Annotated in this window: 116 protein-coding genes, 1 tRNA gene, 2 pseudogenes and 1 riboswitch (2 of these 120 cut by a window edge); of the genes and pseudogenes, 87 read left to right on the top strand and 32 right to left on the bottom strand. The window is 37.6% G+C overall.

From position 1 onward, the window contains the following. The 4 genes in view from P3T75_RS03465 to P3T75_RS03480 are tightly spaced (at most 15 nt apart) and all read right to left on the bottom strand, a layout consistent with a single transcriptional unit that may run on beyond the window. Nucleotides 1-79: the beginning of an ECF transporter S component gene (locus P3T75_RS03465; RefSeq protein WP_206902502.1), read on the bottom strand. It extends 575 nt beyond the left edge of the window; the window shows 79 of its 654 coding nt (coding positions 1-79); the start codon lies at nt 77-79; the stop codon falls past the left edge of the window. Next, a complete protein-coding gene (gene coaC / locus P3T75_RS03470; protein WP_230709332.1) occupies nt 79-636 on the bottom strand; it encodes a phosphopantothenoylcysteine decarboxylase in 558 nt (185 codons plus the stop codon). The genes P3T75_RS03465 and coaC overlap by 1 nt, the downstream gene beginning before the upstream one ends. A gap of 15 nt (nt 637-651) precedes the next feature. After that, nucleotides 652-1,410 carry a phosphopantothenate--cysteine ligase gene (coaB, locus tag P3T75_RS03475; RefSeq protein ID WP_282462220.1) on the bottom strand — a complete coding sequence of 253 codons (759 nt, stop codon included), beginning with the start codon at nt 1,408-1,410 and terminating at the stop codon, nt 652-654. A 12-nt stretch (nt 1,411-1,422) separates the two neighbouring features. Beyond that, nucleotides 1,423-2,406, bottom strand: a complete 984-nt coding sequence (locus tag P3T75_RS03480; RefSeq protein ID WP_282462221.1) for a YhdH/YhfP family quinone oxidoreductase — start codon at nt 2,404-2,406, stop codon at nt 1,423-1,425. A gap of 399 nt (nt 2,407-2,805) precedes the next feature. On the opposite strand from P3T75_RS03480, the gene P3T75_RS03485 reads away from it, so the two are divergent. The 9 genes from P3T75_RS03485 to P3T75_RS03525 all read left to right on the top strand — a co-directional run bounded on the left by P3T75_RS03485 (nt 2,806) and on the right by P3T75_RS03525 (nt 9,995). Further along, entirely contained in the window at nt 2,806-3,894 is a 1,089-nt protein-coding gene (locus P3T75_RS03485; protein ID WP_206902506.1) for an ABC transporter ATP-binding protein, read from the top strand. 11 nt (nt 3,895-3,905) lie between these two features. Further along, nucleotides 3,906-4,715: an ABC transporter permease gene (locus tag P3T75_RS03490; protein WP_206902507.1), complete on the top strand. Its 810-nt coding sequence runs from the start codon at nt 3,906-3,908 to the stop codon at nt 4,713-4,715. Further along, nucleotides 4,712-5,551, top strand: a complete 840-nt coding sequence (locus P3T75_RS03495; protein ID WP_282462222.1) for an ABC transporter permease — start codon at nt 4,712-4,714, stop codon at nt 5,549-5,551. The genes P3T75_RS03490 and P3T75_RS03495 overlap by 4 nt, the downstream gene beginning before the upstream one ends. After that, on the top strand, nt 5,548-6,621 hold the full coding sequence (locus P3T75_RS03500; RefSeq protein ID WP_282462223.1) for an ABC transporter substrate-binding protein: 1,074 nt from the start codon (nt 5,548-5,550) through the stop codon (nt 6,619-6,621). The genes P3T75_RS03495 and P3T75_RS03500 overlap by 4 nt, the downstream gene beginning before the upstream one ends. A gap of 299 nt (nt 6,622-6,920) precedes the next feature. Beyond that, complete coding sequence (locus P3T75_RS03505) at nt 6,921-7,214, top strand: ArsR/SmtB family transcription factor (protein ID WP_005471753.1); 294 nt, start codon at nt 6,921-6,923, stop codon at nt 7,212-7,214. 21 nt (nt 7,215-7,235) lie between these two features. Continuing rightward, on the top strand, nt 7,236-8,312 hold the full coding sequence (gene arsB / locus P3T75_RS03510) for an ACR3 family arsenite efflux transporter (protein ID WP_067624721.1): 1,077 nt from the start codon (nt 7,236-7,238) through the stop codon (nt 8,310-8,312). Further along, nucleotides 8,309-8,725: an arsenate reductase (thioredoxin) gene (gene arsC / locus P3T75_RS03515; protein ID WP_067624718.1), complete on the top strand. Its 417-nt coding sequence runs from the start codon at nt 8,309-8,311 to the stop codon at nt 8,723-8,725. Before arsB ends, arsC begins: the two co-directional genes overlap by 4 nt. A gap of 23 nt (nt 8,726-8,748) precedes the next feature. After that, entirely contained in the window at nt 8,749-9,735 is a 987-nt protein-coding gene (locus P3T75_RS03520; RefSeq protein ID WP_067624715.1) for a permease, read from the top strand. Nucleotides 9,736-9,758: 23 nt separating this feature from the next. Next, nucleotides 9,759-9,995: a thioredoxin family protein gene (locus P3T75_RS03525; RefSeq protein ID WP_067624712.1), complete on the top strand. Its 237-nt coding sequence runs from the start codon at nt 9,759-9,761 to the stop codon at nt 9,993-9,995. Nucleotides 9,996-10,268: 273 nt separating this feature from the next. Here the strand turns inward: P3T75_RS03525 and P3T75_RS03530 are convergent, their stop codons facing one another. Further along, nucleotides 10,269-11,081: a helix-turn-helix domain-containing protein gene (locus P3T75_RS03530; RefSeq protein ID WP_282462224.1), complete on the bottom strand. Its 813-nt coding sequence runs from the start codon at nt 11,079-11,081 to the stop codon at nt 10,269-10,271. A gap of 161 nt (nt 11,082-11,242) precedes the next feature. On the opposite strand from P3T75_RS03530, the gene P3T75_RS03535 reads away from it, so the two are divergent. The 3 genes from P3T75_RS03535 (at nt 11,243) to P3T75_RS03545 (ending at nt 14,082) form a co-directional block, all read left to right on the top strand. Continuing rightward, complete coding sequence (locus tag P3T75_RS03535; RefSeq protein ID WP_282462225.1) at nt 11,243-12,346, top strand: replication initiation factor domain-containing protein; 1,104 nt, start codon at nt 11,243-11,245, stop codon at nt 12,344-12,346. A 270-nt stretch (nt 12,347-12,616) separates the two neighbouring features. Further along, nucleotides 12,617-12,820, top strand: a complete 204-nt coding sequence (locus tag P3T75_RS03540; RefSeq protein ID WP_002295027.1) for a DUF3173 domain-containing protein — start codon at nt 12,617-12,619, stop codon at nt 12,818-12,820. 59 nt (nt 12,821-12,879) lie between these two features. Continuing rightward, a complete protein-coding gene (locus tag P3T75_RS03545; protein ID WP_067624707.1) occupies nt 12,880-14,082 on the top strand; it encodes a site-specific integrase in 1,203 nt (400 codons plus the stop codon). Between the two features lie 380 nt (nt 14,083-14,462). Here P3T75_RS03545 and P3T75_RS03550 read toward each other — a convergent pair whose 3' ends face one another. After that, entirely contained in the window at nt 14,463-15,368 is a 906-nt protein-coding gene (locus P3T75_RS03550; protein WP_206902510.1) for an ArsR/SmtB family transcription factor, read from the bottom strand. A gap of 242 nt (nt 15,369-15,610) precedes the next feature. Here P3T75_RS03550 and P3T75_RS03555 point away from each other — a divergent pair, with 242 nt between their 5' ends. From P3T75_RS03555 to P3T75_RS03635, 17 genes are all read left to right on the top strand, one after another. Then, complete coding sequence (locus P3T75_RS03555; RefSeq protein ID WP_282462226.1) at nt 15,611-17,440, top strand: sugar-binding domain-containing protein; 1,830 nt, start codon at nt 15,611-15,613, stop codon at nt 17,438-17,440. A gap of 68 nt (nt 17,441-17,508) precedes the next feature. Continuing rightward, nucleotides 17,509-19,086, top strand: coding sequence for a type 2 periplasmic-binding domain-containing protein (locus P3T75_RS03560; protein WP_206902512.1), 1,578 nt, complete (start codon nt 17,509-17,511; stop codon nt 19,084-19,086). A gap of 150 nt (nt 19,087-19,236) precedes the next feature. Continuing rightward, nucleotides 19,237-20,214 carry an ABC transporter permease gene (locus P3T75_RS03565; protein WP_230709321.1) on the top strand — a complete coding sequence of 326 codons (978 nt, stop codon included), beginning with the start codon at nt 19,237-19,239 and terminating at the stop codon, nt 20,212-20,214. A gap of 18 nt (nt 20,215-20,232) precedes the next feature. After that, a complete protein-coding gene (locus P3T75_RS03570; protein WP_206902514.1) occupies nt 20,233-21,135 on the top strand; it encodes a carbohydrate ABC transporter permease in 903 nt (300 codons plus the stop codon). 5 nt (nt 21,136-21,140) lie between these two features. Further along, nucleotides 21,141-21,770: a YesL family protein gene (locus tag P3T75_RS03575; protein WP_282462227.1), complete on the top strand. Its 630-nt coding sequence runs from the start codon at nt 21,141-21,143 to the stop codon at nt 21,768-21,770. Between the two features lie 30 nt (nt 21,771-21,800). Continuing rightward, on the top strand, nt 21,801-23,933 hold the full coding sequence (locus P3T75_RS03580; protein WP_282462228.1) for a GH92 family glycosyl hydrolase: 2,133 nt from the start codon (nt 21,801-21,803) through the stop codon (nt 23,931-23,933). A 58-nt stretch (nt 23,934-23,991) separates the two neighbouring features. Next, the gene (locus P3T75_RS03585) at nt 23,992-25,974 is read left to right on the top strand and encodes a glutaminase domain-containing protein (RefSeq protein WP_282462229.1); all 1,983 of its coding nucleotides are present in this window, start codon (nt 23,992-23,994) and stop codon (nt 25,972-25,974) included. 387 nt (nt 25,975-26,361) lie between these two features. Continuing rightward, complete coding sequence (locus tag P3T75_RS03590) at nt 26,362-27,414, top strand: AbrB family transcriptional regulator (RefSeq protein ID WP_282462230.1); 1,053 nt, start codon at nt 26,362-26,364, stop codon at nt 27,412-27,414. Between the two features lie 136 nt (nt 27,415-27,550). Then, a riboswitch (TPP riboswitch) is annotated at nt 27,551-27,651 on the top strand. Between the two features lie 219 nt (nt 27,652-27,870). Then, nucleotides 27,871-28,167 carry a thiamine-binding protein gene (locus P3T75_RS03595; protein ID WP_206902518.1) on the top strand — a complete coding sequence of 99 codons (297 nt, stop codon included), beginning with the start codon at nt 27,871-27,873 and terminating at the stop codon, nt 28,165-28,167. 25 nt (nt 28,168-28,192) lie between these two features. Further along, complete coding sequence (locus tag P3T75_RS03600) at nt 28,193-28,903, top strand: ABC transporter permease (RefSeq protein WP_206902519.1); 711 nt, start codon at nt 28,193-28,195, stop codon at nt 28,901-28,903. Next, nucleotides 28,882-29,901: an ABC transporter substrate-binding protein gene (locus tag P3T75_RS03605; RefSeq protein WP_282462231.1), complete on the top strand. Its 1,020-nt coding sequence runs from the start codon at nt 28,882-28,884 to the stop codon at nt 29,899-29,901. The genes P3T75_RS03600 and P3T75_RS03605 overlap by 22 nt, the downstream gene beginning before the upstream one ends. Next, nucleotides 29,901-30,647 carry an ABC transporter ATP-binding protein gene (locus P3T75_RS03610; RefSeq protein ID WP_282462561.1) on the top strand — a complete coding sequence of 249 codons (747 nt, stop codon included), beginning with the start codon at nt 29,901-29,903 and terminating at the stop codon, nt 30,645-30,647. The genes P3T75_RS03605 and P3T75_RS03610 overlap by 1 nt, the downstream gene beginning before the upstream one ends. A 122-nt stretch (nt 30,648-30,769) precedes the next feature. After that, complete coding sequence (locus P3T75_RS03615; protein ID WP_282462232.1) at nt 30,770-30,967, top strand: hypothetical protein; 198 nt, start codon at nt 30,770-30,772, stop codon at nt 30,965-30,967. Between the two features lie 150 nt (nt 30,968-31,117). Next, a complete protein-coding gene (locus P3T75_RS03620) occupies nt 31,118-33,220 on the top strand; it encodes a molybdopterin oxidoreductase family protein (RefSeq protein ID WP_282462233.1) in 2,103 nt (700 codons plus the stop codon). Nucleotides 33,221-33,223: 3 nt separating this feature from the next. Next, the gene (locus P3T75_RS03625; RefSeq protein WP_206905375.1) at nt 33,224-33,634 is read left to right on the top strand and encodes a 4Fe-4S dicluster domain-containing protein; all 411 of its coding nucleotides are present in this window, start codon (nt 33,224-33,226) and stop codon (nt 33,632-33,634) included. Beyond that, entirely contained in the window at nt 33,634-34,866 is a 1,233-nt protein-coding gene (locus tag P3T75_RS03630) for an NAD(P)/FAD-dependent oxidoreductase (protein ID WP_282462234.1), read from the top strand. The genes P3T75_RS03625 and P3T75_RS03630 overlap by 1 nt, the downstream gene beginning before the upstream one ends. 292 nt (nt 34,867-35,158) lie before the next feature. Further along, nucleotides 35,159-36,145 (top strand): TDT family transporter, encoded by a 987-nt coding sequence (locus P3T75_RS03635; RefSeq protein ID WP_282462235.1) that lies wholly within the window; start codon nt 35,159-35,161, stop codon nt 36,143-36,145. A gap of 246 nt (nt 36,146-36,391) precedes the next feature. Here the strand turns inward: P3T75_RS03635 and P3T75_RS03640 are convergent, their stop codons facing one another. The 4 genes from P3T75_RS03640 to P3T75_RS03655 form a co-directional block, all read right to left on the bottom strand. Beyond that, nucleotides 36,392-37,027 (bottom strand): ATP-binding cassette domain-containing protein, encoded by a 636-nt coding sequence (locus P3T75_RS03640; protein WP_282462236.1) that lies wholly within the window; start codon nt 37,025-37,027, stop codon nt 36,392-36,394. After that, nucleotides 37,028-37,687 carry a molybdate ABC transporter permease subunit gene (modB, locus tag P3T75_RS03645; protein ID WP_206905296.1) on the bottom strand — a complete coding sequence of 220 codons (660 nt, stop codon included), beginning with the start codon at nt 37,685-37,687 and terminating at the stop codon, nt 37,028-37,030. Between the two features lie 74 nt (nt 37,688-37,761). Further along, nucleotides 37,762-38,526, bottom strand: coding sequence for a molybdate ABC transporter substrate-binding protein (gene modA, locus P3T75_RS03650; RefSeq protein ID WP_282462237.1), 765 nt, complete (start codon nt 38,524-38,526; stop codon nt 37,762-37,764). A 15-nt stretch (nt 38,527-38,541) separates the two neighbouring features. Beyond that, the gene (locus tag P3T75_RS03655; RefSeq protein WP_282462238.1) at nt 38,542-39,087 is read right to left on the bottom strand and encodes an NTP transferase domain-containing protein; all 546 of its coding nucleotides are present in this window, start codon (nt 39,085-39,087) and stop codon (nt 38,542-38,544) included. Nucleotides 39,088-39,164: 77 nt separating this feature from the next. On the opposite strand from P3T75_RS03655, the gene P3T75_RS03660 reads away from it, so the two are divergent. The 3 genes and pseudogenes from P3T75_RS03660 to moaC all read left to right on the top strand — a co-directional run bounded on the left by P3T75_RS03660 (nt 39,165) and on the right by moaC (nt 41,371). Beyond that, a complete protein-coding gene (locus tag P3T75_RS03660; protein WP_282462239.1) occupies nt 39,165-40,406 on the top strand; it encodes a molybdopterin molybdotransferase MoeA in 1,242 nt (413 codons plus the stop codon). A gap of 32 nt (nt 40,407-40,438) precedes the next feature. Next, a pseudogene (locus P3T75_RS03665) lies at nt 40,439-40,690 on the top strand (molybdopterin-guanine dinucleotide biosynthesis protein B); the annotation flags it as partial. Between the two features lie 204 nt (nt 40,691-40,894). Beyond that, the gene (gene moaC, locus P3T75_RS03670; RefSeq protein WP_230709521.1) at nt 40,895-41,371 is read left to right on the top strand and encodes a cyclic pyranopterin monophosphate synthase MoaC; all 477 of its coding nucleotides are present in this window, start codon (nt 40,895-40,897) and stop codon (nt 41,369-41,371) included. A 120-nt stretch (nt 41,372-41,491) separates the two neighbouring features. Here moaC and P3T75_RS03675 read toward each other — a convergent pair whose 3' ends face one another. Together P3T75_RS03675 and P3T75_RS03680 are read right to left on the bottom strand one after the other, a co-directional pair. Beyond that, entirely contained in the window at nt 41,492-41,959 is a 468-nt protein-coding gene (locus P3T75_RS03675; RefSeq protein WP_206905270.1) for a MogA/MoaB family molybdenum cofactor biosynthesis protein, read from the bottom strand. Continuing rightward, nucleotides 41,949-42,965 (bottom strand): HesA/MoeB/ThiF family protein, encoded by a 1,017-nt coding sequence (locus tag P3T75_RS03680; RefSeq protein WP_230709302.1) that lies wholly within the window; start codon nt 42,963-42,965, stop codon nt 41,949-41,951. Before P3T75_RS03680 ends, P3T75_RS03675 begins: the two co-directional genes overlap by 11 nt. Before the next feature lie 171 nt (nt 42,966-43,136). Here P3T75_RS03680 and P3T75_RS03685 point away from each other — a divergent pair, with 171 nt between their 5' ends. The 3 genes from P3T75_RS03685 to moaA are packed head-to-tail and all read left to right on the top strand — an operon-like array spanning nt 43,137 to nt 44,816. After that, nucleotides 43,137-43,547: a molybdenum cofactor biosynthesis protein MoaE gene (locus P3T75_RS03685; RefSeq protein ID WP_206905265.1), complete on the top strand. Its 411-nt coding sequence runs from the start codon at nt 43,137-43,139 to the stop codon at nt 43,545-43,547. Further along, nucleotides 43,544-43,786 carry a MoaD/ThiS family protein gene (locus P3T75_RS03690; RefSeq protein WP_206905263.1) on the top strand — a complete coding sequence of 81 codons (243 nt, stop codon included), beginning with the start codon at nt 43,544-43,546 and terminating at the stop codon, nt 43,784-43,786. The genes P3T75_RS03685 and P3T75_RS03690 overlap by 4 nt, the downstream gene beginning before the upstream one ends. A gap of 1 nt (nt 43,787) precedes the next feature. Beyond that, complete coding sequence (moaA, locus tag P3T75_RS03695) at nt 43,788-44,816, top strand: GTP 3',8-cyclase MoaA (RefSeq protein WP_282462240.1); 1,029 nt, start codon at nt 43,788-43,790, stop codon at nt 44,814-44,816. A gap of 261 nt (nt 44,817-45,077) precedes the next feature. Here the strand turns inward: moaA and P3T75_RS03700 are convergent, their stop codons facing one another. Then, nucleotides 45,078-45,659, bottom strand: coding sequence for a phosphatase PAP2 family protein (locus tag P3T75_RS03700; protein WP_282462241.1), 582 nt, complete (start codon nt 45,657-45,659; stop codon nt 45,078-45,080). A 313-nt stretch (nt 45,660-45,972) separates the two neighbouring features. Beyond that, complete coding sequence (gene ald / locus P3T75_RS03705) at nt 45,973-47,082, bottom strand: alanine dehydrogenase (protein ID WP_282462242.1); 1,110 nt, start codon at nt 47,080-47,082, stop codon at nt 45,973-45,975. 231 nt (nt 47,083-47,313) lie between these two features. Here ald and P3T75_RS03710 point away from each other — a divergent pair, with 231 nt between their 5' ends. Continuing rightward, on the top strand, nt 47,314-48,063 hold the full coding sequence (locus P3T75_RS03710; RefSeq protein WP_206905369.1) for a potassium channel family protein: 750 nt from the start codon (nt 47,314-47,316) through the stop codon (nt 48,061-48,063). Between the two features lie 82 nt (nt 48,064-48,145). Here P3T75_RS03710 and P3T75_RS03715 read toward each other — a convergent pair whose 3' ends face one another. After that, nucleotides 48,146-48,847: a C39 family peptidase gene (locus P3T75_RS03715; protein WP_282462243.1), complete on the bottom strand. Its 702-nt coding sequence runs from the start codon at nt 48,845-48,847 to the stop codon at nt 48,146-48,148. 280 nt (nt 48,848-49,127) lie between these two features. Between P3T75_RS03715 and rpsN the strand changes: the two genes are divergently transcribed. From rpsN to P3T75_RS03740, 5 genes are read left to right on the top strand one after another with little or no spacing between them, the layout of a single operon-like run. Beyond that, nucleotides 49,128-49,397, top strand: a complete 270-nt coding sequence (rpsN, locus tag P3T75_RS03720) for a 30S ribosomal protein S14 (RefSeq protein ID WP_206905259.1) — start codon at nt 49,128-49,130, stop codon at nt 49,395-49,397. 31 nt (nt 49,398-49,428) lie between these two features. After that, complete coding sequence (gene rpmF / locus P3T75_RS03725; RefSeq protein WP_206905253.1) at nt 49,429-49,602, top strand: 50S ribosomal protein L32; 174 nt, start codon at nt 49,429-49,431, stop codon at nt 49,600-49,602. 13 nt (nt 49,603-49,615) lie between these two features. After that, nucleotides 49,616-49,993, top strand: coding sequence for a hypothetical protein (locus P3T75_RS03730; RefSeq protein WP_282462244.1), 378 nt, complete (start codon nt 49,616-49,618; stop codon nt 49,991-49,993). An 11-nt stretch (nt 49,994-50,004) separates the two neighbouring features. Next, the gene (rpmG, locus tag P3T75_RS03735; protein ID WP_282462245.1) at nt 50,005-50,154 is read left to right on the top strand and encodes a 50S ribosomal protein L33; all 150 of its coding nucleotides are present in this window, start codon (nt 50,005-50,007) and stop codon (nt 50,152-50,154) included. Nucleotides 50,155-50,201: 47 nt separating this feature from the next. Beyond that, the gene (locus P3T75_RS03740) at nt 50,202-50,333 is read left to right on the top strand and encodes a putative metal homeostasis protein (RefSeq protein ID WP_206905247.1); all 132 of its coding nucleotides are present in this window, start codon (nt 50,202-50,204) and stop codon (nt 50,331-50,333) included. 176 nt (nt 50,334-50,509) lie between these two features. Here P3T75_RS03740 and P3T75_RS03745 read toward each other — a convergent pair whose 3' ends face one another. Further along, nucleotides 50,510-52,447 (bottom strand): ABC-F family ATP-binding cassette domain-containing protein, encoded by a 1,938-nt coding sequence (locus P3T75_RS03745; RefSeq protein WP_206905245.1) that lies wholly within the window; start codon nt 52,445-52,447, stop codon nt 50,510-50,512. Nucleotides 52,448-52,701: 254 nt separating this feature from the next. Here P3T75_RS03745 and P3T75_RS03750 point away from each other — a divergent pair, with 254 nt between their 5' ends. Further along, complete coding sequence (locus P3T75_RS03750) at nt 52,702-53,337, top strand: redox-sensing transcriptional repressor Rex (protein WP_206905243.1); 636 nt, start codon at nt 52,702-52,704, stop codon at nt 53,335-53,337. Nucleotides 53,338-53,490: 153 nt separating this feature from the next. On the opposite strand, the gene P3T75_RS03755 is transcribed toward P3T75_RS03750, so the two are convergent. Beyond that, on the bottom strand, nt 53,491-53,829 hold the full coding sequence (locus P3T75_RS03755) for a thioredoxin family protein (protein WP_282462246.1): 339 nt from the start codon (nt 53,827-53,829) through the stop codon (nt 53,491-53,493). A gap of 263 nt (nt 53,830-54,092) precedes the next feature. Between P3T75_RS03755 and P3T75_RS03760 the strand changes: the two genes are divergently transcribed. The 5 genes from P3T75_RS03760 (at nt 54,093) to P3T75_RS03780 (ending at nt 57,063) form a co-directional block, all read left to right on the top strand. Continuing rightward, nucleotides 54,093-55,025: a permease gene (locus P3T75_RS03760; protein WP_206905239.1), complete on the top strand. Its 933-nt coding sequence runs from the start codon at nt 54,093-54,095 to the stop codon at nt 55,023-55,025. After that, on the top strand, nt 55,022-55,876 hold the full coding sequence (locus P3T75_RS03765; protein WP_282462247.1) for a TIGR03943 family putative permease subunit: 855 nt from the start codon (nt 55,022-55,024) through the stop codon (nt 55,874-55,876). Before P3T75_RS03760 ends, P3T75_RS03765 begins: the two co-directional genes overlap by 4 nt. 159 nt (nt 55,877-56,035) lie before the next feature. Further along, nucleotides 56,036-56,302: an IreB family regulatory phosphoprotein gene (locus tag P3T75_RS03770; protein ID WP_016171403.1), complete on the top strand. Its 267-nt coding sequence runs from the start codon at nt 56,036-56,038 to the stop codon at nt 56,300-56,302. Further along, nucleotides 56,302-56,736: a Holliday junction resolvase RuvX gene (gene ruvX, locus P3T75_RS03775; protein WP_282462248.1), complete on the top strand. Its 435-nt coding sequence runs from the start codon at nt 56,302-56,304 to the stop codon at nt 56,734-56,736. Before P3T75_RS03770 ends, ruvX begins: the two co-directional genes overlap by 1 nt. 15 nt (nt 56,737-56,751) lie before the next feature. Beyond that, nucleotides 56,752-57,063 carry a DUF1292 domain-containing protein gene (locus tag P3T75_RS03780; protein WP_016171405.1) on the top strand — a complete coding sequence of 104 codons (312 nt, stop codon included), beginning with the start codon at nt 56,752-56,754 and terminating at the stop codon, nt 57,061-57,063. Between the two features lie 119 nt (nt 57,064-57,182). On the opposite strand, the gene P3T75_RS13535 is transcribed toward P3T75_RS03780, so the two are convergent. Together P3T75_RS13535 and P3T75_RS13540 are read right to left on the bottom strand one after the other, a co-directional pair. Then, nucleotides 57,183-57,653, bottom strand: coding sequence for a DMT family transporter (locus tag P3T75_RS13535; RefSeq protein ID WP_328517238.1), 471 nt, complete (start codon nt 57,651-57,653; stop codon nt 57,183-57,185). A 55-nt stretch (nt 57,654-57,708) separates the two neighbouring features. After that, nucleotides 57,709-58,074 (bottom strand): annotated as a pseudogene (locus tag P3T75_RS13540) (EamA family transporter); the annotation flags it as partial. A 113-nt stretch (nt 58,075-58,187) separates the two neighbouring features. Here P3T75_RS13540 and P3T75_RS03790 point away from each other — a divergent pair. The 6 genes from P3T75_RS03790 (at nt 58,188) to P3T75_RS03815 (ending at nt 64,186) form a co-directional block, all read left to right on the top strand. After that, nucleotides 58,188-59,018 (top strand): AraC family transcriptional regulator, encoded by an 831-nt coding sequence (locus tag P3T75_RS03790; protein ID WP_282462249.1) that lies wholly within the window; start codon nt 58,188-58,190, stop codon nt 59,016-59,018. Nucleotides 59,019-59,225: 207 nt separating this feature from the next. After that, on the top strand, nt 59,226-59,903 hold the full coding sequence (locus tag P3T75_RS03795) for an SDR family oxidoreductase (RefSeq protein ID WP_282462250.1): 678 nt from the start codon (nt 59,226-59,228) through the stop codon (nt 59,901-59,903). A 564-nt stretch (nt 59,904-60,467) separates the two neighbouring features. After that, on the top strand, nt 60,468-62,723 hold the full coding sequence (locus tag P3T75_RS03800) for a hypothetical protein (RefSeq protein ID WP_282462251.1): 2,256 nt from the start codon (nt 60,468-60,470) through the stop codon (nt 62,721-62,723). Between the two features lie 14 nt (nt 62,724-62,737). Continuing rightward, complete coding sequence (locus P3T75_RS03805; protein ID WP_206905218.1) at nt 62,738-63,265, top strand: hypothetical protein; 528 nt, start codon at nt 62,738-62,740, stop codon at nt 63,263-63,265. A gap of 27 nt (nt 63,266-63,292) precedes the next feature. After that, nucleotides 63,293-63,919 (top strand): hypothetical protein, encoded by a 627-nt coding sequence (locus tag P3T75_RS03810; RefSeq protein ID WP_282462252.1) that lies wholly within the window; start codon nt 63,293-63,295, stop codon nt 63,917-63,919. Between the two features lie 18 nt (nt 63,920-63,937). Beyond that, nucleotides 63,938-64,186 carry a hypothetical protein gene (locus tag P3T75_RS03815; RefSeq protein ID WP_282462253.1) on the top strand — a complete coding sequence of 83 codons (249 nt, stop codon included), beginning with the start codon at nt 63,938-63,940 and terminating at the stop codon, nt 64,184-64,186. Between the two features lie 146 nt (nt 64,187-64,332). Here the strand turns inward: P3T75_RS03815 and P3T75_RS03820 are convergent, their stop codons facing one another. Continuing rightward, nucleotides 64,333-67,050: an FtsX-like permease family protein gene (locus P3T75_RS03820; protein ID WP_282462254.1), complete on the bottom strand. Its 2,718-nt coding sequence runs from the start codon at nt 67,048-67,050 to the stop codon at nt 64,333-64,335. Between the two features lie 12 nt (nt 67,051-67,062). Further along, on the bottom strand, nt 67,063-67,764 hold the full coding sequence (locus tag P3T75_RS03825) for an ABC transporter ATP-binding protein (protein WP_282462255.1): 702 nt from the start codon (nt 67,762-67,764) through the stop codon (nt 67,063-67,065). A gap of 151 nt (nt 67,765-67,915) precedes the next feature. On the opposite strand from P3T75_RS03825, the gene P3T75_RS03830 reads away from it, so the two are divergent. Next, nucleotides 67,916-68,488: a TetR/AcrR family transcriptional regulator gene (locus P3T75_RS03830; protein WP_230709251.1), complete on the top strand. Its 573-nt coding sequence runs from the start codon at nt 67,916-67,918 to the stop codon at nt 68,486-68,488. Between the two features lie 133 nt (nt 68,489-68,621). Further along, complete coding sequence (locus P3T75_RS03835) at nt 68,622-69,320, top strand: YcjF family protein (protein ID WP_282462256.1); 699 nt, start codon at nt 68,622-68,624, stop codon at nt 69,318-69,320. A 176-nt stretch (nt 69,321-69,496) separates the two neighbouring features. Here P3T75_RS03835 and P3T75_RS03840 read toward each other — a convergent pair whose 3' ends face one another. Genes P3T75_RS03840 through P3T75_RS03855 form a run of 4 tightly spaced genes read right to left on the bottom strand, consistent with a single transcriptional unit; the run spans nt 69,497 to nt 72,964 of the window. Next, on the bottom strand, nt 69,497-70,621 hold the full coding sequence (locus P3T75_RS03840) for a glycosyl hydrolase family 8 (RefSeq protein ID WP_206905195.1): 1,125 nt from the start codon (nt 70,619-70,621) through the stop codon (nt 69,497-69,499). Between the two features lie 33 nt (nt 70,622-70,654). Next, entirely contained in the window at nt 70,655-71,965 is a 1,311-nt protein-coding gene (locus P3T75_RS03845; RefSeq protein WP_282462257.1) for a glycosyltransferase family 2 protein, read from the bottom strand. Further along, nucleotides 71,958-72,095, bottom strand: a complete 138-nt coding sequence (locus tag P3T75_RS03850; RefSeq protein WP_206905189.1) for a hypothetical protein — start codon at nt 72,093-72,095, stop codon at nt 71,958-71,960. The genes P3T75_RS03845 and P3T75_RS03850 overlap by 8 nt, the downstream gene beginning before the upstream one ends. 11 nt (nt 72,096-72,106) lie before the next feature. Beyond that, nucleotides 72,107-72,964: a hypothetical protein gene (locus P3T75_RS03855; RefSeq protein WP_282462258.1), complete on the bottom strand. Its 858-nt coding sequence runs from the start codon at nt 72,962-72,964 to the stop codon at nt 72,107-72,109. Nucleotides 72,965-73,500: 536 nt separating this feature from the next. On the opposite strand from P3T75_RS03855, the gene P3T75_RS03860 reads away from it, so the two are divergent. The 6 genes from P3T75_RS03860 to P3T75_RS03885 all read left to right on the top strand — a co-directional run bounded on the left by P3T75_RS03860 (nt 73,501) and on the right by P3T75_RS03885 (nt 81,004). Next, a complete protein-coding gene (locus P3T75_RS03860) occupies nt 73,501-74,946 on the top strand; it encodes an amidase (protein ID WP_282462259.1) in 1,446 nt (481 codons plus the stop codon). Between the two features lie 127 nt (nt 74,947-75,073). Further along, the gene (locus P3T75_RS03865) at nt 75,074-75,925 is read left to right on the top strand and encodes a transporter substrate-binding domain-containing protein (RefSeq protein ID WP_282462260.1); all 852 of its coding nucleotides are present in this window, start codon (nt 75,074-75,076) and stop codon (nt 75,923-75,925) included. After that, a complete protein-coding gene (locus tag P3T75_RS03870; RefSeq protein WP_282462261.1) occupies nt 75,925-76,593 on the top strand; it encodes an amino acid ABC transporter permease in 669 nt (222 codons plus the stop codon). The genes P3T75_RS03865 and P3T75_RS03870 overlap by 1 nt, the downstream gene beginning before the upstream one ends. Before the next feature lie 419 nt (nt 76,594-77,012). Continuing rightward, nucleotides 77,013-78,746 (top strand): ABC transporter ATP-binding protein, encoded by a 1,734-nt coding sequence (locus tag P3T75_RS03875; protein ID WP_282462262.1) that lies wholly within the window; start codon nt 77,013-77,015, stop codon nt 78,744-78,746. Between the two features lie 49 nt (nt 78,747-78,795). Beyond that, nucleotides 78,796-80,550 carry an ABC transporter ATP-binding protein gene (locus P3T75_RS03880; RefSeq protein ID WP_282462263.1) on the top strand — a complete coding sequence of 585 codons (1,755 nt, stop codon included), beginning with the start codon at nt 78,796-78,798 and terminating at the stop codon, nt 80,548-80,550. A gap of 94 nt (nt 80,551-80,644) precedes the next feature. Continuing rightward, nucleotides 80,645-81,004 carry a hypothetical protein gene (locus P3T75_RS03885; protein WP_206905173.1) on the top strand — a complete coding sequence of 120 codons (360 nt, stop codon included), beginning with the start codon at nt 80,645-80,647 and terminating at the stop codon, nt 81,002-81,004. Nucleotides 81,005-81,114: 110 nt separating this feature from the next. On the opposite strand, the gene rnhC is transcribed toward P3T75_RS03885, so the two are convergent. Then, nucleotides 81,115-82,071 carry a ribonuclease HIII gene (gene rnhC / locus P3T75_RS03890; protein WP_282462264.1) on the bottom strand — a complete coding sequence of 319 codons (957 nt, stop codon included), beginning with the start codon at nt 82,069-82,071 and terminating at the stop codon, nt 81,115-81,117. A gap of 211 nt (nt 82,072-82,282) precedes the next feature. On the opposite strand from rnhC, the gene P3T75_RS03895 reads away from it, so the two are divergent. The 18 genes from P3T75_RS03895 (at nt 82,283) to P3T75_RS03980 (ending at nt 102,192) form a co-directional block, all read left to right on the top strand. Then, nucleotides 82,283-82,732 (top strand): cell division protein ZapA, encoded by a 450-nt coding sequence (locus P3T75_RS03895; protein ID WP_206905364.1) that lies wholly within the window; start codon nt 82,283-82,285, stop codon nt 82,730-82,732. A gap of 3 nt (nt 82,733-82,735) precedes the next feature. After that, nucleotides 82,736-83,284 (top strand): CvpA family protein, encoded by a 549-nt coding sequence (locus P3T75_RS03900; protein ID WP_206905169.1) that lies wholly within the window; start codon nt 82,736-82,738, stop codon nt 83,282-83,284. A gap of 71 nt (nt 83,285-83,355) precedes the next feature. Continuing rightward, complete coding sequence (locus P3T75_RS03905) at nt 83,356-85,725, top strand: endonuclease MutS2 (protein ID WP_282462265.1); 2,370 nt, start codon at nt 83,356-83,358, stop codon at nt 85,723-85,725. Between the two features lie 218 nt (nt 85,726-85,943). Next, entirely contained in the window at nt 85,944-86,258 is a 315-nt protein-coding gene (gene trxA / locus P3T75_RS03910) for a thioredoxin (RefSeq protein ID WP_206905164.1), read from the top strand. A 421-nt stretch (nt 86,259-86,679) separates the two neighbouring features. Then, a complete protein-coding gene (locus P3T75_RS03915; protein WP_282462266.1) occupies nt 86,680-87,699 on the top strand; it encodes a LacI family DNA-binding transcriptional regulator in 1,020 nt (339 codons plus the stop codon). Beyond that, nucleotides 87,696-88,598 (top strand): ribokinase, encoded by a 903-nt coding sequence (gene rbsK, locus P3T75_RS03920; protein ID WP_282462267.1) that lies wholly within the window; start codon nt 87,696-87,698, stop codon nt 88,596-88,598. Before P3T75_RS03915 ends, rbsK begins: the two co-directional genes overlap by 4 nt. Next, nucleotides 88,573-88,971, top strand: coding sequence for a D-ribose pyranase (gene rbsD / locus P3T75_RS03925; protein ID WP_282462268.1), 399 nt, complete (start codon nt 88,573-88,575; stop codon nt 88,969-88,971). The genes rbsK and rbsD overlap by 26 nt, the downstream gene beginning before the upstream one ends. A gap of 12 nt (nt 88,972-88,983) precedes the next feature. Next, on the top strand, nt 88,984-90,468 hold the full coding sequence (locus tag P3T75_RS03930) for a sugar ABC transporter ATP-binding protein (RefSeq protein ID WP_282462269.1): 1,485 nt from the start codon (nt 88,984-88,986) through the stop codon (nt 90,466-90,468). A gap of 2 nt (nt 90,469-90,470) precedes the next feature. Further along, entirely contained in the window at nt 90,471-91,436 is a 966-nt protein-coding gene (locus tag P3T75_RS03935) for an ABC transporter permease (RefSeq protein ID WP_206905147.1), read from the top strand. Between the two features lie 120 nt (nt 91,437-91,556). Then, nucleotides 91,557-92,483, top strand: a complete 927-nt coding sequence (locus tag P3T75_RS03940; RefSeq protein WP_282462270.1) for a D-ribose ABC transporter substrate-binding protein — start codon at nt 91,557-91,559, stop codon at nt 92,481-92,483. 501 nt (nt 92,484-92,984) lie between these two features. Beyond that, the gene (locus tag P3T75_RS03945; RefSeq protein WP_282462271.1) at nt 92,985-95,207 is read left to right on the top strand and encodes a L,D-transpeptidase family protein; all 2,223 of its coding nucleotides are present in this window, start codon (nt 92,985-92,987) and stop codon (nt 95,205-95,207) included. A gap of 255 nt (nt 95,208-95,462) precedes the next feature. Then, nucleotides 95,463-97,253: an excinuclease ABC subunit UvrC gene (gene uvrC, locus P3T75_RS03950; RefSeq protein ID WP_282462562.1), complete on the top strand. Its 1,791-nt coding sequence runs from the start codon at nt 95,463-95,465 to the stop codon at nt 97,251-97,253. A gap of 262 nt (nt 97,254-97,515) precedes the next feature. Continuing rightward, complete coding sequence (locus tag P3T75_RS03955) at nt 97,516-98,142, top strand: hypothetical protein (protein WP_282462272.1); 627 nt, start codon at nt 97,516-97,518, stop codon at nt 98,140-98,142. A 255-nt stretch (nt 98,143-98,397) separates the two neighbouring features. Beyond that, nucleotides 98,398-98,838, top strand: a complete 441-nt coding sequence (locus P3T75_RS03960) for a hypothetical protein (RefSeq protein WP_282462273.1) — start codon at nt 98,398-98,400, stop codon at nt 98,836-98,838. 117 nt (nt 98,839-98,955) lie between these two features. Next, entirely contained in the window at nt 98,956-99,270 is a 315-nt protein-coding gene (locus P3T75_RS03965; protein WP_282462274.1) for a PadR family transcriptional regulator, read from the top strand. A 68-nt stretch (nt 99,271-99,338) separates the two neighbouring features. Beyond that, the gene (locus P3T75_RS03970; protein WP_282462275.1) at nt 99,339-99,995 is read left to right on the top strand and encodes a DUF2812 domain-containing protein; all 657 of its coding nucleotides are present in this window, start codon (nt 99,339-99,341) and stop codon (nt 99,993-99,995) included. Between the two features lie 51 nt (nt 99,996-100,046). Beyond that, the gene (locus P3T75_RS03975; RefSeq protein WP_282462276.1) at nt 100,047-100,946 is read left to right on the top strand and encodes an ABC transporter ATP-binding protein; all 900 of its coding nucleotides are present in this window, start codon (nt 100,047-100,049) and stop codon (nt 100,944-100,946) included. Further along, complete coding sequence (locus tag P3T75_RS03980; protein WP_282462277.1) at nt 100,939-102,192, top strand: ABC transporter permease; 1,254 nt, start codon at nt 100,939-100,941, stop codon at nt 102,190-102,192. Before P3T75_RS03975 ends, P3T75_RS03980 begins: the two co-directional genes overlap by 8 nt. A gap of 186 nt (nt 102,193-102,378) precedes the next feature. Here the strand turns inward: P3T75_RS03980 and P3T75_RS03985 are convergent, their stop codons facing one another. Together P3T75_RS03985 and gloA are read right to left on the bottom strand one after the other, a co-directional pair. Beyond that, nucleotides 102,379-103,089, bottom strand: a complete 711-nt coding sequence (locus P3T75_RS03985) for a gamma-glutamyl-gamma-aminobutyrate hydrolase family protein (protein ID WP_282462278.1) — start codon at nt 103,087-103,089, stop codon at nt 102,379-102,381. 129 nt (nt 103,090-103,218) lie between these two features. Next, nucleotides 103,219-103,593, bottom strand: a complete 375-nt coding sequence (gene gloA, locus P3T75_RS03990) for a lactoylglutathione lyase (protein WP_282462279.1) — start codon at nt 103,591-103,593, stop codon at nt 103,219-103,221. Between the two features lie 132 nt (nt 103,594-103,725). Here gloA and P3T75_RS03995 point away from each other — a divergent pair, with 132 nt between their 5' ends. Both P3T75_RS03995 and P3T75_RS04000 read left to right on the top strand, forming a co-directional pair. After that, nucleotides 103,726-104,169 carry an NUDIX hydrolase gene (locus tag P3T75_RS03995; RefSeq protein ID WP_282462280.1) on the top strand — a complete coding sequence of 148 codons (444 nt, stop codon included), beginning with the start codon at nt 103,726-103,728 and terminating at the stop codon, nt 104,167-104,169. Nucleotides 104,170-104,465: 296 nt separating this feature from the next. Continuing rightward, the gene (locus P3T75_RS04000; protein WP_282462281.1) at nt 104,466-106,181 is read left to right on the top strand and encodes an ABC transporter ATP-binding protein; all 1,716 of its coding nucleotides are present in this window, start codon (nt 104,466-104,468) and stop codon (nt 106,179-106,181) included. 177 nt (nt 106,182-106,358) lie between these two features. Here the strand turns inward: P3T75_RS04000 and yidA are convergent, their stop codons facing one another. From yidA to P3T75_RS04015, 3 genes are all read right to left on the bottom strand, one after another. Beyond that, complete coding sequence (gene yidA, locus P3T75_RS04005) at nt 106,359-107,171, bottom strand: sugar-phosphatase (RefSeq protein ID WP_206905089.1); 813 nt, start codon at nt 107,169-107,171, stop codon at nt 106,359-106,361. Between the two features lie 141 nt (nt 107,172-107,312). Beyond that, a complete protein-coding gene (locus P3T75_RS04010; RefSeq protein WP_277988653.1) occupies nt 107,313-108,671 on the bottom strand; it encodes an HD domain-containing protein in 1,359 nt (452 codons plus the stop codon). Between the two features lie 65 nt (nt 108,672-108,736). Then, nucleotides 108,737-109,543 carry a lipoate--protein ligase family protein gene (locus P3T75_RS04015; protein WP_282462282.1) on the bottom strand — a complete coding sequence of 269 codons (807 nt, stop codon included), beginning with the start codon at nt 109,541-109,543 and terminating at the stop codon, nt 108,737-108,739. Between the two features lie 267 nt (nt 109,544-109,810). Between P3T75_RS04015 and P3T75_RS04020 the strand changes: the two genes are divergently transcribed. From P3T75_RS04020 to P3T75_RS04035, 4 genes are all read left to right on the top strand, one after another. Continuing rightward, the gene (locus P3T75_RS04020) at nt 109,811-110,245 is read left to right on the top strand and encodes a DUF1934 domain-containing protein (RefSeq protein WP_206905085.1); all 435 of its coding nucleotides are present in this window, start codon (nt 109,811-109,813) and stop codon (nt 110,243-110,245) included. Between the two features lie 75 nt (nt 110,246-110,320). Then, on the top strand, nt 110,321-110,935 hold the full coding sequence (gene rpoE / locus P3T75_RS04025) for a DNA-directed RNA polymerase subunit delta (protein WP_206905082.1): 615 nt from the start codon (nt 110,321-110,323) through the stop codon (nt 110,933-110,935). Nucleotides 110,936-111,087: 152 nt separating this feature from the next. Continuing rightward, the gene (locus P3T75_RS04030) at nt 111,088-111,528 is read left to right on the top strand and encodes a hypothetical protein (protein ID WP_282462283.1); all 441 of its coding nucleotides are present in this window, start codon (nt 111,088-111,090) and stop codon (nt 111,526-111,528) included. A gap of 82 nt (nt 111,529-111,610) precedes the next feature. Further along, nucleotides 111,611-112,912, top strand: coding sequence for a glycosyltransferase family 2 protein (locus P3T75_RS04035; RefSeq protein ID WP_282462284.1), 1,302 nt, complete (start codon nt 111,611-111,613; stop codon nt 112,910-112,912). A gap of 89 nt (nt 112,913-113,001) precedes the next feature. Here P3T75_RS04035 and rpoN read toward each other — a convergent pair whose 3' ends face one another. After that, a complete protein-coding gene (gene rpoN, locus P3T75_RS04040; protein WP_282462285.1) occupies nt 113,002-114,327 on the bottom strand; it encodes an RNA polymerase factor sigma-54 in 1,326 nt (441 codons plus the stop codon). A gap of 52 nt (nt 114,328-114,379) precedes the next feature. Here rpoN and P3T75_RS04045 point away from each other — a divergent pair. Together P3T75_RS04045 and P3T75_RS04050 are read left to right on the top strand one after the other, a co-directional pair. Then, nucleotides 114,380-114,451: transfer RNA gene (locus tag P3T75_RS04045), tRNA-Arg, on the top strand. 412 nt (nt 114,452-114,863) lie between these two features. After that, on the top strand, nt 114,864-115,343 hold the beginning of the coding sequence (locus P3T75_RS04050) for a sugar-binding transcriptional regulator (protein ID WP_206905071.1). Its footprint extends 558 nt past the window's final position; the window shows 480 of its 1,038 coding nt (coding positions 1-480); its start codon is at nt 114,864-114,866; its stop codon lies beyond the right edge, outside the window.

A 115,343-nucleotide genomic window follows, 5' to 3' on the forward strand; every position in this document is an offset into this window, starting at 1 on the left:
AGGGTACCAGACTCATTAAAATCATGATGCCTAAAAAAAGTGCGGTTAAAACAAGATCAAAAGTTTTGCTGTTTTTCATTATAAACTCCTTTGGCTTAGTGTTGCTTCTACAGCTTTGACAATAGTTTCATTGGTTGCCAAAGCTCCGCGACCAAAATCGCCACAGGCTAGTAAAGCTTCCCGAGGCTCTATTTCTTTATACCCGAACTCTTTTAATGTGACAAGATTTTTTTGTGTTACTGGATTTTGATACATGTAAGTATTCATTGCCGGTGCAATTAATTTAGGTACTTTAACTTCAAGGGCCATGGCTACAGTCGTCACCATGTCATCTGCGATTCCACTGGCAAGTTTACCAATAATATTTGCTGTAGCTGGTGCAATTAATAATAAATCCGCTCGCTTAGCAAGCGCAATATGATTGACTAAATCCGCGCGCTGTTCCACCATAACGTCAGTGTGAACCGGGCGTTTTGATAAGGTTTGTAACGTGAGGGGCGTAATAAATTTAGTGCTGTTTTGAGTCATCAAAACATCGACGGCATAACCGCGTTTGGTTAATTCATTGGTTAAATCGGCAGCTTTGTATGCAGATATGCTGGCAGAGACGCCCAGTAAGATATGTTTTTGACGCATAATAGTTTGCTCCTTTTATTTATTTTTCCTTGCAGTAGTAATAGCTTGTTTTATTAACTGTGCAATTTCTTTTTTGGTAGCAGCTTCTGTGTAGCTGCCATCTTTGGCGATTAAATAACCATGATGTTCATTTGGACCAACTTCTGTTAAATCGTTAGCTAAGATAAAGTCGGCACTATTTTTTTGGATACTTTTCATCGCTACATCAAATAAGGCATTAAAGCTAACGTCAACCAGCAACTTAAAGCCAACTAATAGTGTTTCTGGCTGCAATTTTTTAATTAAGTGAATTACTTTAGGATTTTTCTTTAAAATTAAGAACAAATGATCCGTATCCGAAGAAATTTTCTTATCCTGGTGTGCGTCGGTTTCAAGTTCTGCCAACCAATTTTTTAAAACCGCAGCCGAGATACTTTCCCCATTATTTTTTGCGAGTAATCCAGTTAAAGCGATTTGTAGTTGCTCTTCGGACAAACTTGTCGCAGGGGTGAAATCACTAACGGCCATGCTGTGAATAACCGCATCATAGGAATGTGTTGTTAATAAATTTGTTAGCGTGTCTGCTAACTCTTTTGTGTCATTAATAAAATGCAGCGTAATTAGGTCACCTTCAGGCTTTTGTGCATTTTTCGTTGTGACGTAGTCGATGGTGGTCACCTCAGCGTTAAATGCGTTGGCAATTGCAACACCCAAACGACCACTTGAATGGTTTGAAATCGAGCGGACATCGTCAATTTTTTCAGATGTACCACCAGCGGTAATCAAAATGCGCATAATAAACTCCTTTTACATCGAAATAATAGTGCGGCCTTCATGCTTGCCAGCCAACAAGGATTGTGTAATAGCTCCCACATCGTAAAGAGGGGCTTCTTGAACTTTCAACTGTGAAGTAATTTTCCAATCGGTAGCCAATAAGTTCCAAATTTTTTGTCGCATAGGCATGGGTTGGTTGACTGAATCGATACCAAAGACTTTAATACCACGTAAAATAAAAGGTAGAACCGTCGTGTTCAGTTTAATACCTGAAGCGTTGCCGCACAAAGCTGCTACACCTTCATAGTCAAGTTGTGGCAAAAGGGCAGCCAAAAGGTCACCACCGACTGTATCGATGATACCGGAAAATTGTTGTTTGGCTAAAGGACGTATTTTTTCTGGGATTAAGGCATCAGGCGTGATAATTTCTGTTGCACCGATAGTTTTCAACCAGTCTGTTGCAGCATCTTTTCTGCTGACAGCGATAATTTTTTCGTAGCCTAACTTGTGTAATAGTGCAATTGCAATACTACCGACACCACCAGAAGCTCCCGTCACAAGTACTTGCTTATTTTTAGCGATATTTTGATTGATTTTTTCTACTGCGAGTGCAGCGGTAAAACCCGCTGTGCCGTATACCATACTTTCTTTTAAAGATAAACCCGCTGGTAGAGGAACCAACCAGTCGCCAGGGATACTTTGATAGTGGCTTAAACCACCAGGAGCAGATACACCTAAGCCATAACCAGTTGCAAGAACTTCATCTCCTTTTACAAAGCGACTATCATTGCTTGTAACTACAGTTCCGGCTAAATCAATTCCTAAAGTTAAGGGATAACTTCGGACAACGCCAGTTTTAGCTTGTGTTGCTAAAGCGTCTTTAAAATTTAAGGAAGAGTATGCAACTTTAACAATGACACCCTCAGTGTTGAGGGTAGTGAAATCTTGTTGGACTAAAGTAGCGTCAACTTGTCCGTCTTTTTCGTTAACGACAAATGCTTGAAATTTTTCTGTCATAATTTGCCTCCGGTTTTTTTCTAGCGTAGCCAAACGAGCCGTATTCTAGTAAAAAGATGTACTATAACGAATAAAAAAAATACATATACATATAAAGAATCGTTACGGAATTGGGCTTCGTCATTTTTATTATCATACCATAAGTAAGCTGATTTCTAGTTTTAGTTTTTCTCGGTTAGATTAAAGGAGTTTTCAGCGATGAAAAAATACTTATCGTCATGAAAAAAATCAAACTTTTTCGACCCATAAAATCCGAAATAGCACTTGTTAGCGGATAGTTATTATAATACATTTTGGCAAGTTTTTGCTATGATTTAATTAGGTCTTGTTTTTTGTCAATTTATCAGTATTCTTAATGAGTATGACCAAAAATTTTGTAGTGTAAAAGGGGGAGAAAAAGTGGCTAAATCCATCATCTCATTTAAAAATGTGACGAAACGTTACGACGATGAAGATACGGTATTAAAAAATGTCAGTTTTGAGATCGAGGAGGGCAAGTTTTATACCCTTTTAGGGCCTTCTGGTTGTGGTAAAACAACAATTTTACGGATTATTGCCGGCTTTTTAGATGCCACTGAAGGAGATATTTTCTTTGACGGCCAAAAAATTAATGATGTTCCGGCGAATCAACGCCAAGTGAATACAGTTTTTCAAGATTATGCTTTATTTCCACATATGAATGTTTTTGATAATGTGGCTTTTGGACTAAAAATAAAAAAAGTTTCCAAAGATCAAATTGAAAAACGGGTCATGGAAGCTTTGCGTCTGGTGCAACTAAAAGGATATGAAAAACGAGAAATTCGTGAAATGTCTGGCGGTCAGAGGCAACGGGTAGCCATCGCAAGAGCGATTGTCAATGAACCAAAAGTTTTACTATTAGATGAACCATTGTCTGCTTTGGATTTGAAGTTGCGGACAGATATGCAATATGAATTGCGGGAATTGCAACAACGCTTAGGAATCACTTTTATCTTTGTCACCCATGATCAAGAAGAAGCGTTAGCCATGAGTGATGAAATTTTTGTTATGAATCGCGGTAAAATCGTGCAAAGTGGAACCCCAGTTGATATTTACGATGAACCGATTAACCATTTTGTTGCCGATTTTGTCGGTGAAAGTAATATTGTGTCAGGAACGATGATTGAGGATAATCTGGTGGAATTTGTCGGCAAAAAATTTGAATGTGTCGATAGTGGGATGCGACCTAATGAACCAGTGGAAGTCGTTTTACGTCCAGAAGATTTGTCATTAACTTCCGTGGAAAAAGGCAAGCTGATTGTTAAAGTCGATACGCAATTATTCCGGGGCGTGCATTATGAGATCATCTGTTACGACGAACAAGAAAATGAGTGGATGGTTCATTCTACGAAAAAAGCTGTCGAAGGTAGTCAAATTGGACTATATTTTGAACCAGAAGATATCCACGTTATGCGCTTTAATGAATCAGAAGCTGATTTTGATGCCCGTTTAGAAAGTTACGATGAATAGGAGGAAAGACAGTGACTAAATTACGACGTTTTTACTCCGTACCGTATTATATCTGGCTGTTGCTTTTTGTCATTGCACCCGTTTTATTAATTATTTATCAGTCTTTTTTTGATATGAACGGCAATTTTTCTTTAGTTAATTATGAGACCTACCTTGGTTCTGGTAAGTATTTAACCATGACCTTAAATTCAGTATGGTATGCCTTTTTAATCACGCTTTTTACCTTATTAATTAGTTATCCGACTGCATATTTTCTGACCAAGTTGCAACATAAAGATCTCTGGTTGTTGTTAATTATTCTACCCACTTGGATTAATTTATTATTAAAAGCCTATGCTTTTATCGGGATTTTTGGTGTCCACGGTGGTATTAACAATTTCCTCGGGTTGTTTGGTATTGGACCTGAACAAATTTTATTTACAGATTTTAGTTTTTTAGTGGTTGCAACGTATATTGAATTGCCATTTATGATTTTACCGATTTTTAACGCTTTAGAAGAAATCAATCCATCGTTGGTTTTTGCTAGTCGCGACTTAGGAGCTAATAGTTTTGAGACCTTCCGCCGTGTTATTTTGCCCCTTTCCATGAACGGGGTAAAAAGTGGCGTACAAGCTGTCTTTATTCCGTCACTTTCATTATTCATGTTAACGCGTTTGATTGGTGGCAATCGTGTAATCACGCTAGGGACTGCCATTGAACAACATTTCCTTGTTACACAAAACTGGGGGATGGGTTCAACTATTGGCGTGATTTTGATTATTGCGATGTTTATCGTCATGAGCTTAACCGGAGAAAAGCGTAAAGGAGGCGTGAAAAAATGAAAAAATTCCGTTGGTCGAATCTTTATTTGATTCTCGTTTTTATCATTTTGTACATTCCCATCTTTTATCTGATTTTTTACTCCTTTAATGCTGGGGAAACCATGAATAGTTTTACCGGTTTTAGTTTGCAGCACTATCAGGCTGTGTTTGCAGATACGCGCTTGATTATTATTGTTCTCAACACGTTTATGTTGGCGTTTTTATCAGCGCTACTGGCAACTTTAATCGGTACTTTTGGTGCATTAGGCATTTATTACACCAAAAAAAGACGTTGGCGCAATGCCTTTTTAAGCGCAAATAATATTTTATTAGTTTCACCAGATGTTATTATTGGTGCCAGTTTTTTGATTTTGTTTACGTTACTAGGCAATATTTTTAAAAGTTTTAGTTTAGGCTTTTTCAGCGTGTTGCTATCTCATATTGCGTTTTCTGTCCCGATTGTCGTGTTGATGGTGTTACCAAAACTCAAAGAGATGAATGATTCAATGGTAGATGCTGCAAGGGATTTGGGAGCTAATAATATCCAAGTCATGCAAAATATTATTCTACCTTATTTATCCCCAGGAATTATCGCCGGATATTTTATGGCCTTTACCTATTCATTAGATGATTTTGCAGTAACTTTCTTTGTCACAGGTAATGGCTTTACCACGCTTTCTGTGGAGATTTATTCACGGGCAAGACAGGGGATTAGCCTTGAAATCAACGCTTTAAGCACTTTAGTCTTTATTTTTTCAATGGTCTTAGTTATCGGGTATTACTTTATCAGCAAAGACAATCATTCCAAAAAAGGCAAAAACCGCCGCAAGAAAGTGGAGGTGCCAGAACTACGATGAAAAAACTACAGTCACTTTTTATTGGAATTATCGCTGTCATTTTAGTTTTACTTTTTGCCGTTAATCGCTTGGAACACGCCAGTGGCATGTCCGGAGCCAAAGTATTAAATATTTACAACTGGGGCGATTATATTGATCCGGATTTGTTGAAAAAATTTGAAAAAGAAACTGGTTATAAAGTAAATTATGAAACTTTTGATTCAAATGAAGCCATGTTCACCAAGATTCAACAAGGGGGAACAGCTTATGACATCACGATTCCAAGTGAATACATGATCCAAAAAATGATTCAAGAGAACCTTGTTTTACCGCTAGATCATAGTAAAATAAAAGGCTTGAATAATATTCATGAAGATTTTTTAAATCAAAGTTTTGATCCCAATAATAAATATTCCATTCCTTATTTTTGGGGCACTTTGGGAATTGTTTATAATGATAAGTTTGTTAAGGCAGATGATTTAAAATATTGGCGGGATTTATGGAATGATAAATTTCGTGATAACATTATGATGATTGATGGTGCTAGAGAAGTCATCGGCTTAGGTTTGAATAGCTTAGGGTATTCTTTAAACAGTAAAAACAATCAACAGCTTAATGAAGCAGTTGAAAAATTAAAAGGCTTAACGCCTAATATCAAAGCCATTGTGGCCGATGAAATTAAAATTTATATGGCCAATGAAGAAAGTATGGTAGCAGTGACCTTTTCTGGTGAAGCTGCTGATATGATGGCGGAAAATCCACATCTTCATTATGTTATTCCAGCAGAAGGTTCTAACTTATGGTTTGACAATATCGTAATTCCTAAAACTGCCAAAAATAAAGCAGGCGCTTATGATTTTATTAACTTTATGTTACGCCCAGAAAATGCTGCACAAAATGCCGAATACATCGGCTATGCCACTCCCAATAAAGAAGCTATGAAGCTTTTACCTAAATCTATTACCGGAGATAAACAATTTTATCCCACCGATCAAATGTTAGACCATTTAGAAGTCTATCAAGATTTAGGCAAAGAATATTTGGGAATTTATAACGACTTATTCTTGGAACTTAAGATGTATAGGAGATAATGGCAAAACTCAGCGAGAATGGGGATTTATCAACGTTCTAAAGAGCTAAAAATCCTTCTTTTTCTATCTGAGTTTTCCAATCTTCTACCAAAAGCGGCTGAAAAGCCGCTTTTTTTGTGTTATTTTATTTTTTCTACCACGTTTTTCTACCAGAGATACTTTGCTAGAAAAACTTTGCGATAGAGATTTTTACCAGACGATGTTGAAAATAAAAAGACAGAAACGCTTGACCGTATATAGGCGTTCATCTATATTGTATATAGATAATTATCTATATACAATTCAATAGGAGGTCCTCCATGGAAAACTATGAACAGATTGCTACCATCATGAAAGCCTTAGCTGATCCAAAAAGGCTGAAAATTGTTGACTTACTTTCTACAGCTGACTCTCTTTGTGCATGTGAAGTGTTGGAGCATTTTGACTTTACTCAACCGACATTATCACACCACATGAAGCTTTTAGAGAAGGCAGGAATTGTCAAAGTAACGAAAAAAAGTCAATGGCATCATTACGCTTTACAGGAAGATTTTGTTGAGGATTTCCTAGTAATTTTGAAGGAACTTCTTATCAAAGAAAAATCAATTAGCTAGTAAACGATAGGAGCCTTATGGATGAACAATGTATCTACGGAAGTAACTGAAAAACCTGCAATAAATTTTTTCGAGAAGTATCTAACAGTTTGGGTATTGTTATGTATGGCAGCAGGCATGCTAATCGGAAAGTTTTTACCTAGTGTCGCAGACCGATTAGAAAGCTATCAAGTGTTAAATACAAACATTCCAATTGCCGTTTTAACTTGGGTTATGATTTTCCCAATGATGATGAAAATCGATTTTAAATCAATACTGAACGTCCGAAAAACATATCAGGGGATTATGATTTCTAGCATTACAAGCTGGCTAATTAAGCCGTTCTTGATGTTTGGCTTAGCCTCTTTCTTCTTTTATGTTGTTTTTAGCAATTTTATCCCAGCAAACTTAGCAAAAGACTATGTGGCGGGAGCGGTTTTGTTAGGGGCAGCGCCATGTACCGCTATGGTATTTGTTTGGTCAAACCTTACAAAAGGTGATCCAGCACATACCTTGGTTCAAGTATCAATTAACGATTTATTAATCATTGTCCTATTTGTACCAATTGTTTCCTTCCTTTTAGGAGTAAATAATGTGTTTGTACCATGGAATATTCTTTTTGCTTCTGTACTACTATTTGTGCTAGTACCGTTAATTGGTGGGGCATTGACGAGATACTTCATGATAAAACGTAAGGGAATTGATTACTTTAATAATCGCTTCTTACCAAAGTTTGACTCCATTACAACGATTGGCTTGTTATTGACATTGGTAATCATTTTTACTTATCAGGGGGATATTATTTTAAACAACCCGTTTCACGTTCTCATGATTGCCGTGCCTTTAGTCTTACAAAATATTATTACCGCAAACTTTGCTTATTTTACTTGTAAATGGACAAAACAGCCTCATAATGTGGCAGCGCCAGCAGCTTTGATTGGTGCTTCAGACTTCTTCGAATTATCGGTTGCCGTAGCAATTACGCTTTTCGGTGTCAATTCACCAGTTGTGCTAGTGACAACAGTAGGTGTTCTGACAGAAGTGCCTGTTATGTTGTTATTAGTAAAATTGATCAATGGAACGAAAGATTGGTTCCCGACAAAAGGAGAAAATGAATGAAAAAAATCTATTTCTTATGTACAGGTAATTCCTGTCGAAGTCAAATAGCGGAAGGATTTGCAAAAAAATACTTAGACGATTCTTGGGAGATTCGAAGTGCTGGCGTTGAAACTCACGGCTTGAATCCTAGAGCAGTGACTATAATGGATGAAGCTGGAATCGATATTTCGAATCAAACATCTGATTTGATTGATTTGGACTACTTTAATCAGTCCGACATGATTATCACTCTTTGCGGTGACGCAGCAGATAAGTGTCCCATGATTCCAAAGGAAAGCACTCACCTTCATTGGGATTTAGTAGACCCCGCTAAAGCAAAAGGATCTGAAGAAGAAATTAGAAGTGCCTTCCGAAACACAAGAGATGAAATCGAAAAGAGAATGATTGAATTATCGAAGCAGTTAAATGTGTAATTCAAAAAGGGGTGGGGGAAGGTATGTGGACTTGGATTAGCGACCAATTATTAAAAATGGTTTGGCTAAATGATTTGATGGGGAAATTAATTGAGTGTTTTGGGCTTTCGCTAGACAGCAAGATAGGGGCAAGTCTTCAATTCTTTTTGTTTGATACAATTAAGATTTTTATTTTATTAACAATATTAATCTTTGTCATGGGGGTTATTCAGACTTTTTTTCCACCTGAAAGAACCAAAGTATTGTTGGGTGGCTTAAAAGGTTGGAAGGGGAATTTACTGGGAGCACTTTTGGGAACTGTTACGCCTTTTTGTAGTTGTTCTAGCATTCCAATTTTTATTGGGTTTACAACCGCTGGATTACCTTTGGGAGTAACCTTCTCCTTCCTTATTTCCTCACCAATGGTTGATATTGCCTCAATTATCTTGTTAATGTCTTTCTTCGGCTGGAAATTTGCGGTAGCTTATGTTCTTTTAGGATTACTGCTAGCTGTAATTGGAGGTACACTCATTGATAAATTACACCTAGAGAATGAAGTTCAAGATTATATTCGCGAAATGGAGGAAGGTCTTAGCCAAGTTGAAACCTATACCATTAAGAAAAGAATGTCTTATGGTTGGGGGCAAGTGAAAGAGGTTGCCAGTAAAGTCTGGCTTTATGTATTAATTGGAGTTGGGATTGGTGCGCTCATTCATAATTGGATTCCGACCAGTTTTATTCAAAGCATTCTAGGTAATAATAATCCGTTTGGGCTGATTATTGCGACCTTAATTGGGGCACCTATTTATGCAGATATTTTTGGTGTTCTCCCAATAGCAGAAGCACTATTCTCAAAAGGGGTGCCAGTGGGAACTTTGATGGCATTCATGATGTCTGTCACAACGTTGTCTTTGCCGTCATTAATCATGTTAAGTAGAGTAGTTAAACCTAAATTGTTAGGGATCTTTATCACAATTTGTATTGTAGGTATTTTATTGATTGGCTTTACTTTCAATAGTGTAGCTTTATAAAACAATAAGGGGATTAGATAATTATGGAAATCAAAATTGTAGGTCCAGGTTGTAAAAACTGTCAAAAGTTAAAAGAAAATGTGGAAACAGCAGTATCAGAGTTAGGTATGACACCAACAATTACAAAAGTCGAAGATATGGCTGAAATCGTGAAAGCTGGTGTGATGAAGACTCCAGGGTTGATTATTGATGATAAATTAGTTGTTAGTGGCCGGGTTGCAAAACCAAAGGAAATTAAACAGCTATTGCAAGAAGTTTGAAAGATATCATTTATATAAAAATCACTGGATGTTTCGAGATATTCGAAAGAAGTACAAAATAATACTGTAAAGACAAACTCCAGGTCGGGTTTCGCCACAAGCGAAATACCCGATCTGGAGTTTTGTCTATTGCAGGAAGGCGTAGCCGGACTGCATGAATAAAGCCCCCGGTTCTAACAGGGGGCTAACAAAGAACAGGAAACTGTGACAACTACCCATTGGGGAGTGTCCTAGCAGTATTTTCTTTGTCACATGCTTATAAAGCTTGTCACTTTATTTTGATGATGGATACGCTGCGTTTAACAGACGTTCTTTCTCGACTTCCATCACGAATGGTAGATAAAGATATCGTTGTTCTAGTAGATATTGATTGTCCTCTGTGTACTGATAAGAAGCGGTTTCTTTTGAATAGACCAACGGGGCAATTCGCACATCCCCGGTTGATTGATTGATCGAGTATAGAAGGATGGCTTTTTCAACAAGTTTCTTGGGCAAATGTTTCCCAAAATAGGAATAGGATTCTTGATTTGCTAAATAGACGAGTAAGCGATCCACACTAAAGTTGGAGAAGGTAAAGGGCATTATGTGCAGAATATGATTTTGATTATCATGTTGTAAATAGAGTTGCGCTTCTTTACCAAAATTAGTTGAACCAAGGTAAAGTTGCTTTTTCTCATCGATACATTGGAAAGTAAACTGGTCTTGTTCGGTTGGTGGAATGAGGTTTGTAATAAAAAATTCAATCATCCGATCCATTTCTTTTTCACTAACAAGACCGGCTTGTTTCATTTCGTCTACTATCAGTCCTTCAATCTTAGGATCAAGCTTACCAGCCTTTTTTTGAAGCATTTCTAAAATGTATTGATTTTCTTGATTACCATACAAAAGATATTCGTTTGTGACATGACCCACCTCTGCAATTTGGTGAAGGGTTTCGGTTTTTGGAAGGTTAATTCCACGTTCCCAGTTATTGACTGTACTTCGTGGTAAATCACCAATTAGTTTGCCAAATTTCTCCATACTCAACTTTAACTCTTGGCGAATCTGCCGAATTCGATTGCCCACTGCTTGCTTGTCTATCTCCATGAAAACTCCTCCTCAGGATGAATTCTTAAATTTAGTATACGTGCGTACTTAAAAAAAGTCAAAACATATTGACTTAAAATAAATACAAGCGTACAATTAATATGTACTTAAAATAAGTCCAGTAGTTCTTTGACAAGTAAATAGCAGAAGGAGGTTTTTCTATGAATCAAGTGAATCAACATGATCTCGGGGAATCGATTCGAGTTTCTCGAGAAGAAAGGGGGTGGACCCAGCGATATTTAGCAGAAAAAGTGGGAATTTCGAGATCGTTATTATCGAAAGTAGAAAAAGGAACGAGACAATTAAGTGCAGAAAAATTGAATCTTATACTGGATAGTTTGCAAGAAGAGCTAGTTCCAGTTAATCGTGTTTTGATTGATTATCTAACCATTCACTTTTTCTCGAATCAACATTTAAAACTGATTGAGGCAATCATTGGCATGCCCATTGAACGCTTTGAGGAACTGGATTATGCGCCAAAGGGCTATATTGGCCAATACGTATGGAATCAAGTAATCACAATTCGGTATTCCATTGACGATACGGTAAAAGGAACCGTGATGGAGTTTTCAGGTCAAGGCTGTAAACATCTTGCCATGCGTTTGAAGACCGCAAAATCAAACTGGCAAGAGTTCTTCCGTAAGGTATTAGATTATCAGGGAAACTTTACACGGATTGATTTTACTTTAGATGATTTTGTGGGGAGTCTCAGCATTCCAGAACTAAAGCGTAAGGTAACGCTAGGCCATGTGTGGACCATTTTTCAAGTGAGTGAATCCCATGGCGGGACGGATATCACAAATAATGAATCAAATGGCGAGACCTTGTATTTAGGCTCAAAGAAGAGTCAATGTCGCTTTTGTTTTTATCAGAAGGATTATGAACAACGAAAGCGACGAGGAATTCCTTTAGAAGAGGCAGAAGTGAAAAATCGCTTTGAACTACGGTATCGAAAAGAGAAAGCGCAAAGCTTAGCAAAGATTATTTCAAGAACCCATGATTTAACCAAACTGTTCTTTGAGTTACTTAATGGAGCAATTTGTTTTTATGACCGTGATCCAAATGATCCAGGGGCAAAAGTTGATAAAAAATGGGCAGCCTTTATTGGCAATCATGGCGCAATCACCATTTCTTTAGAGACAATTCCTCAAAGCTTTGAGAAAAGTATGAATTGGTTAATTCATGGTGTTTCGCCATCGCTAGCTTTTATTGCACAAGTGGATCAAACGTTTCATTCTTCCTTGTTGTCTTTGATTATTGAATAAGGAGAAATGAATCCAAGACAGATTAAACTTCTCCAAAATATGAAGGCAGACCCAGAATATTATCAGGAGGAGGTTGAGTATTATGAACGAAAACTACAAAGTATATCAAATGAGAAAACAAGCTACTAAAAAAGCAAAGTACTGCTTACACAACAAGTTGTGCAACGTACTCCGCCTCGACAAGACGAGTATAACACAACCATTGAATGAGAAACAATTGATTATAAAGAGGATTAATTTAAAAGGAGTAAAGTATCAGGGGGTGAGAGATTGGAAACAAAATGTGATTTCATGGTAAATCGTGCAATTTTGATAGAAATGGGCTTTAAACCTAGTCAAGCTGCACGAATGATTAAAGAGAGCAAAACGTATCTTGCACGGGTTGAAGGAATAGATTTTTATAATAATCGCCAAGTTGGTGTGGTGCCATCTCGAGTAATTGAACATCTTTTTCACATTCAAGTTGCGGAATAAACAGTACAAGCGCGGTACTATTAAAGTAGCTTTTCTCAAGCACAGGGAGGAATGGTACGATGCCAAAAATTAAAAATATTTACCAAGATAAAAAGACAAAAAAATGGTTCTTCCGAGCATATCTGGGCATAGATGAAGATGGAAGAAAGGTTCAGAAGACTAAACGAGGTTATGCTTCACAAAAAGATGCCAAAATTGCTTATGACAAGTATATGGAAACACATGATTTCAACAAGACAGTTCCTAATCAACTGTGTTCTACCAATCAAATGACTTTCGAAGAGTTTTACAAGGATAGGTTTGTAAAATGGTACGAGAGACAGGTGAAGAGTCAAACATATGAGAATGCGCAATTCATATTCGAAAAGCGAATGCAGTTTTTCTATCATTTTCGTGTTCGAGATATTACAAGTCACGATATTGAGGATTGGTTATTTGAACTAAGCCAGACAGAGTCACGCAATTCGCGGAAAAAAGTCAATGGCGAAACGTTATCAAAATCTTATATCAATCGGATTCGGGGACACTTAAAAATTGTATTGGATCGGGCTGTTAAAGAGGGGGTGATTGCTAAAAATCCCGTTGATGATGTTTCTTCACTTCTTTCTGATAATAAGAAAGTTGAGTTTTGGGAACACAGTGAGTTTCTAAAAGTGATGAATGAATTGAAGGACGATAAGATTCAAACCCACCATCGGAAGATTGTGTATGAAATGCTCTTTTATACTGGCATTCGGATTGGAGAACTTGAAGCTTTGTCTTGGTCGAATGTAGATTTCGAAAAAAACACGATAACGATTGAGAAGACACTAATTTATAATACAAAAGATGATTGGTACTTCTCGACTCCAAAAACGAAATGTGCTTATCGAACGATTGGGATGGGAAAGAAACTTTCATTAAAGCTCAGACAGTGGTATGACTTGCAAAAACGAATTGGAAATTTTGAATATGTTGCTCAGTTGGACGGAACATTTACGCCACCTTATTCTTTCGCAAACTGGTTAAAAGAGGCTGCTAAAAAAGCGGGTGTCAAACCGATTAAACTTCACGCGCTACGACATTCTCATGTTGCATTTCTGATTGAGCAGAATATTCAACCGCTATCGATTCAAGAGCGATTGGGCCATGCGAATATCCAAATCACTTTAGGAACTTACGGTCACTTATATGCGAAGTCAGATCAACAAGTAGTTAACGCGATTGATTATGTTCAAGAGGGCGCTATTCTTTCGAAAAATGACGATTTATTACCAGTCTGAGTTTTCCACTACGCTACCAGAAGACAGACAAATGCTTTCGTACCAGTGTTTTTGGTTGAGTTGCTCCTGTTTAAGATGTATCGGAAATAATAGGTAACCTTAGAAGCGACCAGTTAAAAGCTAGATCATTAGGCTAGCTTTTAACTGGTCGCTTCTTTAGTGAATTTTAAATAACAAAATAGAAAGAAAAAATAATTTTTTAAATGGTATATATCATTTTGAAATAGCGGAGAATTTGATTAAGAAAAGCTTTTTCCTTTAAAATTTCAGTAAAAAAATTTTTTTGTTATCATAAAACGATTTTACGAAAGATAATATCCGTATTTGCATTATCTAAAAATAACGTTTCTTTGTTATTATCAGCCGGCATATGCTTCAGGTTAACTTACATAGGTTAAAACTTTTATACTTTGTTCGTGGTTGCCCCACTTTTCACCAAAGAGGGTTAAACCGCCTACATGCTCCATATTTTCTTCTGAAGCAATGCGCAATGTAAAATAATCGGTTCCTTTAAGTGCTAAGTCATTAATATTTAAATCTGTCGTAGGAACGCCATCAATACTTGTGTCATATTGATTAATCCGGATATGTTTTAATTCACCATATTGACTACAAGTATCGGGCCACCAAGTTGGAGTTAGGCGCCCACGAACATCGGCATAATTGCCTCGGACAGTGTCGCTGCCCAATTTCTTTCCGTTGATATAATACGTAACGTCACTTGGCCAAGTATTATTAGAAATCGGAAATTCAGATGCGATTTCAAAACTAATATCTAATAATTCAAGGTGATCATCAACTTGAACGAGGTTAGGAATTTTATATTCTAAAAAACCTTTTCCGGTCCAAACTAATTGTGCGTTGACGCGTTGACTATCAAGAAAAGAACGAGGCTGATCGGCCATACCGATATGCCCTTCTTCTGAGGCTAGACCACAAGTTGGCTCCGCGTGGTAGTCGGTAAAATGTCCCACTTTTACGTCAGCATGGTAGTGTCGGTATTCTGGAAAAATTTTTTCCGGAAACTCAATGCCAATTTGATCAATCGCTAAGGCAACGATTTTTTGCAAACCAAATTTACCTGGACAACGACGCGTCTTTACAACACCAGCATCTTCTAATTGTTGGACGTGCCGCGTTGTGATGGCATTTGAAATGGCGAGGGCTTTGGCAATTTCACCAATATTCATTTCGCCAGTCGCTAGTTGATTTACAATTCCCAGTCGCGTTTCGTTTGCTAAGGCTTGTAAAACGGGGAGTGATTTTGTCGATGTATCAATAATCATAGAAAAGCTCCTTTACTTTTTCGTTAAGTATAACTCTAGTAATAATTGTAATTTTATAAGTTATTTTACTAATTGGTTAAAATAGTTAAGGTTGATAGAACGGCATTGACGCTCTATGAAAACGCTGTTATTATTTTGTGTGTTGACCGATAAGTTAAATAGTAATGTTATTATAAGTCTTTGTTAACCAAAAGGTCAATAATGTTTTTTGAAAATAGACCAAAGAATTTTTGGAGGTAAGCATGTTAAACAGGAAAGAACATCCGCGACCACAGCTGATAAGAAAGAAATGGCAAAGTTTAGATGGAAAATGGGATTTTGCCTTTGATGATAACAATATCGGCCTAATAGAAAATTGGTTCAAAGTATTACCTGCAGCATATAAAATTTTGGTTCCGTTTACATATGAGACGGAATTGAGTGGTATACACGATACGTCTCACCACAAGATTGTTTGGTACCAACGCACGTTTGAAAATGATAATGATGAAAATCAGGTCCTTTATTTCGAAGGTGTGGATTTTCAAACGCAGGTTTGGCTAAATGGACATTTACTTGGAACACATAAGGGTGGTTACGAGCGATTTTCTTTTGATTTGCAACCTTATTTAACCAAAGGGACAAATACGATTACATTACGCGTTGAAGATTCACTTTCTTGTGAACAGCCAAGAGGAAAGCAGCGCTGGCTAAAAGATAATTTCGGATGCTGGTACGTTCAAACAACTGGCATTTGGAAATCAGTTTGGTTAGAAGAAGCCGGTGAGCAGCGGATAAATTATTTAAAACTCACACCAGAATTGGATTTAGATTTATTAAAAGTAGAAGTGGAATTAAAAGACGCCACTGTTTTGCCAGAAAGTAAAAGTTACTACATCGAAGCCGAGGCAAGTTTTAAAGGTGAATTAATAAGTTATCATAAGGGATTATTTCATCACAACGGGAGCAACTTTACCTTAGATACCCGGGTCAAAGAAAATGCAGACTCAGGTACACAGCGTTGGAGCCCACATACGCCTAACTTATATGATTTAACTGTGCGTTTATACACGCAAACTGGCGAGTTATTAGATGAAGTATACAGCTATTTCGGTATGCGAAAACTTAGCATCGAAAATGGACAAATTTTACTGAATAATCGTCAATTATACCAACGCTTGATTCTAGATCAGGGCTATTGGCCTGAATCAGGTATTACGCCACCATCCGTTGCAGCGTTGGAAAAAGATTTAGAAAAAATAAGTGCAATGGGCTATAACGGATTACGCAAACATCAAAAAATTGAAGATGAGCGCTTTTTATATCTGTGTGATGAAAAAGGAATTCTTGTCTGGGCAGAGATGCCATCGACTTATGTCTTTAATGATATTGCGATTGCACAGTTTACAAAAGAATGGTTAGAAATTGTGAAGCAACACTACAATCACCCAGCAGTTATTACTTGGGTACCTTTTAATGAAAGTTGGGGAATAAAAGGTGTTAATGAACATGCGCGTCCACAACATTTCACCGAAGGAATTTACCATTTGACAAAAGCAATTGATCCCAATCGTCCTGTTATTACAAATGATGGATGGGAACATACGATTTCAGATATTTTAACCTTACACGATTATGAAGAAACTGGCTTAGCATTTGCTAAACGCTATTCCGATCAACAAGATTTTGCGACCCATGGTTATTCAAATAAAGAAAAAATTATTAATAATGAAATCCAATTTAATGACGGCTGGTTCGCCTTTGCTAAGGGCTTTTCATATAAGGGACAACCTATCATGATTAGCGAATTTGGCGGTATTGCATTTACTGCCGATAGTGAAGATCAGTGGGGTTATGGTAATCAAGTCAAAAATGAAACCGAATTCATGAAACGCTTTGAAAAAATTCATGCAGCAATCCAAAGTATTCCGTATATTACAGGTTTTTGTTACACCCAGCTAACAGATGTTGAACAGGAAGTAAATGGGTTGTTAACAGCAGATCGTAAAGACAAAGTGGATTTGACAAAAGTTAAAGAAATCAATGAGCGTCGCATTAATTTTAGCGAGATGAAAATAGAGAATAATTTTTAAACAGGGCATTAATTCGCAGTTTCTTGTAAGAGAAGCTAGCAATTTTATTTATTTTTGGAGGAATAGATATGAAGAAATGGAAGACATCTTTATTGGGATTAACATTGTCAGCGGTTGCATTATTATCACTTAGCGCTTGCGGTTCTGGAAATGCAAGCTCAGAGGACAAAGCAGGTGATAGTAAAGGGTTCACGTTATTAAGTCCAGATCACAGTGCTGATCATCCAAAAAATAAGGATCTTTGGATGTGGAAAGAGTATGAGAAGAAGACTGGTGTGCCAATTACTTGGCAGGAAACAAAAGATATTAATGAAAAGAAAAATTTACTTTTATCAGAATCAAAATTACCTGATGCCTTTTACCAAGTTTATTGGACATCTGATGAGTTAGTAAAATATGGCGGGCAAGGAATGTTTCAGCCAATTGAAGATTTAATTGAAAAGCATGCACCAAACTTTAATAAATTAATGGAAGAACACCCTGAAATTCGTAAAAGTATTACCGCACCAGACGGTCATATTTATTTCCTACCAGAATTGTCGATTGATCCACAAATCATGGGCTTAACATTTAGATACTATATTAACCAAGAATGGTTGGATAAATTAGGCCTTGAAAAACCACGTACAACAGAAGAATTAAAAGAAGTGTTAACACAATTTGTTACAAAAGATCCAAATGGTAATGGCAAAGCTGACGAACAAGGTTGGTACATGAATAGCGGTGAACTACCAAATAGTTTTGAAAAACTATTGATGGCCGCTTACGGTATGGGAACAGGCGGAAGAACAGGGATCGAGTCTTCTGTTTATTATGAAAAAGATGGTTCAATGCAATTAACATTAAACAGCGATCGGATGAAAGATGTTTGGAAATATGAAGCAGACCTTTACCAAAATGGTTTAATGTCTAAGAATTCTTTTGCGGGTGCTGATGGTGATAAATGGCGTGCAGATGCAGCCAATAATACAGTTGGTCTTTGGACTTGGGTGAGCCCAGAATTTATCGGAGGTTCCGTTCAAGATAAATATACACCAATTAATATTATCGCAGGGCCTGAAGGAGATAAAAGTCTTGTTATTAACGGACCAGTGGGAACTTCAGGTTTAGTTATTACCAAAGATTGTAAAGATCCAGGCAAATTATTAGAATGGACAGATTACTGGTACAGTCAAGAAGGATCTGACTTTGGCTATTTAGGCGAAGAGGACGTTACTTACCATAAAGTTGGGGATAAAAACGTCTATGTGGATAAGATTTTGAATTACGATAAAGGGGCACAATTAGGCGCATACCAATATCTAGATAATGTTTACGGTGGTGGCTACCCATATTTAAATCCAGATCAAGCCAACCGCGATATCGCACAAGGGTTAGAACCAATTCAATACGACGATTTTAATGAAGAAGTTATGCCAGAAAAAATGTTATCACCAGTAATGCCAACACCAGAAGAGTCTGGTCAGCTATCAACAATCATGACAGATATGAACAACTATGTTGAACAATCTCGGGTGAAGTTTGTGACAGGTGAATGGAACTTTACAAATGATTGGGATAAATATGTGAAACAGCTGAAAAAAATCGGCTCAGATAAATTACTTGAAATTCGCCGTACGCAATATGAACGTTATGACAAAGAATAGATAAAACTTTTGTCCAGGCTTAAAGCAAAATACTACAAGAAGCTTTAAGCCTGGTTCTTTATGACAAAATGTTTTATTGAACCAATCAGCTTAGGATTAAGATGCTGCGCTGAACAGTTTAATAAAACAAGGAGAAAGGAAGAATAATAGATGGTAGAAAAATTATTATTCGATATGAAAAAGCATAAATGGCTTAATGCGTTATTCGTTGTACCGATGGAGGCTTTAAATAAATTGTTATTCGATATGAAAAAGCACAAGTGGTTATATATTATGCTGGTCATTCCTGTGTTATTCGTTCTAATTTGGAATTATTGGCCGATGTATGGTGTTGTGATTGCTTTTAAAGATTATTCACCAGCTTTTGGTATTTGGGGAAGCCCTTGGGTAGGGTTAAAACATTTCCAGCGGTTCTTTGATTCTTATTTCTTCTTAGAAATTATTGTTAATACAATTCGCGTTAGTTTTTATAGTTTATTAGTAGGTATTCCGTTGCCAATCATTTTGGCGTTAATGTTTAACGAGATTAAGCGGAAATGGTTCAAATCGACTGTTCAAACAGTTTCATATATTCCCAACTTTATTTCAGTCGTAGTTGTTATCGGAATGGTTACCTTCTTTTTTTCTGAACAAGGTTCTATTAATCAAATTTTAACTTCTCTACACATGAAGCCAATTGATTTTTTAGGTGATGCGAAGTGGTTTCCGCATGTTTATGTTTGGTCTGGGATTTGGCAAGGTGTCGGCTGGGGAACGTTGATTTATACAGCGGCAATGTCTGGTGTACCCCAAGATCAATACGAAGCGGCGTATCTTGAAGGGGCAACACGGATGCAGTGTATTCGCAATATCACAATTCCGGCAATTATGCCAACTATTGTGATTTCTGCAATTTTAGCAACAGGTAGCGTGATGTCAGTTGGTTTTGAAAAAGCGTATTTATTGCAAAATGCATCGAATCTGGCTACTTCAGAAGTATTGTCGACTTATACATATAAAGTCGGTTTGATTAACGGTGAGTATAGTTTTTCTGCTGCAGTTGGGTTGTTTAATAATATCGTCAATTTCATCATGCTTTTTGTCGTCAACAAGATCGCACAAAAAACTGGCGAAAATAGTTTGTGGTAGGAAGGCGGAACGAGCAAAATGGAAAAAATGCGATACATCTCAACAAAATCAGATAAAGTTTTTGATATCGTCAATATTGTAATCATTACATTGTTGACTTTAATTTTGTTATACCCGATTGTTTTTGTAGTAAACGCTTCTTTTAGTAATCCTAATAAAATTTACGAAGTGCCGTTATTACTTTGGCCCCGTGGATTTAATGTTAAAGGCTATACTGAAATTTTAAAAAATAAAGACATCTTAGTCGGTTTTAAAAATGCTGTTATTTATACAGGGTTAGGAACATTGGTAAGTGTTGTAGTTACAACATTAGGTGCGTATCCACTTTCCCGGAAAGATTTACGCGGACGCTCAATGCTGACTTTATTTTTCACAATTACAATGTTCTTTGGCGGTGGCTTAATCCCAACGTATTTGGTCAACCAACGATTAGGTATCATCAATACGTTGTGGGTAATGATTTTGCCGGGGGCTGTGGGCGTTTACAACATGATTTTAATGCGAACTTATTTCCAACAAAATATTCCTTCTGAATTAGTGGAAAGTGCTTATATGGATGGCGCTAATGATTTGCAGCTTTTATATAAAATCGTACTGCCACTTTCAACACCAATCATTGTGGTCATCGCAATGTTTAATGGGGTAGGACGCTGGAATTCTTACTTTGATGCCATGATCTATTTACGCGATCGGGCGCGCTTTCCATTACAATTGATTTTGCGAGAAATTTTGATACAAGGACAATTTGGTGATGACGTGAACCAAACCTTGGTAGGAAGTGCTCAGGCGGAATTAATGATGTTGAAACTAACATTGAAATACAGTGTGGTTATTGTCTCTACGTTACCAGTGTTACTGTTTTATCCAATTGTTGCCAAGTATTTTGAAAAAGGTATTTTAGTCGGAGCTATAAAGGGGTAAGAAGAGTGGTTAATAAAATTTATGAAGTTTTTAATCGAATTTACTATTTAATGAAATTAAATGGATTGTGGCTGTTATTTACGCTTTTAGGTGGCGTCGTGCTGGGGATTATTCCAGCAACGATTGCACTGTATGCTTGTATGCGACAACAAATTCGTTATGAATCAGAAAATCATTTGTTTCAAATGTTCAAAAAATATTATGGCGAGAATTTCCGCCGTAGTCTACTATTTAGTGCCGTATTTACCGCTATTGCATTATTCTTTTTAGGTGAAACGATCGTCTTAGCTAATGCAGGCCCAGGAAATCTGTTATTAGAAATTGCGATTAAAGCGACCCGCTTGCTTTTGATTTTAGGTGTCGCAATGTTTTTCCCAATCTTTGTTCACTTTGATGTAAGAGGCGTAAAAACGATTTTGCAGCCGATGCTGTTTTTACTGATTTGTCCTTTGGAAGTCATCTATATGGCGGTGATTTTTGTAATCGTTAGTTTGTTATTTGCCATTAGTCCGCTTTTGATTCTTTTTATCGGCGTTGCATTACCTGCTTACGGAATGAGTCTGATTATGTTGAAAAAATTTGAACGGTTAGAAAAAAATATTAATTTAAGTGATTTTGCACAAGCCAATCGCTAAAAACGAACGCAAATTTAAAGGAGTCTCTAGATGGATATTAATCAAATCGACACCCGCCATGGGACCAGCAATTCTTTTGAGTTATCCCGTGGAAACTGTTTTCCCTTCACCGGTGTGCCATTTGGCATGAATTATTTTGCCATTGAAACCCATGAAGACAACTGGTGGTTTCATCCTGAAGCAATGCATTATCGCGGATTTCGTCTATCACATCAACCTACGATGTGGGCAGGAACAAAAGGTGATTTTTGCTCTTTACGAATTTTACCATTTACTAAAAATACAAAAGGCTTGATTGTAGTACCTTATGCACCACAGCAATCTGATTTTCATCCTAATTATTTAAAAATCAAGCAACCTAACAATCAATTAGATACAACTTTGATCCCATCTGATTATGGTGCCATTCTAACCATGGACTCACCGCAAAATAACAAAGGTGTTATGATTAGTTTTCCAACTGATGGGAAAATTACAAAAGCACAAGGGCATTTAATCGAAGGTTATTCTATGCAGTTACACGTTCATCGTACTACGCCGTTGAAATTTTATTTCCGTATTGCAGTGAGTGAGGAAATCGCCCATTTTAGTGAAAAAGACGGCGTTTATGAAATTTGCTTTGCCGATGCAAAAGAAATTGAATTACGTGTCGGGACTTCATTTATTTCTGCTGAATTTGCCAAAAAAAATCTGCCTCAAACAGAAAAATCAGTACAGTTGCAACAAGTAACAAGCCTTTGGAACGAGAAACTGGCTAAAATTAAGGTATCTGATCAAGATAAAGAAAAGGTGAAAACCTTCTACCATAACTTGTATCGTACTTTTTTATACCCACAACGCTTATACGAGTTTGATGAAAATAATCAACCACTTCATCGAGATGCTTATGCTGATGAAGTAAAGCCAGGTTATTTATACATGAATAATGGTTTTTGGGATACAGCCAGAAGTGTTTACCCCTTATTTTCTTTAATTGAATTAGACGAATATGAAAAAATATTGGCGGGCTTCTTAAATAGTTATCGTGAAAGTGGCTATCTGCCAAAATGGTTGGCACCTGAAGATTCTGGGGGCATGCCAGGAAATTATATTGACGCGGTTATTGCAGATGCGGCTGTAAAAGATATTGCGGCCGAATTAATGCCAGAATTTTTAAATGGAATGCTGCATTCTGCAAATCAACAAGAAAAAAATCGTAGGCAAGGACGTTCTTACGCCGACGAGTACAATACGTATGGTTATGTACCGTCAGATTTACACGAATCTGTCAACCATACTTTGGATTACAGCTATAGTGACTACTGTATTGCTAAAGTTGCCGAAAAATTAGGTGAAAATGAAACAGCCGAAATTTTCATGACACAATCTACACGCTATCAAAACTTATTTTCAGTTGAAGATAAGTTCATGGTAGCAAAAGATCGCCAAGGACAGTTTAAAGAAAATTTCAGCCCTTTTTCTTGGGGTGGCGACTATACAGAAGGTTCAGCGTGGCAATCAACATTTGCTGTTAATCATGATATTGCGGGTTTAATCGCATTGTATGGTGGAAAAGCGGCTTTTGAAGAAATTTTAGTAACGCTCGCCAATACACCGCCAGAGTATACAGTGGAAGGCTATGGTCATGTGATTCATGAAATGGCAGAGATGGAAGTTAATGGTTTTGGCCAGATTAATGTGGGCAATCAACCAAGTTTCCACTTGCCTTACTTGTTCCACTTCATAAACAAACCGTATTTTGCACAGCCGCTTTTAAAACAAGCGATCAATCGGTTATTCTCTGCAGATTTTAAAGGCTATCCTGGGGATGAAGACAATGGTAGCATGGCCTCTTGGTATATTTTCAATGCATTAGGCTTTTATCCATTTTGTCCAGGAAGCGGTGAATATCTAATCGGGATGCCAAACTTTGATGAAGCCATTATTCATTTGGCTAATGGAAATAAGGTCAAAATTACAACGACATTAAACTATCCGCAACAGCAATTTATCCATCGTATTACAGAAAATAAAGCGGATTTTAAAACGTGTGTGATTGCTCATGATGAATTAATCAAAGGAAAAGATTTTAACTTTGAATTAGGAATGGTGCCGAATTCAAAATGTTTTGATGAGACTGTGCCAGCTAGCATCCGCAAAAGAATGGTGCAAACAACAAGCTAAGAATAAATAAAAAAGTTTAAAAGAATGATTTTAGATGTAGAAATGGAGTTAGTAGAAGATGACAAAAGTAAACCGAGGAGCTTCAATTCCTCTGATTTTAAGCGACCCTTATTTTTCAATTTGGTCTCCAGCCGATCGTTTAACTGATTGTGACACGCAAAGTTGGACCGGTAAAGAACAACCTGTGCGGGGCTATATTCAAATAGGGGATGCTACGTATCGTTTTATGGGAGCAGATGATCTTATTCCTGCTATTGCCCAACAAGACCTCGAAGTGACAGCAACCCAAACAAAATACACGTTTGCAAATGAAGTAGTTCATTTAGAGCTGACTTTTTCGGTCGATTTGGACTTACAGGATTTACAAAAAATCAGTGAACCGGTAACGATGATCACAGTTAAAGCGGACGTGAAAAATGGTGAAAAAGCCGCAATTACTTTTGCATTTTCAGAAGAAATCTGTCGCGATAAAACACAAGAACCACTTCACTGGCATAAAATTACGACTGATGATGAGAAAATGGTTTGGATGGGGAAAAGACGTCAAACACCATTAGATTCAACTGGTGATCTGATTGATATTGATTGGGGTTATCTGTATCTAGCGGCTCCTAGTAGTCTTGCAATTACGTATCAAAAACAGCGTGAAATGCTACTAGCTCATTTTCCGATTCAATCCGGCCAAGCAACTACCATTTTAGCGGCCTATGATGATATTCATGCAATCAATTATTTTGGCACAGCTTGTAATGCTTTGTGGAAAGAAAATTACAGCGGTATGTATGACTTGTTGCAAAATTACTTGATAAATTTACCCGCACGGTTAGCAAACTGCCAAAAAATCGATGACAAAATTCAACAAGCCTCCATAACTTCTGGTGGGAAAACATTGGACTTTATTACCGCATTTAGTTATCGCCAGTCAATTTGTGCCCACAAATTAATTCGTGATGAACAAGGGGAAATTGTCTTTTTGTCCAAAGAATGTAGTTCAAATGGATGCATTGGGACAGTAGATATCAGCTATCCTTCACTACCGCTTTATTTACTTTATCAAACAGAATTAGCCAAAGGAATGCTACGTCCTGTTTATAAATTTGCTGCTTTGCCAGTTTGGGAGTTCGATTTTGCCCCACATGATGTAGGGCGTTATCCATATGCAACAGGACAAGTTTATGGAGAGATAACCAACCAAGGCGATGATGGTTGGCCAGATCGTGGCGCTTATGGCACAGTTTATGATTATTATCAATTACCAGTAGGGCAAAATGTGTACCATTATGAGCAGCAAATGCCGATAGAAGAAAGCGGCAATATGTTGGCCATGGCAGCTGCAATTTATTTGCGAGATGGAGACGATCAATTTTTTAATCAGCATTTAAAAACGAATTTACGTTGGGCCGATTATTTAGCAACTTTTGGTCAGGATCCAGAAAATCAACTATGCACGGATGATTTTGCCGGACATTTGGCACATAATTGTAATTTATCATTAAAAGCGATTACTGCACTTGCAATGTTTGGCAAAGCACTGCTAGCAGCAGGGTATGAAAAAGAAGGGGCACTTTATTCAAAACGTGCAAAAGAAATGGCCGCTATTTGGCAAAAGACGGCGATAGCAAATGGGGAACATACACCGCTTTCTTTTGACAGACCAGACAGTTGGAGTATGAAATACAATATTGTTTGGGACAACTTATTTGAGCTTGGCTTATTTCCAGCACAACTAATGGAAAAAGAGATTAAGAAATATTTAGCAGAGGCAAATGAATTTGGTATCCCATTGGATGAACGGGCGGATTATACTAAGGCAGACTGGATTATGTGGATTTCAATTTTTGCCCAAAACGAAGAAGAAATGGAAAAAATCATTCAACCTGTGCGCCACTACTTAGAAAATACGCCAAATCGCGTTCCATTTTCTGATTGGTATGATACGAAAAATGCCAAGGTCATGAACTTTAAAAATAGAACAGTGGTGGGGGCCATGTTTATGCCACTGTTAAAACAAGCACTAGTTAAAAACTTAGTTAAGGCATAAGTAAAAGCTGAGCAAAAAGTCCACCTGACTTTTTGCTCAGCTTTTTGTTTTGCTTGAAAATAAAATGACAAATAAATGAAAGTCATATTTCCTTTTTTTATTTTGTTTTTTTCGTGTTCTTTTTAAATTTGCCAACCACAAAGTAAAAAAGAAAGAGTAAAATTCAAAGTGATATATTTTTGCTCACTGTTGCACAATTAGACTAAAGAATTTTTATAAAGTGAAAATCTCATGTTTGAAGTCGCCCTTTTTTGCAGCCATAAATTTATCTAAGGCAAGCTGTCTAAGTAGCTACTAAGAGAAATAGAAATTATTCTTATTTGGCAATTAAACGTAATGGTAAGCACAGTTTTAATTGTGACATATTTTTAGAAAGCAGGTTTATAAATGATTGTAAAAATAATAGAAACTTTGATTATCGGCATGGTAGGAGGTTTAATAGCAAGGAAGATAAAATTACCCGCTCCTTTTATGACCGGCAGCATGTTGGCGGTCGCTTTATTTGCAATCTTTTCTGCGCAAATGTATATGCCAAATAATCTAAAAACTTTTGCCCAAATAATTAGTGGTGCATATATCGGGCAACAGGTAACGAAAAATGACTTGCTTAATTTTCCTAAATTGGCAAAATCGATCGTGTTTTTGATGACCTTATTTACGTTGAATATGTTTATTGTCGGTTTTTTAATTCATACTTTTTTCTCAATTGATTTAATTACGGCCTTACTTTCCTGTATGCCCGGAGGAATTATGGATGTGTCTTTGATTAGTATCGATATGGGCGCACAAGCTGAGATAGTCGCAACGATGCAACTGGTGCGATTAGTCGGGATGCTGCTTATTCTTCCATACTGGATTAAGCTGCTGCTTGATCGCTTTCAAAGAAAAGAAGATACTTTAAAATCATCAGAGGCTAAGAAAATTGTCACACAGCTACCTTTTGGTACAAGTGATTTTATTGTCAATGACGGTCTTATTTTGATTATCGCAAGTATTGGAGGATTGATTGGTTTATCCCTTCATATACCGGCGGGGGCGTTAATGTTTTCGTTAATTTTTTCCAGTATTTTGAAAATAATAAAAAATACTGCGCAACTAAACACGAATATTCGCTACATTGCCCAAATTTTTGCTGGGACAATCATCGGCAGTACCTTTACACAAGATAGTTTAAAAGAAATGAGTCGCTTATTTATTCCGGCACTTTTATTATTAGGAAGCTACTTAATGATAAATGTATTGTTTGGTTACCTTGTATCTAAAAAAGGAATTTTAGATTTAAAGTCAGCATTATTTGCTTCTTCTCCAGCTGGGGCGACAGATATTTCCTTAATTGCGGGGGAATTAGGTGGCGACATGCCTAAAATTGCGGGTATTCAAATTTGTCGCACCTTGTACACCATCATCGTTTTACCCAATATTGTTCGCTGGCTTACGTAACACCTGAAATTAGCACGATGGAAATGTGCCGTGTAAAATTTTTTTGGTTCACTGTTTGGAGGGGAATAAAATCGCATTTAAGTACTTTCTACCAAAAAACTTGACCAATCTATTTTTCTTTGTTAATTTAAGTGCAACCGAATATGTGGGGAGCTGTAATGGCTGAGAGGAAGTTCGACTTCGACCCGTTAACCTGATTCAGATAATGCTGACGTAGGTAAGGAGTTTATTTTGGTGTGCAAAGTAGGTCATCACGGACTTTTGTACAGTTGAATAATATAACTTTTGTCTCAGTATCGTCTTATGATACTGAGATTTTTTTGTTCTCAAAGACTAGAGTTTGAATAAAGAGCAAAAAGTTTGCTAGTGGCTGTTTTATTGAATCAAATCTTTAAAAGAAATTCATTTAGCTCATGCAGTTCACGTATCGGTAAAAAATAATGGAGTGTGAAAAAAATGGACGCAAGTATCGCAATTCAAGTTTTACCAAAAGTAGAAAGTAAAAAAGAAGTCATCGCTATTGTAGATGAAGTCATCGACTACATCAAAAGTACAGGGTATACCTATCAAGTGGGCGCTTTTGAAACAAGCGTTGAAGGAGATTATGAAGGTTTGATGGAGCTAGTGAAACAATGTCAATTAATTGCTGTTAAAGCGGGAGCGCCAAGTGTTTCTGCCTACGTAAAAATTGCGTATACGCCAAAAGGAGATGGGCTGACCATTGCCGAAAAAACGGATAAACACCAACATTAATTTAATCCCCGTTGCCACTATACTAATGATTTTAGCAGTGTGGCAGTTTGTCACAGTAAAAAATATTGTTCCAGCATTTATGTTACCCAGTCCTAAAGCGGTACTGCAAGCTTTACTAACAGACTGGCCTCAGCTAGCGGCAAATGCGAAAGTTACGTTGTTAGAAGCCATCTTAGGACTTTTAGCTGGTGTTTTACTCGGTTTTGTTTTGGCAGTTATTATGGATCACATCCATTGGTTGAAACAAGCGATTTATCCTTTACTAGTTTTAAGTCAAACAATTCCAACGGTTGCTTTAGCTCCCTTATTGATTATTTGGTTGGGATTTGGGATATTGCCAAAAGTTGTGTTGATTATTTTGACGATCTTTTTTCCGGTAGCGTTAAGTTTGTTAAATGGCTTTGCAGCCATTGATCCGGATGAAATTTTATTATTGCAATCGATGGGGGCGAAATCTTACCAGATTTTTTGGCATATTAAGTTGCCCGCTAGTTTAGGTTCATTTTTTGCCGCATTAAAAATTGCAGTCACGTATGCCTTAATCGGAGCTGTGGTATCAGAATGGCTAGGCGGTTTTGAAGGTCTAGGGGTGTACATGACCCGCGTGAGAAAATCTTATAGTTTTGACAAAATGTTTGCCGTGATTTTTCTCATTTCAGCTTTAAGTCTACTACTTTTAGGAGCTGTTTTAGTGTTAGAAAAAATTTCGATGCCATGGAAGAAGGAGCAAAAATGAAAAAATTAATCAGTGGTATTTTATTGGTTACAACATTAATAACATTAGGTGCTTGTCACAGTGGACAAGCAAGTAAAAAAGAAACAAAACTAGAAAAAGTGACGTTTGTTTTAGACTGGACCCCAAACACCAATCATACCGGCTTATATGTCGCCAAAGAAAAAGGCTATTTTAAAGAGGCTGGCTTAGATGTTTCCATCGTCCAACCTTCTGATGGAGACGCTAGTATGATTGTCGCTAGTAACAAAGCACAATTTGGTATCTCTGCCCAAGATTCTTTGGCCGCAGATTATGTTTCCGCGAAACCTTTACCAATCACAACGGTAGCTACAATTTTGCAGCACAATACATCAGGTATCGTTTCGCGAAAAGGTGAAGGGATAAATCATCCCAAAGGTTTGGAGAAAAAAACCTACGCGACGTGGGATTCACCAATTGAAAAAGCTATGATCAAAGATGTCATGGCAAAAGATAATGGTGGCGATTTTAATAAAGTAAAATTAATTCCGAATACAATTGTTGATGAGCCTCTCGCTTTGAAAGAAAAACAAGCCGACGCCATTTGGATCTTTTATGGTTGGGGAGGCATTAAAGCGGGAGTTGATAATGTAGCAATTGATTATTTTAACTTCAAAGATATAAATCCTGTATTTGATTACTATACACCAGTTATTTTTGCGAACGACACGTTTTTAAAAGAAAACCCCAAAACAGCTAAAAAATTCTTAGCCGCCGCTAGCAAAGGTTACGAAGATGCTATCAAAGACCCGCAGGCCGCCGCAGATATTTTATGTAAAGAAGTTCCAGAGTTAGATAAGAATTTAGTTCAAAAAAGTCAAGCTTGGATCAGTCAGCAATATAAGGCAGAGGCCAAATCATGGGGATATATCGAGCCTAAACGGTGGAATGCCTTTTATGATTGGTTATCAGAAAATAAATTAGTTGCTAAAAAAATACCGGAAAATACTGGTTTTACCAATGCGTATTTAAGTGAGTGATGACAGTGGGACTAACAGTTGAGCGGATAAATAAAAGTTACGGGAATAAAGATGTGCTTGCAGATATTTCCTTGCATGTTCCTGCTGGCAAAATCGTCAGTTTGCTTGGACCCAGCGGTGTTGGAAAAACGACACTATTTAATCTGATTGCCGGCTTGGAGTTGCCAGATAGAGGTAGTATTCAGTTAAATAATGAAGAAATAACAGGTAAAAGGGGAAAAGTATCTTATATGTTGCAAAAAGATTTATTGCTTCCCTATAAAACAATGGAAGAAAATCTGGCATTGCCCTTGATTTTAAAAGGTGTAAAGAAAAAGGCAGCTTTAAAAAAAGTGGCAGCATACTTACCTGAATTTGGGCTGTCAGGGGTTGAAAAAGTCTATCCCAATGCTTTATCTGGTGGTATGCGACAACGGGCTGCGTTGTTGCGCACGTATTTATTTTCAGGAGAGTTAATTTTATTAGATGAGCCTTTTAGTGCATTGGACGCGATAACAAAACGCGATTTACATCAGTGGTTTTTGCAGATGCAAAAAGAATTTTCATTGACGACCTTGCTGATTACCCATGATATTGACGAGGCGATTCTTTTATCTGACCAGATTTATCTGCTGGCTGGCTCTCCAGGAGTGATACGAGAAACTATTACAGTTTCTCGTCCGGAAAATAAGGAAGTCGACTTTTCTTTAACCCTTGCTTTTCTTGATTACAAACGCGCTATCCTGCAAAAAATGCAAACAAATTAAACAGTAAGGCCGAAACAAAAGAGCATAAATACTCACTTGTTGATTGTCTTTTTTAGACAAAGACTGGATGTATTTGTGTAATGCCTTTTGTTGCGGTCTTTTTTTATTTCGATAAAGAAAGTATGAATTTTTCACAAGAAGAACTTTGGTTTGGCTGTATTAACACTACCGATCCTTTCAAATTGCCAGTTTCATACACCAATCCTTCAACTTTTCTTGCCTTACTGTTATTACAACAAAATAGATTAACAGCAGAAAAATCTATTTACGCAAGTGATAATCATTCTCAATTGGTGTTATTTAATTGGCCTTATAAATGAATTTTTAGCCTGTTAACTAGGGAGTTCCCTAATGATAGTTTGTTTTTTTTTGCTATAAAATAAAAGAGAATTAGAAAATATGCCGCGCTGCATTATTTTTTTTGATTAACAAGTGAAAAATATCACGAATAAAAATTAAGGGGACGAAGTATGAAAAAAACACAATCCACCTGTAATTATTGTGCACTAGCCTGTAATTTAGATTTTTACACAGAAAATGAAGAAATAGTAAAAATTATTCCTACGCCGGGATATCCGGTTAACGATGGCTTTTCTTGTATTAAAGGTTTGCGGTTAAACCGTCAACACCAAGAATTCAAGCCAGATCCAAGACCAAGGATAAAACAAGAAGATGGTAGTTTTACTTATGTCACTTGGGAAGATGGTCTAAAAAATACAGCCGCTAAATTAAAAGAAATCCGCGCAAAATACGGTCCGGAAAGTATCGCAGGAATTAGTACAGGTCAATTGACAATGGAAGAGATGGCATTATTTGGTCATGTAATGCGAACGTATCTAAAAGGAAATGTGGATGGCAATACGCGGCTTTGTATGGCAACAAGTGTGGTTGCTCACAAGCAAGCTTTTGGTTTTGACGCACCTCCTTATACCTTAAAGGATGTGGAATTATCCGACACCATTATTTTAATTGGTGCAAATCCAGTTGTCGCACATCCAGTTTTTTGGGGAAGAATTCGCGCGAATAAAATTGCCGGTAAAAAAATAATCGCCATTGATCCGCGCATGTCTGAAACAGCGAAAAAAGCCGATATCCACTATAAACTAAAAGCAAAAGCTGACTTAAAGCTCATGTATATTTTGGCAAATTTACTGATTGAAAAAGGCTGGCTTGATGAAAAGTATATCGAAGCACACACGCAAAAATTTGCGGAATACCAAGCATTTTTAAAAGATTATCCACTAAGTCGTGCAAATGAAACCGGATTGACTGAAGGTGAAATTGAAGAATTGGCGCAATTGATTCACGTTGGTAAAAATGTTTCCTTTTGGTGGACGATGGGAGTTAATCAAGGGTATGAAGCGGTGCGGACTGCACAGGCAATTATCAATTTAGCACTAATGACAGGAAATATGGGCCGTCCAGGTACCGGAGCGAATTCATTAACAGGGCAATGTAATGCCATGGGTTCTCGCTTGTTTAGTAATACGACCGGCCTATATGGTGGTGGTGAATATGATAATCAAACTAGAAGAGAAATTGTTGGAACTGCTTTAGGAATTGAGCCAAGTTGGTTACCGGAAAAACCGACGTTACCTTATAACGTAATTATTGAAAAAATTAATGCAGGGGAAATCAAAGCCTTGTGGGTTGCCGCAACAAATCCAATTCATTCTTGGACCAATAGCGATACTTTTAAAGAAGCCATGTCTAAATTGGAATTATTAATCGTTCAAGATATTTATGATGACACTAAAACTTCAGCTAGTGCGGATGTTTATTTCCCAGTCGTACCTGGAACAAAAAAAGAAGGTACGCTAATTAATACAGAGCGCAGACTATCTCCAATGCGCCCGGCTTTAACTTTAGGTGAAAATGAAAAAACAGATTATCAAGTCTTTTATCAAATGGGTCAAGCTTTGGGGATGGAGGCAGAAAATCTATTGCATGGTTGGGAAACGCCGGCGAAAGCTTTTGATTTAATGGCAAAATGTTCGGCTAATATGCCCTGTGATTTTACCGGTGTGACCTACGCAGAATTAGAAAATTCTAAAGGAGTGCAATGGCCCTACACACCAGCACATAAAAAAAGTCATACCCCAGATGAACGCCGTTTATATGAAGATGGTCAATATTATACGCCAACGAAAAAAGCCAATTTTGTCTTTGAAGCACCAGTTGAAAACCCTGTTGCTTTATGTGATGAATTTCCATTACTTTTAAATACCGGGCGTGGAACGGTTGGGCAGTGGCACACGCAAACGAGAACCCGTGAGATTTTAGAAGTGCAAGATGCCGTGGAAAGAATGGCTTATGTTTTAATGCATCCGCAAAAAGCTAGCGATCTAAATGTAAAAAATAAAGATATCGTTTATGTATCTTCTATGAATGGCCACAGCGAAAAATTTGAAGTTATTGTTTCGCAATTTGTAAATGAAAATGAATTGTATGCCCCGATGCATTATATTGAAGTCAATCGGTTGACGCCATCGGTTTATGACGCGTATTCAAAAGAACCGTCTTATAAATCCACGCCAGTGCGTATCGACAAGGTTGAAAAGGAGTCTGTTTAAAAAATGAAACGAATCAAGATTGATCGTAATAAATGTATCAGCTGTTTAACTTGTGTCACCGCTTGTTCTGTGGCTCACAACGGGGAAGATCCTCGTAATCGCGTTGTCGTCAGTGATGAAGGGGTGAATTCTCCCATTTTTTGTCGCCACTGTGATTTACCTGAATGTGTGTATACTTGCATGACAGGTGCAATGTATAAAGATTACGAAACGGGATATGTTTTATATGATAAAGACAAATGTGCGAGTTGTTATATGTGTGTCATGGCTTGCCCTTATGGGGTATTAAAAGCCGATCGACTGCAGCACAAGGTTATTATGAAATGTGATATGTGTTTGGATCATCCAAGCAAGACACCACAATGTGTAGAAAAGTGTCCAATGCAGGCAATTACACTAGAGGAGGTTAAATAATGGAATACGTTGTAGTTGGTGCTTCTGCTGCTGGGATTAATGCTTTAAAAACATTGGCTAAGCTAGCGCCAAATGATAATTTAACGTTGATTTCAAAAGACGAAGCCATTCACTCCCGTTGTATATTGCATCACTATTTGGAAGGTTCACGAGATGTTTCGCAATTGAATTTTACTGACGCCAATTTTATTGAAAAGAATAATATTCGTTGGCTAAAAGGCGTTTCCTTAACTGCCATTGATACAAGTACACAAGTATTAACTTTATCTGATGGTAAAAAAGTTGTGTACGATAAAGTTTTACTTGCAACAGGTGCTTCGACATTTTTTCCACCGGTTAAAAATATTAAAGACGCCGCTAATGTAATTGGGCTGCGGAATTTAGACGACGCTATTTTTATTAAAGAAAAATTGCCACAAGTAGAGAACATTGTTGTCATGGGGGTGGGACTTGTTGGAATTGATGCAGTCGAAGGTCTGCTTCATTACGGCAAAGATTTAACTTTAGTCGAGTTCGGTGATCGCTTATTACCAATTCAATTGGACCATAAAGCTTCGCAAAGATATCAGGATGCCTTTGCAGCATATGGTGTGAAACAACGGTATAATACCGCCGTTCAAGAAGTTTTAATGGATGAAACAGGCAAGGTCAAAGAATTAGCCCTATCAGATGGGGCAACAATTCCCTGTGATCTATTGATTGTCGCTACAGGTGTTCGTTCCAATGTACAATTTTTAGAAGGTACACCCGTTGAAACGGATCGTTTTGGCATGTTGTTTAATCCATTAGGGGAAACAAATGTTGCTAATGTTTATGGTGCCGGTGATGTATCCGGAAAAAATCCAATCTGGCCCGCAGCAGTTAAAGAAGGAATTATTGCCGCAAGTAATATGGTGGGACAAAAACGTGTATTAACAGACTTTTTTGCCAGTAAGTCAACTATGACTTTCTTAAAAATCCAGACCATGTCCCTAGGCTCGCCAATTCCTGCGGATGATACTTACCAAGTTGAAATAAGGGAAAGTCCTGGTCAATATAAAAAAATTATTCATAAAGATGGAATTATTACAGGAGCAGTTATTCAAGGAGATCTATCTTACAGCGGTATTTTGACGCAATTGGTCAAAGAGCAAATTCGGATTGATAAATTAAAAAAATGTGTGTTTGACATTAATTATTCGGATTTCTTTAATATGACGGAAAACTTTGAATTTGGTTTTTGTACAGATTAAAAATTTAGGTGGACATTGTACTTTAAGGCTGTGACAAGTGTAGAGCTAGCATCTGATTAGGTAGAAATAAGGGTATTTTTAAATAGCGGAATACTTCTAGTTTGATGCTATCAGAGTATGAAGCTGAGATCATGGAAATTTGAATGTGGAGACGTCACATGATTTCAGCTTCATTCAAAACTAGTAAGCACACCTTTAAGCTACTAGCATTACTTGCTCACTTTTTAACAAATAACACAGCGGATTTTTCCGTGAAAATAGTTTTTTATTAATCCAATAGGAGCGTGAAGTTATGAAAAAAATGATTCAAGGATCTGATAAACTACCGGTAGGCGCGGTGGCTACCACAGTAGGTTTATGTACATTAGCCAATGCTTTTAATGCCATTGGTTTTAGTGGTATCCGCCATCTTGTTATGTGGTTTGCACTAATCGTGTGGGTTTTAACAATCAGCAAAATTGTATTGCATTTTGATACCTTTAAAAAAGAATATACACAAGTTGTCCCCGGCAGTTTATACGCTGCGGTAATGATGTTAACGGCAATTTTATCCAGTTATATCTATCCTTACTTGCCAATTTTGGGTATTGGTATGTGGTATGTGGCAGTGGTAGTACACGCAGCTCATATTTTGTTTTTCACCTGGCGCAATGTAATCAGAGAATTTAATCTTAATACATTTTTACCTTCTTGGTTTGTTACCTACGTGGGAATTTTAGTCCCAGTGGTGGTGGGAACAGCTTATGGAAATCCGATTATTTTAAAAGCTTTACTGGGCTATGGTTTTGTAATTTCTGCTATTTTGGTGCCGGCCATGTTTATCCGTATTTTGAAATTGGGCATGGCAAGCCAAACAGAATTAATGAAAACTATCTTTTTAGCACCACCTAGCCTGTGTTTGGTTAGCTATTTTAACTTAACGGCACAACCAAACATGATGCTTGTAACGTTTTTATATGCGTTAATTTGTTTGATTTTCTTATATATCTTAAAAAGTCTGCCAAATTTTGTGAATCGACCATTTGATGGCACCTTTGCTGCTCTAACTTTCCCGATGGCCATCAGCTTAATCGCGACATTGAATACGGCACGTTTTTTAATCAATGTGGGACATACAGCGCCAGGGAATTTTTTCAATCAAGTTTTTGGTGCAAAATTATTTTTGATCACGTTAGTTATTGGGTATGTGGTTTATCACTTTACCCACAACTTTGTATTGGCAACTGTTAAAAAGCCTGTTGCAAAAGCAAGTATTGAAGAAGTTGAAGTTGTCGAATAAATAGAATAAAGATGATAAGAGCTGTGATAAATCTCCAGCTCTTTTTTTATCGCAAAAGAAAATGTGAGTATTTACAAAAAAATTAGAATAGTAGTAGTCTTAACAATGTCTGGCTTTACAAATTCGCTTGCTGGCAATTAGTGCAAAAAAAGACACAAAGAAAGATTCTTTGTGTCTGTGAGCATAAACGCCCCTGCCAAGGTAATTTTACTATAACAGTTTTTTTATAGGATACAAGGATAAGTTTTATTTTACCCGGACAATTTCATCAGCCATGGCTTCTAATTCATCACGATGGTGGCTGACAATAATGGCTGGGATTTTTTCAGTTGCTAAAAGCTCTTTGGTTAATGTGATAGCCTCTTGCCTCATTTCATCATCTAAGCCATTAAAGGGTTCATCTAACAGTAATAATTTGGGGCGACTATACAAGGCACGTGCCAAAGCAACTCGCTGTTTTTGTCCGCCGGAAAGTTTGTAGATGGGCTGCTTTAAAAGACTTGTGATATTCAAACGGGTAGATAAAAAGCTTAAGTAGTCACTAGCAGGGGGTGTTTGTTTTTTCTTCACAGCTGTTTTTTGACTAAATAGAATATTCTCTGTGACATTTAAATTAGGAAATAAAGCTACATCTTGCATCACGTAGGCTAAATTTCGTTGATTGGTGGGTAATGAAAAGTTTTTACGGGTATCTTCCCACGTTACATCGTTAAACGTAAGCTTGCAATCATCGGCTGTAATAAGCCCGGCAATGGCGTTTAAAATAGTTGTTTTGCCCACGCCGGAAGGACCGCTAAGTCCCGTTACCGGAGCAAAAAAATCATAATGAAAAGTTAGATTTTTAGGAGTTAGTTGGGTTTTAATTTGTAGTTTTAAACTCATCTAAAAGCTCCTTTTTTGATAATAGGTAAGTAGTTGAATGAAAAGCAGTAAAATAATCCCGATAACCACATTAATAAAACTTAACGTATAGGCTAAGTTTTGATTTCCTTGTTGTACAGCAAAATAAATGGCGGTAGCAAGGGTATCTGTTTTACCTTCGATGAAACCTGCGACCATTAAACTAGCGCCAAATTCTCCTAACCCCCGGCAAAAAGCTAGGATAATACTTGCAACCAGGCTGTGCCAACAGTTGGGCAAAATAACGCGCCACAAGACTTCACGCCGATTTGCTGACAGCGTTTTGGCAACGGCAATCAAGTTTTTAGGAACGGCCGCAAAGGCTCCTTTTAATCCTTGAAATATTAACGGTAAAATCACGATGACAGTAGCCAAAGTGGCACCTTGTAAAGTGAAAATTAATGAGAAATTGACTTGTTCCAATAACTGGCCTAAAACGCCATAACGGCCAAATAACTGTAATAAATAAAATCCAACAATCGTTGGGGGTAAGACCAAGGGAAGTAAAAAAATAATTTCGACAATTTTTTTGCCGCGATAAGGATAATAAACATCCCAATAGGCAAAGGGCAATGCAATTAAAAAGGCGATAATTGTCGCAACTGTCGCCACAATCAGGGAATGCAGGAGTGGGCTTAGCAAATAGTTCAACTCCTTTTCTCGTAGTTACGCGCAATTGTAAGGGTATATTATTCTTATTGCGCCATAGTAAAGCCCTATTTTTCTAAAACTATTTGACTTTCTGATTTGCCTAAGTAGGTATTGAATTTTGTGACTGCTGCTTTATTTTTGCTGTCTTTTACAACGCCAGTATAGTATAAAATATCTTCGTGCAAATCATTTTCCACATCTGCCAAAACGGCAACTTTATCACTGGTAAGGGCATCTGTCTTGTAGACAAAACCAACCTCTGCATTGCCTGCTTCAACATAGGCTAATACTTGGCGTACATCACTGGCCATAACAAGGTGCTCTTTGACGGCATTATATAAGACAGCTTTTTCCAAGCTTTGTTTTGCATATTGTCCAGCTGGAACGGTTTCTGGGTTACCGATGGCGATTTTTTTGGCATCAGCTACAATAGTTGCTAGATCAGCTTTCTTGCGATCGTCTTGTTTGTTTTTGACGATTACCAAAGTATTTTCTAACAACTTATTTTCAGCTTCCAATTTGCCAGCTTCAATTAATTTATCTGTATCGGCTTTACTTGCTAATAAAACACCATCCATGGGGGCGCCAGCGACAACTTTTTCACGAATTGCACCAGAACCACCATAATCAATATCTAAATGAATGGAGGGATTGGCCTTTTCGTAATTTTTTTCAATTTCACCTAAGGCATCTTTTAAGCTCGCTGCTGCAGAATAGTGAAGGGTCACTTCTGGTTGCGGAGAAGGTGTTTGGGCAGCTTCTTTTTTAGTGCAGCCGGCAGCACCTAACGTTAGCAGAAATAAAGGGACAAGTAAGACGATTTTTTTCATGTTAAGCGCTCATTTCTATAATGTATTTTGATTTACTACGTTTTGATCGGCAAAAATTGGGATGGCTAAAAGATAAGTTAAAAAATTTTTCATTCGTTTGTTTTTTGTTAAAAAGTACGTCAGGTCATCTTTACAAAAAGACAAATGGGCTACCGTGTAGTGATTCTTCTGGTTAGCATCTTGTAAGTAGCAATTACGTTTTGAAAGAAGCGCAGACAAACTATCTTGGCTAATATCAGGATAATCTACGGCGAGGATCAAATAGTCTTGTCTGGTAGTCCCACACTGATTTTGACTTGCCGCCGCATAAAGTGCGCTTAAGGGGCCGCAGTCAATAAATGGAAGACAGTCTGTCAGCACGATCGCAGATTTTGGCAATATGCTTTTTAGCGCTTGCTGATTATTAGCATTGCCGCAAATAAAAACAGTATCTGTCAGTGCTGCAAGTTTTTGATAGGCCAAACAAACCCAGTACTCTTTATAAAGTGCATCAAAATATAACGCCTTATCGCTACCAAAACGACTGGAGTGACCACCGGCTAAAATAATTCCAACTGTCATAAAATCCCCCTTTGCCAAAAACTCTTCGTTAGTTTATCATAGGGCAGAAGTCAGAACAGCTAGGGAGTTCCCTATATGTGAAAAAATACGCAAGCGAAGGTGAAGATATGTATTTAAATCGAGATGTTATTACATTGGCGCAAGCAAAAGAAAGATTAGCAGCAGTGGTACCAAAAAAAATAACACAAGAAAAACAAGTCGAAGAAACGTTGGGATATACTTTAGCCCAAGATATAATAGCCCCTTTTCCACAACCGGCTTTTCGCCGTTCGGGTTATGATGGCTATGGTATTTTAGCTGAAGATGATCACGATTATCCGATTACCTTAACACTTGCTGCTGAAGTGCCAGCCGGATCTGAACTGAAAAAAAAATTACAGCCAAAAGAAACGATCCGAATTATGACCGGAGCAAAAGTTCCTGATGAAGTTGCAAAAGTTATTATGCTGGAAAACACCCCTATGTTAGCTGATGGAAAAGTTGTGATCAAAGCAGGTAGCCGTAATGATAATATAACCCCAATTGGAGAAGAATTTGAAAAAGGGACAGTTTTACTGACAAAAGGAACGCTCATTAATGCGGGGGCAATTAGTTTGATGTCAGCCTTTGGTTTTGCGACTTGCTTGGTTTATAAGCGGCCAAAAGTAGCAATTCTAGCGACCGGGACAGAATTGTTACAGCCAAAAGATGCGCCTGTTGCTGGAAAAATTTACAATTCGAATGGGCCTTTATTGGAAGCCTTAGTAAAAGAAAATGGTGGAAAAGTCGTCTATTGTGGGCAAATTGCTGATGATATAAAAAGTCTTGAAGAAAAGCTAGACGACTTAGCTAAAAAAGCCGATCTAATTTTGACTACCGGTGGTGTTTCCGTGGGGGATTTTGATTTCCTAGCAGTTGCGGCCAAAGAAAGTGGGCAACTATTGTTTAATAAACTTGCCATGCGACCAGGTAGTCCTACTACGGCGTTTGTCTATGAAAAAACGCTAGTCATGGCACTTTCAGGTAATCCAGGAGCCTGTTTTACTGGCTTTTATTTATTATTTGAGAGTTTATTGCAAAATATGCAAGGAAATTCCACTGAAATTAAAATTACGAAGATGAAATTGGCGCATGATTATCAAAAGCCAAATAGTTTTGATCGTTATTTACGGGGAACGTGGGCAGAAACTGCGACCGGCAAAGTGGTCTCATTAGTCGGCAGCGATCAATCCAGCGCCTTAGGAAACTTGCATTTGACAACCTGCTTTTTTAAAATTCCCCATGATACAGTTGTAACTGCAGGAACGGAGGTAGAAGTTTGGTGCTTACCTTACAAATAATTGGCAAGAAAAAAAGTGGCAAGACCACAACTATGATCAATTTCATTCAAGCAAGTCAACAGTTAGGCTTAAAAACAGCCGCGTTTAAACATACCCATCATAGTGTGGCAATGGATGTAGCAGGTACAGATACGGCGCGCTTTAGTGAGGCGGGAGCAGATCAGGTAGGAATGCAGCAAGACGGTGGTTTTTTTTGGCATGAAGTACGTCAGCCTGAAAAAAAAGTTTTGTTAGCGACTGAAATCAATGATTTTGTCCGACCACAAACAGATTTGGTTTTAATAGAGGGCTTCAAATGGGAGAAATATCCCAAATTATTGTTGTTGCGTCCACAAGATGAAGTTGCTGATTTTTCAAAATTTGGTCCCTTTGATTATGTGGGGACGATTTTTCCTGAAAATAGAGGTGCAAAATTAATAGATTTAACCTCTAAGGAGAAAAGCCAGACTTGGTTTGAAAACTGGGTCAAAGAACAGGAGCAAAGACAAATGAACAATGAATTAACGCATTTCAATGAACAAGAGCGGGCAAAAATGGTAGATGTCACCGACAAAAAGGTAAATTACCGGATGGCAACGGCACAAGCGACAGTAAAAATGACCAAAGAGACGTTACAACGGATTAAAGCAGGCCAAGTAAAAAAAGGGGATGTGTTAGCTGTCGCCCAAGTAGCAGGTATTATGGCAGCAAAAAAAACGAGTGAATTAATTCCGATGTGTCATTTGCTACTTCTAAGTGGCGTGGATATATTATTTACCGATAATGAAGTTGATACGTTGACTATTCAAGCAACAGTCAAAGTAAATGGGCAGACAGGTGTAGAGATGGAAGCATTAACGGCGTGTCAAATTACAGCATTAACAGTTTACGACATGTGTAAAGCAATGGATAAGAGCATGGTGATTACTGACTGTCACTTGGTAGAAAAAATTGGTGGTAAAAGTGGGCATTACACCAAGCAATAAGCAACACTTAGTTTTTTAAAGAAGAAATAAATAATCCCAAATGGACAATGCAACGTAAAAAGTACAAGTTGCATTGTCCATTTGGGGTGTTTTTTATTCATCATAAAAAATGAGTAGCATTTATTTTCGGCGCTCTTTTAATAGATGGACTAATTCTGGTAAGATGAGTTTTTCCATGCCTAACTGACAAGCCTTCGTGGAACCAGGTAAACAAAAAAGCAAAGTATCATCTTGGGTAAAACCCGCTAAAGCGCGAGAAGCAAGGGCGTGGCTGCCAATTTCTTTAAAGCTAAGATAACGAAATAATTCCCCAAAGCCCGGTATTTCCTGCACTAGAAGTGGTGTGATGGCTTCAAAGGTGACATCACGTTTGGCGATACCGGTACCGCCATTTAAAATAATTGCGTCGCTATTAGCCACCAGTGAGCCGACCCCATGGGTAATTGCAGCGCAATCATCTTTAACGATAATATGTCGGGATGGATTGAAATTTTTTTTTGTTAATAATTCAAAAATCAGCTGGCCGGAAAAATCATCTGCAAGACTACGGGTATCGCTAACGGTGAGGATACTTACATTAACTTTCATGGGCAATTAAAGCTCCTTTTACAAGATTGTCTAAATACGGTTGAATCGACTTGCTAGTGGTAAAGCCATAAAAATGAAGACGGCCATTGGGAAATAAGGTGAACTCATAGTCATCCCAAGTAAAGCGAGCGGCTAATGGATTTTTCTTTAATGGCAACTGCTGTTTTTGACAAAAGTGATCAATTAGAACGAAAGTAGCTGCGGGTATTTGAGTGGAAAAGACATTTTGACCGCACATTTTTTTTATCATAAAATTTTGTGGAGCGTTTTTTAATTCTGTTTTTTGGCAGTATTTACAATGAGCTTGTTTTTTTACTTTAAAATTTTGTAACTGGTAAGACCAAGCATCGATATAAAGCATTTCATCCCAGATAACTTCTTTTGGATTTGTGATGATTTTTAAAGCCAGACTGACCTGGTAACTACTAATCATTGGCACTAAAGGTGTTATGACGCCTAATAAATCACAATCTTTTTGAATAAGAGCGTCTAATTGTGGCAATGCACAACCTAAACAAGGGGCATCGACAGGATTTATAGCCATCACCTGTCCACTTGTGGCCGCTAGCGCAGCAAAAACAAAAGGAATTTTATAGTAGTGACAATAGTTATTAATTTCTTCACGAACCTGATAGTTATCAGAGCAATCTAAGATTAAATCAGGGCAACTTTCTTCTTGCAAAATGTAATCGCTGAAACTTTCTTTATAAGCAAAAATCTTCGCACTGCTATCAATTTTACTTAAAGCATTTTTTGCAGCTTCGACTTTGGCAACGTTATTTGTGGCATCAGCTTCGGTAAAAAGGGTTTGCCGTTGTAAATTACTTAACTCCACATAGTCAAAATCCAGTAAAGTCATTTTTTTAATCCCCATGCGCAGCAGCTGTTCTGCTGTATAACTGCCAAGTGCTCCGCAGCCAACGATTAAAACGTGGACTTGGGCAATTTTTTCTTGGCCGCAGGGGCCAATTTTTTTGACTCGGATTTGACGATCGTATCGTTCCATGACAACCTCCTTAAAAAATAGTCATAGTAGTAGCTAAAAAGACAAAAATTCTCACGTTAACATAACATAAGAATAAAAAAAAGGGAATTGGGGAGTGCACTTATTTCTTTTTTTATCAGAAAGCATTACAATACGTTCAGTATCTCACAAATTAGAAAGCGAGGAAACGTTATGGCGCTTGTTAAATTACAGACAGAACCAATTGATGTTGCCTTTTATTATAATCAATTAAAAGATCCCCGATATGGTGGCATCGTTACTTTTGCGGGTGTCATTCGCGAGTGGACCGGTGCAATCCAAACAAAAGGGATCGGCTATACAGCCTACGAAGAAATGGCAGAAAAAGAGCTTTTAAATTTAGCGACTAAAGTCGAAGCAAAAGGCGCAAAAGTCGTTTTGGTTCACCGTTTAGGAGAATTGAAAATTGGCGAAGAAGCGGTATTTATCGGGGTGGCTTGTCCCCACCGTAAAGATGCTTTTGTAGGCTGTGAATATTTAATTGATCATTTGAAAAGAAATGTTCCAATTTGGAAAAAAGAATACGATACAGATAAAGTCCGCTGGGGAGGTTTAAGCCAATGATACCCATTAAATTATTTGCTTATTTGGCTGAAGCGATTGCGCCGGAAATTAGCGTAGCACTACCAACAGAAATAAAAAAAGAAGATTTATTGGCAATTGTAGCCAAGACTTACCCGAATTATGCTGCTGAAATTGAAACTTGTAGTGTGGCAGTAAATCAAAATTTTGTGCAAGATGAAACAATCTCTTTGACTAAGACAGATGAAGTAGCGTTAATTCCACCTGTAAGTGGAGGTTAACATGACAAATGCAATGCTTATAAAAAAACAAGAAAAAACTTTACAGGATCGTTTTGGCCGCCAGCATGATTATTTACGTCTTTCGATTACGGACCGCTGCAATTTACGTTGTGTATACTGTATGCCAGAAGAAGGGCTACCATTTTTTCCCCACGAAAAAGTTTTAAGCGCTACTGAAATTATTACTTTAGTAAAACACTTCGCTAAAATGGGCATCAAAAAAGTGCGTTTAACGGGTGGCGAGCCTTTATTACGCAAAGATATACTGGAAATTGCGGCAGGAATTAAGGCAATTGACGAGATTGAAGATTTATCAGTGACGACAAATGGGCTGGCTTTACCAAGAATGGCTGCTGACTTAAAAAAAGCAGGGGTTGATCGGTTAAATATCAGTTTAGATACTTTTGATGCTAAAAAGTATCACCAGATGACGCGGGGTGGCAAATTAGAAAAAGTGCTTGCAGGAATTGATGCTGCTAGTCAGCAAGGCTTTAAAGCTATTAAACTAAATACAGTTGTTATAAATGGACAAAATCAAACGGAATTAAGGGATTTTTTGCGTTATACGATAACTCAGCCGGTTAATGTACGCTTTATTGAATTTATGCCAATTGCCAGTCAAAAAAAGAATTGGACGCAAGGCTATGCCGGGGTAAAAGAAGTCTTTACAATTTGTCAGACTGAAGGTTGGGCATATGAAAAACTGACATTGTCCGGTAATGGCCCTTCAGAGAATTATCAAATTAAAGGCGCAAAGGGATCTTTTGGTTTAATCCACCCTGTAAGTTGTCAATTTTGTGAAAGTTGCAATCGCCTGCGAGTTACAGCAGATGGTTGTTTAAAATCTTGCCTTTATTGGGCAGATGAAATTAATTTGCGTAACAAACTAGATGACGCGGCAGCTTTTGAAGCAGCTGTGGTTACGGCTTTAAACGATAAGCCAGAAAATCATCAAATGGCATTAGATGAACAAGAAAAAGTAAAAGAGCGGCAACCTACTTGGCGACACATGAGTCAAATTGGTGGATAAGGAATAAAAAGGAAGAAAACGACCTTTGTAAAGTTTAGCTCTTAGACTAACCTTACAAAGGTCGTTTTTTATGGTGCTTTAAAATTTACTGGGATAATAACTCATTATCGGTATTTCTAAAAACTATACTAAAAACGCAAATAAAATGCACAAGGATTTTTGAAAAGGTAATAGCGCTATAGCTTAAATAGATCTAAAGCACCATAAACATCGAAAAAAATAGCTTATAAAAAAGCTGTTGTGATTTTTTTGGCGCATCTTCTACACATGTGCCAGTACTGCCCACACTAATAGGGTAACTCCGCTACCAAAGAGCCAGCCTCCTAGAACATCTGTCAGAAAATGGACGCCCAAATAGATACGGGAAAATCCAATCAGCCCGGCGATTGTCACGGCTGCTGCAACCAATAAGAAGGCTAGTTGCGGATAAAGAGCCCAGCTGCCCAATGCTAAGCTAAGGTATAGCGCCGCCGAACAGGTAGCGTGGAAACTGGGAAAGCTATGGTCTGTCTCCTCGATTAGTCGCTTTCCCTCTGGTCGTGGTCGTTTCATTCCCCGCTTCATGGCAAATGCCAGCCACCAGCTAATCGTTAAGGCAATTCCCGCCGGCCGGACTACTTTCCACCAGAATCCAGGGATCAGCGCCAGTGCAATCATCACCACTACGACGCCGGAAAAGCGCCCCAACTGGGTAAAAAAGAACATCACTTTATTTATAGCTGGACGCCGCAGGCTGACTACTTTTTCTGTCACTTGGGAATCCAAACGTTCTACTGCCGGCTGCCGAATTCCAAATGCCAACACCGCAAACAGCATCAGACATAAAATCCCTGCTATCGCCATCTCTTTTACCTCCGCTTTTTTTCTTTCTAGACTTGCTTTTTACTTTTGAACTAGTCTTTATCAAAAAGGAACTTGATACCAATTGCTGCAAATATACAAGCTAACACGATATAGCGAGCACATTTATGATCACCTTTATATAGTACTCACTAGAATCTGTCTCGCCTAAAACAGCGGGTTCAATCATTTGGTTAAGAAACAGCAAGACTAATATTCCACCAATAATATTCCTACTTTTATTTTCCTTAGCTATTTTTTGACAGAACATTTTTTAATAAATAATCGTATTAACTAAAGAACAAATCTTTCCTTTTTAAATTAGCGCGGACAATTCTGTATGGGGTAAATCCAAATCTTCTGCAACAGCCTGCAGGGTTAATTGCCCTTTATACGTATTGACCCCATGATACAAGGCATCGTTATATTGTAATAAATCTTCTAAATTAGTTGTTGCTAATAATTTTGCGTAAGGCAATGTAGCATTGCTTAGGGCATGAGTTGAAGTTTGAGGTACAGCTCCAGGCATGTTGGCAACAGCGTAATGAATAACGCCTGACGCAATATAAGTCGGATCTTTGTGAGTGGTTACTTTACTACCAGTAGCAAAAATTCCGCCTTGATCAATGGCAATGTCAACGATAACAGATTCATTGGGCATTGCGGCTACCATTTCTTCTGTCACCAAAACTGGAGCTTTGTGACCAGGAAGTAAGACAGCACCAATGACTAAATCAGCTGTTTTTAACGAATTACGAATATTCAGTTCATTGGAAATTAGAGTTTGAACTTGTCCGTTAAAAATATCATCCAATTCTTTTAAACGATTGATATTTACATCTAAAATCGTCACTCGTGCTCCCAAACCAAGTGCTAAACGTGCCGCGTTATATCCTGAAACGCCACCACCGATAATGACGACATTACCTTGGCGGACACCTGGAACACCCGCAAGTAAAATTCCCTTACCACCAAATGTTCGCTGTAAATATTGTGCCCCAATTTGTGCGGCCATTCTACCTGCAATTTCACTCATCGGAGAAAGTAGTGGTAGACTACCATCTGCTAATTGAACATTCTCGTAAGCAATCGCTGTAACACCGCTTTTCATCAATTCAAGTGTTAATTCTTTATTGGCAGCTAAATGGAGATAAGTAAATAAAACTAACCCTGCTCTAAAATACTGATACTCACTTGGCTGTGGTTCTTTTACTTTCATCACCATGTCGCAGTTCCAAACCTCAGCAGCATCGGTCAAAAGTGCGCCAACTTTTTGATACGCCACATCAGAAATACCAGAACCCAAGCCAGCTTCGCTTTCTACTAAGACAGTGTGGCCAGCTTTCACGAGCTCTAAGACACCACTTGGGGGTAGTGCCACCCGATTTTCATGATTTTTAATTTCTTTGGCAATTCCGATTCGCATCTACATCACTCCTTTATTTTTTGAACTTTTGGCTTACGAAAAAGCAAAACGAATCCTGTGTAGCAAAATTTTATAACCAAAATACGAAATAAAACGGCCTTTTCTTACTTTCTAGTATAGAGGAATGGGAAACGATTACAAAGAAACTTTTCAAAATTATGGAAAAAAGCGACAAAATTCTTGTGAGAAAGTAAAACGATGGCTAGAATAGAAAAGACAAGAGGTGATGAAATGCTCAAAAAGTTACAAAAGAAATTGAACGAGTATAATCATGAATATCACGTTTTAAATTTAACCTTATCCATTATTTGGATTATTTTGATGCTGTTAGATTTTGCATCTGTCATTAATATTAATGAAAATCCGTTTCGTGTTGTTGATTATTTGATTTGGATTTTATTTACCATTGATTATTGTGGGCGTTTGCTTGTTGATCCAGCTAAAAAAACTTTTTTCAAAAAGAATATTTTTGATTTGATTGCGATTTTGCCCCTTAACTTCATTTTTGGAGTACTAGGACTTGCGCATTTTGGCAAAATTGCCCGTATTAATCGTATTGCCCGAATTATCGGACTATTTGGGAAGCTGTCGCGCAATAAGCGCAGTATTTTATATACCAATGGTTTTATTTATGTCCTTTATATTAGTTTAGGGATTATTGTGATTGGAGCCGGACTATTCTCTATTGCAGAAAATCGCTCTTTTGCAGACGCTTTGTGGTATGCAATTGTTACAGTTACCACAGTTGGGTATGGAGACATTGCCCCTACGACTGATGCTGGTAAATTGATTGCCGCAGTTCTGATGCTATTAGGGATTGGTTTTATCGGGATCTTGACCTCAACAATCACCTCTTATTTCAGCCATAAAAACGAAGCCATGCGACAAGTGGAAGAGGATAGTGAATTGGCTGAGTTGAAAAAGGAAATTATTTTATTACAGAATCAATTAGATCGGATTGAAAAAATGTTAAAAAAATAAAAGCTCTAAAAAAATAGCCGCTAGCAAGTCAATTAAACTGCTAGCGGCTATTATTTATACTCATTAAGACAGTAAGAAAAGCCTAGCTTTTGGTGAAAGCCCAATAATGGACAGCCTCACTTGTTAAATCTTGGGGATGAAATAATTCTTTGTAAGTTGCTTTTGCGGGCGTATCATTAGGGTCTAAAACTAAAATTTGATTGTCTGCTTCTGCTCCAAGTACCATAATATGTCCCACATCGGTAAAACGACCCGGTTTGACAGAGACGACAACGGGGATTTTTTGCCGTAAGTAGTGTTGCACACTTTGAAAATCAGTACCTAAATCATGATATTGCAGTTGGTAGTGATGAGCAAAATCACTAAAAATTTGCCAAGCAGTTCCTTGTCCGGCAACAAAATAATTATTTTGGGCCCAATTTAAAATATCTTGGGGGACGGCTTCTTTTCCTTCAAAATAAGAAAGCACCATTGTCAAAGATAAAATTGCACAGCCGTTTTGGGCTAGTGTATTGTTATCGCCACTACCATAGGTATCATTAGCCCAACGTTCGTCTGTCTGTAAAATCAAAGGTGTGGGGATCTGATTTCCTTTTAAAGTATGATTGGCTTGTTGACTATACTCCTCTTGACTAATGCTTGCACTTTGTAATGGAGTATCCTGCGTAGGGTTTATAAAAAAAAGCCAAATTACACCTAAAATAAGCATGCAAAAACCGATAAAAATTATTTGGGGTTGGCGGGATTTCTTTTTTGCCATGAAAACACCTCGCTTTTGATTCATACTGGGTTTACTCTAAAGCAAAATTCTAAAAAAAGATATCGGTCATGGGTCTGATTTACCAAACCTTAAATTTTATCAGTCGTTTGAAAGCGTCATTAAAAAAAGATACTTTCAAATAAAATGAGTGACTTAGTCAGTACAAAAGATGATAGGTGATTCATCTGAATTGAAACTCATGTTATTTAAGTGTTGACAAATTTTTTTTAAGTTGGTAATGTAATGGAGTTCAAAACGAAACGATTACGATTTATATAATGAAAAACGAAAAGAGGTAAGACAAATGGCAAAAAAATCAAAAATTGCAAAAGCGAAAAGACAAGAAGCTTTAATTGAAAAATACGCCGTGCAACGTAGGGAATTAAAAGCAGCAAAAGACTATGTTGCTTTAGCCAAACTACCAAAAGACTCCAATCCCAATCGCTTGAAATTCCGCGATCAAATCGATGGTCGTCCTCGGGCGTATATGCGTAAATTTGGGATGTCCCGTATCAATTTCCGCCAATTAGCCCACAAAGGGTTAATTCCGGGCGTGAAAAAGGCTAGCTGGTAAGAAATAAACACGTGATTTGGAGGAATGAAAAATGGCAGTACCTGCACGAAAAACATCAAAAATGAAAAAACGGCTTAGACGAACCCATCAAAATTTGAAACGACCAGAAATTTCTTTTGATGCTGCTACGGGAGATTACAGACGTTCTCATCGCGTTTCTTTAAAAGGATATTACAAAGGGCGCAATGTGGCAGAGGAAAAATAAAGGAGGGAGAAGTTTGCAAATTATTTATCCGCCTTTAGTGGAAGACTGCTTTAATTATCAACAGGAAAAAAACGGGATTCTACTTGAAAAAAGTCAAATTTATAAAGATATGGTGGCTGCTGGCTTGATTACCCAAACTGGCATGCCAACTGAAAGTGCGTTGGAAAATGGCATGATTAAAGATTTTTACGAAGAAAAAGATTTGAGTTTTGAGGATTTCTTAGCTTTGTATCCTATTTTTATAAACTATGATGCAGACTTATTCCAACAAATTGAAGGTTTTTGGGAAATAACTTTGGATTTTAAAAATGAATTGTTACAAGCGTTAGCTGCCAACGTTTTTGACTATGATGAAACTTTGCAGCTACAAATGTATCTAGAAGAGCGCTAGGAGGTTAAAAAATGCGTCAAAATATTATCTTAGAGTCGCCTATAACAAAAGAACGTTTATATCTAACGAGTAAAAATAAACGTAACAACCCCGAACGCTTAACGCTAAAAAAATATTCACCTCAGTTACGTCAAAAAGTGATATTTACAGAAGTGAAATAGACAGCAAATTAAGTTTTTTTAAGCTTAAAAAAATAAGGAGGAAGATGATGGAAAAAACAGATTTGGCGAGTGCCTATCGCAGGCTGAAAAGCCCCAATATTAAAACCCGTAAACGGGCGCTAAAAATAATTAAAGAATACAAACGCGATAAAATTAGAGCCTATTATGCCGTAAATTAAAAATGTCTAGCGCAATTGTCAGATTGACTTTTGTGCTAGACATTTTTTATGGGCAGAAAGTATAAAATTTTCACATGAATAAATTACTTTAAGACAAGTTTTCAAAAATTTGAAGAAGGATTTCCAACAATTCTGCTCTTATTTGTAAAAAGCTGATCACGTTTAGTGGCAACCTTTTATTCGTATTCTTCTAATTCCAGGCTTAATTCTTCCCATTTTTCTAACAGCTCGTTTTGTTTACTACGGGCAACCTCTAATTTTTCATTTAATTCTTGTAGTTGCAGATGATCAGCTAAAATTTCTGGTTTTACCATTTCGGCTTCTAGTTGGTCGATTATTTCGTCTGTCTCACTCATCTTTTGTTCCACATCGCCTACTTTACGTTGTAGGCTGCGGAGAAGTTTTTGTTGTTCTTTACTTTTTTGGAAGTTTTCTTTACCAGCGGAGATAACAACGGGTGTGTCGTTGTTTTCCGCAGCGAGTAGGGCGGCAATTTCTTCTTCTTCTTTTTTCTTTTCAAGATAATAATCGTAATCACCTAAAAATAACCGACTGCCTTCTGGGGACAGCTCGATGACTTTGGTGGCGATTCGGTTGATGAAGTAACGGTCATGGGAAACAAAAAGCAAAGTTCCTTCGTAGTCGATCAAGGCATTTTCTAAGACCTCTTTGTTATCGATATCCAAGTGGTTAGTAGGTTCATCTAAGATCAAAAAGTTTTCTTCATCCATTGCCAGTTTTGCTAATGCGACACGTGCCTTTTCACCACCACTTAATAAATTAATTGGCTTATCCACATCTTCACCAGAAAACAAGAAGCTCCCTAAGACATTGCGAATTTCTAATTCTGGGGTAGTAGGATGTTCATCCCATAATTCTTGTAGAATCGTTTTATTGCTGTTTAAGTCTGCTTGGCCTTGATCGTAATAGCCAATGGAAACATTCGCCCCTAATTGGGCTTCGCCGCGGATAAACGGAAGCTGTCCGATTAAGGATTTTAATAACGTAGACTTGCCGATGCCGTTTGGTCCGACTAAAGCAATGGCGTCTTGTCGGCGAATATCTAAGTCCACAGGTTGGGCTAAAATATCAGTGGGGCTGTAGCCAATTGCCCCATCGTTTAATTGTAAAACGACATTACCAGACACTTTATCAATATGGAAAAGAAAATGTGCTGATTTTTCTGCACCTTGAGGTCGATCTAGCCGTTCCATTTTTTCCAGTTGTTTGCGGCGACTTTGGGCTCTTTTGGTTGTCGAGGCGCGGACTAAATTTCGCGCAACAAAATCTTCTAGCTTATTAATTTCTTGTTGTTGCTTTTCATAGGCTTTCCATTCACTGGCTAATTGTGCGGCTTTTAAATCCAAATAGCGACTGTAATTGCCTTTGTAGTGAGTCATTTTATGACGACTCAACTCGTAAATTTCATTGGTTACTTTATCTAAAAAGTAACGGTCGTGAGAAACAATCAGTAAGGCACCGCTATAGTTTTGTAAATAGTTTTCTAGCCAGCTTAACGTTTCTATATCTAAGTGGTTAGTAGGTTCATCTAATATTAAAATATCTGGTTTTTGCAAAAGCATGCGGGCTAAAGCCAGTCGCGTTTTTTGGCCACCGGAAAGGTTGTTAATTTTTTGCTGATAAAAGCTTTCATCAAATTGAAAACCGTGTAAAACAGAGCGGATTTCATTTTCATAACCGTAGCCGTTACTATCAGCAAAATCGTGTTGTAATTTATCGTACTCTTTTAAGGTACTTTCATAATCACTACCACTGGGATTGCTTTCTGAAATTTTGACTTCTAAAGTTCGCATCCGCTGTTCCATTTGTCGGACCTTTTCAAAAGCGGTCAGCATTTCATCCCAAATTGTTGCCTCAGAAGTTAAGCCGGTATCTTGGGCTAGATATCCTAAGGTTGCAGTTTTATTTTTAGCGATTGTTCCTTCATCGGGGGCTTCAATGCCGGCGATGATTTTTAATAGAGTGGATTTGCCGGCCCCATTACGCCCCACCAGTCCAATGCGTGCTTTTGTAGCAATCTCTAAATGAATATTGCGAAATAAGACTTCTGCGCCAAAAAGGCGAGCAATTTGATTTGCTTGTAATAATATCATGGATAATCTTCCTTTGAATGAAATATGTCATCTGACTGTTTTTTCACAAATTTTAAAATAAAGCTAAAAAAATTAGCAAAAAAATTCAGCGTATCAGTTGTAGTCTATCATAATTTTCCTACTAGTGTATATTACAGGAGAAAGCAAAAATAAAAATTCACAAATTTGTGAGCAGAGAAATTGCATTTGCTGGTACGTCCTGTTATGATTTGTCAGTAAATTACGTGAAAAATTCACAAATGGAGGCGTACACGTTGAAAGATCATCATATCCCTAAGGCAACAGCAAAGCGTTTGCCCTTATACTACCGCTATTTGCGGATTTTAAATAATGCTGGAAAACAAAAGGTTTCTTCAACTGAACTTAGCGAAGCCGTACAAGTCGATAGTGCCACTATTCGTCGCGACTTTTCGTATTTTGGTGAGCTTGGCAAAAGAGGTTATGGTTATGATGTGGAGGCATTGATGAATTTCTTTGCTAAAACATTAAACGAAGATCATATGACTAACGTTGCTTTAGTCGGTGTTGGTAATTTAGGGACAGCCCTATTAAAATATAAATTCCACCAAAGTAATAGTATCCGCGTTAGCGCAGCTTTTGACGCAGATGAAGAAATTACTGGTCGCATCATTGACGGGGTTCCTGTTTATGCAATGCGGGACATGGTCGAGCAAATTAAAATTCAAGAAATTGATATCGCCATTTTGACGGTACCAGCAGAATTTGCACAAGGAATCGTAGATGAACTTGTTGCGGCTGGAATCAAAGGTATTTTGAACTTTACTCCAGCTCGTCTTAGCGCACCTAAGAGCGTCTTAATTCAAAACGTCGACTTAACTAATGAATTACAAACATTGATTTATTTCTTACATTCACAAGACGAAAAATAAAAAAGAAAGACCAAGTAGGGATAGCATCATTAAAAAGTTAAACTTTTTAGTGACGCTACATCTGCTTAGGTCTTTCTTTTTTTGATTAGCAGGAAAGGCTAAAATTTTAAATAGCCTCTGATTACGCAGAAACTAAGGGAGTTTATAAAGTTATTAGCGAAAAAGTTCAACGTAATCAGGTTTTTCATCAGAAAATTCTGCGATGATTTTTGTCAAGGCAGGGTAATCGATGAAACGAGCTGAACGGGTTAATTCTTTGCCATGACTTAATAAAACGACTAGAGGTGCTGTCAGAGCTTGAAAATGACCGGCAACTTCAGGAAATTTACTCCCATCAAAATGGTAAATTGGGACATCTTTGGCAAAACGAGCTTCTAGTTGCGGTTTTACCGCCACGCAAACGCTACAGCCAGGCTGAGAGATATAGGCAATCGCTAATTTTTCTTGGTTTAATTGTTGTAATCCGCTGTTAAAATCTGTAATTTGGATCATTCACTCACCTACTTTTCGTTGTTTTCATCTTTAATGTAAGATTTTGGTCAATAAAAGTCAAATCAGCTGTTTTTCATTTGAAAAGGTAAATGAAAGCTTAATTTTTTTGCGACAGACTTGTGAGATTTTACGAAAAAGCGTATATTAAAGCGACGAAAAAACAAGCTAAAAAAATTATGTTCTGCATTGACCCCTATATGAAGGGTTTTTCTTTTTGCTGAAACAACAAATTTACATATTGAAATAGCTAAAGGAGTCTTTTAATGTTTAGTCATTTACCTGATTCAATCTTACAAATGAGTATGATTTTTTTATCAATTGTGATTGAAGCTTTACCTTTTGTTTTATTAGGCTGTATTATTTCCGGTGCACTTTACGTTTTTTTAACACCTGAAAGGGTCCAGCGCCTATTGCCCCAAAATAAATTGGCCGCAATTGCAGTAGGGTGTGGTTTGGGCTTTTTCTTTCCTTCTTGTGAATGCGGGATTGTGCCGATAGTCAATCAGTTTGTTAAAAAAGGAGTGCCCAATCACACAGCCTTTGCTTTTATGCTAACAGCACCGATTATTAATCCAATTGTCATTTTTTCTACTTTTATTGCCTTTGGAAATTCGATGCGGTATGCATTTTTACGCGTGATTGGCAGTTTAATTGTTGCCATGGTGATTGGCGTTTGGTTGGCTTATTTTAACCAACAAAGCATTATTAAAGACGCGAACTTGCAACAAGCTGTGGCAAATGTCAGTCATAGCCATCATCATGAAAAAAGTGTTCATAATCAAACGAAGAAAACATTTATCCAGCAGGTAGGTCATGTATTAGAACATAGCGTAGATGAATTTTTTGATACTGGCCGTTACTTAATGATTGGTGGTCTAATTGCCGCTGCGATGCAAACGTATTTACCAACTGGGGTTATGTTGACCTTAGGTTCAAATAAAATTTTAGCAGTCGTTGTGATGCTGTTTTTAGCTTTAGCGATGTCTCTTTGTTCAGAAGCGGATGCTTTTATTGGTTCTTCTTTATTAAGCTTGTTTGGTACAGGGCCAGTTGTCGGCTTTTTGGTCTTTGGTCCGATGGTGGATATTAAAAATCTTTTAATGATGAAACGCTATTTTAGCGGTCGCTTTATCGCGAGTTTAGTCGCAATTATTGTTGTCTGTGTAACAGGCTATGCATTGGTGGTGTCCTTATGATTCGCTTTTTAATTTTAGCTGGTTATTTTGAGTTGATGATGTATTTACAAGTTTCTGGTAAACTCAATCAGTTTATTAATGTTCACTACAGTTATTTGGCTATTTTGTCCATGATTTTATCTTTTGTCTTGGCGATGGTGCAATTGGTATTGTGGGTGAAAGCTGACGGTAAAAAAGAAGACTCCTTAGAACATAGTCATGAAGAGGGGATAGAACACGAGCACGGTCTGAAAAAAAGACACCAACGCGTAATCGCCTATATTTTATTAGCATTACCGGTGATTGTCGGGACTTTTTTTCCAGTGGTCAGTTTAGATACCACGATTGTTCAGGCTAAAGGATTCCAATTTCCGATTAGTAAAGAGTCAGTGGGAGATCCACAAATGCAGACCCAATATCTACAGCCTAATACAAGCATGTACTACAATAAAACTGAATACCAAAAACAAATGGATAAATTAATGAAAAAGTATGATAAATCTGGTACATTAGCCGTTACAGAAGAAAACTACCTAGAAATAATGGAACTGATTTATAATTACCCAAGTGAGTTTATTGGGCGTAAAATTAGTTTTGACGGTTTTATTTATCATGCCAAACAAGATCAAAAAGAAGACGATTTTGTTTTTCGTTTTGGGATTATTCACTGTGTTGCCGATTCAGGAGTTTTTGGTCTACGTATTCATTTACCAGCAGGATCGTCTTTTAAAAACGACCAATGGGTGCATATCGAAGGGGTTATTCAGAGTAATTTTTATCAACCTTTAAAACGGGAATTACCAGTGGTACAGACGATGAAAACAAGTACAATCACAGCCCCTAAAAATCAATACGTGTATCGCTCATTTTAACCACTTTTTTAGCGAAAAAAATGTTAAAATAAGAAACAGATTTCATAAAAAAAACATATTCCTTTGTTAGAGTAGGAAATGTAGACGCTTTGTTTGTAGTTTCAGACAAGTTTTAGTAAAATGAAATGTAGCAATAGTTAGAAGAAAGAGGTGTTAACTGTGGGTTTTACAGATGAAACAGTACGTTTTGATTTTGACGATAGTCGCAAAAAAGAAGTAAGTGAAACGTTGGCCATTGTTTATCGCGCTTTGGAAGAAAAGGGCTACAACCCAATCAACCAAATCGTAGGTTATTTACTTTCCGGCGACCCGGCCTATATACCTCGTTATCGTGATGCCCGTAATTTAATCCGCCGTCATGAAAGAGACGAGATTTTAGAGGTCTTAATTCGTTATTACCTTGGCAATCATGGGATTAGCCTGTAATGCGGATAATGGGATTAGATGTCGGTTCAAAAACTGTTGGTGTTGCAGTCAGTGATTTACTTGGTTGGACTGCACAAGGGGTAGAAATTATCCGCATCGATGAAGCCAATGGCAAATTTGGATTTGATCGCATTAAAGAGTTGGTATCCCAATACGAAGTAACGCAATTTGTTGTGGGCTTACCAAAAAACATGAACAATACGATTGGTCCACGAGCCGAAGCATCACAAGCTTATGGTAAAAAATTAGAAGAGTTATTTCACTTGCCAGTTTTTTATCAAGATGAACGCCTAACCACCGTTCAAGCTGAGCGGATGCTTGTAGAACAAGCCAATACATCACGGGCAAAACGGAAAAAGGTTATCGATAAGTTAGCCGCCGTGATGATTTTGCAAAATTATTTAGATCGCAGCGATACAAAGTCGCCTTTATAGGAAAGAGGAAAGCAGATGACTGAACATAACCACGACCACAACCATGATCACGAAGGACACGAACACATTACGTTAGTGGACGATCAAGGTAACGAAACGCTTTACGAAATTTTATTAACAATTGATGGACAAGAAGAATTCAAACGCAATTACGTTTTATTGTACCCAGCAGGTGCATCAGAAGACGATGACGTTGAATTACAAGCCTATGCCTACATCGAAAATGAAGATGGCACAGAAGGCGAATTGGAACAAATCGAAACTGAAGCTGAATGGGATATGATTGAAGAAGTCTTCAATACTTTCATGGCTGAAGAAGAAGAATAGACTCAAAATGACGGCTGAACCCTTGGTAGATAAGGGTTCAGCTTTTTTGTGTTTTGAATTGAATACGAGCTTGAATACGTTTGACTAGTGATTGAAAGGTTCTTTTAGTTATAAAAAAATTATAGTGTTTTTTGTAAAAATAAAATCGCGCCTAACACAAGTAGAAATCCAATAAATTCAGGTAAAGAAAATCGTAGCTGAAAGATAAAAATTGAGAAGACTGTGGCAAGTATAGGTTCAAAAGCGGTCAAAACACTTGCTAAAGCTGAAGAGATGTAGCGCAAACTGGATAGATAGATTAAAAATGAACAGGCAGTACCAAAAATAATGACAATAAAAATTTGAAGGACAGAAGCCAACGTGACCATTCCGTCAACTTTCCAAATCGGGTGGATGATGTTGGCGGCGATACCGCCTAAAAGCATTCCCCAACCAACAACTGCGATGCTTCCGTGTTCTGCAAGTAGCCGGCGTGGTTGAATGGAATAAAAGGCTAATGAAATAGCCGAGCCAATTCCCCAAAGAAAGGCCGCTGGTGAGGCGATTAAATTTGCTAGCTTTCCTTTGGCGGCAATTAGTGTGACGCCCAACAAAGCAAGTAAGATGAGATAAATTGTTTTTTTTTTCCGGTAGCATTTTCGTCTGCAATGCTGTATAGAAAATGACGAAAACCGGACCGATATATTGAATAATTGTCGCAAAAGAAGCGCTACTGAGCTCGATAGTTTTGAAATAAGTGAATTGCACCAGATACATTCCTAAAAGTGAAAATGAGAGTATTGAAATAAAATCAGTCCGGTGTTTAAAAGGCCAAGTCAGTGCATCTTTATTTTTAATCCGGGCGATCATAAGTAAAAGAAAACCTGCAAGTAACATTCGTGTTGAGACAAGCCAAGTTGCGGAAAAATGAAACTGGTTAAATAGAATTTGACCAGATATTCCTGAGATAGCCCATAATGCGGCCGCAATACTGGCATAAAGAATCCCAATCGTTTTTTGATTTTTTAAAATGGTCCGTCACTCCTTTTTTAATATCTGTTAGTATATCAGTATAATGTTTATTTACTTTGTTTTCTAACAGTTTTGAGGACGATAATAACAGTATTGGGTATAAAGGAGCTAGTATGTATTTTCAAGTTGATGATAATAAAAAAGAAGCGACACAGCATGTAACCAAAAATCTTCCACTTGCCATTTATCAGCGGACCTTGATAAAGGAAAGGCACGATGCGATAACTTTACACTGGCATGAGGAATTTCAATTGGTTTGGGTCTATTCAGGAACATTACTGTATAGCGTCGATGGAAAAGAATTTTTACTTCACCAAAACGAAGGCATTCTCATTAATACTTCTAAAATACATGGGGCAATCCCAGCTACATCAAAAGTAGAATATAGCTGCATTGATTTTTCTCCATATTTTATCAATAAAGAAATTTACCAGAAAAGTATTGCGGAATATAGCAAGAAAACTTCTTTTTCCTATCGATTCTTAGCTATAACTACGCGAAATTTAGAAATTCTGAATAGCCTTAAAAAGAATGTAAATGATATTAATTATCTGGATGTCTATGAGTTGTTGATTAGTAGTCTAAATAATATCGATAAAAACCAGTATCTGACGAATCAGGAGGAAGAGACGATTATTTATCAATTACTGGATTATGTTCATAAAAATTTTCAAGAACCAATTACAGTGCAAGCTATTGCACAGACAATTCCAATAAGTAAGAAAAAGTGTACAAACTTGTTTAACAACTATACCCATCTTTCACCAATCAATTACGTAATCGACTATCGCCTAAATCAGGCGAAAAAAATGCTGTTAGAGACCCAACAGGATGTAGTCGAGATTTGTTTTGCAACAGGATTTAACAATGTTAGTTACTTTATAACGCGTTTTAAAGCGAAATATACGCTGACGCCATTTCAGTTTCGTAAACGCTTTGGCTAAGCTGTGTTTTTATCTGGAAGTACGGATAAGATCGTATCTTTCTAGTAAAAATCTCTTTCGTTTAATTTGCTTAAAGTCTAATGAAAAGGAATTTACAGGTTAAATTGCTATAATAAAAAAGAAGGTAGAAAGAGGTAACAGTAATTTTTGAATTCTAGCTAAAGCTGTTATCAAACTGTTTGTAAACGCAAGAAAGAAGGAAGTAAGATGAAAATTTTAGTAGTAGGTGCAAATGGGAAAGTGGCAAGACATTTTGCCGATCAGATCAAAGAACATCCTTTGCTGCAAGAAAAAGCAGTCATTCGCAATGAAGAACAAATTCCATTTTTTAGTGAACGGAAAATTGAAACAGTACTATTGGATATCGTCAATAATTCTATCGAAGAGTTTGCAGCTGCCATGAAAGATGTGGATGCTGTTGTTTTCAGTGCTGGAGCAGGTGGCAAGGGCTTAGATAAAACGATTATGATCGATTTGGACGGCGCAATAAAAATTATGACAGCAGCTGAAATTGCTGGCGTTAAACGATTTGTCATGGTTAGTACCTTTAAAACGGGGCGCAAAGAAATTACCCGAGAAATTAAGGAAAACTCTTCTTTGACCGTTTATACAATTGCCAAAAATTATGCCGATGAATGGTTGAAACATCGTACCAATCTAGACTGGACGATTATTCATCCAGGTTCTTTAACCAATGAAGTTGGAACGGGCAAAATTAAATTGGCAGATAATCTAACAGGAGAACTTGAAAAAAATACGATTCCAAGAGAAGACGTGGCAACCGTGATTCTGGCAACACTGGAAAATGGCGTAACTATCGGAAAAGAATTTGAAGTTGTTTCTGGCGATAGCTCAGTTTTTGAAGCTATCAAAGGGCTTAATTAACTTTTCCTCTGAATAGAAAAAACGATACAGGCAGTGCAAGATTTCTTGCACTGCTTTTTTTGTGAATGGATTTAATTTTTTGTCCAACAGGGAAGGTTATATTACATCTGCATAATAGTTTTTTTGAAGCTAAACCACAATTTTAGCTTAAGACGTAGCAGCAATAAGCTAGTGGGAGAATTTCCTATCAAACTAATCATTTTATTATTTTTATCTTTAAATAACGATTTTGAAAATAATTATCACGGCGTATAAAACGAAATTTATTTTGCGTTAAATTTAAGAAGTTTTTCTTTGATAGTTGACTGACTATTTTTTGAATTATCAAAAATTTTGTGAATAAAGTTTTTTTCATAAATTTTATTTTATATTAAAAATTAAGGAAAGGTAAATTTTTGTTTTATGAATATTTTTCGTAAATCGTGTTAAAATATAAAAGCGCTTTATTCAAAATGTTTTATTTTTTTGCGAATCTAGATAAAATAACAAGTGTAATTAATAAAAAGTAATCGGCTTTATAATTATTGAAAAAAACAAGAAAATTTAATGGGAAGTTGGTGAATTATGAAAAATACTTTTATTGTACTGTTGTCGGCTTCTTTGATTAGTACATTTGTCTTTATAAATGGTCCAGTAAATGTTGCTGTTTCTGAGCCAACCAACGCAACTTCAGAACTTTTAGAGAGTACAGCCAGTCAAGAAAGTACTTTTAATTCAGCCGATATTCTGAAGGAAACAAATTTCTCAAACACAAATGGGACAAACGCAACAACGACAATTGAATCCACAGCAGAGACGACAACAAAATCAGACAGTACCACCCCTGATACATCTCTAGAGAAAACTAAAAAAGTTACAACTTTTGCTGCGACAGCTGACGCTGTGGAAGATGGAAGTGAAGGAAATCCTTATTTGGTTGCGACATTTGCTGATTTGCAAAATGCGGTAAAACAAGCTATCCCTTCAGGTTCAGATGCACTTTATATTCAGCTGACAGCGGACCTCACATATAACAGTGAATCACTAGCCTACAATAAAAATACTGTAGTAAATGGTCTGAAAGATCCGAGTCTTGATGCAACAGACCCAGACAACCACTATGCAATTTTGTATACAGGAGATACCACCAATAATTCTAAAATCACGGCCTCGGGTCAAATAAAATTGACTTATAAAAACATTAATATTGGAAATAGCCAGTATCCAGATAATACCCATTATGGATTTGTCAAACTTACTGATAGTAACAATACTTTTGAAGTTGAAAATATCTCTTATAATATTCGCAATGGTGGTCAGCCTTTTTATTCTAGCGGAAGCGGAAATAGTATCCTTTTTAAAGGAGTAAATACATTCATATGTGATGGTCAAACACATGGTGGTGAATTTTCAGAGGGATATGAAACAATCACTTTTGACAAGGGAAGCAAGACTACTATCTACAGTGATTCCGATGGTGGAAGCGCCTTATTATGGGATAATCCTATTACTGTCAATGTTGATGAAAACGCATATGTTTCTATTAAATCTAGTAAAGGTCGGCTTTTCTATGGCGGAAATAACAGTTCCTTAATTGTTGAAAAAAATGGCTTTTTTAGCTTTGAAAAAATCCCACCTGTTAACAATAAAGACGGGACAAAAGATGATAACGACATTTCTGCGTCTTCAATCGTAAGTATGGAATTTAAAGAAAACTCCATAGGTATTTTCAAATCTATGTACAATAAGCCAATAAATATGAAAACAACCACCATAACCGCCAGTGAGCCTAAGTATATATTGTTTGATTTTCAAAAAAACACAGCAAATTTCATGGCTGGAACTATCAATTTAACTAGACCGCAAATTGAATCACCCACAAACTACCAGCTTAACTATCTTAACAATGGAATTGTTAAATCACTAGTATCACCATTTTTACCAAATCACACTGAGGTAATCACGACTTCAAATCCAAGCGGAACTAATCAAGGTTTGATTTACGAACAAGACCTCTCCCTTACCGGCGTTACTGGAACTCCGAACACGTCGGTTTCTGAAAATAAAAGTCAAATTGAAGCTGACATAGACGGCTTTATCCCGAATGATCGTTCATTAACGACTGTTGATTACCTGCTAACTAAAGAATCACTTCACGGAGATAGTGATATCAATTCTACTGAGGTACAACAGGAAATCAGTGATGCTTTTAATTCCACTGACAGTACCTACCTAAGAAAAACGGTTACTCTCACTACCGAAAACACAGATACAAGGACTATTTTTGAAAATCTAGCAGGTGATGATTATTACTTATATGCACGAGCCACAGGGAAAGTCACCGAGGGATTTCCATCCACTACTTTATGGGTGACTACTGCTTCTGAGCCACTATCTCTTGCAAAAGTAATTAACACGGACATCCCTATAAATATGATATTCAAAAGTCCTACCACTGAATTTGGCAAAGCTGAAAATGCAGAGGAATACGAGTTTATCAATAATAGTAACACTCCAATTGCAGTAGCCTTGACGAAAGTTGCGCCTACCGCTGAGTCAGATTCAACCGTTAAGCTAGCAACATCTTTGGCGCAAATAGATACTTACAAATTGTTGCTAAACCTAGCGACAAATTATACAGATGAAACAAATAATCCGTTGGTTTGGGGACCACTCACTGAGGGGCCAATTCCTGAAGATAGCAAAGCCATGCTACTAGAACCATTCTGGGAGACAGATAAGAATCAAGCGGAAGTTTATCTCACCGGAAATTATTCTGGACCGGTTTCAGAAGTTAAAAAAGTCGCCTACAACTTTACCTTTACGATTTCAGCGCAATAGGAGGAGATGGAAAAATGGAAACAAAACAAGAAAATAAATCAAAGAAACGTATCTTATGGCTTTTGCTTCTATTGCTTGTAGCTATTGGTGGAATAATTACCTATCGCTATTTTACGCACAAAGATGAAGTTCCTGTTTCTATTGTCAGTGGTGATTTTCTTCCTGATGGTAAGGACGCGCAGAAAATTTCAGAAGAGGAGATGGCGAAATACGCCCAGGCTGCAGTAGATGCTAGTAATTTTAATATGGTCATTGCATCTGAGGCTACGGTCAATGAAAAAACTGCTATGAGTGAGTTGTTTATTCAAAATCCGCCTAAGAATGCTTATCCTGTTAACGTGGAAGTACGCTTGGATGATGGTAAGGACTTAATCTATACTTCTGGCGCTATCAATCCCGGAGAGGAGATTAAGCAAGCTAAATTAGAAAAAAAATTGACAAAAGGCGTTCATAAAGCAACCGCAACATTTAGCTTATATGATCCAGAAACAAAAGAAAAGCAAGGACAAGTCGCATCGGGATTAACCTTAATGGTGAACTAATAAAAAATGAAAAAGGAGCACGAGTATATGAAAAAGAAAGTGATTGCAGGACTGCTGTTAAGTAGCTGTGTATTAGGAGTAGCAATGCCGGCGTTTGCACAGGACGGGACGGAAGCTGACTTACAAGAGGATTATAGTGGTGTAGACTCAGTTGATATTGAAGTAAATGGTACACTCGGAGCCGACAATACAGACCCGGGTGCCACTATTCCTGAAGGTGACGATAACTGGATCAACGTAACGGTACCAACAAAAACAATTTTTTATAATACTGCTGCGGACTCAGAAATTAAATCACCAGATTACAAGATTACAAATAATTCGGGGCGACCTGTGTCAGTATCGCTAGAAAAATTTGAAAATGATGCTACTAATACTAGCCTGACATTGCCAAGTAGCTATTCTTTAAATTTACAAGTTGAAGGGAAGCAACCTATATCAAACATTGCGACATCAAATACTTCCACTGACTTTACAACTTCTACACCTCTGATTGATTTAGCAAATAAAGATGGCCGTATGGCGTTGGCTGACGAAGTAGATGCAAGTTCGAATGTGGCGACATTCAAATATACTGGTACTGCAACCGTCGATAGTCAAGTGCAACCAAGCTATACCATGACCCTCAAATTTATAGCCACTCCTTGGAACTAACCTGACTGGAGAAAGCCTATGGATAATCAAATTGAAGTAAATGGCTGGCTAGGGAGGACTTCTGATTCTTCAGAAGAAGCAATTTATCAAGTTGATGCGACCTTTAAGGAAAAAGAAGGAACTTTGGTTTCTAAAGTGTTTTCAGGTAGTTACCCGCAAACAAATGAGGTTGCCTCATATCAAATTGTTAGTTTGGGAATTATAATTTGTTTGATAGTGCTTATAATTTGGAAATTAAAAAACCTCTCTATGGTAAAGAATGAATAACAATGATTCATAAAATTGAAATAGTGTTTAAAATAAAACCCTTATTTTGGCAAAGCAGGTGCTTGCGTATTACGTTTAGCAAGCTTCCTGTTTGTAAAATAAGGGTTTTTGAGTTAGAAAAATAATTTGTTTTAAGTTAGTTTTTTCTATTCATTTGACTTCAAGGCATCAATCATATTGATATGTTTTAGTTTGAAGTGAGTTACAAACATGACGATTAAGGTAAAGATAATGGTTAGACCACCAGAATAAAGATAGGCTGCGGGTTTGATAACCAAAGGAAAGACCATATTTTCCATCGAGGCTTTATCTAAGATAAAGGGGGTTAAAACCCTGCCGACACCAAAGCCTGCAATAATTCCCAAAATAGTGAAGATGATATTCTCTCGGATGATATACATAGTTACTTCCTTGTCAAAAAAGCCTAATACTTTAATGGTGGAAAGTTCTCGTACCCGTTCGGAAATATTGATATTGGTCAGATTATATAAGACGACAAATGCCAGTAATCCCGAAAGTGTCACTAAAATCCAGACGATTGCATTTAAATTGGAGATGGACTGATTTTGCGTTTCAATTTGTTTGGAAATAAAAGTCGTGTTGACGACTTTTTTAGTATCTAATAATACTTGGGCAAGATTATCTTCTTCTTTTGTCGTCATCTTGTTGGTTTTAAGCAATAAACTATTGGCTGAAAATTTTTGGTTGGTAACTTTCTCATAGTAAGGGCGTGTCATGTACAAAAAGCTACCAAGATAGTTTTGGGCGATGCCGGCGATTTTGATTTGCTGTTTCTGTTGCTTGCTATCGTAAATGTAAAGGGTATCGCCTTTTTTGATGTCATAAAACTCTGCCATTTTTTGGGTGATGACAGCACCAGTATTTGTCAGCGAAATTACTTTATTGTCTTTATTATGAAGGTGTAAATAATCTTCAAATTCTTTTGCTGCGGTTGGCACCATTAATGTGAGACTTTGTGTTGCCTGATTATTTTTGCGTATTTCGACGGTCTCATTGTGACTAGCCATAAAACTTGTGACTTGTTCATCGTTTTTTAGTGCATTGGTGATCGCTGTAGTATCTGCTACGGGTAAATCATCTTCTAGGCTGACAATTCCTTGGTAAGCAATGATTGGACCAAATTGTTTTGCAGCAACCGAAGACAAGGAGTCTTTTAAACCAAAGCCGGCTAATATTAAGCCGGTGCAACCGGCAATGCCGATAATTGCCATTAACATACGGGCTTTATAGCGAAATAAATTGCGATAGCTAACTTTTTGATTAAAGCTTAAACGTGACCAAAGGGGTGTAATGTATTCTAAAAAAATCCGTTTGCCGGGCTTTGGTGCTTTTGGCTGTAAGAGTTGAGCTGGTTTTTCCCGTAATTCTTTGGTTAAAACGATGAGGGCTGAACCTAAAGTAGCGAGTAAAAAGGCGATAATCGCTTTTAAAATAGGGTCCCAGTCGTAAAAGACATAAGCTTTATTGAAGGAATAGCGGTCGCTCATTAAATAAAAGATAATCCGGGGCAAGAAATTCGTACCGCTGACAACGCCTAAAACTAGCCCAATACTGGCAGCGAGTAAGGAGTAGATGACATATTTTTTCGCTATTTCTGCCTTTGTATAGCCTAGTGCTTTTAACGTCCCGATTTCACGGCGATTTTCTTCGACCATCCGCGTCATGGTGGTAAAGGTAATTAAGGCTGCAATGAAAAAGAAAAAGACTGGGAAGACGTCTGCGATTGCGGCGATACGGTCAGAAAGGCTACCAAATTCTTGGAAACCAACATTGTCAAAGCGATCATTATAGCGATAAACAATTTCCTTCATATTTTTGATTGTAGCTTCTGTTTTTTTTATTTCTGCTGTTCCAGTTGCTAACTCTGACTGATTTTTTTTCAAAGTTGCTTCATTGGTTGCTAGCTGTTTTTGTGCTGTTGTTAATTCTTGCTGTGCGGCTGTTTTTTGTGGTTCGGGTAACAAGCTGATTTGCGCTGCTTGTAAGGCGAGTTTATCTTTTGCTTGTTGTAGTTGCTCTTGCGCGTTTTCTAATTCTTTTTTACCAGTGGCAATTTTTTCTTTTTGGAGACGAAGTTTTTCTGTTGCGTCTGCTTGAATTTCTTTTAAGCGTGCATTTGGACGCTGAGAAAGTTTGTCTTCAATGAGCGCGGTATTTTTTGCCATTTGTTCTTTGTAAGCATTACTGTAGGTTTCGTATTTTTTTACATTGGCAAAGCTAAGATACATGACCGCTTCTACTTCTGCTTTAAAAAGTTTTTTTGGCAAATAGGCAAAATAAGAAACACTGCCATTGCCAACATTGGCATAGCCCCGTTCTACTTCACTGATAAAAAGAGGCGAGGTCACAAAACCAACGATTTTAAATTGTGTGCTTTTTAGTTGCTCATGGTCGTTAATTGTGTACGTATCGCCAATTTTATAACCTTCTTTTTTTGCCAAGTGATCTAAGAGAATTTCATTATCTTTTTTAGGCAGAGCGCCGCTTGTGAGCTCTAAGTGATTTTGGTCATTTTCTTGATCGTAAGAAAAGACCTGGATGACTTCATTTTTCTTTGCATCCGCATAAAAGAATTGATAGCCACTCTCGATTGAAAGTCCGGTGATATCGTCTAAGACATTCTTATCAGCGTTTGTAATGCCGCCTGTTGAGACGACTTGCAGATCCGAAAGTTTGCGTTCTTTTAAATAAACGTCAGCGGAGTGATCTAAAACTGGTTGTGTCGTTTTAATGCCCACGTAAAGTAGCGTCCCTAAAAAGATAATCAAAATAATGGCGATAAAACGCCCTTTAGATTTTGTTATTTCACGAAATGTAGCCTTTAAATAGGTTTTATTTTTCATTTTACCAGCCACCTACCAAACTATTTCGTCAATTGAAATTGGATTTTCGTTTATTTCAACTGAGCGTACCTTCGCGTCATTAATGTGAATCACGCGGTCGCCAATTGGTGCTAACGCAGAGTTGTGGGTGATGATTAAAACGGTGTTGCCATTTTTGCGACTCGCGTTTTGTAAAAGTTTTAAGACTTGTTTTCCTGTTTCAAAATCCAAAGCGCCCGTCGGTTCATCACAGAGGAGTAATTTAGGATTTTTTGCAAGGGCGCGGGCGATGGAGACTCGCTGCTGTTCACCGCCGGATAATTGTGACGGAAAGTTATTGAGGCGGTTTTGCAAGCCGACATTTTCCAAAGTTTGAATAGGATCAAGTGCTTTTTTAGAAACTTCTGTTGCAAGCTCGACATTTTCTTTGGCTGTTAAATTGGGAACTAAGTTATAAAATTGGAAAACAAAGCCCACATCTGTCCGGCGATAGGCTGTAAGCTGTTTGTCGTTATATTTGGCAATGTCATTACCAGCGACGAAAATTTCGCCTTCATCTGGAGTATCCATGCCGCCTAAAATATTTAACACAGTAGATTTTCCTGCACCACTAGGACCAAGAATAATGGCAAGCTCGCCTTTTTCAACGGAAAAACTGAGGGAATCATTGGCGGTAATGGTTGAATCTCCCATTTTGTAGCGCTTCGATTCATTTTTTACTTCTAAAAAGCTCATGGCTATTTTCTCCTTTAATTGAACAACTTGTTTAATTAATGATACTATGTCAGTATACGAGGAGTTTGGAAACAAAACAATCAGCAATCTTTTTTTGCTTGTTATTAAATAGACAAACTGCCATTTATTTGTTTAGAAAAAGGAGGAAATTATGGTTGGTACCAAGAATAATCGCCGTAGCCAAATGACGAAAAAAATCATTCAACAGGAATTTTTACAACTCTTACAAAATAAGGAATTAAGTGTTATTACGATTACCGAAATCGCAAAAGCCGCTGATATAAATCGTGGGACCTTTTATAAATATTACACAGATCCCAGTGATTTGATGCACCAGATTGAAACAGAATTTTTTAGCGATGTTTTGCAGCGTTTAAATGCCAAACAGCCAGACTTTAATACATGGTTGGAAAATCTCTTGGCCATTTTTGTGGAAAACAGACAGTTGGCGACAATTATTTTATTAAATCAAACCAAAGAACAAAATTTCAATTTGTTACTAGAAGAGATCAAACCTTCTTCTATTGCCCGTTTTGCAGCTGTCTTTGGTACGAAGAACCAAGCAGATTTGGAGCTTTACTTTTCGTATTTTGTCAGTGGTGCATTGGGTTGTATCAAAACGTGGCTGCTACAATATCCAAAGAAAAATCCCCACGAAATTGTCCAAATTTTGCAGAGTTCTTTTCCGGCAAATATCGCACAACAGTTAGAGCTGCGTAATTAAAAAGTAAACTTAATTACGTTAAAAACGTAATAGTTGTTTAAAACAGGCAAAAAGTATATTTTGAAAGTAGTAGCTAATGTAATTTACCTTTTGGTAAGAAATGCCGGAAATAAAGAATGAGAAGGGGACGATTATGGTGAAATTTCCACGCCGCCGTCAAAATGGCGCTGAAGTAAAAAAGAAGGAAGATTTGGAAGAAAAAATTGTTCTAGCTGACACTGAAGTTGATGATGCTGCATTTCAATCTTTTTTTGGTGATGTCGTAAAAAAATTACCAAATTCTGCTGCGGCGATTATCATGAAGACATTTGATAGCACTAAAGAAAAGGCAGAATCCTTGTTAGCGACCACCCGCAGTCGCTTTGACAGTGTTTTTGATCCGTTTTTAAAGGGTGTGGATGAAACAACCCAAAAAAAATCCCATGGAATCATTCATATGGCTTCATTGAGTGCGGCGATTATTGGTTTGTCGCCAATTCCATTTTCGGATGCTTTTTTATTAGTGCCAGTGCAGTTAGTCATGATGGCGCGACTTCATAAAATTTTTGGTCAATCTTGGTCAGAAGGAATAGGAAAAAGCATGACAAAGGAGCTGGTGGTCGTTAGTTTTGGCCGCAGTGCAGTCGGAAATATTTTGAAATTTATTCCCGTTGTCGGCACAATCGGAGGCGGTGCAGTCAACGCCGTAGTCGCAATGGCCATCACTGAGTCTTTGGGCTGGGTAACGGTAAAAATGTTGAATGATGGTGAAGATATTTTTGAACAAGTGATGTCCTTTAAGGGGCAGTTCAATACATTGTTTAAAGCTTTGCAATCTGCTAATAAGAAATAACTAAAAATCCCGTCGCTACAACAGTTATGACGAAATTTCGTCTTTGTTTGTAGGTACGGGATTTTTTTATTTGCGCGTAATTTCGTTAAATCCTAGCTGGCTATCAGTGGCGCAAGGGAATTCATTATCTTTACTTTTACTGTTAGTCAGCTCAGCTGATCGCGTTTATACAGCTTCTATTTTACGTCGAGATTTTTATACATTTCTAAAACGGAAAGGACTTTCAGCGTTTCGTCGTAATAATTTTGACCGTGAATTGGCTCTTGGATGACCCATTTTTGTGAGGTAACTAAACCACTATAAGGATCTTCGTGATAAGCGCCGACTAAAACGGGGGCAGAAAAGCTTTGATTTTGGTAATCTACTAATGCTTTGCCCTTTAAATTGTAGCCGGCAAAGACCATATTCTCTTTTTCAAAAAAGCGTAACATTTTACTTAAGATAGGTGCCAGGCGTTTATCATTAGATTGGGCTAAACGCAAAGGAATGCGACAGGCGTTAGCGGAATAATCGCCGTCATATTTGTTATTAACTTCGTTTGCTTTAGCAGCGATCACACGGTTATCTTTGATCCAGGCAAAGTCTGGCATAAGACCGGTTTTGTGTTGCGCCGATAATTGTTGCAATAATTCAATCCCGCGGTCATTTAACTGTTGCCAAAAACGATCGCCAGTAAATTTATAAAAGGCATCAAAATACCCCGGCATAATGTCAGAAGGACGTAAAATTTGGCTGGCTTTTTCATCGACAGTTGCCCAATCTCCGACAGTTAGAAAGCCGGTATGGGGATTATAATTGTATGCTTTAATCGCCTGTAATAAGTTTTGGGCAGCTGTTTTATAGTCATGTTTACTATTGGGCCATAACTTGCTGGCCATAAGCAGACTATAGGCAATGTCTAAATCACCATCGGTTGCATTGTGTTTACTATCTGAAACCCAACCTTTTTTTGTTTCCGCTTGCCGCCACTGCATCAGGGGCTTTTTTTCGCTGATTTGGTAATGAGTGTAATAGCGATATAATTTTTCAAAATCTGCTTCTTTGGCAAAACCTTTTTCTGCGGCTAAGGTTACAATCACCATGCCATAGCCTTGCGCTTCTGACAGGGCCGTTTTACCTTTAGCAGCTGTATTCACTATATCTCCTTGTTTGGAAGATACTAGATAGTGTTCGCGCCAATCATCATACATTTTTTGTTGGATATGGGCACGGTTGTCTTTAATCGCCATAAATAAAATTGCGACATAAGATACCAGCAAAATTGCTGCTATGCCCCATAATACTAAGGGTTTTTTCTTCATCGCAAACCTCCACCTTCAAATATTTAACAAAGATTAATCGTTGAAACGCTGTGTTTTATACCATTTTGTACCATCACGTTTAAAAATGCGGTCTAATACTAAAGAAAAGAAAGCCACAATTGAAACGCCTAAAAACAATTGGGAATAAGTAAAATAAGAAGCAACCGAGTACAAAAAGTTTTCTGTAGTTGCTTGGCCGTACTGACTAACTAAAGCAATATTGATTTGTAATAAATAAATGGCAAACATCATCGCCCAATTTACTAATAAAATAGCAGCTATTTGGCGATTGCCACCACCAAAAGTAAAGGGCATTTGCAAGGTAAAACCAATAAAATTCAATAACATCGTCACCAGATTAACAAGGAAAATCCCAGAAGAGATAACAATGGCACAGTTAAACCAAAAGAAAGTATTGATGTAATAAAAGACTTCCCATTTGATGCGCCAGTTGCTTTTGTCAAAAAGATGCTTCAAGTTGCCCGTGATGACCTCATAATTTCCCTTGGCCCAACGTTTTCTTTGGCGATAGTAAACGCCGATTGTCTCAGGTTCTTGCTGAAAAGCTTCTGATTGGGGTGCTAAGGCAATTAATTTTCCCTGTTCCATAATTCGAAATGATAACGCGGTATCTTCTGTCAAGGCCCCGTTATCCCAGCCGCCAATTTCTCTGGCGTAATTTTTTTGGATAATAAAATTGGTGCCAGGAATATGCCCGATTTTAAAAAGTTGCCACAATCCTGTATGTTGAATGCGCTGGGATGTCACAACTTCTAAATTGATACAGCGGGTTAAAAAATTTTGTTTATAATTTCGTGTTTTATTGCGACCAAAAACGGCAGCGTAATTTTTGGGATCTTCAATCCCTTTTTTTACGAGAAAATAAAGGGCGTTGCGTTCTGGCATTGCATCTGCGTCATAGACGCACAGCCAGTCGCCTTTGGCTCTTGCTAAGGCGTCATTTAATACACCTGCTTTGCCACCTTTACCCCTGCGTTGGATAATTTCAATATTAAAGTCTGCATACTGGGGTAATCTCGTTACGCTAAGGGCCTCTTCATAGGTATTATCTGTACAATTATCCGCAAAGACTAAGATTTCCATTTGTTCTTTTGGATAGTTCAAATTCAATATTGCCCGCACAGTATCTTTAATGACGATTTCTTCATTGTGGGCTGGAACGACTATCGTAATAAGGGGATATTCTACAAGTGGATCTAATTTACGTTTAGGTGGTTTCAAATTTTTTAGTAAAAAAGTTACTGCGCCATAAATCGTTAAAAGTGAGAAGAAGACTGAAACCCAGATCGAAACAATTGTAAAAATCATTAAACCTCTAGCCACGCAAGTTCCTCCTTTTGAAATATTTCCAAACCCGCGATTGGATAATTAATGCACTGATAAATAGCAAGATTGTTGCAATGAAAAATAAAATGGTGACGACAATTGCCAGCCAATAAAAAATTGTCAGCATATTGATCCTCCTTAAACAATGTATTCTTCAGATAAATCGGTCTCGGCTTGACGATTTAGGCGACTTAAAACTTGTTCAGCAGTTAGCTGACTATCACGTTCTAAGACAATTAAACCAGAACGCAAGGTAATATCTTGGTTGCCGTCAAAAGGAATTAAAGACAGCTGCGTTTTGGTAATTTGCGTCAATTCTCTTAACTGCTCGATATTTTCTGTACCAACTAAAGATGTTAAAACGACAAATGCCCCATCCCCAACATAAAAAAGTTGTTCTTCTGGTAAACGAATGGTTTCTAAATCGTCCGCCAGTATTTTAATTAACTCATTGGTCTTGGTTTCACTTTGATAGCGGTATTGGTCTAAATAATCAATATAAAAAAGAGAAACTGCCAAACAGCGATCTAGTTTTGGCCGTAGTTCAATAGTTTCTACAAAACGTTGGTAGGATTCATTGAACTTTGTGAGGGTTCCAAGTTGGGTTAAGGCATCGGTATTTTTTAAATACGTCGCCATGTCTTTTCTACTGCTTATTACTTGTTTGCGTAAGAAAATATCCGTCTTAATGAAATAACCCAAAACAGTGAAGGCAGGAACGATAAAAATAAAATAGATTTTCAACCAATCAATCATGACAATTGGAAAAAAGTAGAGAGTAAAGCTACCAATGGCAATCATCATCAGCGAAACAATCACGACAAAAAGGGAGGTCCCCATCATGCCAAAAACAATACCTAAGAAGACCAGAATATTTGCGTAATAAAAAGTCTGGCGATCCACGTAATTGTATAGAATTAAATTTTGGAGTAAGTCTAATGCCATTAACAAAATGACGCCGAATTCTAAATGGATCCGAAAGCGGAGTTTGTTCATTGTATTCACCTCGTTATAATTGTCCTTTTCAACCCTAGCGTACCATAGCTTATAAAAATCTACCTTTATTTTGATTACAATGGTGTAAAAAAATTGCAGATAATGAGCGTTTTTGTGAATACGGTGTAAATTTTTAAAAGGGAAAATATTGATTTGACTGCTTTCGTGTTGTCTGGCTTTCATAAGAGCTTATTTAAGCAAAGGTAAAATTTCAAGAGATTTGAAAAAACGTTTATTACTGACGCGTTGAAGAAGTTTGCAAGCTTTTTTTAATGGACAGCTTCCAAAATCATCCTTTTGGTCATAAGTAAAAAATTGCTGGATAATTTTGTAACAGGATTATTTACTGTTCTATTTATTTGGAGAATAAAAAAGTATCAGTTGATATTAGTCAGTAAATAACAGACTTATTTTGAATATTACAATATATATTAGTTGTACTATTTTGGCAGGTATGGTAATAATACAAAAGAAGGATAGCGCTTGCTTTAGCTAAGCAGGCATAATAAAACAGCAAAAGTTCAGGAGGGATAAACGTGAAGGATGCAACGTATTACGCGGAGGCATTAAAAGCTGGGAATATTTCGATTGAGACGCTTTTAACCGAGATAACCAAAAAAGCAGCCGCAGAAGGTAAATTAAACGCTTTTGTTAGTGATTTTGATGTTATCGCAGCCAAAAAAGAATATGAACACAATAAAGATGGTGTATTTGGTGGTTTGCCTGTACCACTAAAAATTTTAGGACAAAATAAGGCAGGCTGGGCACAAACCTCGGCTTCACGAATTTTTAAAGATGCCAAAGCTAGCCACACAAATAATTTTGTGAAATCTTTAGCTGCAAGTGGTTTGACACCTTTTGGTCAAACCAACGCACCAGAATTTGGGTTTAAAAATATTACCGATCCGACACTTTACGGTCCAACACGTAACCCGTGGAATTTAGCCTATTCTCCTGGTGGTTCAAGCGGTGGGGCAGCGGCGGCTGTTGCCGCAGGGATTTTTCCTTTGGCAGCGGCAAGTGATGGCGGTGGTTCGATTCGCATTCCGGCTTCTTTTAGCGGATTGATTGGCTTAAAGCCAACCCGTGGCACGATTCCGACCGGCCCAGATTCTTGGCGTGACTGGCAAGGAGCAGCAATCAATTTTGCATTAACCGTTTCCATGCGGGATACAGAAAAACTCTTCTACGCTATGCGAGGGCAACATCCGGCAGCCCCTTATCAAGCACCAAAACTAGAGTGGGAAGATAAACCAACTAAAAATAAATTGAAGGTTGCCTATACCACAACCTCACCAGTTAAAAGTGATGTCTCAAAAGAAGCAAAAAAAGCTGTAAAGGATGCGGCTGAATTTTTACAGCAAGCTGGACATGAAGTCACAGAAATCACTTATCCACTTGATGGCAAACAACTGATTTTAGATTATTACAAAATGAATGGTGCTGAAACAGCGGCAATGTTTGCTGAAATACAACAAGGAATTGGGCGTAACGTCACAAAAGAGGACATGGAGTTAATGACTTGGGGAATTTACCAAGCAGGGTTGAAGACCTCGGCGGCAAAATATGTGGCAACTTTACAAAATTGGGATCGTGCAGCCTTTGTCATGGAGGAATTATTTACACAATACGATTTATTTTTAACACCGACAACTGCATACCCAGCACCGAAAATTGATGCAAGCCTACAAAGTGAAGCAATTTTTGCTAAATTAGCGCAAGCTGAAAATTTGTCTGAGGCACAAGCAGACGCACTTGTGTATGAAATGTTTGAAAAAAGCTTGGCTCTTTCGCCTTTTACCCAATTGGCTAACTTAACTGGGGAACCGGCAATTAGTTTGCCGACTTATCTTACTGCTGAAGGGCTACCTTTAGGAATTCAATTTATGGCAGCTAAGGGTCGGGAAGATTTACTTTTTCAAATTGGTACTATTTTTGAAGTAAATAAAAAATTTCATTTACCAAAAGCGTATCAAGATTAAATTGGACAAGACCAAACATATTGTTGCTGCTAGCTTTGGGGAATAAAAAGCATTCGCGGGTATTTGTATTTAACCTAGTAAATAAAAACTAGGATTAATAAATAATAAGCATTACAGGGGGAAGACGATGAAAAAATGGGCAACATTAGCAGTTATTGCAGTAAGCGGGATGGTTTTAGCCGCCTGTGGTAATGGAAATAGTAATACAAAAGCAGCAACAAAAGATGATAGTTGGGCTAAAGTAGAAAAGGAAAAAAACTTAACCGTTGCAACTTCGGGTACGTTATTTCCTTCTTCATACTATAACGATAAAAATGAATTAAATGGTTATGATGTGGACGTGGCCAAAGAAGTCGCCAAACGTTTGGGCGTCAAAGTTACTTTTAAGGAATACAATGTAGACGGTCAAATTTCTTCAATTAATCGCGGTGAGGCAGATTTTGCGGCTAATGACTTTGGTTTATCAAAAGAGCGGGCTAAGAAATTTTCCTTATCAGTGCCTATTAAATATTCTTTTGATAGCATGATTGTCCGAAAAAGTGATGATTCTGGTATCCATTCACTAGCTGATTTAAAAGGAAAAAAAGCCGCCGGTGAACCGAATACGAGCTATATGAAAATTGCGGAAAAATATGGGGCAACACCTGTAACTTATGATAATGCGACAAATGATCAATATCTAACCGACGTTGCCAATGGACGCACTGATGTTATCTTAAATGATTATTATTTACAAAAAATGTCCGTTGCAGCATTACCGGCTATTCCTGTTAAAATTTTAGAGGACGTGTATTTTAACGCTAACCACACAGGCTTTTTGTTTGTTAAAGAGCACAAGGCTTTAAAAGAAAAAGTTGATGAAACGCTAAAAGCTATGCAAAAAGACGGCTCGTTGAAAAAAATCTCTGAAACTTATTTTCAAACTGACGTTTCAGTTAAACCAAAACAAGAAATTAAAGAAACGGTGTCACCAGACTAATGTATATTCCAAAGCTTGATTTTGGCTTGATGCTTGCATCATTACCTTTTGTGTTGCAAGGCTTAAGTTATACGTTAGGGATTAGTTTGATTACTTTTTTATTGGGAAATATAATTGGGGTAATTCTTACAGTCTTGTCTTTTTTACCTAGTAAGATATTACGCAACCTAATTCGTTTTTATATCTCCTTTTTACGGGGAGTCCCAGCTCTGGTTTTGTTATTCTTACTTTATTTTGGGTTGCCATATCAACTGCCGGCGCTAACGGCTGCGATTATCTGCTTTAGCCTAACCAGCAGTGCTTTTATCGGCGAAATTTATCGTGGCGCTATTACAGGAGTAGAGCATGGACAATGGGATGCAGCTTACGCTACTGGCTTGAATTTTTGGCAGACGATCCGACTTATTATTTTGCCGCAAGCTTTTCGCTTATCCGTGCCGGCTTTAGGAAATGTGGCAATGGATTTAGTTAAAGGAACTTCACTGGCAGCCATGATTACGATTCCTGATATTTTTCAAAAGGCCAAAATTGTTGGCGGTCGGACATTTGATTATATGTCGATGTATATTTTAGTCGCTTTAATTTATTGGGGATTATGTATTTTGATTGGCTTTTGCCAACATCATTTGGAAAAATATTTTGAAAAACGTTTTGGCACGATAGACTAAGCCAAATGGTAGTGAGGGGATAGTTTTTTTTGCTATTCAAGATTACTGTAAAAGGATGATTAAATGTACAGAAAAATGCATATATTTAAATAATTATGAAAAAAATACTTGTGCATTTTTTTGTAACCTGTTATCCTTTGGGTAACGTTTACAAAAAAATTGGGAAGGAGGAAGCATGATGATTACATTAAACGAACTAAAATTCCATTCATTCATCGCAAATATTTCCTTACTCCCGTATGATATTTCCAATTAGTGCAATAGTATGCTGAATTAACAGTCAGACTCTGCCTTGGGTTTTATACTCGGGTAGAGTCTTTTTTGCGCGCAAAAATGATAAAAGCTATATCTTGCCAGAAGATTTTATCTAGCTTTTATAATAAAAACAGGCAAGGATTTCTTTTATTTTGGAGGTTATTATGAAATACGTTTTAAAGCATTTATTCACATATATTAAAGAACATAAAAAGCGTTACGCTGTCGTTTTGTTCTTTATGATTATTAACAGCGCGTTAGCTGTTGTACCAACTTATATTATTCGCTTGTTTATTGATGCCATTATCCAAAAGACACTGACATTTGCGTTATTGCTGCAATACGGTGGACTCTTTGCGTTAACGATTATCATGTGCTATTTGGCAGACTTTACTTGGACCTATCACTTGTTTATCGGGTCTTATGATTTGCAAAAAAGTTTGCGGGAGCAATTGATGGCGCATTTTCTAAAAATGGGGGCACCGTTTTATGAACGTTTTCGCACGGGCGATTTAATGACTCGTTCTAGTGATGATGTTCAAGTGATGGGGATGACTGTTGGTTATGGGTTAATGGTATTTATGAATACGAGTTTATTTTTGGGCTTTATTTTATTGATGATGGCAACGACAGTCTCAGCAGTTTTAACCATAATTGCATTATTGCCGATGCCGATTTTAGCCTATTATATTTTTAAATGGGGTTCAAAGGTCGATCGTCTTTTTACGGAAGCTCAAAATGCGGTTTCTGATTTGAATAGTGAAGTGTTAGAAATCATCGATGGCATTCGCGTGGTGCGGGCTTTTGGCTTAGAAGAAGAAACGCGCCAGGCATTTGAAGCGAAAACGACAGTCGTTAAAGAAAAAAACAATCGCGTTTCAGAACTAGATTCTCGCTTTGGTCCTTTGATTACGATTATCTTAGCCATTAGTTTTGTCACAAGTTTTGGTGTTGGGGCCTTCATGGTTCAAAAACAGCAAATCACAGTTGGTGCCATGGTTTCTTTTCAAGTGTATTTAACCATGATTGTTTGGCCCATGATTTCTGCTGGAGATCTGGTAAATGTGATGCAACAAGGGGCAGCATCTTGGCGACGAATCAATGAAGTTTTGCAAACACAAGATGATTTGGAACAAGCCGGGCCCAAAATGCTGCCAGCAGTTGCAAAAATCACTTTTGAAAATTATGATTTTTCTTATCCCTCTAGTTCTAATAAAGTTTTACAGCACATTGATCTCACGATAAAAAAAGGTCAAATTGTTGGGATTGTGGGAAAAACTGGTAGTGGCAAAACTACCTTGCTGCGACAGTTGCTCCATCGCTACCCATATTCAGATCAAGTTCCGCAATTAAACAATGTGCCTTTAACAGCTTTTGATACAGCAGCTGTTAGAAAGCAATTTGCCGAAGTTCCTCAAGAGCATACGTTGTTTTCCCGGACGATCAAAGAAAATTTACTTTTTGGTAAAGAAGATGCGACACAAGAGGAATTATGGCAAGCTTTAGCTAGTGCATCATTGGCCCAAGATGTTGAAAAAATGCCGTTACAATTAGAGACACTGATTGGAGAAAAAGGTGTTTCATTATCTGGCGGGCAAAAGCAGCGGTTATCATTGGCCCGGGCCTTTTTGCGCCACAGTGAGGTTTTGTTGTTAGATGATGCGCTTTCAGCCGTGGATGCCAAAACGGAGCAGGCGATTATTAACCAGCTTAAACTGCTCCAAAAAAATCGCACTTCCATTATTGTCACCCATCGTTTGTCAGCTATTACGTCTGCTGATCAAATTATTGTCTTAGAAGATGGCAACATCATTCAAAAAGGGACGCACCAGGAACTGATTAAAACAGCTGGCTGGTACCAAGAACAATACTATCATCAACAGTTGCAAGAAAAATAAAAAACCCTCAGGGAGGGTTGTCTCAAGTTGTTTGTTAAGGAGTAAAAAGATGTTTAAAATAATTAAGCGGCTTTTAAGCTATTTAAAAGCCCACAAATTAATCTTTGGCGTTAGCGTATTATTGTTAATTCTAGCTTCAGGCTTGGAGTTAATCTCGCCTTTAATTGCCAAAAGAATGATCGATAATGTTATGACACCGGCCTTTGACACTGGAAATTTGCCGGTCATGTTATTAATTCAATTATTAGCTTTTTATTTATTGTTAAATATTGTAGGTTCGCTTTTTCGTTATGTAAGTATTTTACAGTTGCGAAAAATGGCCAATCAAATTGTCAAGAAAATGCGGGATCAACTGTTTTCTCAGCTACACCAACTGCCGGTTGCCTATTTTGATACATTACCAGCAGGAAAGATCGTGGCCCGTATTACTAACGATACCGAAGTTTTGCGTTCAAGTTTTTATGTGAGTGTTATTAGTAATCTTTTAAGTAATGTTATTCAAATTATTGGCGTCTACATTGCGATTTTCTTATTGGACAGCCGTTTGGGGGCAGCACTTTTAACTTTATTGCCAGTTTTAGTATTGTGGCAGCACTTTTACACAAAAAAAGCAGCGAAATATAATTTGGCGATGCGAGAATATATTTCCCAAATCAGTGGTCAATTAAATGAATTTGTTCAAGGCGTGGCTGTGATTCAAGCTTTCCAAAAAGAAAAGCAGCTGTTAAAAGAGTTTCGTCAAACAGTTACGAAATGGTTTAACGTCGGTAAAAAAGCGCTCCTACTCGATGCAGGTGCGGCTTGGGGGTTGGGTACTTTTTTACGAAATATAACGATTTTACTCGTGATCACAACGCTGGCTAGTTTCTTTTTAAATGGCCAGTTGGCAATTTCCGCGGGGCTTTTATATGCTTTTATCGATTATATTAATCGCTTATTTGATCCCATTGAAGGTATGGTACAAACCGTAGCAGGTGTACAGCAATCCCTTGCGGCCGGTACAAGAATTTTTGAATTGGCCGATGAAAAAATAGAAAGCCAAGAAGAAAATGAGATTCAAATCAAAAAAGGTGCAGTGGCATTTAAAGACGTATCTTTTGGGTATACGAAAACACAACGGGTATTGCATCATATTGATTTTACAGCAGCACCCGGGGAAACTGTCGCATTAGTTGGTCATACTGGTTCGGGCAAATCTAGTATTTTAAATTTACTTTTTCGCTTTTATGAACCAGATAGTGTTGGTATTTTGATTGACGGTAAAAAAATTGCCGACTATAGTCGCCAATCGTTGCGGCGTTTTATGGCGATAGTCATGCAAGATCCCTATTTATTTAGTGGCACGATAGCCAGTAATATTCATATGGGGGATAAAAGTATTAGTGATGAAATGGTTTTAGCGGCTTTAAAACAAGTTGGAGCCCAAGACTTAATTGCCCGATATCCAGATGGTATTCACCATTTGGTAGTAGAAAAAGGGCAGGCCTTTTCCAGTGGTGAAAGACAGTTGATCAGTTTTGCTAGGGCTTTGGTATTTAACCCGAAAATTTTAATCTTAGATGAGGCGACAAGTCATGTCGATACCCAGACAGAAGCAATTATTCAAAAAGCAATGGAAGTACTGCAAAAAGGACGGACGACTTTTATTATTGCCCATCGACTTTCTACTATTAAAGAAGCAGATGAGATTTTAGTTTTAGATCAAGGGAGAATTGTGGAGCGCGGCAGCCATGATACGTTAGTGAAACAAGAGGGAATTTATTATCAAATGTACCAGATGCAAGCGGCCCAATTATCAGCATAATGGACAATTTTTGACATTCTAAATCCCTGTGTTAAAATCGTAGCAGACATTTTTAGCTGTTGGAAATGGATATTTTATAGATTGGAAGTTTAAAATGGTCAGTGATATTTTAAGTTTATTTGTCATGATTTTGGTTGGAATTTACAGTGCGTTGTTCTTAAGTACTGGCGTTTGGTTGTTGTATTTGCAAATCAAAAGTAAAGTCAGCAACATGGATCAGAGCGCTTGGGAAGCCTATTTCAATAAAATTCAACCTAAAGGAGTTATGCTTCGTGTCCTTGTTTGCTATGTTATTATTTTGGCGCTGATTGCAACGTTAAATACGTTTGCTGTTTGGCAGGGAAATTTTTACTATGGCATGTTGATGGTTGCCTGTGGTCTGTTCCATATTTTTTATAAGTTTCAAACCCAAAAAGGTGATTTTTCCAAACTTTTCAAAGGTCCGAAATCCTAGTTTTATATGTTGCAACTAAACTACCCGAAAAATTCCTACTCCTAAGTGCGCCCTGCTGTTTTTATTGAGGTGGCAAGGAAAGTGAATTTTTCGGGTATTATTTTCGCGTATTAATAGCGTGCTAATTTTTGCGCTTTTTGCGTATTGGCAAAATGTAGTTTAGCGTATTGTGCTAACAGCGTGATGCCGCCTTGCTGTAATATTTTTGCTGCCACTTGATCAGACTTACTACCAGCCCCTGAGGGTACAACAAAACCTAATTTCATTGAAGCCGCATCTAGCTCTGCTAAAAAACTAGCCCGGCATAAAATAGAAGCAGCGGCGACAGCCAGATGATATTGTTCCCCTTTTGTTACAAAATAGAGATTTTTAGTAACTTGATTTTTTTCCTGCTGCAAATATTTGCGATAATTTGCTTCTGAGGTGAATTGATCAATTAAGATTCCTTCTTCTTTAACAGGCGCAATTTTTTGCTGGAGTAAGTAAATTGCTTGATTGTGTAACGCGACTTTCATGCGTACAGCGTTATACTTTGGTTGGATTTCGTTATACTTTTTTGGTGTGACAATTAATTTTTGAAAAGGAACGACTGCTTCAATTTTAGGCGCTAGTTGCCGAATTTCTTTATCGGTTAACATTTTGGAGTCTTTGACGCCAATTTCTTTTAAGTATGCTAGATTTTCACTTGCTGCATAAACGGCACAGACTACTAAAGGACCAAAATAACTGCCATTGCCTACTTCATCACTACCGATGATACTTTTTTTGGCAAAATCTTTTGGCAGTCCACCAGTAGGTAAATTATTTTTTCCATTAGAGGTGCTGGTATTTTTTTTACTTGTATTACTTGCGACTGTCGCATTTTTGTTATCCCATTTACTAGCCTCACTTTGAGCGTTAGTACCTTGAAACATTACTTTACCAGAAGTATAGCCGGTGATTGTGACACCACTTTTTTTGGCAACAAATAAGGTATAGGGAGTTTTAGTGGGAACAGTAAAGGGCGCATAATGCGCTTTTAACTGATCAAGTTGAATTTTACTTAATTTTAAAATAATTGTATTCATCAAAACGTCCTTTTTTATGTTGTATTTGCTATTAGATTTTAACATAGATATAAAAAAGCAGAGGGTAAACAGGAGAATTTTAACTAATCGTGGAAATTTTACCGTTTTTACCCTATAATATACAGGAGTTTGCCGCTAAAACTTTTAGTGGTAAAAGTGCTATAATAATGCAGTTGGTTTTCTGAAAGTTATGAAGAAGGGAAGACAGAGCATGGTAGCGGAACGCAAACGCTATAAAGCTGTGATCGCTAATCGTAGTTATACGATTATTGGAAATAAGAGTTCACAGCATATGAATCTGGTCACAAAGCTTGTGAACGAACAGCTAAGTGAGATAAAGATGATTTCACCCCAGATTAATGATGAACAAGCTGCGATTTTATTAGCAGTCAATGCAGTCTCAGACCAAGTAGACAAACAAGCAGAAGTATTGCGGCTACAAAAAGAGGTGCAAGAACTACGGGAGAAGACAGTTCGAATTGTCGAATTGGAAAATCGCGTCAAACGAATTGAAGCAATTGAAAGCGAAGCGCGAAAATATTTGGCGGAACAAGGGCAAACAGATGTTAAAATCAAAAACCATGTTCACGCCCAACAAATTTTAAACGAAGCTAGAAAAGAACAAATTAAACAAAAGACGTCACTAGACAGAAAGGACTAACAGATGGTTGGATTATTGATTATCCTGATACTTGTGATTGCGTTTTATATTGGAGGTCGCCGTGGAACGCCATTACAATTAGTATACACGCTAGGATATTTTTTATCTTTTGCTGTGGCGTGTTTTAGTTACCAAGGCCTAGCAAAAAAATTGGAACTATACATTCCATATCCTTCTGTTACCCCAGATTCCAAAATGGTTTTTTATAGCCAAACGCAGTCTTTGGATTTGGATAAGGCGTATTATGCAGCAGTTGCATTTTTGGTAGTTATGTTTATTGGTTGGCTAGTTACAAGTTTAATTGCCGTCTTTTTAAACAATTTGCGTTTTAAGCGTCTATTAGAAAATTACGATTGGGTATTAGGCGGCTTGTTGAATGTCCTAACAGCTTATGTTGTGATTTTCTTTGTACTTTTTGTGTTAGCGATGATTCCTTTAGCAACAATTCAAAATATATTTCGAGATCACTTTTCCGCCCGCATGATTGTGGAACATTCCGTTATCTTGTCTTGGCTTTTTAAAAATCTGTGGGTGACAAGTATTCTTGCTTAAAAAACAGGGCAGTGTTTGGCAGCAGCTGAACTGGCCTGTTTTTTTCACATTTTAACAGGTAGGTGAAAGAAATGAACAAACGTATCTATGAAACCTTAGAGTTTTCTTCTGTGAAACAAATGGTGGCACAATACCTCCAAACAGCACAAGGGGAAGAAGAGTTAGGAAATTTAATCCCAAGTACTGATGAAACGGTTATCAATAGTTGGTTAAATGAAACGGCAGATGGATTAAAAGTCCAGCGTTTACGCGGTGGAATACCCATTCCTAAGATTGAAAATATTCGGCCGCAAATGAAGCGAATTGAAATTGGAGCAGACTTAAATGGTAGTGAATTAGCGCAAATTGCGCGGGTTTTATCCACAACCGGACAGGTCAAAAAATTTATCGTCGATTTAGCCGATAGTGAAATTGAGTTTTTGCGTCTTTATGATTGGAATGACCAATTAGAAACGATGCCAGAACTAACACGACGCTTGCAAAGTGCAATTGACGAAGATGGCTATGTCACCGATGAAGCTTCACCAGAATTAAAAATTATCCGCAATAACATTCGGCGAAGTGAACGAACGATTCGAGAACAGTTGGATGGGATTTTACGTGGAAATAATGCCCGCTATTTAAGTGACACGATTATTACGATGCGAAATGATCGTTATGTAATTCCCGTTAAACAAGAATACCGCGGTGTTTTTGGCGGTGTTGTTCACGACCAAAGTTCTTCTGGTCAAACGCTTTTTATTGAGCCAAAACAAATCGTTGAATCAAACAACCGTTTACGGCAACACCAAATCAATGAACGACAAGAGATTGAACGTATTTTAGCTGAACTTTCAGCTGAGTTGGTTCCTTATCAAAAAGAGATTCTTCACAATGCTTTTGTCCTAGGCAAATTTGACTTAATGAATGCGAAAGCGCGATTTGCAAAAGAGTTAAAAGCAGTCGTGCCAACCATTAGTTCAGAAAATCATGTCTTTTTCAAACAAGCGCGTCACCCGTTAATCAATCAAGATATTGTCGTTGCCAACGATATTATGATCGGTAAAGACTTCCAAGCCGTTGTGATCACGGGTCCGAATACTGGTGGGAAAACAATTACCTTAAAAACGTTAGGGTTGTTGCAATTAATGGGGCAGTCGGGGTTACCAATTCCCGTTGCAGAAGATAGTCAAATGGGAATTTTCCATGAGATATTTGCAGATATTGGTGATGAACAATCCATTGAGCAAAGTCTGTCTACTTTTTCTTCTCACATGACCAATATCGTTTCAATTTTAGCCAAAGTAGACAAAGACAGTTTAGTTTTATTTGATGAATTAGGAGCAGGGACAGATCCGCAAGAAGGAGCTGCGCTAGCCATCGCCATTCTAGATGCATTAGGCGCAAAATCTGCTTATGTCATGGCGACTACCCATTATCCAGAATTAAAAGTTTATGGCTACAATCGGAGCAATACGATTAATGCGAGTATGGAATTTGATGTTGATACATTGAGTCCCACCTATCGTTTGTTAATTGGCGTGCCCGGGCGTAGTAATGCTTTTGAAATTTCAAAACGCCTTGGTCTAGATGCGCAAGTTATTGCGGCAGCTAAACAAATTATGGATGGGGAAAGTCAAGATTTAAATGAAATGATTGCCGATTTAGAAAATCGTCGTAAAATGACAGAAACAGAATATCTAGAAGTACGGCATTACGTGGATGAAGCTGCTAAATTACAACAAGAATTAAAAGAGGCCTATAGTTATTTCTTTGAAGAGCGGGAAAAAGAATTAGCCAAAGCAAAAAAACAAGCCAACGAAATCGTTGATGAGGCTAAAGAAGAAGCAGAAGTGATTATTTCTGATTTGCGTAAAAAACAATTGGCTGCAGGTCAAGGGGCAGTTAAAGAACATGAGTTAATTGATGCCCGCAGTAAACTAGATAATTTGCATCAAACAGAAGATAATCATTTGAAGAAAAATAAAGTCTTACAAAAAGCCAAACAAGCTAAAAAATTAAAAGCTGGCGACGAGGTGCTGGTTGCTTCATATGGTCAAAGGGGAATCTTGATTAAAAAAATGAGCGATCGCAATTGGCAAGTTCAGTTGGGAATTTTGAAGATGACCTTACCTGAAAGTGAACTGCAAAGTGTCGCACCTGTAAAAGAGCCGGTGCAACGTGTTGTTAGCACTGTCCGTTCTGATAACAGTAGTCATGTCGCAACCCAACTTGATTTAAGAGGTAAGCGGTATGAAGAAGCATTAAATGAAGTGGATCAGTATTTAGATGCGGCTATTTTAGCGGGCTATCCGCAAGTAACCATTGTTCATGGTAAAGGTACAGGCGCATTGCGGCAAGGTATCACAGATTATTTGAAAAATCATCGCAGTGTCAAAAGCTTTGAATTTGCACCGCCAAATCAAGGTGGAAATGGTGCGACCGTAGTAAAGTTTAAATAACTTTTAAATTAATCCAATTCAAAAAAATGTGAAAGAATGCAGTGTAGCGCACTTTTTCAAAAGCTGTTGTTTACACTTACCAATTGTAAGCAAAAAATTATCATCCCTAACTTTTCAGTGCTATACTCTTTTTTAGAGAGATAATACATCTTATTTAAGGTTATCCTTTGGGGAAATCCAGTTGAGAAAATGCGCAACGCAAAATCGGAGGGAATAATATGTCAAAAGCAATTACAGATGCAACATTTGCAAGTGAAACAGATGAAGGTTTAGTTTTAATCGACTTTTGGGCAACTTGGTGTGGTCCTTGTCGCATGCAAGCGCCAATTTTAGATCAATTAGCAGCTAGCCATGATGAAGACGAGTTAAAAATCGTTAAAATGGACGTGGATGAAAATCCTGAAACACCAGCGCAATTTGGCGTAATGAGTATTCCAACTTTGTTACTAAAAAAAGACGGCGAAGTTGTGGATAAAGTAATTGGTGTGCATACAAAAGACCAATTAGAACAATTAATCGCATCACATTTGTAAAATTCAGTTTTATTATTTAAGATTGGGACAAAAGCCAGCTTGGCTTTAATCCCAATCTTTTTTTCATTCTTAAGGGAGTATAAAATTTTCACATCTAAAAACGTTAAATTAAAAGCACTAGCGATGTCTGGCTTCACAAACTAGCTTTATCGGCAATAAGCGAAAATTTTGTTAAGTCTGAGGAGCGACTGAACAAAATTTTAGTCTTATTGCAAAAAAGCTGAGCGAGTTTGCGAAGCCTTTTTTAGTTGGTCGGGAAGTAGAAAAATAAATTTGCACCAATCAGATAGCTGGCCGTAAAATTTAAAGTGTAATGAAGTTCTTTTTCTGGCAGATAATGGTGTCAATTAACTATTTTTCACTTATCCATAAAAAAATTAGATTAACTGGTTGCATTTTTAATACAAATCGTTTATATTATGTGTGTAAACGGTTACATAAGGGAGATGGTGAACAAATGGCAACGATTCGTGATGTCGCAAAATTAGCAGGATTATCCGTCGCAACAGTTTCAAGAGCAATCAACGGGAGTGGTTATGTTAGTGAAGAGTCTCGTAAAAAAATTGATAATGCCATAAAAGATTTGGATTTTCGTCCCAATGAAGTGGCACGCTCTCTCTATCAAAAAAAATCAAAATTGGTGGGATTATTATTACCGGATATTTCTAATCCTTTTTTCCCATTATTGGCAAAAGGTGTCGAAGATTTTTTGCAGGCAAAAGGTTATCAAGTTATTTTAGGCAATGTCCAAGAAAATCCTGAACGCGCTAATGATTATTTACACGCCTTTAATCAAAATAACGTGGCTGGTGTATTATCTGCTGTAGATAACGACTATGCTTTTTATGACAGTGTTCATCCCCTAGTGTTTTTAGACCGTGTAGGCAAGGATTCAGAGTATTCCATTCACGCCGATGACGTGGCTGGCGGTGCTTTAGCAGCTACAACGGTTTTAAAAAGAAAGACAAAAGAAATTATCGTCATCTCTGGTCCTAAAGAAATTGATCGCTCCCAAGAACGACTACAAGGAGTTTTGAGTGTTTTAAATCAACAAAAGAGTAATTATTATATCGTGAACTCTGCTTCTTTTTTATTGGAAGATGCAATTATTACAGCACAAGCGGTGTTTGAACAATTTCCTCAAGTTGATACTGTGATTGCTCCTAGTGATATTCATGCGATTGCGCTTATTCAAGAGGCTTACCGCCGGAATATCAAAGTGCCCGATGCCCTACAAGTAATCGGCTACGATGATATTCCAATTAGTAATTTGGTGGTACCGCCGCTAACGACGATTCATCAGCCGGCTTATGAAATGGGATATAAAGGTGCTGAGATGTTGTATCAGTTAATGAACGGACAAAAAGTGATGCAAAAAAAATTAGTCTTACCAACTCGTTTAGTCAAACGGGATACTTTACGAAAGAAGGAAGCACAATGAAAATTACGGTTGTAGGAAGTATGTCGACAGATTTTGTGGTTACTACAAACATTAAGCCTGATCAAGGCGAGACTGTTTTTGGTGAAAAATTTGCGACTGCATTTGGCGGTAAAGGTGCCAATCAAGCAGTAGCTGCCAGTCGTTTAGGTGTGGAAGTGGCGATGGTTGGTGCAGTTGGCAGTGATGATTTTGGTACAGCAATTTTAAACAATTTAGTAGAAAATGGGGTTGATGTAAGTTGTGTGGAACGGGTTACACATGCTGAAAGCGGTTCTGCCCATATCGTATTATACGATCATGATAATAGCATTATTGTCATTCCTGCTGCTAACAACGAGGTAATGCCTAGTAATATTGAGAGATTCGCATCGCAGTTGTTAAATAGTGACTTAGTTATCTTACAAAATGAAATTCCCCAAGCAACAAATGAAGCAATTATTGATTTTTGTTGGGAACATGGCATTAAAACTTTGTTAAATCCTGCACCAGCCCGCCCCCTTGCAAAAGACTATCTTGAAAAGATAACTTATTTAACTCCTAATGAACACGAATCGGCAATTATTTTTCCTGATCAAAGTCGCTCACAGGTATTAGCAAAATATCCCAATAAGTTAGTGATTACCCTCGGGGCAATGGGGGCAATTTATCACGATGGTAAAAAAGAAGAAATTGTACCGGCTTTTGAAGTGCAACCTGTTGATACAACAGGGGCAGGAGATACGTTTAACGCTGCGATGGCAACTGCTTTACTATATGGCTTGAAGATGTCAGAAGCTTTGCGTTTTGCCAATTTGGCTGCTGCAATTTCTGTCCAAGGCTTTGGTGCCCAGGGCGGTATGCCGACACTAGAAAAGATGAAGGAGCAACCTCAATATGAAAAAAAATGGCATTTTAAATAGCGAGATTACAAAAGTTTTAGCTGATTTAGGTCACACAGATCAAATTACTATTGGGGATGCCGGACTGCCGGTACCCCATGGTGTAGCAAAAATTGACTTAGCTTTAAAGTTTGGGCTACCGAGTTTTAACGATGTATTGTTGGCGGTGCTTTCAGATATGGCAATTGAAAAGGTCGTTTTAGCAGAGGAAATTAAAACGCAAAATGCCCAACAATTACAAGCAGTTTTGAAAGCGCTGCCTAAAGGGGTGGAAATTGTCTATGTTTCTCACACAGAATTTAAAAAGCAAACGCAAAATAGTAAAGCCGTTATTCGTACTGGTGAAGTAACGCCTTATTCCAACATTATTTTACAGTCTGCTGTCATCTTTTAAGGAGGGAATAACATGTACGTTGAAATGAAAAACATTTCAAAGTCTTTTGGCACAAATCAGGTTTTACGGGATGTCAGTATTGAAATAAAAAGCGGTGAAATTCACGCCTTGATGGGTGAAAATGGTGCAGGAAAATCAACGCTAATGAATATCTTGACCGGTTTGCATAAAAAAGATTCTGGAACGATTTTAATTGATGGACAAGAAAAGACATTTTCAAGTCCTAAAGAAGCGGAAGAGTTTGGGATTAGTTTTATTCATCAAGAAATGAATTCTTGGCCACAAATGACCGTATTGGAAAACCTATTTTTGAACAACGAACTAAAGACTCCCTTTGGTTTATTGGATACAAAGAAAATGCGAGAAATCGCCTTGCACCATTTTGCTCAGTTGGGAATTTCACTTGATTTAGATAAAGAATTAGATGAGCTATCAGTCGGGCAACAGCAAATGATTGAAATCACCAAATCTTTAATGACCGATGCAAAAATTTTGATTATGGATGAACCTACCGCCGCCCTTTCTGATATGGAAATCAAAGCCTTATTCAAAATTATTTACCAATTAAAAGCACAAGATGTCGCAATCGTTTATATTTCCCACCGAATGGAAGAGATTTTCCAAATCAGTGATGAAATCACCGTGATGCGAGATGGTCTTTCCATTGATACGACAAAAACCAGTGAGACAGACGTCAATGAAGTAGTTCGCAAAATGGTGGGACGCGAAATTTCAGATTATTATCCTCAAAAAACGGCTATCATCGGAGAAGTCGTCTTTACAGCAGCGCACTTAACCGGTGCAAATGGGGTTTTCAAAGATGTTTCCTTTAACGTTAGAAGTGGTGAAATTGTAGGTTTCTCAGGTTTAATGGGGGCTGGTCGTACAGAAATTATGCGGGGAATTTTCGGTTTAGATCCTTTGGAAGAAGGAACTATCACGATTGAAGGTGAGTCAAAAAAAATCGAGTCCCCGGCTAAATCTATTCAAAATGGTATTGGCTTTTTAACAGAGGATAGAAAATCAGAAGGCTTAGTCTTGGACTTCTCTGTGTTAGATAATATTAGTCTGCCTTCCATTGACGGCTTTGTAAAAAATGGCTTGATAGATAAAAAAACAGAAGCAGAATTTGCCGAACTATTAATTAAACGACTTCTAATCAAGGTGCAATCTGAGGATGATATCGTTGGTGATCTGTCTGGGGGAAATCAACAAAAAGTTGTTTTAGCCAAATGGATCGGTGCTGGACCAAAAGTATTGATTTTAGATGAACCGACCCGTGGAGTAGACGTGGGTGCTAAACGTGAAATTTACCAATTGATCAATGAATTAGCAGATCGCGGGGTAGCAATTATCGTCGTTTCCAGTGACTTGCCAGAAGTAATGGGAATAAGCGACAGAATCTTGGTCGTTCACGAGGGCAGGATTAATGGTGAATTGCAAAAAGTAGATTTTGACCAGGAAAAAATTATGACTTATGCAACAGGAGGAAAATAAAAATGGAGAATAAAAAGAACGTCGCTAAAAAAAGTAATTTTGATGCAGCAGGTATTATTGCAAAATTAGGACCATTACTTGCGCTTATTGTCTTGGTCATTGTCGTTTCTGTTATGAATCGTGAATTCTTAAATCCCAACAATCTGTTGAACTTATTGCGGCAGGTTGCTGCCAATGGTTTTATTGCTTTTGGAATGACATTTGTCATTTTGACTGGTGGAATTGATTTGTCAGTGGGCTCAACACTCGCTTTATCCAGTGCATTAACAGCCGGTTTTATCGCCAATGGTATGAGTGCACCTTTAGCCGTTTTACTTGGGCTTTTAACCGGAGCGATTTTAGGAGCTATTAATGGGTTATTAATTTCAAAGGGAAGTATGGCACCTTTTATTGCTACCTTGGCAACAATGACGATTTATCGCGGTGCAACACTTGTTTATACAAAAGGGAATCCTATTACCGGTTTAGGGGATAGCTTTTTCTTTAGCTTTTTAGGTCGGGGCTATTTATTTGGCATTCCTTTTCCAGTAGTTTTACTGTTTATTATGTTTATTGTTCTTTTTGTTCTTTTGCACAAAACGGCTTTTGGTCGTAAGACTTATGCTATCGGTGGCAATGAAAAAGCGGCTTTTGTTGCGGGGGTCAAAATCGATAAAATCAAAATTTTGATTTATTCGCTATCCGGTTTAATGGCTTCAATTAGTGGGATGATTATCACCTCACGTTTAAATTCTGCCCAACCGACAGCTGGTCAGTCATATGAAATGGATGCAATTGCGTCTGTAGTTTTAGGCGGAACTAGTCTTTCAGGGGGGAAAGGACGTATTTTTGGTACTTTAGTCGGGGCTTTGATTATCGGTACTTTGAACAACGGGTTGAACCTATTAGGTGTTTCTAGTTTTTATCAACAGATTGTCAAAGGGATCGTAATTGTGATTGCGGTTTTACTTGATCGTAAAAAGAAATAAACCCAGATAACTAAAAATGTAAGCCCTTAAAAAAGCAACACACAATGGAAAAAATGGTTTTTAGGAGTGAGCAAAAAGCTTAATCCTTTAAAAGAAATTCACTCATATGAGGAGGAAGAAATGATGAAAAAATTTTTCGTATTCGCAGCAAGTGTACTAATGTTGGCAGGATGTGGCGCAACTGGTCTAGAGGGCGGCTCAAGTAGTTCTGAAGGTAAAACAGATGACAAAAAACCGGCTGAATTAACTGTCGGAGTTTCTGTTTCCACGTTAAATAATCCCTTCTTTGTCTCATTACGTGACGGAGTTCAAAAATTGGCTGATGAAAATAAAACCACAATTAAAGTAGTCGATGCCCAAGACGATACAGCAAAACAAAGTAACGATATTGATGATTTAATTCAACAAAAAGTTGATGTTATTTTAGTTAATCCGGTCGACTCTTCAGCAATTGTGCCAGCTGTGGAATCTGCTAATAGTGCCAACATTCCTGTAATTGCGATTGACCGTAGCAGTGATGGGGGTAAATTATTAACGACTGTTGCTTCAAATAACGAAGAAGGCGGTAAAATGGCAGCCCAATTTATCATTGAAAAATTAGGTGAAAATGCAAAAGTAGCAGAACTAGAAGGCGTACCAGGGGCTTCTGCCACACGGGAACGGGGTAAAGGTTTTGATGATTACGCTAAAGGGAAATTAAATGTAGCTGACAAACAATCTGCTAACTTTGACCGTGCTAAAGGATTGACAGTGATGGAAAACATTTTACAAGCCCACTCTGACTTGCAAGGTGTCTTTGCACAAAATGACGAAATGGCATTAGGTGCTTCAGAAGCAGCAAGTAGTAAGGGAAAAGACTTTATCATTGTTGGCTTTGATGGAACAGAAGACGGCTTAAAAGCGATTAAAGATGGTAAAATGAGTGCCACAATTGCTCAAAAACCAGAAGAGATGGGAAAATTAGCCTTGCAAGCTGCATATGATCACTTTGCTGGTAAAAAAGTGGATGAAAAAATCGACTCACCACTTGATTTGGTAACTAAATAAAGAGATAAATTCTAAATGAGGCTACGCTAAAACATCATTTACACAAAAGGAGGTGTGACAAGATTTTTGTCACACCTCCTCTTTGTGTAAATCATAGTCGCATCAAAATAATAAAAATCCCTGCAAAGTGTGCAACAGTTGGAGCTAAAAGACTGTCTCTTAGAAGTCTATTGAAAAAAGTAAAGCAAGTACAAAAAAGCATTAGTGGTTATTTACAGCAGTTTTACGTATGTAACAAAAGGTCTTACAGTCATAAATTGAAGGATTGAAAAATGCTTTCTCATATTTTTAGGATCATCTGATTTATGGTCAGATGCGATTAGTTAGAAAATGTTCTTTATTTGTAAAAAGAAAAATTTAGCAGCTTTATGACATCTTCTTTTGGCTAAAAAAATAGTAGAAATTTATTTTTCTGACAGGTTCTCACTTCTGTTTTCCTTAACTGGCGGTTATAATTGATTTGTAAAGATAAAAAGAAAATTAAATATAAAGGAGTAGACAATGAAAAAAAACAAATGGGTTAAAGTATTGTTGGTTGCAAGCATTTTAACGACTTCATTGCCGCTGAATGCTTGGGGGCAGACAGCTACACCGCAAACGAGTGAGTCAAGTTCAGCTGCTACACAGACACAAGCAGATACGAGTTCTGCTAATGGGGAAAGTGAGTTAAGTCAATCAACAACAGCGACGAATGCGACAACTTCCAGCGCAACACAAACAACGCAAACAACGCAAACTTCAACAACACAAGCAACACAGAGCAAAACCACCGAAACTTTTGAAAATAGAACAGAAACTACCACGACAGCAGATACGCTTCAAATCAAACAGGCTGACGTGCTTGAAACTTTGGTAGGCAAGAAAGAAAGTTTAAAAACATATGCCAAAATTAAAGCAGGAGATGAATTTTTCTATCAATTAGATTCTCAAAACCAGTTTGTAAAAAAGGAAAGCTTGGCTGCTTATCAGGGGAATGTATACCGAGTAACAAATCGCGCAAAAACCAGTGAAAATCGGGAAATGATCCAAATTGTCCAAGCAGATGGGAATAATTCTGAACTTGGTTGGGTGCCTGAAACTGCGTTGTCGCTGCACAATGGTAGCTATGTGACAAAAACAGGCTATGTTGCTGTAACTACTAAAAATTTAAGCGTTCAATCAGACGTCTTCACCGCAGCTAAAAATCAAAATTTTAATGGTAAAACATTACAATATCGCGAGATTTACACCGTTAACAAAAAAGAGTACTACGCTTTATACAACAATCAAAATCAATTTTTAGGCTTTGTTGCAAAAGGCAGTGGGCTAGATCTAAATACTAGCCCTGGAGGAAAATATTATGCCAAAAGCAGTTATGGCACCTTTATGCAAAAAGGTAAAATACGCTGGAACAATTTTTACTTTAATAGTGTTCGCGGCAATACAACCTCCTATTATGGTAAAACGGTCAAAATTAAAGGTTATTATCAGCATTTTAATGGCAAAACCTACTATACAGTTTATGAAAATAAGAACAACAAAGATAGCTGGGTAGGGTATATAGAAGCAAAAGATATTAAATTAGCAGCTGGTAGTCAAGGTGTGTACCAAAGCTTGAATCGCTATGTGACGATCACCAATAAAAATTACACGACGTGGAGTAGTTTTGGCTGGAAAAAAAGAAGTACTACAGCTACTATGCTAACAAAAACGTATCTTGCCAAAGGAATGTATCGTCATTACAATGGGGCAACGTATTACAGCTTAAGTGACAATAAGGATAAATGGGCGGGCTATTTGAATGCCAATGCGGCAAAACAAGCCAATAATGCAGGGGGGATTGCCCAAAAAGAAAATCGTAAAGTAAAAATTACTTCTAAAACTGCAACTTTTTGGCGTAACTTTAATTGGCAGAAAAAAGACAGTGCCGCTAAATATTACGGTAAAGTTTATACTGTAAAATGCAAGTATCGTCATTTTAACGGGGCCTGGTATTACTCTATTTACAATGGGAACACGTGGATTGGTTATTTAAATGCGGGCTTTACCGGTAATCCCCATACGATTTATAGTACTAAAAATATTAACCGCTACGTGCGCATGAACGCTAATTCGGGGAATTTTTATAGTCAAGCTGATCCTAATAGCAGTAAAAAATCAGCAAAGAAAACGTATAAAGGCTATATGGTGCAGGCGATAAAAGAAGCGAAAACAAGTGGCGGGACATACTATTATGTGACACTTCCTGGGGGGGCTTTGGGGTGGCTAAAAGCAAGTGAGACGACCAATGTTCATAATCGCTATTACATGTATACCACCGGCGGCAAGTATCCTTCTTTAAAGGTCAAAAACTTAAATATTCAAGTTTCGGTAAAAAAACAGCGCGTATATATTCGTTCGGGTTCTAAGACGATCTATACCATGCTTTGTTCAACAGGCTTAGGGTTATGGCCGAATAATTTAAGTACACCATATGGTAATTTTAAAATTCAAGCCGAACGGGGCTCATCTTTTTGGTATGCAGGGTCGGGTGGTGCCTTTTACCGCTCTTACCATCAACACGGCGTCTACTTGTTCCATACGGTTCCGATTGCCTATCCTGGTACTACCAGTGCCTTTAATCATATTGAAGGAATGAAATTGGGGCGCAGAGCTTCCCATGGCTGTATTCGGATGTCTGTGGCAGATGCCAAGTGGTTTTATTACAATATGCCGGGAAATACGCCGGTTAAAATTTATTATTAGAAAAAAGATTTAGGCAGAGGCATCGTGTCTTTTCCTAAATCTTTTTTATTTTTTGCAGGTGAACAATTTATATGAGCAATTCTTGTTTAGCATGGTTCTAAAAATAAAGTTAGCTTTACTAGAATTTAAAAAAAGGATTGTGGTGTTTTTATTGGGCTGTGGCAGATGCGCCAATTTTTATTTTCGTTGACGCCCATGTTATAATTGGTAGGTATTTTAAGAAAGTTGATAAAAATGAAGTGGGTGAAATTACGCGTGAATGAACGGATTAAAAATAAATTAGCACTCTTACCCGATCAGCCTGGCTGTTATCTGATGAAAGATAAAAATGGTACGATTATTTATGTCGGAAAAGCCAAAATTTTAAAAAATCGTGTCCGCTCTTATTTTACCGGCAGTCATGATACAAAGACAGAACGGCTTGTATCTGAAATTGAAGATTTTGAATATATCGTCACCGAATCCAATATTGAAGCATTGTTGTTGGAGATTAATTTAATTAAAAAAAATGATCCCAAATATAATATCATGCTAAAAGATGATAAAACGTATCCCTTTATCAAAATTACCAATGAAGCTTACCCGCGGTTACTCATTACCCGGAAAGTCTTAAAGGATAAAGCTTTGTATTTTGGCCCGTATCCTGATGTTGGTGCGGCAAATGAAACCAAAAAACTTTTAGACCGACTTTTTCCATTACGTAAATGTAAAGTTTTACCAAAAGAAGTGTGTCTGTATTATCACATGGGACAATGCTTAGCTCCTTGCGTTTTTGATGTACCGACAAAAGTTTATGAAGAAATGGTAGCCGAAATTAAACGCTTTTTAAGTGGAGGCCATACAGAAATTCGCGCTAATATCGCAACGGAAATGGAAGAGGCCGCAGCAAATTTAGAATTTGAAAAGGCCGCAGAATTACGAGATCAAATTAAAGCCATTGATACCGTGATGACGAAACAAAAAATGACGCAAACTGATTTTATGGATCGTGATGTTTTTGGTTATGCGATTGATAAAGGCTGGATGTGTGTTCAGGTCTTTTTTGTCCGTCAGGGAAAACTAATCGAACGAGATGTTTCAATTTTTCCTTTCTACAATGATGCACAAGACGACTTTTTAACGTATGTCGGGCAATTCTATCAAGAAAATGAACACTTTATTCCAAAAGAAGTTTTAATCCCTGATGATATAGATTTAGCGTCGGTTGAAGCATTGTTACAGACGAAAGTTTTACAACCTAAACGGGGAGAGAAAAAGAAACTAGTAGCATTGGCAAATAAAAACGCTGGGGTTGCTTTAAAAGAAAAATTTGATTTAATTGAGCGTAAAGAAGAGCGGACAATCGGTGCAATCGAAAGTTTAGGCAATGCGATGCAAATTCCAACGCCAGTGCGGATTGAAGCTTTTGATAACTCCAATATTATGGGGACTAACCCAGTATCTGCCATGGTGGTTTTCATTGACGGTAAACCAGCCAAAAATGAATACCGTAAATACAAGATTAAAACTGTAACCGGTCCAGATGATTATGCTTCCATGCGGGAAGTCATTTATCGCCGCTATGCGCGTGTCTTAAAAGAGAATTTGCCTTTTCCTGATTTAATCATTATTGATGGTGGTAAAGGGCAAGTGGATGCTGCCCGGGAAGTTTTGGATAATCAATTAGGTTTAGATATTCCGATTGCCGGTCTTGCCAAAAATGACAAACATAAAACCAGCGAGATGCTCTTTGGTCAGGACTTAGAAGTGGTACCGTTAGCTCGCAATTCACCTGAGTTTTTCTTGCTCCAACGCATACAAGACGAAGTTCATCGCTTTGCCATTACTTTTCACCGCCAACTTAGAAGTAAAACGAGTTTTGCTTCTAAGTTAGATGATATTGCTGGCTTGGGACCAAAGCGCAAAAAAGCATTGTTAAAAGAGTTCAAATCTCTAAAAAATATTCAAAATGCTTCTATTGATGAAATTCGCGCAATTGGTATTCCCGAAGCTGTAGCCAAAACCATTCAAAGTGCTTTAGCTGCTGAGACAAAGCCAAAAGAATAATCAAGTAAAAGTGGAGATCACTCCCTACAAGTAAGCAAATTTTTAATGTTTTGCTTGTAGGGGTGATTTTTTTGTTGCCTAGAGATGCAGTAGCATTTTACTGTCACACACAAAAAGCGGCTATATTAGCTGGTTAATCTGAAAAAGTAACTTTTTTTTCAATAACTTCGTGAGAAAATGCACAATTAACTGGTAAAATTAAAATACATTAGTTATAATATTTTATATTTTGTGAATATTTTGAATAATATTGGAGGTTATTATGGGAATTGAGGGACAAACAGTGGTTTTATTTATAGCCAGCTTGGGGATTATCGTTTTAGTTATGGTTTTGTGGATTACACTGGGGCAAAGAAAACGCATTACGAAATTGCAACGTGAACAAGAAGAATTTGCCGATAAACAAGAAAAACAATTGGCACAACATTATCATTCGATGAATCAGCTGAGTATTGAAACGATTGATGACAGTCGCCGCTTACTGGCAGGGGAAAAAGAGGCGCGTGGTGAGTTATACGATCATTTTAAACTTGAGCTGCAAGAGCATACTGAATTAATGTTGCATGAAGTAAAGCGTGTTGAAGAATTAGTGAAAAATGAATTAAGCCAGCTAAGTGATTGGCAGATCCAAATTGCACAACAAGTTGCTAATCAGCAAACAGATCAAAACGAGTTTGTTGATTTTGTTGATGAAAAATTAACAGCTTTTGCCACACGGAGCCATGGTCTACCAGAGCAAATTGAACAAGTAATTGGCAAGATGAATCAATTGCGTCAATTACAGCAAGAATTGGCAGAATTTAATCAACCTTTAAAAGTTGAAAAATGGGATGCCCATAAAAAAGGAAATCACAAAAAACGGCAACAATTAGTTGAAGAAGCAATTTGATAGAGATAAAACAAAAATAAAAAAATTCGGGGTAAGAGTCGTGGGGAGACTTTTATGCCGAATTTTTTTAATTATTTAACTCAAAAGGACGGATAAATTTTCACAAGCATAATTCAGCTTAAAGACAAAAAAGTACTTACGTTAATTTAGCCGCAATTTTCATAAAAGCTTTTAAAACGGTGATTTTTTTAGCGTGTACTGCTTTTTTTGACATGTACCGTTTTTTTTTCGTTGTTAAATAAAGGAGGTAAAAAAATGTATCTAATCGTGAGTCCTAACCAATTGGGTTACTTTAAACCTACGACAATAGCGCGACGCTTAAAAGCTTTTCTAAAAGAAGAAGGCGATGTCAAAGTTTTTTTAGGGCATCTGCATTTTATTGAAGTTTGCCATAAATTATTTGTGAAGATTGCACCACTGGATGTTACCCTTTATCAAAAAGAAGTTGATGCTATTTATGAAAAAAAGACGTGGAATCATTATCTGGCTTATTACTTTTACAAATTACGTTTATTCTTTAAAAATGAAAAGTGGCTTTTTTTGTTGCACGCATACCGCAGTTATCAACGTCAATTTCTTCTTTTATACATTGCCTGTCAGCAAATACAAGAAGTCGCTAAGATAAGGGATGACAAGGCAGCACAAATTCTAGCTAGAAAGTTAGGCCTACTCAAGCTTCAGAAAAACACGAGTTAAGATTTAGGATAAAAATGAAAGAAAGGATACAATTTTTTTATAATTGACAGCGGTTCTTGACTAGCGTACTATATCACTAAGCGATATATCAATTTGTGATATAGAGGAGGAGCAGGAATGGATGAGGCCTTGTCAGATAGTGTTTACGCGATTTTGCTCGTATTGCTAAAACCCCAACATGGCTATGCCATTATGAAAGAAATCAGTGAAATAACTAATGGCTACATGGAAATTGGTCCAGCCAGCATGTATACGAATTTGAAAAAACTACAAAAAGCCGATTACATCACGTTACAAGAAAATTCTGATCGTAAGAAAGTTTATCAGATTACTACAAAAGGTCGAAAAGCTTTGGAACAAGATATTGAACGCCGGCGTCTTTTTTATGAAGCAGGGGCAGCGTTATTGGCAAAAAATCGGGAACTAAGCTAAATAAATTCAGCTTAAAGGTGCTATAGCGCCGATTTTTACAATCGGTTTGACAAGTTGGGAGGTAAAAAATGAAAATTGGGGACAAAAAGTATTTAGTAAGTCTTGGGGTAGCTTTTTATCCTGAAAAAGAGATGTTACGTTTGAATAAACAAGCTGAAGAAGGCTGGCATTTTGTCAAAATGAATAGCTTGGGCATACTGGTTTTTCAAAAAAGGATGCCACAAAACCTTACCTATAGTGTGGATTATTTTACGGGGTCAAAAGAAGATTACGCAGAATATATTGCCTTATACGAACATAGTGGTTGGCAACACGTCACAACTTTTATGAAACGTTACTGTTATTTTGTCAGTAATTGTCCTGCTGCTATTTTTACCGATGAAAAAAGTTATCAAACTCGTATCAGACAAGAATGGCGTCAGCAATTTTTGCAATCGTTGTGGGTCACACTTTTGGGCGTTCTTTTTTACTTAGCAGGCAACTTTTTCTTTGGGGGCAGCTTTGATAATTGGCCGATAATATATTTTGCCGTCACGCTTGTGGCGATCGCTTTTCCAGTAGTTTTATTGATGAGTATGGGAACGATAAAACTGCTCTATCAAAAAAGAACCAAATACTACAATAAACCAGAAAAATTTGCCAAAAAGCAAAATATTGTGCGAGATACAGTGGTGCTAATGATCTTAGGTGCAATTCTTGGGGGATCACTGGCTTTATTATTATAAATTCTGCCCGTAGCTGGCTTTATTTAGACCAAAAAAACGAGGAGTGAAAAAATGCTAACGGTTAAAAATTTGAAAAAAAGTTTTGGGGATTATACCGCAGTAAAAGATTTATCCTTTGAAATACAAGACGGTACGATTATGGGGTTAATTGGGCAAAATGGGGCTGGTAAAACAACCACTTTTCGCTTGATTTTGGATTTTTTAACTCCTGATGAAGGTGAAATTTTATGGAATGGTGAAAAAATTAGTAGTAAAGATTATGACATTATTGGTTATCTGCCAGAAGAACGGGGACTTTATCCCAAGGTCACCATTGAAGAGCAATTGATTTACTTTGCGGAGCTAAGAGGGAAAAAACGCAAAGATATTGTTCCTGAAATTGACAAATGGATGGAAAAGTTTGAAGTGAAGGGAAAGAAAACCGATAAAGTCAAATCTTTGTCAAAAGGAAATCAACAAAAAGTACAGTTAATTGCAACCTTAATTCACGAACCAAAATTGGTTATTTTGGACGAGCCTTTCAGCGGGCTGGATCCAGTGAATGCTGAGTTATTAAAAAATGGTATCATCGAGTTACGCCAAAAAGGTGCGTGTGTCATCTTTTCAAGTCATAATATGGATAACGTTGAGAAGATTTGCGATCATTTGATTATGTTGAAAAATGGCGAAACAGTTTTAAACGGAAAAGTGCGGGAAATCAGAGAATCTTTTGGACGGAGTAAACTGTTTTTGGAGTCCTCCTTGTCACAAGGTGACGTTCAAGCCATTGAAGGCGTAAAAGAGGTCGTAGTCCAAGAAGACAAAAGTTTAGCCATCACATTATCCAATCCAGATGCAGGCAAAGAAATCTTTATGCGAGCGACTCAAAACGGCTATATTCCAATGTTTAATCAACAACCGCCAACCCTAGAGGAGATTTTCAAATGGAAAGCAGGTGACAATCATGAGTAAGTTTTGGGTGATTGCTAAAGATGTCTATAAGAAAAATGTTAAATCAGTTAGTTTCTTAATTTTAATTTTGGCACCATTTTTAATGGGCGCATTTTATTACTTTACTGGCCAATTAGCTGGCAGTTCCGATGTCAATACCATTGGCGTCTACTCAGAGGATGCCGCTTTGGGACAAGCTTTTACCCAATTGGATCATAAAGATTATGATTTTAAAGTCGTCCCGTCAAAAAAAGCAGCGGAAAAAGACTTGGCAAAAGAAAAGCTGGATGCCTTTTTGGTTTTAACAAATAAAGGAGATAGTTTTTCAGGCGAAATCTTTACCGAATCTTCCTTAGGACAAACAACACAGCTGATGATTCAACAGCTATTGACGCAAATGCAGTCAAATGTGCGGGCCCAAAAGATGGGACTATCAGCCCAAGAGGTGGGCTCATTGAGTCAAACAGCCCAATTAACGACGCAAAAAGTTTCCTTTGATAAGTCTGGTACAATGACCTCAGAAGACGATCATAGCAGTTTGCAGATGATTGTAACCAATGTTTCGGCCATTATCTTGTTTATCTTTGTCGTGACGTATTCTAGTATTATTGCCCAAGAAATCGCTTCTGAAAAAGGAACACGAATTATGGAAGTGATTTTATCAAGTACCAAAGCCCAAACTCATTTTTATGGGAAATTAACCGGGGTCTTATTGGTTGCTTTAACACAGTTGTTAATTTATGGGCTTATGATTATTTTTGGGTATCAAAAATTCAAAGATATGGACATCGTCAAACAATTTTTAGGTGATGCATCTTTGGAATCTCTCTTTGGTCCATTTTTGATTTTTTCAGCGATCTTTGTAATCTTAGGGATTTTGTTGTACGCCGTTTTAGCGGCATTGTGTGGTTCTTTAGTCAACAAGGCAGAAGATACTTCAAAAGCGATTATCCCAGTCACTTATTTATCCATGGGAGCTTACTTTTTAGCCTTATTTGTCGGAATGTTTGATCCACAAAATATCGCGCTGAAAATTTGTTCCTATATTCCTTTCTTTTCATCATTTGCAATGCCAGTTCGTCTGGCTAATGATACAGCCAGCATTTCCAGTGCGATTGTTTCTGTCGTGATTTTAGCCGTCTTTACTGTTTTTCTTATGCTGATTTCATCGGGTTTGTACAAATCAAATGTCTTGGTTTACAACGAAAACGGCGTTATTGCAGCCTTGAAACAATCTTTAAGTATGATGAAAGCAGAAAAGAAGTAAGAAATTTAGGCAATTATCACACGGAATAAGTGAATAGAGTTGAGATTAATAAATAGCGTCACCCCTACTTTTTCTTCTAAAGTTGAGGCAAATTAAAAAGCAGCTTACTATTAGCTCGTTAACACTTAAGTTAGCGGACAAATTAGATAAGCTGCTTTTATTTAAAAGGATTTCATTCCCCTTTTTTTAGGCGAATTTATTAACAAAATACTCAAAAAATGCGCGTTCTTTTTCGATGGTGAAATAAGCCAACTCTGGATGCCACTGGACACCCATGACCGGGGATTTGACACTTTCAATTCCTTCAATGACTCCATCAGGTGCCGTTGCAGTTACGACAAATTCTGCTGCTAATTCGTCGATTACCTGATGATGAAAGGAATTAACTTGATAATTTTGCGGTAAAAATTCAGCTAAACGACTGTTCATATTAATTTCAACAGGATGGGTGGGAAGTTCAAATGGTGTTGGTACCTGTACGTGTTTTAAGAGGGGTTCTTTGGCTAAGCTTAAATCTTGTAGTAAGGTCCCACCAAAGGCGACATTTAATAACTGCATCCCACGACATACGCCGATAACAGGTTTGCCGGCCTTGACTGCTTCTTTTACCAGCGCCATTTCAAAGAGATCGCGTCTGTGATTGGTCGCACCTAATTTTTGGTGAGGTAATGCACCGTAACTTTCTGGGGATACGTCTTGGCCACCGGCTAAAAGTAATTTATCGATTTTTTGTATGTAGCTTTTTGCATCTTCAATTGTGCCGATGGGCAACAATAAAGGTAAGCCGCCAGCATTTTGAACACCAGTGACAAAGTTTTTTGGCGTGTAGCTAATCCAGTGACTATCAGTGTCTATCATGGTCTGTTCATTTGCGGCGATGCCAATAACAGGTTTCATTTTTCCACGTCCTTTATTTAAAAAAACTGTTACTAAAAGCAATGTCAAAGTAAAACACAAAAAAAGTCAGTAGTAGCTTTTCTTTTATTTCCTTTGCGCTTTTAGCACAGTTTTTTTATTTATTTATCCTTATTTTTCACGAATAACTTCGATTTTGTAACCGTCAGGGTCAACAACAAAATAATAAGAAGGTGCAGTACCAGGTAATCCTTTTAAGTCGGTTACATTATAATTATCATTTTTTTGTTTTTCATGTAATGCTTCTAAGTCGCTTACTGCAATGGCGATGTGGCCATAGCCATCACCTAAATCATAAGCAGCGTGATCATAATTATAGGTCAATTCTAATTCATAATCATCCCCAGGTAAGCTCAAGTATACTAAGGTAAATTTATTTTCGGGAAAGTTGCGGCGGCTTTTTTCAACAAAGCCAAAAGCTCCTTTATAAAAGGCTAAAGATGCCTCTAAATCTTTGACACGTACACATGTATGGGCCATTTTCATAAAAAATCAGTCCTTTCTCCTTGATAAAGATATCTTATCATAGGCCTTTAGCTGTGATAAGAAATACGCTTTAACTTGTGAAAGTATCTGCATTTGGGTAAAATGAATGAAATGAAAAGTGGAGGTTACAAAATGGAACCAGTGTTTGGGAAAAAGGAGTCAGATAAGCCTTATAAAGCGCGTTATGGCGCTTATGTGGTAGTGAGTCGTAATGAAGGACAAGAAGTAATTTTGGTACAAGCCCCAAATGGCGCCTATTTTTTACCTGGCGGCGAAATTGAAGGAACAGAAAACCACGTGGAAGCGATAAATCGCGAAATGTTAGAAGAGCTTGGCTTTGAAGTGACAGTTGGAGCGTATTTAGGGGAAGCGGTAGAATATTTTTATTCCAGTCATCGCGATACATATTTTTATCATCCCGGTTATTTTTACGTTGTCGACAGTTGGGAGAAAGTCGCTGAGCCGACAGAAAAAACCAATAACCTGACTTGGGTAACAGCAGATGAAGCGATGCTATTATTAAAGCGCGGCAGTCATCGCTGGGCAGTCCAAAAGTGGATGAAAAAATCTAATTAATTAAAAAAAGAAACAGGCTTTAGCAGTTTTTTTCGACTGACTGAGGTCTGTTTTTTTATCTGTAATAAAAATATAATTTTTCTCGCAGGAAAATACAGATTTCGTAAGCTTTTTTTACTTGTGTTTTTCAAATAGATGTTTGTTTAGCTGGGAAAATTGTGTTTTTATTGGAATTTTCGGTATAATAGACGGAGTTGTCTTTTGACAGTGTAAATTTTTACCGTCTGAATTGTTACAAGAAAAAGGGTAGCAACAATTTAAGTTGCAAGAATTTTTAGGAGTAAAAGGAGAAAAAGATGTTGAAACGTTTTTTTAGTTATTATCGTCCGTATAAAAAACTGTTTATTTTGGACTTTAGTTGTGCAGTTTTAGCCGGGTTACTGGAGTTGGCTTTTCCGGTAGCCGTCAATGAAGTGATCGATAAAATTATGCCGCAAAAAGAATTTCGAATTATTTTGTTGGCTTGTTTGACCTTATTTTTATTTTATATTTTGAATACGATTTTGCAGTATATTGTTGTCTTTTTTGGTCATAAGTTAGGGGTCAATATTGAAACAGATATGCGGCGTGAATTATTTGCCCACCTTCAAAGTCAGCCTTACGCGTATTATGACAATCAAAAGACAGGGAAATTGATAAGTCGGCTGACGACAGATTTATTTGAAATCTCTGAAGTGGCTCATCATGGTCCAGAAGATATTTTTATTACGATTATGACATTGGCAGGCTCGTTTTTACTGATGCTACACACCCATGTAAAATTAGCAATCGCAACTTTTGCTTTATTGCCCCTCATTACAATCGCTTTGGTTTTCTTCAATAAAAAAATGACGAAAGTCAACACGCGCATTTACGAAAATCTTGGTGAATTTAACGCTGGGGTGGAGGCTTCTGTTAGTGGTATTCGCGTTACGCAATCTTTTGGCAACGAGGATTTTGAAGCAGCACGCTTTGGCGGTTTAAGTGAAGCTTATCGGCAATCAAAAATCTTATTTTATCGGGTAATGGCTGTTAGTTCAGCCTATAATTATTTGTTAATCCGTTTAATTAATTTATTTACTTTAATTTTTGGGTCTTATTATGTGATTCAAGGGCAGCTAACCAATGGGCAATTTGTCGGTTTCATTTTACTGGCAAATGTCTTTGTCAGACCCATTGAAAAAGTGAATACGATGATTGAAAGTTATCCCAAAGGAATTGCAGGGTTTAAGCGCCTGACAGAAGAATTGGATAAAAAGCCAAGCATTGTGGATTCAAAGAATGCTAGGGTCGTTAAGGATTTAAAAGGCGACATTTTATACCAGGATGTTTCTTTTTCTTACGCAGAAGCAGGCAAGGTTTTAGATCACATTAATTTGACAATTAAGCCAGGGGAAACAGTGGCTTTTGTTGGCCAAAGTGGTTCAGGCAAAACGACGCTTTGTAACTTGTTACCTCGCTTTTACGATGTAACAGAAGGGGCGGTAAAAATTGATGGGATAGATGTTCGGGATATGACTTTGAGTTCATTGCGAAGTCAAATTGGCATTGTGCAACAAGATGTTTTCTTATTTCCTGGCAGCATTAAAGAAAATATCGCTTACGGGCGTTTGGACGCAAGCGACAAGGAGATTATGACAGCAGCGAAATTGGCCCATTTGGATAGTGTTTTAGCCCAGATGCCTGAAGGAATTGAGACGCAAATCGGGGAGCGGGGCGTCAAATTATCTGGTGGTCAAAAACAACGGGTAGCGATTGCCCGGATGTTTTTAAAAAATCCACCCATTTTGATTTTAGATGAAGCAACATCAGCATTAGATACAGAAACCGAACAAGTCATTCAAGAGTCTTTAAACTCACTTTCAAAAGGGCGGACAACTTTAATCATTGCCCATCGCCTAGCGTCAATAAAACACGCAACTAGAATTGTGGTAGTCAGTCCAGCTGGTATCTTACAACAAGGTAGCCATGAAGAATTAATGGCTAAAGGCGGAGCTTACCGCGCATTGTATGAAGCCCAGTTTCGCAAATAGATAAAGAAAAGCCAGACAGCTAGAAAAGCTGAAGGAATCGGGCAGGTATGAGCCATAAGATCTAAATATGCTAAAGCGGGCAAATCACTTTTTTCTTAGGAGAAATTCATATTTACTTTATAAAAAAACAGCGCCAGACAAGTTATCAGGACTTGTTTGGGCACTGTTTTTTTTTGTCTAGCTGAATTTTTCGATTGCTTCTTTGACGCCATCTTCATCGTTTGAAGCCGTGGTGATGTAATCGGCAACGGCTTTCGTTTTATCGACGGCATTTTGCATCGCCACACCGACACCAGCATACTCTAACATGGCCATATCATTTTCATTGTCGCCAATAGCCATAACTTCTGCTTGTTGAATGTTTAAATGTTCTGCCAGTTTCGCAAGTGCAATTCCCTTATTGGCGCCTTTGTGTAAGATTTCCAAGTAAAAAGGGGCACTTTTGACAATATTGTATTGTTCTTTAAAATCAAGGGGGAGTTGGGTAATGGCGTGATCTAAAATTTCTGGTTCATCAATCATCATCATTTTAATCATGTCGTACTCATTTTTTACCATCTCATCGGAAGTGCGGTATTTAATTGGCATGTGCACCAATGTTGATTCGTGAACGGTGTAGGGACTAATATCACGATTAGCTGTAAAAATTGCATCCACACCAGATACGTGAAAATGAAGCCCGAGTTTTTGTGCCATATAATTTACTTTTAAGTAATCGTTTTTCGTTAGGCTGGCAGAGAAGACGGTATGTTGGGTGGCAACATTTTGCACCAATGAACCATTATAAGTAATGACATAATCGTCAGCACTTAATAAATCTAACGTATTCAAGTATTCTTTTACCCCTGGTAAAGGACGGCCAGTGCATAAAACGATTCGTACCCCTTTTTTCTTTGCGCTTTGTAAAGCGGCTTTCACACCGGTTGTTAATTGTCCTGCGCTGTTTAACAAGGTGCCGTCAATATCAATAGCGACTAGTTTAATACTCATGAAAAAAATTCCTCCTAAACAAATAGCTGTATTCTTTCAGCTGCTTAAATTGCCAAAAAGTGGCAAGATCCGCTTTCTATTCTACTAAAAGAAAGCCCCCTTTTCTAGTGGTGAGAGAAAAGGGAGGCAAGTTTGGTCTTATTATTCGACTAATTCGCCATTTTTGATATGGCGGGCAAACGCTGCATACGTATCACTAAAAAGATCGTAATTATTTTGCAAGGAGCGATCTACCATTTCTTTAGGGAAATAATAGCGGTGATCGCCAGTTTTTTGTCCAGCGAGTGCTGCGACTAATTGGCTTACTTTTGAAAGTTCTACCAGAGTACCGTCATTTTGTTGCAATTCAATTTGCGTGCGGTGGACCCCTGATTTTGGTCGATAAAAGTCATAAGGTAAGTCATAGCTGGAATTAATCGCAGTATAGTATTTCGGATTATACCCGACTTCTTCCACCAGCTTGCATAGTTTTGTGATTAAGTCTTGTTGACCTTCTTTGAATTTTGCTGATTTTAATGGTTTTCTAGATAACCAGCGATTGGCTAAATCACTTAAAATAGCATCATCTTCGTCAACCCATTGAATAAAATAGGTAATTAAAACGCCATCGTCTAATTTTAAATAATCTGCTAGTGTAAAGTCTTCTTTTAAAAAAGGAATCAACAACTGGGAATGTTGCTGAAATACATCGGAATTTTCATTATATAATTCGTGGGCCCGATTTAATAAGTGTTCCAACAAAACTTCCATACTCCGGGAAACTTGGTGGAAATAAACTTGAACATACATTTGATAGCGACTGACGATATAGTCTTCGACCGCGTGCATCCCATTCATAGCAAAGGCAATCCCCCCTTCATAAGGGCGAATGACCCGTAAGATGCGGGTTAAATCAAAAGTGCCGTATTCGGTGCCGGTAAAATAAGCATCTCGTAATAAATAATCCATTCGATCGGCGTCAATTTGACTTGAAATCATTTGTACCACCTGCGGATTGGGATAATCATGGGTAATGACACTGGCGACTTTTTCTGGAAAACCAGGCGCAACCTTATTCAAAATTTGGTAAACCTCAGTTTCTGGCGAAGTGATAATTTCGACAGTGATCTTCTCATGATCTGTGTGGAAAATATGTTCAAAGGTGTGGGAAAAAGGACCGTGGCCCACATCGTGAAGCAGTGCCGCACATAAAGCGACCAAGCGTTCAGTATCATCCCAGCCGCCAGCACCAATTTTAGCAACAGAAAAATTTCGTTCAAAGATATCGCAGATGCGGCGGGTGATCTCGTAAACACCTAATGAATGGGAAAAGCGGCTATGCTCTGCCCCGTGGAAGGTAAAAGAAGACGTCCCCAATTGTTTCACGCGTCTTAGGCGCTGTACTTCTTTTGAGTTGATTAAATCCAAAACTACTTGATGTTGGACGTGAATATAATTATGAACGGGATCTCTAAATACTTTTTCAATTGGTAATTTTTGATCTTTATATAAGGTCATCATCGATTTACTCCTTTGTTTGATTTGGCAAAATTGTCTGAGGCTGCCCACTCTTTGGAAAAATTGATTTATAAGGAAGCAAGAATTTCATTACGGGCAATCATACGGCTTAGCTTTTCTGTATAGTCAGTTCTTTTTTTTGTTGCACGCAACCAATTCTGACTATCAACTTGAGTGATTTCTTCTTTGGTAAGTTGTGAAAAAGCATTTAAAAAGCGTGTTTTTGTTTGCTCAATCGTTAAATTATTTTTCATTACGGAACCGACAGTCGTCATACTTTCAGGATTTACCGGCGGATATCCGTCTTGTCCAAACTTCTCTGCTAAACTTGCACGATAAAAATCTTTAACCACTTGCCCACGCTCTTTTTGCGGGCCACTAACACTGAGATACATCATAATGGCGATACCGTCTTTAATTTTTCGTTGGGCGATACCGGCAATTTTTTTACCCGCGCAACTTAAGTCGTAAGTCCCCGGGCAATAAGAATCAAAAACTTCCCCAGTGGTAATCAAAAGCTCAGGAAAAGCGTGCTGTGTTAGTTGGAACATCTTCTCATAAGCAGAATCGGTCGTCTGTATATCGCGGGGAATAATAAGGGAAATATTTAAAATAGCAGGGTCACTAATGACGCCTAAACCACCAGCGCTGCGGACAACCGGTGGATAACCAGCCTGCTGTAGCGTTGTAACGCCAGCTTTTAAATGCGGCACCCGCGTATCTTTCATACCTAAAATCATGGTCTTTTCCAATTGCCAAAAATGCAATAGGGGCTGTTTTGTTTGACTGACATGTTCAATTAAGACGTCAGTTAAGGCAAAAGGCAATAGCGCCTGCTGATTGGGATAAATGGTTTGATCTAAACTTAAATTCATCGTCTAACTCCTAAATAACGCTTTTTTGTTACAGGTAAGTCTAATTTGGATAATCGTCTTACCCCGGGCGCTTTTTTGTTAAGCATTTCTAAATCACGTTTCCTTCATTATATACGAAAAAGCTCTGAAAAAATAACGGAAGGCCTTGAAATAGACGCAATGTTTGACAAAAAGGGTAAAACTGTGAAGAATGAAACTAAAGATGAAAAGCCTGCTTATAGTAAGCAGCACTTTTTGTGAGGATAGTGTGAAGTGGAGGATATAAAAATGGATTTAAAAAATGGCGTACCAGTTTCCATTCATTTGAAAACCAAAGTCAAACAACATGAAGAAATACAAGAATTTACTTTTGATTTACCAGGTCAGCTGGTAACCATTGGTGATAAGCTGTACATTCGTTATCAAGAAGTACAAGAAAGTGGCGAAGAAATTCCTGTTATTATTAAAATTATGCCAGATGGAACCGTGCAATTAACGCGATCTGGAGAAATGCGACTACGGCTAAAATTTGACTATAAGAAAAAATTAGAAACCAGCTACACAACACCTTATGGGGTGATGTATTTTGGGACGTTTACGCGTAATCTTCATGTTAGCTTGAAAGATCGCCCAATGTCTGGCACAATTTTTATTGACTATGATTTGTATATGGCCGATGAACGCGTAGGGGAATATCAGATCAGCTTAGATTTCACAGCATAATTTTGCGAAATAAATTGATTTTTTCAGTACATTTTTGTATGATAAAGCGTAGACTGCGAAAGGACGTGTCCTATTTTGGAAATTACAGTATTTGAAGGGGCAAACAAAAACGAGTTGTCCATGATTGAAGTGGCCCATGCGATTTTAGAGCAACGTGGCGACGTAATGGATTTTTCGGATTTAGTAAACCAAATCCAAACGTATTTGGGTAAATCAGATAGCGAGATTCGTGATTCATTGGCACAATTTTATACCGACTTAAACATTGACGGCAGCTTTATCTCATTAGGTGAAAACCGTTGGGGATTGCGTTCATGGTATGCCATTGACTCAATTGATGAAGAATTGTCTCATGGGCTTGATGAAGACGAAGAAGACACACCTCGTAAACGTAAACGTAAAAAGGTTAACGCCTTTATTAACGATGATGAGGATGCCATCGATTACAACGATGACGATCCAGAAGATGCCGATCCAGAAGATGAAGACGACAAAGAATTGTACGACGATGATGACGATGACGATGATGAAGAAATCTCTGCATATAACAGCGACTTACAAGAAATTGGCGCCGATGATAATTCTGATGACGAAGAAGAAGTACCCGGAAATATCGAAGAAGACTTAACCATTATCGACGATGACGATGATGATTTAGACGACTTTGATGACGAAGATGAAGACGAATAAAATTAAAAAATGCGAGGGTGAAGGTCAGATGACTTTCATCCTCGTTTTTTTTTAGTGTAGTGTCTTTACGCCTTTTTTTAGTGCTTGTGAAAAAAATCGTTTAATTTGCAAATCTTGGTTAAATACGAAATACTAAAAAAAAGGAGGGGCATATGGAAAATAAAAAAGACACCACCAACAACGAATTAGAGGATAAGAAAAAACAAGAAACTGTTTATGAAGACAAATTTTTTGAAAAAGGCCATCTCTGGTTAAAACTACGCACGATTATTTTAACTATTCTCGCCTGGTTGGGCGTAATTATACCCATTTATTGGACGCTCACTTCTACTTTGTTGCGCAATCATGTTAAAGTAAAAGCCGTTTGGAGTTATCAAGAAGGAATCGATACTTACTTCTTCTTATTAAAAGCTTTTGTCTTCTTTTTTATTGGGGCAACGGTTTTCACTGTGATCATGACACTACGAAGTAATCGCGAAATAAAAGAAAATTATAGTAAAAATTTTACGTACGATTTTGATGATATGTTAAAAAACGGCACGAATTGGATGATTTTTATACGGCGCGATTTGGTCCAAGTGACAAGCGTGTAAATACAAAAACGTATTCTGTGCCGGAAGAAAAAAATATTTCAAAAGCAGAGTTACAAGCTGTCTTTAAAAAGGAGAACAGTAAGTGAACATTATTCAGACTGGTCATGAATTTTTAGATATTGTTTTGAACGTTATTTTGTTTGTTTTATTTACTTATCCTATTTTAGGGGCTTTTATGTGGTTTATTGGGGTTATCTGCTATCGCTTTTTATTTAAATATCAAATTAAAAAGTTTAAAGAAATTAAAAAAGAAGAGCAGCCCTTTATTATGATCATGGTACCTGCACATAATGAAGAGGCAGTAATTGAAAAAACACTGGCTTATTTATTGCATCAATTATCTTATGAAAACTATGAAGTGTTAGTAGTAAATGATGGTTCCACCGATGATACCCCACAAATTCTGGCCGAGTTGGCTCGTAAAGAAGCGCGCTTGCGGGTTATCACAATTGAAAAAAACAAAGGAAAAGCGCATGCTTTTAATGTTGGCTTTGCTTTTGCACAAGGTGAATATATTTTAAGTAATGATGCAGATACAATCCCAGAACCAGATGCTTTAACTAAGTATATGAATTATTTTATGGAGTCCGGTGAAACCAATATCGGGGCAGTAACTGGGAATATGGATGTTTTAAATCGCTCAAAAATTATTGAAAAGGCCCAGACGGTTGAGTTTTCTAGTATTGTCGGTGTCATTAAGCGGAGCCAGCAAGGAACGCTAAATACCATGTATGCTTTTAGTGGAGCCAATACCATGTATCGTAAAACGGCGCTACTTGATGCGGGTTTGTTTCGCCAAGATCGCGCCACTGAAGATATAAGCATTGCTTGGGATGAACAGCTCTTAGGATGGTTACCGGTTTTTGCTCCGGATATTATGTTTTACATGATGGTCCCAGATACTTTAAAAATGCTTTATCGGCAACGCAAACGTTGGGCTAAAGGCGGCACGGAAGTTTGGTTGACCAATTTTCCTAAAGTTGCCTTACATCCAATCAAACACTTTAATCAGCTCGTTATGTTTATTGACCAAACCCTAAGTATTTTGTGGTCGCTTTTCTTTTGGTTTTCAAGTTTTATATTTATTGTGACATTGATTTATTTTCTTGTAACGCAAAATTATGAACGAATTTTTCATATGTTTGCAATGGCCTTTATCTTTGTTAATTTTCAGATGATTGCCGGCTTTTTGCAATTGGGTTCGGCACTAATTTTAGACGATCGCGGTCATAAATTACGCTATTTCGTCTTTGCTCCATTTTACATGTTGCTTTATTGGATGATGAATGCCCTCACCATCTTAACAACGCTAATTCCCGCCTTCAAGACAATTTTAGGCTATGGTAGTGGCACATGGGTGAGCCCAGAACGGAAAAAAAGTTGATAAAAAGTAAATAATAGAGAAAATCCCCAATCGATTCTGATTGGGGATTTTCTCTATTATTTCTTGTAATTTTTCTATAAAAGATAGTGTTATGAGTCAAAGCGTTTTCGCTTGCTGGAGCTTGGGATTTTTAAGGCGTCGCGATATTTGGCAACCGTGCGGCGGGAAATAGTAATGCCTTCTGCTTTTAGTAAGTCGACTAATTTTTGATCAGAGTGTGGTTTACCTTTGTCTTCTTCTTCAACGAGGGCTTGAAGACGGACTTTGACGTTATCAGTCGACAAATCTTCGCCACTATCATTTTGAATCCCGACTTTTTGACTGAAGAAGTGCTTTAATTCAAATATTCCAAAATCTGTTTCCAAGTATTTTCCATTGACCGCCCGGCTGACGGTGGACTCATGAATTTCCAGCTCTTCTGCGATATCTTTTAAAATCAAAGGTTTAATCGGTCGGCTTTCATCTAAGAAGAATTCTTGTTGGTGGGCGATAATTGCTTGTCCCACGCGTAAAATTGTATCACCACGTTGTTGTACCATTTTTTGCAGGGATTCAAAATCTTGTTTTTTCTCATTTAGATATTTTTTGGTCTCGTCATCGGCTTTTTTTGCCATTTGGTCAAAGTAGCTTTGCTGGAAGTGCATTTCTGGCATGCCCCGCCGGTTGCTGGTGATTTTAATTTTTTTTCCGTCACTTATTTTGACTGTCAAATCCGGGATAATGTATAAGCCATCGGTGGTGCCAAAACTTGCTCCTGGCGTAGGGGTTAGCGTTTGAATATAGTCGAAGACTGTTTGTACTTCGCTAACTGGAATAGCTAACTTTTTCGCTAGTTCAGGCCATTTGCGATTTACCAAGTCCTCAAAATGTTCTTCTAAGATAAGGTAAGCCAAATTAGGCGCTAAATCATCTCTTTCAGTTTGTAGCATGAGACATTCTTGTAAGTTACGGGCACCAACCCCAGCAGGGTCCAATTGCTGAATTAAAGTTAAAGCGTCTAAAACTTGTATCTTTGTGGCCTGCATTTTTGTAACAACTTCATCTAAATCAATTGTTAAAAAACCGTTTAAATCAATATATTCAATTAAAAATAAAACAATGTCACGTAAAAACGTATCGCGATAATTCAAGTGAACTTGTTCGATGAGATATTCAAACAACGAAATACGATCATCCGGAATTTGGCTTAAGTAGTTCAATTCTTCGCCACTGGAAGAACGGGGCTTGGAATAGCTTAAGGCGTAATTAGCTTCTGATACTTCGATTAAAGGATTTTCCATTGCTTTTGTTTCGACAAATTCGGCTAATTCATCAATTGAAAATTGCAAAACTTGAATTGATTGTTGCAATGACTGTGTCATAGCAAGCTTTTGCGATTGTTTTTGCTTTTGTGAAAAACTTTGTTGAAATTTCATGTATTTTCCTCTTGATTTTATTCTGATTATTAGCTAAACTAACATATGTTCGGCGCTCTTAGTGTAGTGGATATCACGTAAGATTCCGGTTCTTGAGACAGGGGTTCGATTCCCTTAGAGCGCGTTAAGACATCTTCTAGCTAAGAAGGTGTCTTTTTTTATTGCGGTGAAAAAACGCTATCAAACAGCTACTGAGCTATTTTAACATGATTTTTGTTGGAAATGAATGCTTCAAAAGTGATAATTTAATTTTTCCCTTACGCAAATAAAGGATCAATTGAAAATAAGGGCTTTTGTTTTCGTTGTGCAATTTATCACTTGGCGTTAGATTAATTAGTAAAGCGATTTAACGTAATAGCGCAGTTTTCAGAAGTATTTTTCTTAGCTTTTTAGTTGCACAATAGAATGGAAAATGGTACTATTACTTCCGTAAGGTTAAAGGAATTTGACCTGCAGTAAATTTTTTTTGGTCTCGATGGGTCGAAATAGGTCTACGATGGACATAAACCGTCCATTGTCAAAAAAGGAGAGTAATCATGCTTGATGACTTAAAATTGATTGAAGCAGTTGCTCCTGATATCCTGCATGTTTTGCAAGAGCGTTATAAAATCTTGCGAAATATTTACTGGATGCAGCCTATTGGTCGCCGAAACTTAGCAGATAGTTTGAATATGACCGAACGGATTTTACGTACCGAAACGGATTTATTAAAACGATTAGCTTTAATTGATGTCTCAAAAAGTGGTATGAGCTTAACTAAAACGGGTGAAAAAGTTTTTACCGATTTAGGCAAAGTAATGGATCAACTTTTTGGCATGCATCAATTAGAAAAACAGTTGGCCAATCATTTTGGCATTGCCCGCTGTGTAATATCTGCTGGTGATAGTGACCGACAAGAAAAAGTCGTGAAAAACTTTGGTGAGAGTTTAAATGAATCGTTAGATTTACTTTTACCTGAAGGCAAGAACGTCATCGCGGTAATGGGTGGGACAACAATGGCCCAAGTTGCCGAATGT

It is taken from the genome of Enterococcus montenegrensis (assembly GCF_029983095.1).
Classification (GTDB): Bacteria; Bacillota; Bacilli; order Lactobacillales; family Enterococcaceae; genus Enterococcus_C; species Enterococcus_C montenegrensis.

What these genes read in the sequence shown, in the direction of transcription:
- P3T75_RS03755 (WP_282462246.1), bottom strand. Translation starts at nt 53,829, where the DNA reads ATGATCCAAATTACAGATTTTAACAGCGGATTACAACAATTAAACCAA.
- P3T75_RS03610 (WP_282462561.1), top strand. Translation starts at nt 29,901, where the DNA reads ATGACAGTGGGACTAACAGTTGAGCGGATAAATAAAAGTTACGGGAAT.
- P3T75_RS03780 (WP_016171405.1), top strand. Translation starts at nt 56,752, where the DNA reads ATGACTGAACATAACCACGACCACAACCATGATCACGAAGGACACGAA.
- rpmF (WP_206905253.1), top strand. Translation starts at nt 49,429, where the DNA reads ATGGCAGTACCTGCACGAAAAACATCAAAAATGAAAAAACGGCTTAGA.
- P3T75_RS03905 (WP_282462265.1), top strand. Translation starts at nt 83,356, where the DNA reads ATGAACAAACGTATCTATGAAACCTTAGAGTTTTCTTCTGTGAAACAA.
- P3T75_RS03835 (WP_282462256.1), top strand. Translation starts at nt 68,622, where the DNA reads ATGGTGAAATTTCCACGCCGCCGTCAAAATGGCGCTGAAGTAAAAAAG.
- P3T75_RS03605 (WP_282462231.1), top strand. Translation starts at nt 28,882, where the DNA reads ATGGAAGAAGGAGCAAAAATGAAAAAATTAATCAGTGGTATTTTATTG.
- gloA (WP_282462279.1), bottom strand. Translation starts at nt 103,593, where the DNA reads ATGAAAATGGCCCATACATGTGTACGTGTCAAAGATTTAGAGGCATCT.
- P3T75_RS03870 (WP_282462261.1), top strand. Translation starts at nt 75,925, where the DNA reads ATGTATATTCCAAAGCTTGATTTTGGCTTGATGCTTGCATCATTACCT.
- P3T75_RS03550 (WP_206902510.1), bottom strand. Translation starts at nt 15,368, where the DNA reads ATGATTATTGATACATCGACAAAATCACTCCCCGTTTTACAAGCCTTA.
- P3T75_RS03930 (WP_282462269.1), top strand. Translation starts at nt 88,984, where the DNA reads ATGTACGTTGAAATGAAAAACATTTCAAAGTCTTTTGGCACAAATCAG.
- rbsK (WP_282462267.1), top strand. Translation starts at nt 87,696, where the DNA reads ATGAAAATTACGGTTGTAGGAAGTATGTCGACAGATTTTGTGGTTACT.
- P3T75_RS03640 (WP_282462236.1), bottom strand. Translation starts at nt 37,027, where the DNA reads ATGAGTTTAAAACTACAAATTAAAACCCAACTAACTCCTAAAAATCTA.
- arsC (WP_067624718.1), top strand. Translation starts at nt 8,309, where the DNA reads ATGAAAAAAATCTATTTCTTATGTACAGGTAATTCCTGTCGAAGTCAA.
- P3T75_RS03865 (WP_282462260.1), top strand. Translation starts at nt 75,074, where the DNA reads ATGAAAAAATGGGCAACATTAGCAGTTATTGCAGTAAGCGGGATGGTT.
- P3T75_RS03710 (WP_206905369.1), top strand. Translation starts at nt 47,314, where the DNA reads ATGCTCAAAAAGTTACAAAAGAAATTGAACGAGTATAATCATGAATAT.
- ald (WP_282462242.1), bottom strand. Translation starts at nt 47,082, where the DNA reads ATGCGAATCGGAATTGCCAAAGAAATTAAAAATCATGAAAATCGGGTG.
- P3T75_RS03840 (WP_206905195.1), bottom strand. Translation starts at nt 70,621, where the DNA reads ATGAAGAAAAAACCCTTAGTATTATGGGGCATAGCAGCAATTTTGCTG.
- rpoN (WP_282462285.1), bottom strand. Translation starts at nt 114,327, where the DNA reads ATGAAATTTCAACAAAGTTTTTCACAAAAGCAAAAACAATCGCAAAAG.
- P3T75_RS03875 (WP_282462262.1), top strand. Translation starts at nt 77,013, where the DNA reads ATGAAATACGTTTTAAAGCATTTATTCACATATATTAAAGAACATAAA.
- P3T75_RS03790 (WP_282462249.1), top strand. Translation starts at nt 58,188, where the DNA reads ATGTATTTTCAAGTTGATGATAATAAAAAAGAAGCGACACAGCATGTA.
- trxA (WP_206905164.1), top strand. Translation starts at nt 85,944, where the DNA reads ATGTCAAAAGCAATTACAGATGCAACATTTGCAAGTGAAACAGATGAA.
- P3T75_RS03535 (WP_282462225.1), top strand. Translation starts at nt 11,243, where the DNA reads ATGAATCAAGTGAATCAACATGATCTCGGGGAATCGATTCGAGTTTCT.
- P3T75_RS03855 (WP_282462258.1), bottom strand. Translation starts at nt 72,964, where the DNA reads ATGAACAAACTCCGCTTTCGGATCCATTTAGAATTCGGCGTCATTTTG.
- P3T75_RS03560 (WP_206902512.1), top strand. Translation starts at nt 17,509, where the DNA reads ATGAAGAAATGGAAGACATCTTTATTGGGATTAACATTGTCAGCGGTT.
- P3T75_RS03825 (WP_282462255.1), bottom strand. Translation starts at nt 67,764, where the DNA reads ATGAGCTTTTTAGAAGTAAAAAATGAATCGAAGCGCTACAAAATGGGA.
- P3T75_RS03805 (WP_206905218.1), top strand. Translation starts at nt 62,738, where the DNA reads ATGGAAACAAAACAAGAAAATAAATCAAAGAAACGTATCTTATGGCTT.
- P3T75_RS03615 (WP_282462232.1), top strand. Translation starts at nt 30,770, where the DNA reads ATGAATTTTTCACAAGAAGAACTTTGGTTTGGCTGTATTAACACTACC.
- P3T75_RS03680 (WP_230709302.1), bottom strand. Translation starts at nt 42,965, where the DNA reads ATGGAACGATACGATCGTCAAATCCGAGTCAAAAAAATTGGCCCCTGC.
- modA (WP_282462237.1), bottom strand. Translation starts at nt 38,526, where the DNA reads ATGAAAAAAATCGTCTTACTTGTCCCTTTATTTCTGCTAACGTTAGGT.
- P3T75_RS03495 (WP_282462222.1), top strand. Translation starts at nt 4,712, where the DNA reads ATGAAAAAATTCCGTTGGTCGAATCTTTATTTGATTCTCGTTTTTATC.
- P3T75_RS04020 (WP_206905085.1), top strand. Translation starts at nt 109,811, where the DNA reads ATGGATTTAAAAAATGGCGTACCAGTTTCCATTCATTTGAAAACCAAA.
- P3T75_RS03945 (WP_282462271.1), top strand. Translation starts at nt 92,985, where the DNA reads ATGAAAAAAAACAAATGGGTTAAAGTATTGTTGGTTGCAAGCATTTTA.
- P3T75_RS03980 (WP_282462277.1), top strand. Translation starts at nt 100,939, where the DNA reads ATGAGTAAGTTTTGGGTGATTGCTAAAGATGTCTATAAGAAAAATGTT.
- P3T75_RS03555 (WP_282462226.1), top strand. Translation starts at nt 15,611, where the DNA reads ATGTTAAACAGGAAAGAACATCCGCGACCACAGCTGATAAGAAAGAAA.
- P3T75_RS03880 (WP_282462263.1), top strand. Translation starts at nt 78,796, where the DNA reads ATGTTTAAAATAATTAAGCGGCTTTTAAGCTATTTAAAAGCCCACAAA.
- P3T75_RS03600 (WP_206902519.1), top strand. Translation starts at nt 28,193, where the DNA reads ATGATTTTAGCAGTGTGGCAGTTTGTCACAGTAAAAAATATTGTTCCA.
- P3T75_RS03795 (WP_282462250.1), top strand. Translation starts at nt 59,226, where the DNA reads ATGAAAATTTTAGTAGTAGGTGCAAATGGGAAAGTGGCAAGACATTTT.
- P3T75_RS03800 (WP_282462251.1), top strand. Translation starts at nt 60,468, where the DNA reads ATGAAAAATACTTTTATTGTACTGTTGTCGGCTTCTTTGATTAGTACA.
- arsB (WP_067624721.1), top strand. Translation starts at nt 7,236, where the DNA reads ATGAACAATGTATCTACGGAAGTAACTGAAAAACCTGCAATAAATTTT.
- P3T75_RS03630 (WP_282462234.1), top strand. Translation starts at nt 33,634, where the DNA reads ATGGAATACGTTGTAGTTGGTGCTTCTGCTGCTGGGATTAATGCTTTA.
- P3T75_RS03685 (WP_206905265.1), top strand. Translation starts at nt 43,137, where the DNA reads ATGGCGCTTGTTAAATTACAGACAGAACCAATTGATGTTGCCTTTTAT.
- P3T75_RS03970 (WP_282462275.1), top strand. Translation starts at nt 99,339, where the DNA reads ATGAAAATTGGGGACAAAAAGTATTTAGTAAGTCTTGGGGTAGCTTTT.
- P3T75_RS03620 (WP_282462233.1), top strand. Translation starts at nt 31,118, where the DNA reads ATGAAAAAAACACAATCCACCTGTAATTATTGTGCACTAGCCTGTAAT.
- P3T75_RS03975 (WP_282462276.1), top strand. Translation starts at nt 100,047, where the DNA reads ATGCTAACGGTTAAAAATTTGAAAAAAAGTTTTGGGGATTATACCGCA.
- P3T75_RS03655 (WP_282462238.1), bottom strand. Translation starts at nt 39,087, where the DNA reads ATGACAGTTGGAATTATTTTAGCCGGTGGTCACTCCAGTCGTTTTGGT.
- P3T75_RS04030 (WP_282462283.1), top strand. Translation starts at nt 111,088, where the DNA reads ATGGAAAATAAAAAAGACACCACCAACAACGAATTAGAGGATAAGAAA.
- P3T75_RS03590 (WP_282462230.1), top strand. Translation starts at nt 26,362, where the DNA reads ATGATTGTAAAAATAATAGAAACTTTGATTATCGGCATGGTAGGAGGT.
- P3T75_RS03500 (WP_282462223.1), top strand. Translation starts at nt 5,548, where the DNA reads ATGAAAAAACTACAGTCACTTTTTATTGGAATTATCGCTGTCATTTTA.
- moaC (WP_230709521.1), top strand. Translation starts at nt 40,895, where the DNA reads ATGAACAATGAATTAACGCATTTCAATGAACAAGAGCGGGCAAAAATG.
- P3T75_RS03595 (WP_206902518.1), top strand. Translation starts at nt 27,871, where the DNA reads ATGGACGCAAGTATCGCAATTCAAGTTTTACCAAAAGTAGAAAGTAAA.
- P3T75_RS03960 (WP_282462273.1), top strand. Translation starts at nt 98,398, where the DNA reads ATGTATCTAATCGTGAGTCCTAACCAATTGGGTTACTTTAAACCTACG.
- P3T75_RS03565 (WP_230709321.1), top strand. Translation starts at nt 19,237, where the DNA reads ATGGTAGAAAAATTATTATTCGATATGAAAAAGCATAAATGGCTTAAT.
- P3T75_RS03480 (WP_282462221.1), bottom strand. Translation starts at nt 2,406, where the DNA reads ATGACAGAAAAATTTCAAGCATTTGTCGTTAACGAAAAAGACGGACAA.
- P3T75_RS04000 (WP_282462281.1), top strand. Translation starts at nt 104,466, where the DNA reads ATGTTGAAACGTTTTTTTAGTTATTATCGTCCGTATAAAAAACTGTTT.
- P3T75_RS03810 (WP_282462252.1), top strand. Translation starts at nt 63,293, where the DNA reads ATGAAAAAGAAAGTGATTGCAGGACTGCTGTTAAGTAGCTGTGTATTA.
- P3T75_RS03955 (WP_282462272.1), top strand. Translation starts at nt 97,516, where the DNA reads ATGGGAATTGAGGGACAAACAGTGGTTTTATTTATAGCCAGCTTGGGG.
- P3T75_RS03690 (WP_206905263.1), top strand. Translation starts at nt 43,544, where the DNA reads ATGATACCCATTAAATTATTTGCTTATTTGGCTGAAGCGATTGCGCCG.
- P3T75_RS03625 (WP_206905375.1), top strand. Translation starts at nt 33,224, where the DNA reads ATGAAACGAATCAAGATTGATCGTAATAAATGTATCAGCTGTTTAACT.
- P3T75_RS03850 (WP_206905189.1), bottom strand. Translation starts at nt 72,095, where the DNA reads ATGCTGACAATTTTTTATTGGCTGGCAATTGTCGTCACCATTTTATTT.
- coaB (WP_282462220.1), bottom strand. Translation starts at nt 1,410, where the DNA reads ATGCGCATTTTGATTACCGCTGGTGGTACATCTGAAAAAATTGACGAT.
- P3T75_RS03715 (WP_282462243.1), bottom strand. Translation starts at nt 48,847, where the DNA reads ATGAATCAAAAGCGAGGTGTTTTCATGGCAAAAAAGAAATCCCGCCAA.
- rbsD (WP_282462268.1), top strand. Translation starts at nt 88,573, where the DNA reads ATGAAAAAAAATGGCATTTTAAATAGCGAGATTACAAAAGTTTTAGCT.
- P3T75_RS03570 (WP_206902514.1), top strand. Translation starts at nt 20,233, where the DNA reads ATGGAAAAAATGCGATACATCTCAACAAAATCAGATAAAGTTTTTGAT.
- P3T75_RS03740 (WP_206905247.1), top strand. Translation starts at nt 50,202, where the DNA reads ATGGAAAAAACAGATTTGGCGAGTGCCTATCGCAGGCTGAAAAGCCCC.
- P3T75_RS03520 (WP_067624715.1), top strand. Translation starts at nt 8,749, where the DNA reads ATGTGGACTTGGATTAGCGACCAATTATTAAAAATGGTTTGGCTAAAT.
- rnhC (WP_282462264.1), bottom strand. Translation starts at nt 82,071, where the DNA reads ATGAATACAATTATTTTAAAATTAAGTAAAATTCAACTTGATCAGTTA.
- P3T75_RS03895 (WP_206905364.1), top strand. Translation starts at nt 82,283, where the DNA reads ATGGTAGCGGAACGCAAACGCTATAAAGCTGTGATCGCTAATCGTAGT.
- P3T75_RS03760 (WP_206905239.1), top strand. Translation starts at nt 54,093, where the DNA reads ATGTTTAGTCATTTACCTGATTCAATCTTACAAATGAGTATGATTTTT.
- P3T75_RS03900 (WP_206905169.1), top strand. Translation starts at nt 82,736, where the DNA reads ATGGTTGGATTATTGATTATCCTGATACTTGTGATTGCGTTTTATATT.
- P3T75_RS03935 (WP_206905147.1), top strand. Translation starts at nt 90,471, where the DNA reads ATGGAGAATAAAAAGAACGTCGCTAAAAAAAGTAATTTTGATGCAGCA.
- P3T75_RS03995 (WP_282462280.1), top strand. Translation starts at nt 103,726, where the DNA reads ATGGAACCAGTGTTTGGGAAAAAGGAGTCAGATAAGCCTTATAAAGCG.
- P3T75_RS03765 (WP_282462247.1), top strand. Translation starts at nt 55,022, where the DNA reads ATGATTCGCTTTTTAATTTTAGCTGGTTATTTTGAGTTGATGATGTAT.
- P3T75_RS03675 (WP_206905270.1), bottom strand. Translation starts at nt 41,959, where the DNA reads ATGAAAGTTAATGTAAGTATCCTCACCGTTAGCGATACCCGTAGTCTT.
- P3T75_RS03745 (WP_206905245.1), bottom strand. Translation starts at nt 52,447, where the DNA reads ATGATATTATTACAAGCAAATCAAATTGCTCGCCTTTTTGGCGCAGAA.
- P3T75_RS03820 (WP_282462254.1), bottom strand. Translation starts at nt 67,050, where the DNA reads ATGAAAAATAAAACCTATTTAAAGGCTACATTTCGTGAAATAACAAAA.
- yidA (WP_206905089.1), bottom strand. Translation starts at nt 107,171, where the DNA reads ATGAGTATTAAACTAGTCGCTATTGATATTGACGGCACCTTGTTAAAC.
- coaC (WP_230709332.1), bottom strand. Translation starts at nt 636, where the DNA reads ATGCGTCAAAAACATATCTTACTGGGCGTCTCTGCCAGCATATCTGCA.
- P3T75_RS03525 (WP_067624712.1), top strand. Translation starts at nt 9,759, where the DNA reads ATGGAAATCAAAATTGTAGGTCCAGGTTGTAAAAACTGTCAAAAGTTA.
- P3T75_RS03530 (WP_282462224.1), bottom strand. Translation starts at nt 11,081, where the DNA reads ATGGAGATAGACAAGCAAGCAGTGGGCAATCGAATTCGGCAGATTCGC.
- P3T75_RS03830 (WP_230709251.1), top strand. Translation starts at nt 67,916, where the DNA reads ATGGTTGGTACCAAGAATAATCGCCGTAGCCAAATGACGAAAAAAATC.
- P3T75_RS03700 (WP_282462241.1), bottom strand. Translation starts at nt 45,659, where the DNA reads ATGGCGATAGCAGGGATTTTATGTCTGATGCTGTTTGCGGTGTTGGCA.
- P3T75_RS03585 (WP_282462229.1), top strand. Translation starts at nt 23,992, where the DNA reads ATGACAAAAGTAAACCGAGGAGCTTCAATTCCTCTGATTTTAAGCGAC.
- P3T75_RS03885 (WP_206905173.1), top strand. Translation starts at nt 80,645, where the DNA reads ATGGTCAGTGATATTTTAAGTTTATTTGTCATGATTTTGGTTGGAATT.
- P3T75_RS03635 (WP_282462235.1), top strand. Translation starts at nt 35,159, where the DNA reads ATGAAAAAAATGATTCAAGGATCTGATAAACTACCGGTAGGCGCGGTG.
- ruvX (WP_282462248.1), top strand. Translation starts at nt 56,302, where the DNA reads ATGCGGATAATGGGATTAGATGTCGGTTCAAAAACTGTTGGTGTTGCA.
- P3T75_RS04010 (WP_277988653.1), bottom strand. Translation starts at nt 108,671, where the DNA reads ATGATGACCTTATATAAAGATCAAAAATTACCAATTGAAAAAGTATTT.
- P3T75_RS04015 (WP_282462282.1), bottom strand. Translation starts at nt 109,543, where the DNA reads ATGAATTTAAGTTTAGATCAAACCATTTATCCCAATCAGCAGGCGCTA.
- P3T75_RS03965 (WP_282462274.1), top strand. Translation starts at nt 98,956, where the DNA reads ATGGATGAGGCCTTGTCAGATAGTGTTTACGCGATTTTGCTCGTATTG.
- P3T75_RS03545 (WP_067624707.1), top strand. Translation starts at nt 12,880, where the DNA reads ATGCCAAAAATTAAAAATATTTACCAAGATAAAAAGACAAAAAAATGG.
- moaA (WP_282462240.1), top strand. Translation starts at nt 43,788, where the DNA reads ATGACAAATGCAATGCTTATAAAAAAACAAGAAAAAACTTTACAGGAT.
- rpmG (WP_282462245.1), top strand. Translation starts at nt 50,005, where the DNA reads ATGCGTCAAAATATTATCTTAGAGTCGCCTATAACAAAAGAACGTTTA.
- rpsN (WP_206905259.1), top strand. Translation starts at nt 49,128, where the DNA reads ATGGCAAAAAAATCAAAAATTGCAAAAGCGAAAAGACAAGAAGCTTTA.
- P3T75_RS03815 (WP_282462253.1), top strand. Translation starts at nt 63,938, where the DNA reads ATGGATAATCAAATTGAAGTAAATGGCTGGCTAGGGAGGACTTCTGAT.
- P3T75_RS03985 (WP_282462278.1), bottom strand. Translation starts at nt 103,089, where the DNA reads ATGAAACCTGTTATTGGCATCGCCGCAAATGAACAGACCATGATAGAC.
- P3T75_RS03580 (WP_282462228.1), top strand. Translation starts at nt 21,801, where the DNA reads ATGGATATTAATCAAATCGACACCCGCCATGGGACCAGCAATTCTTTT.
- P3T75_RS03505 (WP_005471753.1), top strand. Translation starts at nt 6,921, where the DNA reads ATGGAAAACTATGAACAGATTGCTACCATCATGAAAGCCTTAGCTGAT.
- P3T75_RS03940 (WP_282462270.1), top strand. Translation starts at nt 91,557, where the DNA reads ATGATGAAAAAATTTTTCGTATTCGCAGCAAGTGTACTAATGTTGGCA.